The following is a 115,343-nucleotide window of genomic DNA, read 5'->3' on the forward strand; positions in this document are numbered from 1 at the left end:
AGGGTATTGAATTGGTATTCGTATCTGAGTTAACCACAGTAGTTAACCGCAATGAGTATCTTCTTCCAGTGACGTCAGCAAAATAAGCGCCTGCTCGCGAGTTTCGCCGCAGACATAGTCATCGGCAGAAAACTCACCACACACTTTCGGCCGTTCTGGCTTCCCAAATAAACGACACAAATTATCGTCATCGAGTTGAACACAACGCACACCCGCCGGTTTGCCGTTAGGCATACCGGGGATGGGAGAACTAATTGAGGGGGCTATGCAGCAAGCGCCGCAACCAATGCGGCACTTCATTTAGCTCATTGCGAGACGAAGTTTCTTCATCGCGTTTTGTTCAAGTTGGCGAACACGCTCTGCCGAGACTTCGTATTTTGCTGCCAGGTCATGCAGCGTCGTTTTGTCTTCCGATAACCAGCGAGACTGGACGATATCCTGACTACGCTCATCTAAGTGACTCATTGCACCCAGCAGTTTCTGCTGTGTATGGCTTTCGTAGTCTTCCGCTTCAATTTCTGCGGCTAAGTCGGAACGCTTGTCCTCCAGATACATCGCCGGAGAATAGGCACTGCCCTCTTTCGAGTCATCGTCGTCTGAACTCAGTTCAAACGCCTGATCGTGAGCGCTCATGCGAGTTTCCATTTCCAGCACTTCTTTAGTACTGACACCCAGCTCGTTAGCTACCGTTTCAACTTCTTTCTGACTAAACCAACCTAAACGCTTTTTCATTTTACGCAGGTTAAAGAACAACTTACGCTGTGCTTTAGTGGTTGCCACTTTAACAACGCGCCAGTTACGCAGCACGTATTCATGAATTTCTGCTTTTATCCAGTGAACAGCAAAAGACACCAGACGCACACCAACTGATGGGTCAAAGCGTTTCACGGCCTTCATTAGGCCAATATTGCCTTCCTGAATTAAATCGGCTTGCGGCAGACCATAACCCGAATAACTACGAGCTACGTGTACCACAAAACGGAGATGCGACATGATGAGTTCTTTCGCTGCATCAAGGTCACTGTTCTCGTATAATCTTGTTGCCAACGCCTTTTCTTTTTCGGCGGTGAGCATAGGAATACGGTTGACTGACTGAATATAGCCGTCGAGTCCAGCCCCTTGGGGAACCGATAATGCCATAGTGTTTAATTCAGTGCTCATTTAACAACCTCTACTTAAAATACCGACTTAATTACTGCTTTTTCAGTCAGCTTTTAAGACCCTTTTTGAGTCTAAAAGTTCCATTATGATCATTGCAGATCAGGTAATTCAGTATAACTAAGCCTATGGCTTTCGCAACCCCATTTTATTCAGGTTCTATGCTTTGTATATGACGTCTTACAGCCAAGTAAGAACCTGCTAAACCTAATCCTACAGCGACCAACCATATAATCAATAGCTCGCCTAACGTCAGACCATTTAATTGGAAAGGCGTTTCGTAAAGTTCAGTTAAATCTACTACGGCGCTCTCGACCCACCAGATCAGTAACGCGGTAGCTAACCAGGCAACCAGTCCGCCAATAATTCCGTACCAGACTCCGGTGTATAAAAAAGGACGCTGAATAAACGCGTTAGTCGCGCCGACCAGTTTCATCACCATAATTTCATCACGCTTGGACAGTATATTTAACCGAATCGTATTCCCTACAATAAGCACCACCGACAAACACAGCACCACAGCCAGCGCTCCAAGAATATCTTCAATTAAATTGAGAATTCCCTGTAGTCGGTTAAGCCATTCCAGGTCCATTTTCGCGTAAGCGACTTCGCGCTGTTTTTCCAGCCGGTTGAGCAATTCCTCGGCTCGCTGCGGTGAGCGATGCGACTCAGCCGGAATAACCACCAACACGTCCGGCAGCGGGTTTGATGACAGGTAATCCAGTGTTTCACCAAAGCCCGACTCTTTCTTAAACTCTTCCAACCCCTGCTCTTTTGGAATAAGGCGCACTGACTCAACACCTTCGGAGAGTTCCGTTTGCGTTTTTAATGTATCGACTTCAGATTGCTGCAGATCCTTCCTTAAAAACAAGGTAACTTCAGAGGCTTCCTGCCAATTATCAGCAATACTGGTAGTATTTTTGACTAACACGTAAAGTGACGACGGCAGCGTCAGACTCAGCCCCAGTACCGCCATTGTCATAAGAGAAGCAAAAGGATTACGCCACAACTCGCCTAAACTCGCAATGGCCTGCTGGGCATGATGCACAGGAACCATAACGAGTCTGCGCCACCAGGGCAATCGGCCGCGATTACTGGCACCTTTTTCAATGCTGCGGTTGCGGAACAATAAACTCATAGTTCACTGTCCTCCAGACCATCGTTAATCATACGTCCGTCTTTTAAAGTTAGCGTGCGGTAGCGTAAGCGTGCAATGAGGCCTAAATCGTGGGTGGCAATGAGGACAGCAACACCGACTTTATTAAATTCTTCAAACAACCGGATAATTTCCATCGACAACTTAGGATCGAGGTTACCGGTGGGCTCATCGGCCAGTAGCAAAGGTGGCTTAGTCACAATAGCGCGGGCAATACCCACTCGTTGCTGCTCACCACCGGATAACATTTTCGGATAGTGTTTTACTTTGTCGGCTATACCCACTTTCTCCAGCGCAGCCACGACACGCTTGCGCGCCTCCTGAACACTGTAGCCTTCGATAATCAGCGGCAACGCAACGTTATCAAATACCGTTTTATCCATGAGCAGGCGGTGATCCTGAAAAATCATGCCAATATCACGACGCACATAAGGCACTTGCGAGGGCTTAATCTTTCGCAAATCGTGCCCGTTAATCAGCACCCGGCCTGCGGTTGGTCTTTCCATTAAGCTGATGAGTTTAAGCAAGGTACTTTTACCCGCACCGGAATGACCCGTTAAAAAGGCCATTTCACCGGGCTCTACGTGGAAGTCGACATGGCTTAGCGCCTGATGGCCTCCACGATAGGTTTTACTGACTTGCTCAAAGCGGATCATGATTAACTCGCTGTTGTCTGTTCTGATTCGTCTACGTTACGGTCAAATAGCGCCGCGATAAAGTCTTTTGCCACAAAAGGCCGTAAATCTTCTAAGCTTTCGCCCACACCAATATAGCGAATAGGAATAGCGAATTGGTCTGCGACCGCGAAAATCACCCCGCCTTTTGCGGTGCCGTCGAGCTTAGTCATCACAATACCCGAAACGCCCACAGCCTCGGTAAAGAGTTTCGCCTGGCTAATAGCATTCTGACCGGTACCAGCGTCAAGCGTCAGCATAACTTCGTGCGGCGCTTCCGGGTCCAGCTTTTTCATTACCCGAACCAGTTTTTTCAGCTCTTCCATTAAGTTGGCTTTATTTTGCAGGCGTCCGGCGGTGTCCGCAATAAGCACATCAACGTCGCGTGCTTTAGCAGCCTGCAGCGCGTCATACAGAACAGAAGCGCTGTCGGCTCCGGTATGCTGAGCAATAACCGGAATGTCGTTACGCTCGCCCCACACCTGAAGCTGTTCTACCGCCGCCGCACGGAAAGTATCACCGGCGGCCAGCATTACCGACTTACCTTCAGCTTTAAATTGCTTAGCCAGCTTGCCAATAGTGGTGGTTTTGCCCACACCGTTTACGCCGGTCATTAGAATCACATAAGGCGAGTCAGATTCCGGTATCTCCAGACGCTTATCGACTGGTTTTAAAATCTCGGCTAACTGCTCTTGTAACAGCTCATACAAAGCTTCCGCGTCTTTTAACTGCTTGCGGTCAGCTTGTTTTGTCAGATTATCAATAATTTTGGTGGTGGTCGCGACACCCAAATCTGCCATTAATAGCTGAGTTTCGAGTTCTTCAAACAGGTCGTCATCAATTTTCTTACCACGGAATACGCCAATAAGACCTGAACCGATAGAACCGGAAGTTCTGCGTAAACCTTGGGTCAGACGTGCCCAGAAACCTTTCTTCTCACCCTTCTCTTTTGGTGCGACTTCGGTTGGTTCTGGTTTATGTTCTGGCTTATGTTCAGGTTTAGCTTCGGATTTAGTTTCTGATTCTGGCTCTGGTTCAGCTGTGGGTTCAGGCTCGTTAACCACTTCTGGTTGAGCTGCTTCTTTCGCTTCCGAAGCAGTTTTTGCAGCATGCGATTCAGCAGTAACTTGCGCACAGTCGTCAACTGCACTGGGCAATTCTTCGCGTGTCTCGGTTCTTTCTGGTTTCGGCTCGTCCTGAGGCTTAGATTCAGGCTCAGCTTCTGGTTCAGGCTCTTGCTGCTCCTTTTCTTCTACTACTGCATCTTCTTTTTTCTCTTCGGCCTCGGGTGCTTTCTTATTACGCTTTTTCTTAAACAGCGAAAACATCGACATATTGGTTTCCTTGGAACTGACACGCAGGAATCGTTAAACTATAGGCTTTAGTTTACCATGCTGTTAACAAACTGACGACGGTCTGAATAAAGGAAGCCACAGAGTGAGACAAAAACGCCAGACAAGCGCCAGCGGCGACTATCGGATTATTGGCGGAAAATGGCGCGGTCGTCGCCTTCCCGTTGCCGACAGCCCGGGTTTACGTCCCACCACGGACCGCGTACGCGAAACTCTGTTTAACTGGCTGCAGTGGGACATTACTGACGCCCGAGTGCTGGACTTATTTGCCGGCAGTGGCAGCTTAGGTTTCGAGGCTGCGTCGCGCGGAGCGGCTCAGGTGACCCTGATAGAAACCGTAAAACCCGTCAGCCAGCAGTTACAGAATAATGTCAGCTTGTTAAGCAGTGAAAACATTGATGTTATTACTCATAACGCACTCGACTGGCTGCAAACTGAATCCGCTGAAGCATACGACATGGTTTTTATTGACCCGCCGTTTCGCAAAGGGCTGGCTGATAAAACATTAAAACTACTGGATGAAAGCAACTGGCTGGCAGCCGGCAATCAGGTGTATCTGGAAACAGAAAAAGAGTGGCCATTGAAATTACCGGCAAACTGGCGTGTGTTCAAAGAGAAAACTCACGGACAAGTTTGCTTTCGCTTACTGACTAAGGACATAGAATGAAAGTTATTATTATTGCGGGCAAAGTGGTTTTTGCCGTTATCTGGCTGGGTCTTTTTGCTCTGCTTGCAGGGGCTAACGGCGAGCTCAGCACTCAGTCCATTGGTTTGCTGAGCTTATTATTAGCCATTATGGTTATTACTCACTTGCTGCTGCTTGGTATTTTTGTTGCCACCATGAAAGAGGTCTTTCCCTGGCGCAAAGGCGACAGCTGGCAAATTCTGGCCTTTGGCATTTTCGCCTGGCTGTCTATTCTTCAGCGTCCAAAGCCAGACCAAGGTTCGACACCCCCTCGTCGTTAAGCATCATTTTTAACTGGCTTACCAAAGCTCTGTTTACCGCAGGCTGTTGTTCAAGAAAGTTGATCATGGCCTGCTGAATCGCAACTTCGTATTCCATTAGCTCATGTGTCTGAACGTGTTCTTTTAACTGCTCGGTACCCACTTCTTCGGCGTCATTGAGTTCAATAAACTTCGCCACACTGGCTTGTGATATTTTTGCCACATCCAGAAAGTTAGAGGCGTTATCGTCCAGCAACCCCTGCAACAACGTACTCAACGCCGTGCAGGCATCCATTGCCGGGTAGACACCCAGCATATCGTGCCCGTATTCACTGGGCGTTTGCTCGTCGACTTTTTCCTGCCAGCGGGCAAAGTTAACCTTCGTTTTCTTCGGGTTCGCGACCCAGTCCCAGCAGGCATTTAGCGTGCCGTGCAAAGGTTTACTGTCGCCAAAGCCCGTTAGCTGATGAAAAAAGTCATAGTTTGGAACCATACGTTCACAGAGGTATAACGCCATAACAATTTGCTGTTCACGCGGCAGTTCGCGTATGCGCTGAAAGGTATCGAGTTGACTCACGTTCCGGCTCCAGACAGTGTATGCTTATCACTGTGTCGTTTTATTCGTTAAGGGCTCGTATTATGCCGAAGTTATCGCTCCCCTGCCATGCCGATGTCGTACAAGCGCAGCAAAGAATTAATAGCTATACCGTCAAGACCCCTGTACTGACAAACCCTGCGTTAAATCAGCAATTGGGCTGCGAATTATTTTTCAAATGCGAGAATTTGCAACGTACCGGGGCCTTTAAATTCCGTGGTGCCACTAACGCGCTACTTAAACTTAGCCCGGAACAGCGCCAGCAAGGGGTTATCACCGTGTCTTCCGGCAATCATGGTGCGGCATTAGCCCATGCAGGTAAAGCTTTGGGTGTAAAAGGAAAAGTGGGTGTCCCCACTAATGCTCCCGCAATAAAACGGCAAAATATTGAAGCCGGAGGTGCGGAAACTACCGACATAGAACCCGGTATGGCAGCGCGTGAAGCCATTGTGGCCAAGTGGCAAAAGGAAGGTAAAAGTCACTTTATACCGCCTTATGATCATGCCGACATTATTGCCGGTCAGGGCACAGCAACACTTGAGTTACTGGAGCAAACTGACGCACTGGATGCTGTAATCACGCCACTGGGTGGTGGGGGCTTGCTTTCAGGTGCCTGTCTTGCCTGCGACGGTACCGAAATACAAGTGTTCGGTGCGGAGCCGGAATTAGCAAATGATGCTTTCTTGTCATTAAAAGCCGGAGAGCGGCAACCGGCGTTACCCGCAAAAAGCCTGTGCGATGGTTTACTGACTCAAATCGGTGAATTGCCGTTTGCCATTATTCAGCAACGTATCAGCGGTATCTTAGTCTTGAAGGATGAAGACACCCTAAGCGCCATGAAGCTGATTTGGCATCATCTGAAAATTATTGTGGAACCGTCGTCTGCTATCGCTTTAGCTGCGGTTATACAAAATAAGTCGCTATTTGAAGGTAAACGAGCGGGGTTGGTGCTGAGCGGTGGTAATGTTGCAGCGCAGCCGGAAGATATAAAGCTGCGCCAGTAGTCGAGCCTATATCAAAACTTAGGTTGCGAAGATTTGACTGTCGTCGTTGAAGGTCTTGAATTCTAGCGCATTACCGCAGTAATCGTAGAAAAACATGGTGCCCTGCTCGCCTGGCTTACCTTTAAAGCGAATGTAGGGTTCTATGACAAACTCAATATCCGCAGCTTTCACACGTTCTGCCAACGCTTCCCAGTCGTCACGTAATAAGACAACGCCAAAATGTGGAACAGGAACCGAATGACCATCAACGCCGCTGTGATTTTTTAAACCGGCAACATTGGGCGCTACATGAGTCACAAACTGGTGACCAAAGAAGTTCCAGTCTATCCATTCGTCACTGCTGCGTCCCTGTGACAGCCCAAGCACATCGCCATAAAACGCACGGGCATTATCGAGTGAGCTGACAGGAATGGCTAAATGAAAGGGTCGTACATTAGTTGTGTCTGACATACTGCTAAATTGCCTTGCTCCTTAGCCACTTAATGGCTGAGCTTTGCCGTTATGTTTTGTGGTGTACTGGTTTGCGGCGAACGACGCCACATTCTGACACCAATAGCGAACACAAGAAGCGCCCAGTTTACCGGTGGAATGAAACCGGCGGTTAATACCGCTAACAAATTCCATAGTGGTTTTTTCTGATGCTGGCCCACTAAAGTATAAAACAATAGAGCGGCTACGAGTCCTTGGAGTACCATGAGGCTCAATAGCATAAGTCTTTCCTTTTCGTTATTTAAAAAACGTCTTTGCGTTTCTGTTTTTTGTTCTAAATCAGCTTTTACTCGCAAGTAATTACTGATAGATAAAGACTACTCAATTATGACTAAACTGTAAAACTTTGTATAAGCCTATGAAATTAAAAGTAAAAAACCGACCAAAAGGCCGGTTTTACATATTAAATATTGAATTTTTAATCGTTAATAGCGATTAAAATGCATTAAGCGCGTTGTCTAAGTCGGCTTTAAGATCATCCAGATCTTCAATACCAACAGACACCCGCACGAAGTTATCCAGAATGCCTAACTTCTCACGATTCTCTTTTGGAACCGATGCGTGAGTCATAATAGCCGGGTGCTCAATCAGCGATTCAACGCCGCCCAGGCTTTCCGCCAGAGCAAACACTTCTACCGACTCCAGGAATTTGCGCGCCGCTTCTAAATCACCTTTCAGTAAAATAGAAATCATGCCGCCAAAGCCCTGCATCTGCTTTTTAGCCAACTCGTGCTGAGGATGGCTTTCAAGTCCCGGGTAAATGACTTTTTCCACTTTCGGGTGTTGCTCAAGCCACTTAGCTAATTCCATTGCCGCTTCATTGTGATGACGCATACGCAATGCCAACGTCTTCACGCCGCGCAGTGCCAGGTATGAGTCAAACGGACCGGCAATAGCACCTGCTGAGTTCTGTAAGAACAGCATACGCTCAACCAGGTCGTCATTGTCGCCCACAACAGCAATACCGCCGACCATATCAGAGTGACCATTGAGGTATTTGGTTGCCGAATGCATAACCATGTCTGCGCCCATCTCCAGCGGACGCTGGTTAAACGGCGTAGCGAAGGTGTTGTCCACCACCACAATAATGTCCGGGTTCTTTTTCTTCGCCAGTTTAACGATGGCTTCAATGTCGACCAGTTTCAGCATCGGGTTGCTTGGCGTCTCGACCCAAATCATGCGGGTGTTGTCCTGAATGCTGGCTTCCACTGCGCTTAAGTCAGCTAAGTCGACATAAGAGAATTTCAGGCCAGCAGAGCGTCCGCGCACTTTATCGAATAAGCGGAAGCTACCGCCGTATAAATCGTCCATAGCAACGATGTGATCGCCGCTGTCCAGCAGTTCAAGAATGGTCGAGGTTGCTGCCATGCCAGACGCAAAAGCCAGCCCTTGCTTGCCACCTTCCAGCGATGCAACCGAACGTTCCCAGGCAAAACGCGTGGGGTTGTGTGAGCGTGAATACTCAAAACCTTTGTGTTGGCCCGGGCTTTCCTGAGCATAGGTAGAGCTGGTAAAAATAGGAGGCATTACCGCACCGGTAACAGGCTCCGGAGACTGCCCGCCGTGAATGGCGCGCGTCGCGAATTTCATTGTCTTTTCATTTGCCATGATTCGGTTCCTTAATTTACAACAAGTATTACAGCAGGTTTTGCTCACGCATCCAGTCGTCGTTGAACAGCTTGGACAAGTAACGGTTACCCGTATCACAAGCTAGCGTCACAACGCGTTTTGGCTCGGTTTGTTGTTGGCAATAACGCAGCGCCGCTGCAATTAAAGTTCCGCTTGATGAACCCACCATAACGCCTTCTTTTTCCAGTACTTTACGCGCGGTTTGCATGCCTTCTTTATCAGAAATAGCAAATGCAGTATTGGCTAATTTAATATCACAAATGGTCGGGATAAAATCTTCACCAATGCCTTCGGCCAACCAGCTGCCAGCTTCCACTTCTTCGTTACGGTTAACCAGTGGTTCTAAAATAGAACCTGCCGGATCAGCCAGTACCAGATCCACGTCACTGTTCTGCTCACGCAAATAACGGCCAATGCCAGTCAACGTGCCGCCCGAGCCGACACCACAAACAAAGGCGTCTAACTTGCCATCCATTTGCTGCCAAATTTCAGGACCGGTGGTTTTATAGTGAGCATCAACGTTTGCCGGATTCTCAAACTGGTTTACATAGTAGTAACCGTTTTCTTCCGCCATGCGCGCTGCCATGTCCTGATAATATTCTGGGTGGCCTTTTTGCACGTCGGAACGCGTTTGCACGACTTCAGCGCCCATTGCACGAAGGTTATTTACTTTTTCCTGGCTCATTTTGTCAGGCATAACAATTTTCAGCGGATAGCCTTTACTGGCAGCCACAAGCGCCAAACCTAAGCCGGTATTCCCCGCTGTCGCTTCAATAATGGTGTCGCCAGGCTTTAATTTGCCTTGTTTTTCCGCTTGCTCAATCATTTCCACAGCAATACGGTCTTTAATAGAGCCGCCCGGATTCTGCAGCTCTAATTTCAAATACAGCTCGCACGGGCCGGTGTCCATGTTGGTTACTTTAACCATTGGCGTATTGCCGACCATTTCCAGTACAGTATTAAAAACTTTCATATTGGGTCGCTTTGTTGTCGTGTGTTTGGTTCAATAATGGGGCATTATCCCTTGACTGAGCTCGCTAAACAACCATGAGCTTAGAACCGGATGATAGTTGTTATAACCAATACCCAGATGAGGCTGTTATGCTGGATTTACGCAGTGATACCGTTACCCTTCCAAGCGCCGCCATGCGTGCTGCTATTGCTGAAGCCAATGTTGGCGATGATGTTTATGGCGAAGATCCTTCCATTAATGCGCTGGAAAAGCGTGTCGCTGAATTGCTGGGTAAAGAAGATGCCCTGCTGTGCAGTTCAGGTACGCAAAGTAACTTACTGGGTATTATGAGCCATTGTCGAAACGGCGAAGAGTATATTGTCGGCCAGGAATATCACACTTATCGTTACGAGGCTGGTGGCGCCGCAGTTTTAGGCAGCGTTGTACCACAAACCATTGAAGTTGAGGCGGACGGAACCTTGTCACTCGACACCATTAAGCAGCGCATAAAGCCTGACGACCCGCACTTTCCTATTACTCGCCTGCTTGCGTTTGAAAATACTCACGCAGGTCAGTTAATTGACCAGGCCTATTTTGATGAAGCCCGAATTTTGGCTGATCAGAATGGTTTGTCGATGCACTTAGACGGCGCACGTTTACCCAATGCCGCTATTGCGAGCGGCCGCAGCATGGCAGAACTTACAGCACCTTTTGACAGTGTGTCTTTGTGCTGCTCAAAAGGTCTGGGCGCGCCTATTGGCTCATTGCTGGCAGGGTCAAAAGAGTTAATCGCCCGCGCGCGCCGTTGGCGTAAAATGGTCGGTGGCGGTATGCGCCAAGCCGGGTTTGTTGCTGTGGCTATTGATTACGCATTAACACATCAGTTTGAGCGCATTCAGGACGACCATGACAACGCGAAGTGGCTGTTTGAACAACTTTCGGAATTGCTGGCGGGCACCGAGGCCAAAGTCCGCTATTCCGGTACCAACATGACCTTTGTCGAGCTACCGGACAGTTTACCGGCGGACAGCTTGCGGGAACTGATGGCAGAACACGACATTAAGCTGCCCGGCGGCCAAAAGCTGCGACTGGTGTGCCATCTGGATGTCAGCCGCGAACAGCTGGAGCGTTTTGTCGAATTGTTCAAACAGTGGCTTAGTAGCGAGCACTGAGGTTGCTGGCTTCGTAGCCTGACGTTCACGTCAGGTGGGTGTCGGGCTAACCACCAAAAGTGATTTTACCTCTTAGTATAGACGGTTAGATCGCACCTGACGCAATAGCGTCAGGCTACCCTTTATTAGCTCTTTGATCTTCTGGGCCTTTGATTTCCATAACCTGAGCTCTTTGCTTCAGGACTTTCTTTTCCGATGCCACAAATCGCTTCAGGAGTTGCCTAATTAGCGGTTGGTACCCCACGTTATAATGCTCTGCGATGGTCTTCAAATCGTCGATGAGCTCTTCTTCCATACGAATAGATATAGGCCGCAGTCGCACAGACTGATTGATTGCATCTTCAATTGCCTGGTCAAATCCCACACGTTCTACATAAGCTTCTTCTTGACCTAATTCACCACTATCCCATTTTTCATCTTGCTCAACCGCTTCTCTGATATCTTCTTTTTTCATACGACTCTCCAATTCATGCCGGGATACTGCTAGCTTCCATACTTTTCATAGATTCTTTGCTCTAACGAATTAGCTTCATAAGCAGTCTTTATATAGATAGCTCCGTTAGAATGAATGAAGCAAACTTTTAGCTTTACCCCGTTATCTGTCTCGGATACAAACCATTGAGTAGGTGGAATGGTGCCATGCTTCTCTCTTTGATCTTTCAAGAAGCCACTTTGTCTATTTGCAAAAGCCTCTCTGATCATGCTTTCTGAGACGTTATGCTTGTTTCTTAATTTTTCCCTAACTTTATCGCTAATTTCCAGCACAACTCCTCCATTGAATTGTAGCGTAATACATCTGTATATACAAAACACTCATAATTAAATTGGAACCGAACCTGATGCGACAGCATCATAAGCTCTGCACCTGCTCGATAAGCCGATCCAGCGCACGATAATTCAATGCCTCTGCCAGATGCTGTTGTTCTATTTTTTTACTGTCGGCTAAATCAGCAATGGTTCGGGCCAAGCGTAATGTACGATGATAAGCCCGATGCGAAAGCTTCATTTTCTCGGAGGCTTTTGCTAAAAACGCTTCTGTTTTATCTGACAGCTCGCATATTTGCTTTAGCGCTTTGGGTTTTATCTCACTGTTCAGACAACCCTGCCGCTGTATTTGGTGCTGCCTGGTTTTCTCTACTAAGCTTTTTGCTTCTGCAGAAGTCATTTGGCTATTGCGTTTGGCTCCACCATTCAGACTCATTGATTCCGTTTCTCGTGGCACCATCACCTGGATGTCGATACGATCCAGCAAAGGACCTGAAAGCTTATTTAAATACTTGAGAATTTGGTCAGGTGTGGAACGGCAGTTGGCTAACGAGCCATCGAACTGACCGCAAGGAGATGGATTCAACGCGCAGACAAGCTGAAATTTAGCCGGAAACTTCACGTTGTACCCTGCCCGACTAATGGTAATTTCACCGCTTCCGAGTGGTTCGCGTAAGCAGTCCAATACATGTCGACTGAACTCGGGCATCTCATCTAAAAATAATAACCCATTGTTTGCCAAGGATATTTCTCCCGGACGAACAGAATTACCCGCGCCCCCTCCGACCAACGCCGCAGCAGTACAAGTATGATGAGGAGATCTCAGTTCTCGCCGGGTCAGAGCGTCCGCATGATGGTAATCAAAAGACACCGACTTAACCGCCGCAATTTCCATGGCTTCCTGCTCGGTCAGTGGAGGTAATATGCCATTAAGCCGTTGCGCCAGCATGGTTTTTCCCGTACCTGGTGGCCCGACGAACAACAAGTGGTGCTTACCGGCCGCCGACAACAACAAAGCTCGTTTTGCCTGCTCCTGCCCAACCACGTCGGCTAAGTCGCCATCATGGTTCGATGATTCCTTTGCCCAATTTATCGGCTTTGATTCCCTCAGTGGCTGGTGATCGTGCAAATGTTCATAAACACTGACCAAATCGGCCGACAACCAGCTCTTTTGTTCACGTACTAACCCGGCTTCCTGCTCGTTAGCAATAGGCACAAACGCCTGCCGCTTTTTATTACGACACGCCAATAAGGCTGGGATTAAACCATTCACAGCCCGCAACTCGCCGGTTAACGCCAGCTCACCATAGAATTCTGCTTGCTCTAAAATACTGTCCGGTATTTGTCCCGAAGCCGCCAATATCCCCACCGCTATGGCCAAATCATAACGCGCCCCGGTTTTGGGGATATCCGCTGGCGCCAAATTCACTGTAACACGCGTGGCTGGCGGGTATTCAAATCCCGCGTTCATCAAGGCGGTTTTGACCCGATCACGAGCCTCCTTAACCGTGGTTGCCGGCATGCCGACCATAGTAAAGCCTGGCATTCCCCTTGCCAGATCCACTTCAACCCGAATTTCCGGCGCATGAATACCTATCAATGCCCGGGTATAAACTCGCGCTAACGCCATCTGTCTCTCCGTGACTAAACAACGGCGTAACTATAAGCCTTGGGAAAATTCCTGTCTGTAAGCTAAACACTTCAAGCAACGACCGATATCATTCCTTCTCTCACTTGCTTTTATACCCACTTCTGTCATCATCTTGCCTTAATTAAGAGTAAACCGAATAACCAAGGGTCACCAAAAGCCATGTTCCACCAACTGAATCAACAGTGTCGAAAAGGTCGGTATATAGCACCATTGCTATTCCTGGTTTTTATGCTGTGTTGGGGACAAAACTTTGGTTGGCTGGAAGGCTGTCCTAAGCATCAGGCTGCACCCGCGGCTGAACAGCTTGTAGGAAGCCATGCGGACCTGGAAGCAAAACACGAAGGCGCCGAAGCCGACTGCGACAAGACAACGCACTTATTGCAACAATTCAAGTCAGACATAACCTACGCGGCACTGTCTTTCTTTGTTCTTCTGACTTTGGCGCTGAAAGCCACTGTGAACAAGCAATTAGCGCCTCCCCTCTTTTTCTTTTCCTGTAAAAGGCGACCCCACGCCGTATTTTGTTGCTTTCTGGAGTAAGGCTTCCAACAGGTTTTTACCTTTGGAATACTAACTTCAGGAGTAATGTATGAATAAAATTTTACCGTTATGGCTCGTATCGCTTATTGCTGCGCTGCTGATTTACAGCGCGCAAAGCCTAGCAGAAACGCCGTCTACCGGTTGGTTGAGTCATGAAGACCATCCGCCGGTGTCGGTGAAGCTGGAGCTGACCGGCCACTATGAGGCTGAGCGAAATCTACTACCCGCACTGCTGCATGTTGAGCTGGATGACGGCTGGAAAACCTACTGGCGCTCGCCGGGGGAAGGCGGCATACCGCCAACCTTTGACTGGTCTAAATCATCCAATATTAACGATATTGAGTGGCACTGGCCGGTGCCCTCGCGCTACAGCATTCAGGGTATTGATACCGTCGGGTATCAGGGGTCGTTGGCCTTTCCGTTAATGATACAGCTAAGCCCGAATGCCCGGCAGGCGCACATTAGCGGTACTTTGACTATGTCGTCCTGTACCACCGTTTGTGTGTTAACAGACTACCCAATTGACTTGCACGTTGATCTGGACACCCTCACCGTCGACAGTGATCGTGCCTTTGCCTTTAATCAGGCGATGGGCAAGGTGCCTCGGGAATACGACAGCAATAACGTCAAGCAGGCTATTTGGTCCGACGCCAACCAGCGCGTTCAACTGACCATAGAGCGTGACAGCGGCTGGCAAGAACCTCAACTGTTTATACACAGCAACGACGAAGCTCTGGCCGACGCAGAGTTTTCATCACCAGATATTCAGGTGGAAGACAATACGCTTACGGCGAATATTGACGTTAGCCACTGGCTGGAGCTGCCAGACCTAAGCGGCGCAGAGCTTATAGTAACAGTCAGTGATGAGAAGTTTGCCGCTGAATATAAGGTTCAACTAACCGCAGGCACCATTGCTAATAATGCCCCGCCGCTGTGGGCCATTTTATTGATGGCGTTAGCGGGTGGGCTTATTTTAAACATTATGCCCTGCGTGTTGCCGGTACTGGGCCTGAAAGTTCAAAGCCTCATGCTGTCTGGGGCGCAACAACCCCGGGTCGTGCGTCGGCAATTTCTTGCGTCGTCACTGGGTATTATCAGCTCGTTTCTGATCATTGCCCTGGGGCTTATGGCTCTGCGCTGGTCGGGCGGTTCTGTTGGCTGGGGTATTCAATTTCAGAACCCTTACTTCATTGCCGCATTAGTCGCTATTACCTGGGTATTCGCACTGAACTTAATGGGTGCCTTTGAGTTTAAATTGCCGTCTTCTTTGAGTACCAGTGCCGCAACCGCTGGCGATGACAGCTATAAAGGGCATTTCCTGCAAGGCATGCTGGCCACCGTATTGGCAACACCTTGTACAGCGCCTTTTTTAGGCACCGCAGTGGCCTTTGCATTAGCTGCTGAGTCATCGGTTATTCTGCTGATTTTTACCGCTCTTGGGGTTGGCATGGCGCTGCCCTGGTTACTTATAGCCGTGTTCCCTAAAACCGCCAAATTATTACCCAAACCTGGTCGCTGGATGCAGTGGGTAAAACCCGTTTTCGCCACTATGATGCTGGCAACCACGGTCTGGCTGACAACCTTGCTGAAAAACTTTATCAGCAACGAGTTATTCCTGGCGCTAACCGTCGGTTTATCGGTTCTGACATTGGTGATTATTGGTAAAATACATGGCCGCAAAGCGCTGTTTTTATCCATTGGCGGCTTTTTAGTATTAGCTGCCATTGTCGGTGCAACATTGATCCTTACCGCAGACCGTTGGGTCAACAAACTGCCGCAAGACCACCAATGGCAGCCACTAACCCAGCAGCGTATTGATGAAGCCGTTGCCAGTGGCCAAACCGTGTTTGTGGATGTGACCGCAGACTGGTGTGTGACCTGCCAGGCCAATAAAGTCGGCGTATTACTGCAAGACCCGGTATTTACAGCCTTAGGTGAGAAGCACGTCACCCGCCTGCGCGGCGACTGGACCAAAGCCAACGAGAGCATTACCCAATACTTAAAGGATAACAACACCTTTGGTGTGCCCTTTAACAAAGTCTACGGACCCGGCGCTCCGGGCGGTATAACGCTGCCCGTAGTACTCAGTAAAGACAAAGTTATGGACGCGCTGGAGGATGCTCGTGAGCAATAGCAAAGCTAAGCCGTCGTGGGCAAAGCGTCTACGAACCGCGGCGCTTTATATTGTGCTGTTCTCGGTAGTGGCGTTCGTGTTCGACGCCTTTCGTAATAGTGACGTGCCGGAGTCTGTTCCGGCGGAGCTGTCGTCACTAACGGACATAAACGGCGAGCAATATAACTTACGCGAGATGAGCAAGGACAGCCCGGTTGTGCTGTATTTCTGGGCAACCTGGTGCCCTGTTTGCCCGGCGGTCTCTCCTACGGTTGATTACGTTGGTAACCACTACCCAACCATTAGCGTGGCGTTGCGCTCCGGCGACAACCACAAGCTGACGCGCTACGCGCAGGCGAAAGGGTATGAGTTTCCTATTGTTAACGACAACCTCAACCGCGTCTCAAATGGCTGGCAGGTATCTGCCACGCCAACCATCATCATTATTGAAAACGGTGACATTGTTTCGGCGACAACCGGCGTCACAACACCTCCCGGTTTGTTTATTCGTCTTTGGTTTCACCAGTTTTTTTGAAGTAACTCATTTTTAAGTAGGAAAGTTGTATGAATTTTATCTATAAAACGTTTTTCATCGTTGCTTTTATCTTTAGCAGCAACGTATTTGCGCAAGATTTAAACCCACAACAAGAAGAAGGTTTGGAGAAAGTCGAACAGCTATTGCGTGAAAACCCGCAGCTAATCTCAAACATTCACAGAGGCTTGCAGCGCTTTTTAGAACAGCAAAGTGAGCAGGAAAATGCCTTTGCTAACCACCAGGAATGGCTGTATCAGTCGGCGGCACATCCAATTTTAGGTGACCAAGATGCGCCGCATAAAATCATTGTGTTTACCGACTACAACTGTTCGTTTTGCAAGAAGTTAGAGCCTGGCCTTCATAAACTGATTGAGGAATACCCGTCTATTCAGGTTGTGAACATTTTTGTGCCATTGCGCCAACAGCAGGTTGATGGGCTCAAAACCAACTCAGCTCTTTATGGGCTAAACCTTTGGCGCAATGACCCTAAGGCATTCTTTGAAGCTCACAACTTAATGATGAAAAAGTCGGGCATGCACACCGCTGATTCACTGCAAAGTGTTGCGCAAGTCACGAGTACCGAGGCCTTTTTGTCACCGTCCGGCGAGAGCGAAGCGGTTATTCGCAAAAACATGTCGGCGTTTCGCGAACTAGGCTTTCGCGGCACACCGACTATTATCATTGGCCAGCAGGTAACACCCGGTTACATCCCTTATGACAAGCTGGAAACTATAGCTACCGAGCAGTTTGGCCTGAATTAATCAGTGTTCATCACCAGCCTGATATGAAGCCTCAAGGATAAAGGGTTAACCATCTGAAGTTAACTCTGCTATAATCCATGCGCATAGTTGATGCGCATGGATTACGAATTTTTAATAACAGGTGATAAAATGGCTGCTTACACAACTGCTTCTCCTGCAAAGAAGCCGACAAATGTCAGTATTAACGCTGAACTTCTGGCAAAAGCAAAATCGCTTGATATCAATTTATCGGCGACACTTGAGTCTGCATTGAAGGAACAAATTCGTTTAAAAGAACAAGCGCATTGGCTGAAGGAAAACTCTGACGCAATGGAAGCGTATAATCAATTTGTAGAGCGCAACGGAACATTCAGCGACAGCGTGCGAAAATTCTAATGAGTCAATTCGCCGTCTACGCCAATAACAATACAGCGACACGCACAACCTACCCCTATCTTATTGATGTGCAGAGTGACCTGCTGTCAGCCTTAGCGACAACCTTAGTGATACCTTTGATACCCGCTCCGCTGGCTGAATCCTTCCAACTCACCAAGCTGAACCCGGATGTTACCGTTGAGGGAAAGACATTCGCATTGATGACACAAGATATGGCCAGTATTTCAAGAACTCAGCTTACTCACGTGGTCGACGACTTATCCCACGACAGAGATAGAATCACCGCAGCTATCGACCTGCTATTTTTTGGAATATAACGATAGTGACAAGTTTCCAGGTTTGACGAATAAATTGAGAGCTATAATTTGATAATACTTCCAAAGCACACTAGCATTTATGCCTGCACTTTTATAAGAGAACCATCATGGGAACAAAAATTCAGTTTCGTATTGATGAACAAACAAAGCGCTTAGCGCCGCAGAAGGCAGTAGAGCGTCGAAAACAGCTATCGCAGGAAAACTGGCTTACAGAACAAGTCAATCAGGCATTCCAGAAATTAGAGTCTGGCCAGTTCGCATTCACTGATAACGAGCAGGCAAAAAGCCGATTGGAGAAATTTAAAGCCCAATTTCGTAGGAGCTAGCCTTAAGGCGTTGCTAAATCAGGCTATAGAGATAATGAAGAAAGTGAACTAGTGGCGATTAAGTTTGCCGCCCCAAACACCTTGAAAACGTTTCAAATATAACCATTACCAGTAGTTTTCAGACGTAACATTACCAGGCTTACGCCGAGTGTTTTTAGCAAGCCCCAATTCAGCTAGCGCGGCGCGTGACTCTTTTATCATGTCGGGGTTACCACAAAGCATCACCTGCGCGCTGGTATTCAGCGGTGTGTCGAGTGCATCACTTAATTGACCAGAGCTGATCAGTTCAGGAATACGTGCAGAGAAAGCACCCGGAATGTTTTCACGAGTAATCACCGGCTGGTAGCCCAGTTGCCCGGGGTATTCTTGTTGCCACTGCTCTATTTGCCCCTGATAAACCAGGTCTTCTGCCACACGAACACCGTGCACCAGATTAATCCGTTTAAATCGTTCCCACGGCTTTTCGGTTCTTAGCATAGAAATGAACGGACCAATGCCGGTTCCGGTAGAAAGCATCCACAAGCTGTCACCGTCCGGCACTTCGTCCAGCGTGAAAAAACCACCAGCGGGCTGGGTAATATCCACGTTATCGCCGGGCTGCAGCTTGGCTAACTTAGTACTGAGCTCGCCGTCTTCCACTTCGGCTATGACAAAATCCAGTATGGCTTCGCCCGGTGCGCTGGCCAGCGAGTAGGCGCGCAACAGTTGCTCGCCCCCCACATTCAGACCTAGACGGACGAACTGCCCGGCCTTAAAATCAAACGGCTCAGCCACAACTCTTAAACTGAAAACGCCAGAACTCCAACGGTAATTCTCGACAACTTTCCCACTAATCCATTGGATCATACGTCTGACTTAGTCCTTGTTCTGGTTCTTGGTCGCTTCCAGCTCTTTTTCTAACAGTTCAACACGCTCACGTAAGCGCAGTAACATTTGCTGCTGTACGTCCAGCTCTTCGCGGGTGACTAAGTCCAGCTTAGATAGCTGTGACTGCAGGGTTTGTTTAACGCGCTGTTCCATATTGCCGGCCAGTTCTTTGACGCCGGCAGGCATGCTGTCGTTAATTTGGCGAGCAATATTCTCTATTGTTTTGTTGTCCATAAGTCTCTCTTTGTGTAAATCGTTGCTTATGCGTTTAGCTTAGCAGGAGATTCAGGTAAAATCCGAGCTTCTTATCAGCTTTTTCACGAATCAGGAACTCCGCGGCGCCCATGCTGAACGATCGCCAGAACCAGGCTGTACATTACATCCAGGGCCCTTTATTGGTGCTTGCCGGCGCCGGTAGTGGCAAAACCCGGGTAATAACGGAGAAAATTGCGTACCTGATCCGCCAGCAAATTTACACTGCCCGGCAAATTGGTGCAGTAACTTTTACCAATAAAGCCGCTAAAGAAATGAAAGAGCGTATAGCGCAAACTCTGCCGAAAGCGCAGCTGCGCGGTTTAACCGTGTGCACCTTTCATACTCTGGGGCTGAATATTATTCGTCGGGAACTCAGCACCCTGGGGTTTAAGCCCGGCTTTTCATTATTTGACGACCAGGACACCTACGCCCTGCTTAACGCCCTGACTGAAGATGTATTTGAGGGCGACAAAGCGCTGATTCAAGCCTGTCAGCACCAGATAGGCCACTGGAAAAACGCCATGCTGTCGCCGGAGTTGGCTCTACAAAAAGCCGGGAACGATCAGGAAAAGGCCTTTGCTCAGGTTTATCAGCAATACCAGAATAACCTGAGCGCCTGTAATGCCGTGGACTTTGATGACTTGATCCGCCTGCCGACCCAGTTACTGGCAACCAACGAGAACGCCCGCGCACGCTGGCAGAAAAAGTTTCAGTATTTATTGGTGGACGAATATCAGGACACCAACACCAGCCAGTACCAACTGGTCAAGTTACTGGTGGGCGAACGCGCTCGCTTTACCGTGGTGGGCGACGACGATCAGTCCATTTATTCATGGCGTGGTGCGCAGCCTAAAAACCTGGCCTTGTTGAAGCAGGACTTCCCACAGCTGGACGTGGTGAAGCTGGAGCAGAATTACAGGTCGCACGGGCGTATTCTGAAAGCCGCCAATATTCTCATTGAGAACAACCCGCACGTATTTGAGAAAAAGCTGTTCTCAGAAATGCAGTACGGCGAGCCGATAAGCGTTATTTTTGGTCGTAACGAAGAGCATGAAGCAGAGCGTGTGGTTGCCGAAATTGTAAAACAACGGTTCCTTCGCAAAACGCCGTATCACCACTTTGCGATTTTGTACCGGGGTAATCACCAGTCGCGTCTGTTTGAAAAAGCCCTGATGAACAACCGCATTCCGTACAAAATTACCGGTGGTCAGTCGTTCTTTGCCCGCGCGGAAGTCAAAGACATTATGGCGTACCTGCGGCTGCTGGTGAACCCTACCGACGACACCGCTTTTCTGCGCATTATTAATACCCCGCGGCGCGGCATTGGCCCGCAGACCGTTGAGCGTATTGGCCGTTTGTCGCAGGAGTTAGGCTGTAGTTTATTTGAAGCCTGTCAGTCGCCCCATTTAAAAACGCAGCTTAGCACCGGTGTGTTTCAGCATGTGGACGTGTTCCGCAACATGATAGATACCCTGGCCCGCCGAGCCGATCATCAGGAAGACGCCAGTGACGCAGTAAAACAACTGCTAAGCGAAATTGGCTACGAAGACTGGTTGTTTGAGCAAAGCCCCAGCGCGAAAGCCGCCGAAATGCGGATTAAAAACGTGTACGAACTGCACCGCTGGGTATCGGACATGCTAAAAGGCGACGCCGAACATGAACCCATGGAATTGAATCAGGTGGTCAGCCGCTTGTCACTGCGCGATATGATGTCCCGTAACGAAGACGACGAGCAGTTTGAACAGGTGCAGCTAATGACCTTGCACGCTTCTAAAGGTCTGGAGTTTCCACAAGTATTTTTAGTGGGCATGGAAGAGGGTCTATTGCCACACCAAAGCAGTATTGATGAAAATAACATTGAAGAGGAACGCCGTCTGGCTTACGTCGGCATTACCCGCGCCCAGCATAAGTTAGTCTTTACTATGGCTAAGGAGCGCCGCCAGTTTGGAGAAAAAACGGAGCCACAACCCAGCCGCTTTTTGCTGGAGTTACCGCAGGACGATTTAGAATGGGAACATCGCAAGCAAAAATCTGACGAGGAACGTGAAGAGCAACGAAGTCAGGGTCTGGAAATGTTGAAGAACGCTCTGAAAAAGTAGCGCACAACTAAGCTGATACGAAAGAGGTGTCGTCGTCTTTGGCTACAGTGCCTTCATAGTTTTCGTCAATGAAGCTGCCCTGCCCCATCATAACACCTTGCTTTTCCACATCATTTTTTTGCGTTTCAGTTTCCAGTCCATCGGCATAAACAGCAATATCGAGCTCATGACACAAGGTCACAATGTGCTTTAACATGGCCTGCGCCCTGTTATTGCTGCTCAAACGAGCAATATAATGGTGGTCCAGCTTAAGTATGGTAAACGGAAAGTTATACAAGAACTGAAGCGGCCCGGAGCCACTGCCAAAATTGTCTATAACCAGCTTAAAGCCAAATTCGGAAAGCCGTCTTAAACTGGCCAGTACCCGGCGGCCGTCTCTGACCAGGTCGGTTTCATCAAATTCCAGTGCGATGTTCTCTGGTTTAACACCGCTTTCAGTCACAATATTCACCAGCTCATTCAGGTGACTGGTTTTCAATAAATGCCGCACAGATAAATTCAGGTGCAGCATAGTTTCAGCACTGACACTATTTTCAACAAGCCACTGGCTGGCTGCCCGTAAAGCAAAGCGGTCAAGCTTCACAATAAGGCCAGTGCGCTCGGCCAGAGGTAACAACTCTTCACTTTTAAAGCTGTAGCGCGGGTCTTCCCACACCAATTTAGCTTCTACAGCTTTGACCTCGCCTGTTGTTAAATTCACTATTGGCTGAAAACTGACAGCGAAATCTTTCTCAACTTTCGCATGGCGCAGCGCCGTTTCTTTACGAACACTGTCCACTAAGTTTTCATGCATGCTGTCATCAAATAATACGTAGCGCCCGCGCCCCATACCTTTAGCCTGGTACATGGCGGCATCTGCGTCGCGTAACAGCCGTTCAGCCGAATCGGTCTCTTCCAGACACTCGGCAATACCGATACTGGCGCCGGAGTAATGCTCTTGTCCGTTCAGATGGAAAGGTTCACTCATTTGCTGGATCATGCGCTTGGCAACGTCTTTAGCGTCATCAATACTGGTAATGGTATCCAGCAGAATAACGAATTCATCACCGCCTAAACGCGCCACCATGTCGTTGTCACGTACGCAGTCACCAATACGCTTGCTGACTTCCAGCAAGAACTCATCGCCGGCAGAGTGCCCAAGCGTGTCGTTTATATTTTTAAAGCGGTCCAGGTCAACAAATAGCACCGCAAAATGGTGCTCAGGGTGCCGTCGTTTATGTGCCACGGCCTGCTGCAAACGTTCATTGAACAATATGCGGTTAGGTAAGCCGGTCAGGTTATCGTGGTGCGCTGCGTGGAATAAGCTGGATTCGGTTTTTTTCCGTCGTTCTATTTCGGACACCAGCTCTTCGGTACGCTCCGCCACTTTCTTTTCAAGGAACTGGTTTACTCGCTGAATTTCTTCCGCTGAGCGTTTTCTGTCAATGGCCACGGCAACGTGCTGCGAAACAAAGTTCAGTAGTTCTAAATCATCACTATGGTATAAGAAGTCACCGTCGTAGGTCTGGACCGCAATAACCCCAAACACCTGCCCGTTCATCATTAAGGGGCTACCGAGCCATTGCTTAGCCAGCTTCATACCACCATAGCCCAGCTCTATCTCGTTTTTCTTCAGAAGTTTTTGACGTACAGGGGCGTCGATAAAGGCCGGTTCACGCATTTTAATAACGTATTCGGTTAAACCTTTACCGGCTCGTCGGCGTTCGGCTTTAGCGCCTGTTTCATCCACATGGTAGGGAAAATGTATAAACTTTTTATCGTCTGATAAAAGCGCGACAAAGAAGTTGTCGGCATGAATCAATTTACCGATTTGCCTGTGCAACTGCCGATAAAAGGCGTTCATATCGTCAGAGGTATTGGTCAGCTCGGAAATAGCAAAGAGCACCGAGGTTTGCTGCTCAGCCCTTTCACGAATGGTAATCTCGCTCATTAAGCTTTCATTCGCATGGCGTAGTTCAGCTGTCTGGTGCTCTATTTCGCTTTGCATTAAGTCGCGCTGCTTTAAACGCTCGAGCGCATTCACCACGTGTTGCGATACAAAGGTAAGCAAATCTTCATCTGAGGCGTCATAACGAACGTCAGCGCTGTAGCTCTGCACCACCATAACACCTATGGTCACGTCACCACGTTTTAACGGAACACCTAACCAGTCCTGATGTTCTGCCCCTAAGCCTTCTATTTCGGCGTTATCAATTAAGCGTTGGTACACTTCCGGCGGGCAAAGCAAAGACTGGCCTTTTCGCAAAACATAACCCGTTAAGCCTTTCTTCAATTGCTCTATAGGAATGCGTTCAAATAAGGTGTCCTGATCAATTTCATCGACAAAATAAACAAAATCGACCAGCTCTTCCTGAGGTTCGTAAAGGCAAATATAAAAATTACGGGCGTACATCAGCTCGCCGATAATTTCGTGCAGAGACTGATAAAAGTTGTCCATTTCGCGCGCAGAAGCCGCCAGTTCCGATATTCGGAACAGCGCTTTTTGTACGACTTCAGCAGACCGATACTTTTGGGTCAACCCCTTTAGTCGGGCGATGACTTTGTGCAAGCGTTCATTTTCAGTTTTTATATTCTGAAGCTGTTCCTCGCTATGCGTACGGTCTGTCATTCAGGTTCACCCTTAGACACTGACACTCCTTGCCGAGAAATACATTTTGTTAACACTTGTTGCGTTTAGTAACAGTCGTACAGTATAGACCTGTGTCAAAAAATAGAAAAGATCTGGTTAAAAATTAATTAGCGAAGGAAGTTAAGAGAGCGAATTAACGTCGATTGACACAAAAAAGACCACCGGGTGGTGGCCTTTTGTTACTGAAGATGCAAATAAAACTAAATTTCTTCAGTCATGTAATTTATTGCAGCTTGAATTTCTTCTTCTGAGCAGTCGCTACAGGTTCCTTTAGGCGGCATGGCATTAAAACCTTCAACTGCGTGCTTCAATACCGTTTCCATGCCCTGGTCTAAACGTGGTTGCCAGTCGGCAGCGTTGTTTCTTTTTGGAGCTCCCATAACACCACTGGTATGGCAGGCTGTGCAGTACTTATCATAAACTTGCTGGCCTGAACGCGGTCCACTGCTTTCTTCAGCAGCACTGCTTTCACCAGCCACATAATGTTTTCCCAAAGGCTTAATACGCTCTGCAATCGCTTCACGTGACATATCATCCTGCACTGATGCCGCACTAATACTCAGCGCAAACAGCATTGAAATAGTGCCTAAAACGCTCTTAACGAAAAATGAATTCATAGCTTTCACTGGTTTCTCCTACAAATGGCTGGTGTTCTTGCACGCCCAGTTAGTGGATGCGATTATAACCACAAATGTGCAAAGGATAAACACTTGGCTGAAATTGCTCGCAAAATAGCTTTGCTGGATTTGGATGCGTTCTTTGCTTCGGCTGAAGAATTACGCGATCCAAGCCTGAAAACACGCCCTTTTGCTGTCGGTGGCGGTGGTGAACGAGGGGTCGTTGCAACGGCAAATTATCTGGCTCGTCAGTTTGGCGTTAAAAGCGCGATGCCGGGTAGTCATGCCCGCCGTTTGTGCCCGCAATTAACCTTTATAAGACCCGACGGCAACTACTACCGAGAACTGTCCGACAAAGTGCTGGATATTTTGCGTGAATTAACGCCTCGCATTGAACCTGCTTCTATTGACGAGTTTTATCTGGACTTAACTCATTTGGAAGGCTTTAAAGGCAGCGCAACTTTGGCCATGGACTTTGTTCGAGAACAAATTAAGACGCTGGGGATAACCGGCTCTGCCGGCATTTCAAACCAGAAAATGGTAGCCAAAATTGCCAGCGAAGAGCGCAAACCCGATGGTCAGTTTGTGGTTCGTCCGGCGGAAGTTATGGACTACATTGCGGCATTAAACCTCAAACAAATCCCCGGTGTTGGACCTAAAAGTCAGCAAGTGCTCACTAACTATGGACTCACCACAGGAAAAGACATCCAGAATATAGAGCTGCAGCAATTACAGGCCATTCTTGGTGATAAAGCCGGGTATGTACTATTTGAGCGCTGCCATGGGCGGGATCGCCGCGAAGTTGTTACAGAGCGCATTCGCAAAAGTGTCGGGGTTGAACAAACCCTGGCAACGGATATGCGACTGGAATCGACAGCTCAGGCTTATGTTCAGGACAATTTATTACCGAAACTGCGTCAACGAATGAAAATTACTCACTGGCGCGAGCAGCCCATTCGTAGCCAGACACTAAAGCTGAAATTCTCGGACTTCACACAAACAACGGTCTCACGTAGTGCTCAGTTTATTTCACCCAGCCTGTTTTATCAGTTATTAGATGAAGCCTGGCAGCGTGGAAAAGGGAAAGGGGTAAGGCTGTTGGGGATCAGTGCAACATTGCCTGACCCCAACGAGCAATTACAACTCGAACTCGAGCTGGATTAGTCTTATTTCACTGTAATAGTGATTTTTTCTGAAACCACGGCCGGGTTATGCGGTACGTGGTTCTTATCGCCTAAGATAATTTGTAGCGTATGTTCACCCGGCTCTAAAGTCACGGTAGTTTCCGTCTGGCCACCACCAAAATGAGTCACATCACCGCCCATAGGCTTGTCCATGGCTGGTAGTTCGTCTTTATCAACCAGCAAATGGTGATGTCCGGTATTCTTCACATCGACACCGGCCGGCGCTACGCCCATACCGCTTAAGCCAAACTTCACTTTAAAGGTTTTACCAACCACTTCCCCGTTTTGCGGAGAAATAATATAAGCCTGGGCTTGCTCTGATGATTCTGTACGTTCTACTGCCTGAGCTGTTGTTGCCAGAACAGGTCCACCAAGTAGTGCTATGGCGCCAATCATCCATGCTTTGTTCATAGGTTTGCTCCAATAGTTGATTTCGATCAATTCAGTTTAAACTGTGTTACCAATTGTTCCAAGCGTTCAAATGCCGTATTCAGCTCACGGCAAGCTCGCTTAGTATTATTTAGATTGTCTACGCTCTGATCGTTCATACTGCTTATATCCATAATGTCACGATCGAGCGTTTGGATCACTGAAGTCTGTTGTTCGGTTGCCGACGCCACTGAATGATTCACATCGTCGATGGTAACAATAATGGCGTTAATTTCAGACATGTGCTCAGCAGACTCTTCCGCGCTTAACACACAGGCACTGCTTATTTCCTGACTTTCCTGAATAACCTGAACAACACTGCGTGTTCCGGCTCTGACCCGCTCTATCATTGTCTCAATTTCGCCTGCCGACGACGAAGTCCGCTGAGCCAGGCTACGCACTTCATCCGCAACTACCGCAAAACCACGACCAGCTTCCCCTGCGCGTGCAGCTTCTATAGCCGCATTCAGAGCCAGCAAGTTGGTTTGCTCAGTTATGCCTTTAATAACTTCAATGATCTTGCCAATGTTCTGGGTGTCTTCATCCAGGGTATGAATTGCCTGGCTGGAGGCATCCATACGTTCCGACAAGTGCTGAATTTGCTGGCGGTTATGTTGCAAAGAATCTCTCGCTGATGACGCCTTTTCGGTACCTGAACTTGCCTGTTCAGAGGCTTTTGCAGCATTTTCGGCAATTTCATGAGCACTCGCGCCCAGTTCATTCACCGCGGTCGCAACAGAGCTGGCTTTTCCGGCCTGTTCGCTGCCAATGTCCATTGAATCATCACTTGCTTTAACCATGCTGCGAATGTTGCCTTCCACTTGTTGTGCGGCCGCATTCACTTCCAGCAAGGCTTGCTGGATTTTCTCAATAAACTCGTTCATACGGCGTGAAACAAGGCCAAACTCGTCGTCCGACTCAACCGGCAGCCGCTGCGTTAAATCACCTTCTCCGCGGGCCATATCGGTTACCGCCTCATTTAAGCGACGCAAAGGCTTGAGTAATAAGCGCAGTAACCAGGTCAAAGAAACGACAACCGCGACAATACCGATTACCAGATAGATTACGGCTGTCCAGGCAAAGGATGAAACGTTGCTATACGCCTTCTCACGGTCAATGACGACTCCCAAATACCATTCAACACCCTGAATACCCTGTATTTTATGAAATGACACAAGGCGGTCAGTTCCATCAATGCTGTATTCTGAGAAATCGGAGCTAAAAGCGACAGGCTGCCCAGCGTAGTCATTGACAGACTTCTCAATCCAGTCTTCATCTGGGTGTGCCAGAATATTACGGTCACCACTTACCAGGAAAGCATAACCCAGACCCATAAAATCGATGTCGTTAACAATCTCAGAAATCTCATCCAGCATCATATCGCCACCGGCAACTCCCACCAGCCGGCCATCGCGACGCATGGGTACCACCGCAGTAATGGTCAATTCATTGGTTGTGACATCTATATAAGGCGCGGTATAGGTTGGCTGCCCTTCATCAACCGCCAGCTGGTACCAGGGACGGCTGCGGGCATCGTAATCGTCCGGCAGGTCGATGCTGGGATCATCGAGCAGAAAAGTACCGTCGAGCAAACCGTAATACACATTTTTAAACTTACCAGCGGCTTTGGACTGCTGAACCCGCTCTAAAGCACGGTCTGTGGAATCATCAACACGGTAAGCATCGGCGGTTGCCTGAACAATGCTCATGCGGTCATTAAACCATTGGGAAATATTGTTCGATACTGAGTCAGACAACGCCTGCATTTGATGCTGCAAATTACTGCGGGTTTGGCTCGACATCTGCAAAAAGTTATTCAGCGTGAAGACGCCCAGCACGAGTACCAGTATCAACGACGCAACAATAATGACCTTTTGCGTGAACTTTAATTTCTTCAGCATCTTGAGAGTTTCTCTTGTTATTGTTCTTATAGGCTCATTCGTCTGTCAACAGATTATCCCACTTGAATATCGGTTTCCGGAAAGCGTATATGCCGTTTTCTTGGTGTCGCCAAAAAATAGGCCAACGTTAATGGCCCAACCCGCCCCGCGAACATTAAAAACACCAGAACTAACTGACTTGCCCCGGTCACTTCTGCAGTAATTCCCCGCGATAATCCGACCGTCGCCGAAGCCGACAAAACTTCAAAGGTTATATCTATAAACGGCAGCGGATTCAAAATCATTAGGATAAAGATTCCGAGGAACATTAAAGTAAGGGTAACCAAAGTGACTGCAAGAGCTTTCATAACCAGCTCCTGAGGTACCGTGCGGTTCAACAAAGTGACATACTCTCGACGGCGGAGAAAAGCATAAGTGGCCACCAGTAAGACAATAAAAGTCCCCAACTTGATGCCTCCGGCCGTACTCATTGAACCGCCACCAATTAGCATCAGTAACATAGTATAAACTGCGCTGGCTTCTGTCATAGCTCCGGTATCAACCGTATTAAAACCTGCGGAGCGAGGCGTAGTAGCCTGAAACCATGCAGCCATCGCCTGATCACCAAAGCTTAAATTGGCAAAAGTGGCTGGGTTGTTCATTTCCAGCAGCCAGATAATAGCAACCGACAATACATTAATGATTAATGTCGCCCATAAAATAGCGCGAGTATAAACCGAGAATTTATACCAACGCCGCTTTTCGTATATGTTGGTAATAACCGAAAAGCCCAAGCCACCGATGACAAATAAAATACTGATAATAAGATTAACCGGAATGCTGTCGGCGTAATCCACAATTCCGTTGGGTGACAGAACAAAGCCTGCGCTATTAAACGCTGAAATAGCGTAGAAAACGCTTTCGGCTAACGCATCGACAAAGCCTTTTTCCTGCCACCAGGTTATTGTCAGACCAACCACCGCTATAGCCTCAACAATCAGTGCCAACGATACCACCGCTTTTGCCGTACGCCCAATGCTGGCAAGACTGGTTTGCTGCATAGCCTCTTTTGCCAGTACCTGATGCTGAATCCCGACATGGCCGCCTATCGAAATAGCAGCCAATACCGCAAATGTCATGAAGCCTAACCCGCCCGCCTGAATCAACAGAGCCAAAACGCTCATTCCAAACGGTGTATAAGTAGCCCCCGTATCGACAACGACCAGCCCAGTCACGGTAACGGCAGAGGTCGCCGTAAATAAGCTTTCCAGCCAGGTTATTGGTTGCTCAGTTGAGAAGGGTAACTTTAGTAACAAAGTACCTAATAAAATCAGACAGGCAAAGCCACCGGAAAGAATAACCGGAGGGCTGGCTTTAAAAGCTCTACGCCTTTTACGCCCGGGACGACGATACAACCAGGCTATTGAAGGAGCCCACTGTTTCATGAAGGTTCTTTTAGTTTAGGAGCAACAGATTTTAATGCTTTCAAACTGCCGGCCATCACCAAGGTTTCGTTACCCTCAAGCGTCATTGATAAAGAGGGAGTCACAGTCACCTCATCGCGACGCTTTATTAACAATACATGAAAAAACTCACTGTCGTCCGGCATAATGTCGTCGAGAGTTTTTCCTTTTAAATACTCACCAATACTAATTTCCACACAGAACCAGTTATGACCCAACGACATATACTCGTTCACCATAGGATAATTCAGCGACTGCGCTACCCTTATTCCCATTTCTTCTTCCGGGTGAATAATACGCTTTACACCCAGTTTCGATAAAATTTGATGGTGGGATTTAGAGGTCGCTTTGGCCCAAATTTCTTTCACACCAATAGTTTTAAGGTGTAGAACACACAATAAACTGGCTTGCAGATCTTCCCCAATAGCAACCAGAACTACCTCGCAGTTGGTTAAGTCGAGTTCTTCCAATGCTTTTTCATCAGTCACATCGGCAATGGCAGAATGCGTTAACACATCTGCCATTGCTTCAACGGCTTTTTCGTCTGAATCAACGCCTATGACACGATGTCCGAGATCGAGCAGTTCTTTTGAAGTTCGGGCACCAAAACGCCCCAACCCTATGACACCAAATTCTGCCATGTCAGACTCCTATTGTGCTTTTGCCGGTGCCAGGAACAAGGCGTTCATCAGCAAGGTATTTAAGCCGTCCATATAGGCACGGTACGTGGGTTCCTGAGTAAAGCTGATAATCATGCCTTTACCGCTTGGCTGCCACATTAGCAGTGGCTTATAAGGTAATTGCTGAGCTATATCGTCCCATAAAAAGCCACTGGCTAACAGGCTATCCGCGCCAGCAAACCACGCAATGTTGCGACCGTGATCAATATCAATGGGGGTAAATACGTCATTGCCGTTATAAATACTCACAACCTGCGGTTTAACGCCGGCGCTTAACCAGTGTTTTGTATCCACTTTGGCATTTAATAACGCACCGGGCACCCAGTCGGGGTCAGCGCCGTGCGGTTTTATCTCCGTTAAGAGCTGCTCGCGGCTTTCAATCACTTTACCGTCAACTTTAATTTCTTCGTCAGGCTCAGTAACGCCCTCTTCCGGCACTTTGCGTTCCAGTTGGGTATTAAGCAGACCGGTTTCAACCGCCCAGGCAGAAGCGCTGCCTAAGGTCAGCAACACACCGCCATCCGACACCCACCGTTGAATCTTTTCAACGCTTTTGTCGTTAAATACGCCAGAATAAGCACCTTCCGGTAATATCAGAACATCCAGGCCATCAAGGTCATTTTGCAGTAACTGCATGGTACGGATAGCCGTTACCGGGTACCCCATCTGACGTTCAATCACAAAGCGGGTATGCCCTGCACTGTAAGGGCTAACCGGCTCATCCCAGGCAATAGCAATGTTCGGTGCTTCCAGTTTGCTTACGTTGTGCGAACCAAAATTAGGTCCTTCTGTCATCCAGCTTGTATCAACACCTTCAACGGTTGCGCCTGACGCCTCAGCGAGCTTGTGTAATTTAGTCTGCAAGCCATCGGGGTTGTCAGCGCGGGTTAAAATCAATGAGCCACTGGGGAATTCACCCGCACTTTCGTGGGTGAAGGCTAATTCGCTTTGGCGAACCTCCAGACCTTCGCGCAATGCAGCAGTGAGGAAACGTCCTGCATTCATATCCCCCCAACGAACCAAAAAGGCCACTTTGGCGTCAGGGTTAATCACTTTGCCAGGCTCAATGCGCCCCTCTTCTACAAAGGCTGTGGCGACATCAGGTAAGTCATCACAGGTGTGGCTGTCGACATTGAACATCAACGGCAGTGACCAACCGGTTACGTCGTAAATTTGGTCCGGCAGGTTATTGTTACGGCGCTGCTCCTGCTCTGCCAGGAAGTCACCCGCCATATCCACTTGCTTATCCATTAAGGTGCGTATCATGCGGTGTGCAGGTTGTGCCATATCAATGATATAAGCACCAGCTTCATAATCAGTACCGCACACATCAAACGCCTTTTCCGCCTGCTTCACTTCTGCACCCTGTTCAACCAGTAAAGAAGCCAGTTTACGTGCGGCAGCCGGGTCGTCCTTGGCGGGCAGAATAATAGAACGGACATCACCGTCTTCGCCGGCTTCAACCGCTGACTTGCGGTATTCCCAGAACTTCTGCAATAAGGCTTCGCGACGCTCAGAAACTGTCTGAATCGTCGAGATAGACGCTATAAAATGCTGCTGAACACCGTCGGCGTAGGTCAGTACGTCACCGTCTGTACGGTCAAACAAATGCCCGCGCGCTGAAGCCATCTCGTAGGTCATTGCAACTGAGCCCTGATACAGCGGCCAACTGGCACCGTAGCCCGGGTAAAACGCATCGAAAATTTCGCGGGTAAAATAATCAAAGCCCTTTTCGTCGAACCACTGGCCGTTATTTTTACCAATCCAGTTCAGCGTTTCGCGTTGTGACTCGGTAATCAGTGGATTATAAGGCCGAGCCTCTGGGGTGAAGTAATAAGTGGAATCGCCACCCATCTCATGCAGATCAACAAACACCAGCGGATAGTATTTTAATAAAGCATCTATTTGCCCGCTAATTTCAGGCTGAGTCAGTGCTATCCAGTCGCGGTTCATATCAAACAGGTAGTGGTTCGTGCGTCCGTTAGGCCAGGGTTCGTTGTGCTCCGCACTGCGGCGATCGCCTGAGTGCTCAAGCCCAACACTCATGTAATAACGATCCACAAAGCGGGCACGCCCGTCCGGGTTTTGCAGTGGATCAATGAATACCATGGTGTTATCTAACCAGCGTTGGGTCTGCTCACGCTGGTCATGCAGCAAATGATAGGCGGTTACCATAGCGGCTTCCGGTGACGAAATTTCATTGCCGTGAACGCCATAGGACAGCCAGATACTACCGGGCAATTCGTCAATTAACTGCTCAGCCTTATCGCTGTCGGTTTTGCGCGGGTCGGCTAAGGCCTGCATGCCCTTCATAAAACCGTCAAAGTCAGCCATATTGTCTTCACTGGAAATAACCGCGTAATAAAGCGTACGCCTTTCCCAGCTTTTGCCGTACTCAAGCAATTTTACTTGTTTGGGATAAGCCTGCTGCAGAGCTTCAAAATAACGGCTCATGTCGGCCGGGCTGGTAATTTTAGTGCCAAGCGGATAACCCAGGACCTGCTCAACAGTCACTTCTGAATTACTGTAGTTCGCTTCGGGAAGTAACGAACTCTCGCCCGAGAGTTGTTGTGCTTGAGTCGGCATGACCAACCATGAGGCGGCTATCAGCGCCGCAAATTTGAGACTGCGCATCTTCATTCCTGTTGTTTTATGCACTTTTAAACTGTGCTTGGGGTTTCTTTTTATGTCTCTCTAATGTAAAAGCTTGAACAAGGGAAGTGAAGCTCAATTTAGGCGCTATGAATAAAAAGACTCAATTAACCACTCTGCTGGCGGCTATAGCCACAACGCTAATTTTGGCAGGATGCCAAATAACACCTAATAACGTAAAACGCGTGGTCAATTCCGGCGTGCTTAGCGGTAGCGACCCAAGCGCCGTGGTGGAGTCTATGGCACGTGAACGTTTGCATAGCTACCGCAGCAACCCACAACTGCTTATTAGCGACATTGAGGACTTACGCGAGGCTTTGCGCGACCTGCGTGCCGTTGCTGAAGCCATTTGGGGCGACGAGGAAAACACGGTTCCCAGCTCAAAAAAGTACGTTAAATACAGTGATAACTTTCATGCCAAAGCCGTTGTCGATTTTGAGCAGGGCCTGCTGACCGTTGCGACATTGCATGACAGCAATGATCCAGCCAAAACCCGGGAACAACTCAAAGCCGCTATTGTGCGTACGCTGTTAACGCCAACCGACCTCACTGCCGTTGATATTTTTACCGATAAAGAGCCTGAACGGACAGGAAAACCGTTTTTGCGCGGACAAGTTGTTGACCAGGACAATGTGGTAGTCGAATACGAATGGCGGGCCAATCGCTTTGCCGAGTATTTGGTGAAAAACCAGTTGCGCACCCGGCGCGCCAAAAACAACAAGGTGTATGAGGTTCAAATTGCTTTGGTCGATGAACACCAGGAGCTGCGCAAACACCAGTATGCCGACTACGTGATAGCCGCAGCGCGACGCTATAACCTGGAGCCTGAGCTTATTTATGCCATTATTGAAACCGAAAGCAGTTTTAACCCTTATGCGGTGAGCCACGCTAACGCTTACGGCTTAATGCAGGTAGTGGCATCGACCGCCGGACGTGACGTGTTTGAGCGCGTTCGTAAAATTCCCGGGCAGCCCACGTCTCAACAATTGTTTGACCCGGCTCAGAACATCGATATTGGCAGTGCCTATTTGCACATTTTGAACACCCAGTACTTAAAAGGTGTGCAACATCCGCGCAGTCGCGAATACGCTATTGTTTCAGCATACAATGGTGGCGCCGGTAACGTGCTGAAAACCTTTTCTTCCAACCGCAGCAACGCGGTTCAAATTATAAACCGAAGTCAGCCCGGCATTGTTTACCGGGACTTAACTTCTAAGCATCCGTTGGCGGAGAGCCGTCGGTATTTAGAAAAGGTGATGTACTTTAAGCAGGGTTACTGACACGAACCGCAACAAAAATCTTTACCGTGCTCAGGTGCCGATGCTTTCTTTTCGACAAAAAGCAGATTGTTTTCCAGGTGAATATGCTCGTGCAAATCATCCTGCAGCTCTTTTAAGCCTTTATAAAGAGCTGTCCAGGTACCACAGGCGCCTTCCGGTAGCGTTAAGTTATTGGTCAGTTCGCCAATTCTATTAAGTTCACCTTCATGCTGAACGTGTTCGCTTTCCATTACTGAAATTGGCCCGCCGGGATAAACACCACGAGACAGCAAAGGAAAAAGAATTTGTTCTTCTTTTGTCATGTGGCTTTCCAGCTCCTGCATCAGGTTATCCAGGTGTTCAGTCAGACCAACCGGGGCTTCGGGGTGATCACCATGAACGGCTTCAACGCGCATGGCCAATTGCTTTAACTCAGGAAGCTGTTCGCGATGGCGCTGATGAAAACGCAGATAAATATGCTCTATCAAATGCTTGGGTGAAGCGTCCTGCCATTGTTGCTCGGCAGTCTGTAAACGGTCATCGAAAGTACTCATGGGTCACTCCTGTTTGCTAAATAAAGTTTCTTACTCCGGTCAGGACTGCAACAAACAGGCCAGCTCCTACCCCGTTAGGATTATTGACTCTCCGGGGTGTCACGGTACTATCAACCCAACCAATAAGGGTATTTTTAACCTGGGCAGTCAATTTAACCATGTTGCAAGAAAGTCTATTAGCAGACCTGCTTACCGAGCAGCCTGCAGCGGTTCGTTTACAAAATCTGGTCAACACCTTGCGCAGTCACTTCAACTGCGGCGCAGTGGTTTTATTAAAGCTGGATAATGAAGTGCTGCAACCGGTTGCTATTCAGGGGCTGGTACGCGAAGCCTTGGGTCGTCGGTTTGTTGTAGCACAGCACCCCCGGTTAGCGGCATTGCTGGCATCTCGTAACCCCGTACGTTTTGAGCACGATTCGTCATTACCAGACCCCTACGACGGACTGCTCGCTGAGCAGCCAGGTAATGCGCTGCCCGTTCACGACTGCATGGGTATTAGTTTGTACCTGGAGAATAAGTGTTGGGGTGTACTGACCTTAGACGCACTGCAACCCGGTACATTTACCGACAACTCAATGATTGAACTGCAAAAGTTTAGCTTGTTCGTTGAGACCGCCGTTCGCATTGGCCAGCTGGAGCAAAACGTCAGGGCTCTGCGACAAGGCCAGCAGCGCACCATGCCAAAATCCGGAACCACAGAAAGAAACGAATCGGAAATTATCGGGCACAGCAAAGCCATTGAAAGTGTGCTGAAAGAACTACGAGTGGTTGCCAGTGCCGATTTGCCCGTGTTGCTGCTGGGTGAGACTGGTGTCGGTAAAGAGCTGTTTGCCCGTGAACTGCACATACTTTCACAGCGCAGCGACAAACCCCTTATTTATGTAAATTGCGCGGCTCTGCCCGAATCACTTGCAGAAAGCGAGCTTTTTGGTCATGTAAAAGGGGCGTTTTCCGGCGCAACCAGCGACCGTTCAGGACGCTTTGAAGTCGCTCACGGCGGCACGCTGTTTCTGGATGAAGTTGGCGAGCTGCCACTATCCATACAGGCTAAATTATTGCGAGTACTGCAAAATGGTGAAATTCAGCGTTTGGGCTCTGACAAATACCGAAAAGTAGATGTTCGCCTTATAGCCGCCACTAACCGCAACCTGCGCCAGCAAGTCAGCAATGAAACTTTCCGTGCTGATTTATACCACCGCCTTTCGGTTTATCCTTTGCCCATTCCGCCATTACGTGAGCGCGGTGACGATGTGTCTATTCTGGCCGGGCATTTTCTCGAGCTAAACCGGGCTCGTCTGGGGTTGCGGGCTTTGCGCTTATCGCCGGAGGCTGAGCTTGCCATACAACAGTATCAGTGGCCGGGTAATGTGCGTGAACTGGAACATGTTATAAGCCGAGCGGCTATTAAGCTACTGAGCCATGGTGTGGAAAAAACCGACATTGCCACCATTGAACCCGACATGCTGGATCTGGATGTGCAACTACCTTTGTCAGCCACCACCGACTCTGGAAAAAACTCCGTAGGAGCCAGCTTACCTCCGGCTAACGTGTCGATGAAAGAAGCGGTAAATTATACTCAGCGCAAGATGATAGAGGCAGCTTTAAGCCGTCATAACAACAGCTGGAGTCAGGCCGCTAAAGACCTGCAGCTGGATGCCAGTAACCTGCACAAAATGGCCAGCCGGCTGGGAATGAAGTCGTGACGCGGGAGCTGTTAATTCGATTATTGTGGCGCGCTCTGGCGCTATTTTTTGTATTACTTGGACTTATTGGCATTGCCCTGCCGGTAATGCCCACAGTACCTTTTCTCATTGCGGCATTGTGGGCTGCTAGTAAAGGCTGGCCACGTCTTGAAGCCTGGTTGCTTAACCACCCCAAATACGGCCCGGACATAAAAGCCTGGCGCGACCACCGGGTCATTAAACGCCGTTCTAAGCTAATAGCCTTAGTTATGATGGCAACCGGGTACCTGGTGCTATGGTTATTTGTTCCGCAAGTGCCTGTTTGGCTAAAAGCAATTGTCGGCGTTGTGCTGGTTGTGGTCGGGTGCTGGCTGGCTACCCGCCCCGACCACTCTCCGGAAGAAACTTAACCCGGGTTACCGTCGGCGCGGGGTGTTGTCAGCACCTTAAAATAAACCACAACATAAATGCCATAAGCCAGAGTCCAGGCTAAAGCACTACACATTAACCAGTGGCTGGCTAAATCGGGAGCCAGCCAGATTAAGAAGACCCGGGTTAAAGCGGCTATTAACACCAGTAAAAATGCGCCGGTCATTATCAGTTTTGGTTGCAACGGGCGCCCACTATGACCCAACGAAACGCGCGCTATCATACTTAGGATCATATTTCCCATAGCTCCTGCGGTTAAGGCGTGCAGCGCCAGACTCTGCGTCAGGTCGAAACCCGCATAACGCAATGCAAATAACGCCAGACCAACGGGAATAAACCAATAAGCTAAATGCAGTGACCAAAGCAGCGGTACTCTCCAGGTTATCCAGATTTTCCAGCGCGCAACTCTTATCCCGGTTGCCACCGCTGAAACACCAAATAAAACGACCATTATCTGGTTAGGCAACAGCGTGTGCAGATTCAGAAAGTGCACAGCGAAGATAAGCCACAAGCTGCCTAAAGCTATGCGATCAAGCCAGACTATTGGCGTTACTTTAGGTGTTTGAGTCCCGTTGGCAGTAAACATTGGCAACACTCGTCCGCCAATAATGGCCATTAACAAAGTCACCAGAAATACTGCGTTGTAAGCGCCAAGCACCTGAATATGATAGTGACCAAAGTGTAAGCCGTAATGCATAAGCAAGTTGCACACCGTCAGCAACAGCAAAATGGGCACAAAGAATAAATTCCGGGTCTGATTGACTTTTAACACCATACGCCCGAACAGCAACGCCGCGACAGGTAACAGACTGACATCCACGCCTGCAACCAACCACCACGGCAGTTCACCGCCCAACAGCAACATTAACCTGGCGGCTGCCCATAAAACGGTCAGAATAAGCAGAGTCTTGCCATGTGGTGCCCTAAGTCCGGTCCAGTTCTGCACCGCAGTTAATAAAAAACCCAGGACTATGGCAATAACGAAGCCAAATATCATTTCATGGCTGTGCCAGAACATAATGTTGCCGTATACAGGCAAACTGAGCTTTCCACCAAGTGCTAACCCCCACAGCAGCATCGCTATGGCGCTAAACCCTGCACCCAAAAGGAACAGAGGCCGAAATGCCTGCCGCAAAATAGGAGTTAACTGCTCTTCTTTTTGTCTGTCTGTGATTTGCATCACTGTCACCGCTTATTAATAAAAGATACATTTTTAATATACCTTTTATTTTGACTAAGATCGACGCTCTACCACTAAAAGTCAGTTAATACCTATTTAGAGATTGTAGCCTGTCGCTAGCCCCGCCAGTTGCAACCAATAGCCATTGTTCTCTTTGCTCGTCAGGGTCACGGGGTGTTCCCCATTGATATTACTGCGGAAGCGTTGTAGCCAGTCGAAAGTCCCCTCGGGTTGCGGACTGATACGCACAATATCGACCAGACCATTCATACCCGGTAGCTGGTTTATCAGGTTATAGCGTGTACCCGATTGCGTCTGAATACCATTAAGTACAAACACCTGCTGACCTTCCTGGCTTTTCACTTCCCGGCCTTCCGGGTAATTTATGCAACACAGCTCGCACTGATCTTTCGGGCGGTTCTCCGAGCGGGCAGTAAAGCAGCGACCAGACCAGGCCAAGGGTATATGACCAAAGGAAAAAACTTCCACGTCAAAGCAGTCCCTCACGGTGTCGATAAGGTTGTGCTGTAACACGTCCTGCAGCCAGTCGCGGGAAAGTTCAAATGGAACCACCCAACGTGTCATACCCATATCAATTAAACGGCGCAGACTCTGGTGATTATAAATATTAATGGCCGGCCCTGCGGTAAAGTTCAACCCCTGCTCCTGCAGCACCCCAATAGCACTGACATCATTGGCTTCAACATCAAACTCGCCATTATCGCAATATTTACCCAGCTCCCGGAGCTCCGCAGGAGCTTCCAACAAGGTCATTGTCGACAGCGTTACTTTTTTCCCGGCTTCTCTTAGCATATGCGCTATCGCCAGATAGTCATCCAGCTTTAACTCACGACGCTTACTGCAGACGGTTTCACCAAGATACACGTGTTCAACATCCGACTCGGCAGCTTGCTGATAAAAATCAAAAACCTGTTGTTTCGGCCAAAAATACAGAATAGGTCCTAGAGAAAACTTCATATTGGTTACTTCCATTTCCGGTGGTACGCGCCCAGCGTCGTTTGACTGCCTTCAGAAAGTGAGGCCAGAACCGAATTCCAGTTATCTTCCACTTCAAAGGCGTCCGGGTCGGTCATAACGGCATCGATAGCCTGACGCCAGACTCTGGTAATTTGCGACACATAAGCCGGGCTGCGCTGCCGCCCTTCAATTTTTAACGAGGCAATGCCTTCTTTATACAGTTGCGGCAACAAACTTAAGGTATTCAGGCTGGTCGGTTCTTCCAGTACGTTGTAAATTTCGTCGTCAACCGAAAAACGCCCTTTGCATAGAGTGGGATAACCCGCTTTTTCGTTTTCATCAAAACGATCGATAAGCACGCCGTTAAGCCGTGACTCCAGTTTATTGTCCTGTTCGTCCCACTCCACAAAAGCCGCAGGTGAGCAGGCTCCAGCGGTATTAGGAGACTCGCCGGTTAAATAGGAGCTAAGATAACAACGCCCCTCCGCCATAATGCAGAGGCTACCAAAAGCAAAGACTTCCAGCTCGACGTCAGTAGTGCGCGCCAGGGCTCTGACTTGCTGCATAGACAACACTCGCGGCAAGACCACCCGCGACACGCCAAACTGCTGATAAAAACGGATGGCTCCGGCGTTCGTTGCAGAGGCCTGCACCGACAAGTGCCTTTCAACTTTGGGGTACCTTTCAGCCGCGTAAGCCAGAACCGCCAGGTCTGCAATAATCAATACATCAGCACCGGCCAGAACAGCATCATCAACTGCCCGACGCCATTTCTCCCAACAGTCGGCATGCGCAAAGGTATTAATGGCAACATGCAGCTTGCGACCATGTTTATGCACATAGTCCGCTGCTTCTGCTAGCTTCATCTGATTTAAATTCAGACCCGCGAAATGACGCGCATTGGTTTCATCCTTTAACCCCACATAGACCGCATCGGCACCATTTTCTATAGCAGCTTTTAATGCAGGGATACTTCCGGCCGGACACAGCAATTCCATTTAAAACCTCTATTTAATATTTTGTAGCACCCTAATTATTAATTCATTATAGTGCTCACAACTTTTATTTTTTGTTGCAAACGGAGTAAAATATGAATACTACCAATTGGGTATCTTCTATACCTAAAATAATTCGACCAATAAATAAATTAATTCCGTCTCAATTTATTAACTTTGGATCTGAAAAGTTATTAAACCTTTTATTTAAGGAAGAAATCTCATCAGGGGAGCTTAATTTTATTTCTGGAAACATAATAGAGATAAAGGTTAAAGACATTGATTTATCTCTATTTTTGACGTTAAAAGGAAACCAACTAAAATCCCTTAAGAGCCCAGTTGAACCCGACGTACAGCTCTCAGCAGACGGTGACGCACTGCTTTTACTGATTTACGGAAAGGTTGACCCCGACACTTTATTCTTTAATCGAAAACTAATGGTAAAAGGCAATACCGAATTAGGGTTACATTTAAAAAACTTCTTAGACACCATTGAGGTAAATCAAAAGCTACCAAGGGCCTTATATTTAATAGGAGACCGGTTTAGTGATTTTATTTATAAAGAAAAAGGTGAAACAATACAGACAAGTTAATTAAATAGTTTTTGACTGGGGTCAAGAGGTGGTTATGAGTACAGTTACCTGGGATAAAGAATTAATAGAAAAATACAACATTAATGGACCTCGTTATACGTCTTATCCCACAGCGTTAATGCTTTCCGAACAATTTTCAGAAAGCCGCATAGAAACCGCGCTGAAAAATGCAAATGACGGACTGTGTCTTTATTTGCACTTACCTTTCTGCCACAAGCTTTGTTATTACTGTGGTTGCAATAAAGTAATTACCCGCCACCAGCATAAAGCAGATAAATATCTGGATTACCTCGCCCGCGAAATGGCGATGTACCAGCCTATGGTAAGAGACAAGCAGATCCGTCAGATTCATTTAGGCGGTGGCACCCCGACCTTTTTGACCGAGCAGCAACTGACCCGCCTAATGGAACTGGTTCATCAGCATTTTACCTTCGCGGATAATCCTGAGGTCAGCATAGAGATTGACCCACGCAGCTGCAGCGACGAAAAACTTCGCCATTTACGTAAACTGGGTTTTAACCGTGTCAGCTACGGGGTGCAGGACTTTGACAAGAAAGTGCAAATTGCGATCAACCGCGTGCAGGATATCGAGCTTATTGCACATCAGCTAAAGCTCAGTAAAGAGCTAGGCTTTGAGTCAATTAACTTAGACCTTATTTACGGCCTGCCTTACCAGCGCCCGGAAACCTTTAAAAAGTCTATTGAGCAAGTCATTGAAATGGATCCTGATCGCATTTCAGTGTTTAGCTACGCCCATTTACCCCAGCGTTTCGCCGGGCAGAAGAAAATACCGGAAGAGTCCATTCCGCAGCCATCGGTTAAGTTGAGTTTGCTGGAACAAGCCATTACACAACTGAACGACGCCGGTTACCAATTTATCGGCATGGACCATTTTGCAAAAAAAGACGATGGCCTTGCCATAGCTCAGCGCGAAGGCCGCCTGCAGCGTAACTTCCAGGGCTACACCACCGACGGTCAGGACGCACTGCTCGGCTTAGGTGTTTCATCCATTAGCCAGGTGAACGGTGTGCTGTGGCAACACGAAAAAGAGCTTCCTGCCTACTACAAAATGATAGATAACGGACAAAAACCCATTATAAAAAGCATGGCGTTAAACGACGAGGATAAGCTGCGTGCCGCATTAATTTCTCAGGTTATTTGCCATTTCGAGCTTGATATAGAAGCTTTTAAAGCAGAGTGGGATCTCGACGATTTTTGGGCTCATTTCGCCGAAGCCATACCGCTACTAAAACCATTCATTGAAGACGGTCTAGTCGACGTCTCCGACAAAAAGCTCCGCGTCACTGACTTAGGTCGCCTCTGGGTTCGCAGCATCTGCGCCTGTTTCGACGAATACCTGGATCACGGCCAAAACCGCTACTCCAAAGTCGTTTAGCGGCTGGGGCGGTAACCCGGCCTTCATACGCTTGGGGAGAGCCTAAGAAAGACGCCCGCAAGTACTTCCCTGTAGGGCTTGGGTGGCGCCATCCTTGGCGCCACACACTTTCTTAGGCTCTCCCCGGCGCATATTGCGACCGGGTTACCTCTATCAGCTGACTTTGGAAAGCAAACCTTAATAGTCAGATCAACGGTAGCTTCCGAAAAGCGAGTGCGACGAAGCATCCAACTAGATAGAGGTAGAGCAACAGGGGAAGGTGTTGAGGGAAAGGGCTGTTGCGCTCAGAGAGTGTGTGGCGCCAAGGATGGCGCCACCCAAGCCTTACAGGGACGTACTTGCAGGCGTCTCTCTGAGCCGGGAACCTTAATCGCAAGAGAGTCCTTTCCCCTTCCCCGCTAGCTGAGGAAGGTGGCTTGGTTTAGCCATAGGTGTAGCAGGATGCTGGCTGCGTAGCCTATTGCTATTACCGGTGTCCATTTCAGGTGCGACATAAAGGTGTAGTAACCTCTGGCTTGTCCCATTAAGGCAACGCCTGATGCGGAACCGATAGAGAGCAGGCTGCCGCCGGTACAACAGGCCAGGGTTATTAGCAGCCAGTGTCCGGTGGACATTTCAGGGTCCATGGACAGTACTGCAAACATCACCGGGATGTTATCCACAAGAGCGGAGACCACGCCGAGAATACTGTTTGCTATGGTTGGGTCTAAACCACCGTAAAGAGACTCGGACAGTAAACCTAAGTAACCCATAAAGCCTAAACCGCCAACGCACAGCACAATGCCGTAGAAAAACAGCAAGGTGTCCCATTCGGCACGGGAAACCCGGCTGAATACGTCGAATGGCACGACACCACCAAGTTGTTGCAGGCGTTTTTGGTCGCCCTCGCGTGCTGCCATTGCTCGCTTGCGCGCCAGTGATCCCGGCAGGGTCATACGCAGGAAGTAACCAAAGAACTGTAAGTAGCCCAGCCCCATCATCATGCCGAGCACCGGCGGTAAATGCAGCCAAATGTGGCATGCAACGGCGGTTGCGACTGTTAATAAGAATAAGAACGTAATGCGCAGGGCTCCGCGCTTAAGCTCGACTTCGGTATGCAATGTTGTCGGACTTTTGTTCTCAATAAAGAAGCTCATGATAACTGCGGGTATTAAGTAGTTCACTAACGCGGGCACAAACAGCTGTAAGAACTCGGTAAACTCTACCTTGCCGGACTGCCACACCATAAGCGTGGTTATGTCCCCAAACGGGCTGAAGGCACCGGCGGCATTAACCGCTATAACAATACTGGAACAGCAAAGCGCGACGAACTTTTTATTGCCCTCGGCAACTTTCATGACCACAGCCGACATTAACAGAGCGGTAGTCAGGTTGTCCGCAATAGGCGAAATGAAAAACGCTAAAAAACCGGTTATCCAGAAGAGCTTTCTATAGGTAAAGCCCTTTTTCATCAACCAGGCGCTGAGCGCATCGAACAAGCGTCGCTCTTCAAGAGCATTGATGTAGGTCATTGCCACCAGCAAAAACAACATCAGCTCTGCGAACTTTAATAAGTTTTCCCGGAACGCCTCTTCCGCCAGAACGGCATTGTCGCCAGTATAAACAAACCCTATGAGGATCCAGATAACCCCTGCCGCAACCAGCACAGGCTTGGATTTTCTCATGTGCAGTTTCTCTTCACCCATCACCAAAATATACGCAAGAATAAAAATGACGATGGCGGCGTAACCAACGGTCGATGAGGTGAGATCGATACGGTCAGCAGAGGATTCTGCAGCCAGTACTGATACCGAAAACAGCAGCGAAATGACGGTAAACAGCAATCTTTTCATAGCGTTTTTTCAGTGCAGTTCAGAACCCAAAGATAAACTGCACCAACTCTCCTTGTTGGTTGGTGGTTAAGAATGAAAGTGGTTGATTATTCCGGCAGGAATTTTCGCGCGGAGATTACCACAAAACTCGAATTCTGAGAGCTACAGAAAGAGGGAAAACTCATCCCTCTCTGTAATCATTTTGTGCCACTTTAGCTTGCTCGGCGAAATACCCTATTGGATTGTGCCGCACCCACAGCAACCTCGGCTGGCTGCTTGCGATGATAATGACGCAAATGGTGCTCTTTTCGACGGCCTGCACTAAAAGCAGACACTCGTTTTAAGTAACCAATAACCCGGGTTCCGTAGTCAATGTCCTCAGAGCCACAGCTGGAACATTCGCTTAAGGTGCGTTTATCAATCTGCTCGCAGGCGTTACAAATGGTAATTTTGACGTTAATGCAGAAGTAATTACAGCCCGTTTTCGCGGCAATATTGAGTAACGACAAATAGCCTGAGGTGTTGAGCTTTTCATCAAGGTTCAAATGCAATGCCGAACCGCCATCCAGGTATTCAATCAATTCTTTTCCGTGAAGAACCAGTTTATCCAGCGCATTGGCATCTTCGTCTTCTACGGCATAAAAGTAGGAGTTGTAGCAGTCACGGCTCACTTTATAACCGTCAGATCGGTCCCACTTGGCGTTCTTCACACCCAGGTTTTCTGCGGGCACAAACTCGGTGTTAAACATATATCCGTATTCTTTTTTAGCGGCCTTGTTTGCGTCATAAATCACTTTTAGATGGCTTTGCACAAAGTCTTTATAGGCCTCGTTGTTTCCCGCAGTAATGCCCTGAGATTCAGCCGCTTCAACCATGCCGTTAATACCAATAGTCAAAAACTGCTTGTCCAGGGTAATAAAGCCCGCGTCGTACACGGTTAATAAGCCCGCTTTCTTGTATTCTTCCATCAACTTTCTGTAAGCCACCTGATATTTGTGAATTTTGCTGACTTCTTCCTCTAAATCTCTGCCATCCTGCACCAAACGGTTCATGTTCATGGTAATGACATTAATAGAGCCTGTAGCGACACCACCCGCACCCAGGGTATAAGAAAAGGTATTGTCGCTAATTTCGCTGCGTAGTCGGCAACAGGAGGCTAACGAGTCGGCATTGTCAGACAAATAAACAAAAAAGGAATTGCCATTTGCCATTTCCCCGGCGATTTTTTCGGCAAACAACTGATCTTTGCATTCTCCCTCGTTGGTCAGCATAGCAACCGTCACCACCGGGAAGGTCAATATCGTTTTTTCCCTTTCCTTATTAAACCAATCCAGGAAGAAGTCCTGTAGTGCACTCACCGAGTTCCACTCTGGTTTAGTGAAGTCCGCAGGGAAAACAAACTCACCAAACATACTGTCAAAGTAATGCTGGTCGTAAATAGAGATATTCCAGAACACACTCTGGTAGCCGCGTGCTGCCGCAGGCTGATTCAGCGCATACACCACGTGCTGCAGATGGTTTTCAATCTGGTGACGATGGGTATTTAAATAATCGTCGCCGTAGTCTTTACGGGCAAAGTAATCAAAGTAAGTTAAGAACTCGACCGTGGCAACGGCTCCGGCAAACTGCGAGCTCACCGCAAAAACAAAGTTAACAAAGGTGCCGCAAAACGATTCCAGGTGCTTGGGTGCCTGAGATTCACCGCCCAGCTTGGTTAAGCCATCACGTAAGAACGGGTACATAGTGACCGAAACACAGTAAGGTTTAAGGCTGGTTTCGTCATGCACGTAAATTTCATGGTCTTCAATTTGACGAACGTATTCTTTTGCCAGCTCGTTACCAAAAAGCTCACTGATTTTATTGCTGACTTGCTTACGGTTAACCTGCACAAAAAAGTCTTTCATTAACTCGGCTTCAAGCGTTGCTATATTCTTTTGTGTGACATTGGCGTTGGCATCCATTTTCGAGCCATCGGCCGCGTTTTGAGCATGCAGATACTCGTGAATGAAATCGACTTTGCCAGTGACTTGTTCCTCGTTTAAGCGCAACATAATTATTCTCCTGTTTGAAACTTGCAGTTCAATAACTGCCGGGTCCGTAAATCATAAAAGCGTTGGTTGGTGGTTGGGCTTTCCAGCCCGCCCCGGGCAGCAATCCACGGCCCGGTTTTTAAGTAAGTCAGTTGTTCGCGAAGGGATATAGAGACGCTTTCATAGCCTGTATACAGGCAGGTCTCCAGCCCTTCGTTTCGTACTTGCTTTAATAGTTTCAGTAGTGCTGTGGGCTGCCATTCACCGCCCAGAAATAAAACACAGGTTATTAACCCACGGTATTTTTGCAGCTGCTGTGCCAGATGTTCCTGCGTTAAAGGCGACCCGCTTCCCACCGGCCAGCTATCCACACTGTGGCAGCCTTTACAGCCAACCGGACAGCCGGTAATGGTGTAGGCTAAGGCAACTTCTCCCGGCACTTCTTGCCAGACAACTTGCTCCGCACTGTAATGTAGGCTTGTAGGGGAAACCGGCATAAAACACCATATATTGTTATTAATTTAAAAATAATCACTACATATTGTGCTTCAGCATAGTTAAGTCTGTTTCGGGCGCATTGATCCCGCTCAAGATTTAAGCGAGAAGAAAGAAATGACAGGAGCCTTAAAGAGATACCCATTAAAGGGTAGAAATAACCTTTAGGGTACTTTTAACCATAAAAGTAAAAACAACCTAATAAACTTAAGTCATAAATACCCTTTTAAAATTAAATTCCTTATTTATCAAAAAATTAAAATATGGCCTCAATATTGCACTTAGGTAAATGCATAGCGAATTAATAAAAATTCTCTGCTCATAAATCTATGGAGTAACAATATGAAGCTGTTCAGCATCAAGGAGGTCAATTATGGCCGGTTATCGTAAGCTTTGGTGGACGTTAATTGCGGTTCTCGCAATTACCTTTGGACTTTTAGGGTATTTTGGAACGGAAGTTTACCGGGAAGCTCCGCCTATTCCGGATAAGTTCATGAGTACCAATGGCAAAGTCATTGCAACCGAAGAGTCTGTTTTAGACGGGCAAACCGCCTGGCAGTCTGTTGGTGGCATGCAACTGGGGTCAATTTGGGGGCACGGTGCTTATCAGGCGCCCGACTGGACAGCTGACTGGCTACACCGCGAACTTCTGGCCTGGCTGGACATTCGCGCCAACGAAGTCTTTGGTAAACCCTACGAACAGCTAGCGGGCTCGCAGCAAAACCAACTAGAGTACGAGCTAAAAGAAGAGTATCGGACCAATACTTACGATAAAGCTTCAGATACCGTTATTCTAAGCGAACGACGCATTCAGGCCATTGAGCAAACCGGCGAGTATTACTCAAAACTGTTCAGCGATGATCCGGAGCTACGCCCTACCCGCGTTAACTACGCCATGAAAGAAAATACGCTTCCTTCAGAAGCACGTCGTGCGGTAATGAACGACTTTTTCTTCTGGACAGCATGGGCCGCGTCGACAGAACGTTTTGACTCAGATATTACTTATACCAACAACTGGCCACATGAAACCTTGATAGATAACGTGCCTAGCGCGGAAAATATTATCTGGTCAATTGTCAGTGTTATTCTCTTAATTGCCGGTGTTGGCTTCTTAATCTGGGCATGGGCGTTTTTACGTCAACACGACGAAGAAGACCCTGTTGCTCCAGAGCATGACCCCATAGCCAAAATTAAGCTCACGCCGTCACAAAAAGCCTTAGGTAAATACCTGTTTATTGTGGTTGCGTTGTTCTCGCTACAAGTTTTACTGGGTGGCTTAACCGCACACTACACAGTCGAAGGACAGGAATTCTACGGCATTAATATTTCAGAGTGGTTCCCCTACTCTTTAACCCGTACCTGGCACATTCAGGCCGCTATGTTCTGGATTGCCACCGGGTTCCTGGCTGCTGGTTTATTCCTTGCCCCAATTATTAATGGCGGTAAAGATCCTAAATATCAGAAACTGGGTGTCGATATCCTGTTCTGGGCACTGGTTCTGGTTGTCGCAGGTACCTTTATCGGTAACTGGTTAGCCATTGCGCAAATTATGCCGGAGCACCTTAACTTCTGGTTAGGTCACCAGGGCTACGAATACGTCGACTTAGGTCGTCTATGGCAAATTGGTAAGTTCCTGGGTATCGTTTTCTGGCTGGTACTGATGATGCGTTGTGTTGTCGGTGCATTTAAAGTCAAAGGCGATAAGAACCTACTGGCGTTATTTACCGCTTCGGTTGTTGCCATTGGCCTGTTCTACGGTGCCGGCTTCTTCTACGGCGAGCGTACTCACATTTCTATTATGGAATACTGGCGCTGGTGGATTGTTCACCTGTGGGTAGAAGGTTTCTTCGAAGTTTTCGCAACTGCGTCACTGGCCTTTATTTTCCACAGCATGGGCTTAGTTTCCCGCCGCATGGCAACCGTGGCTGCGTTAGCTTCCGCGTCACTGTTTATGCTCGGTGGTGTACCAGGTACTTTCCACCACTTGTACTTTGCCGGAACAACCACGCCAGTTATGGCCGTGGGCGCTACTTTCTCAGCGTTAGAAGTGGTACCGCTGATTGTGCTGGGCTACGAAGCCTGGGAAAACTACAGCCTGCAAAAACGCGCAACCTGGATGCAACGCATTAAGTGGCCACTATTGTGCTTCGTTGCAGTTGCTTTCTGGAACATGCTGGGCGCAGGTGTGCTGGGCTTTATGATCAACCCACCTATTTCGCTGTACTATGTACAAGGCTTAAACACTACACCAACTCACGCACACGCAGCTTTATTTGGTGTTTACGGATTCCTGGCGCTTGGTTTCGTCCTGTTGATTCTGCGCTACATTCGCCCGAACCTGCAGTTCGATGAAAAACTGATGAAAATGGCGTTCTGGACCATGAACATTGGTCTGGCAATGATGCTCTTCACCAGCTTGCTGCCTGTCGGCTTTATCCAGTTCTACGCCGCTGCCACCGAAGGTTTGTGGTACGCACGTAGCGAAGCCTTTATGCAGCAGCCTCTATTACAGAACCTACGCTGGTTCCGTACCCTTGGCGACATGGTCTTCATCGTCGGTGCGTTAGGTATTAGCTGGCAAGTTGTAAAAGGCTTAAAGCATAAGTCTGATTAACCCTTAATAAACCAGGCTTCTGCAATCGTTGCAGAAGCCTGGCTTTCTTTTGTGAGGCGTTTACTGGAGGACGTATGAGCCGCAAACCCGATACCAAAACCGCGATGTATCAATTACTCGATGTCATTCGTAAGCATATTCCTTTTGGCTTAAAAGAAGCGGATATGTGCCAGGGTATTTGTCGTGGCTGCTCTAAAAAAATGATGGAAATGCTGGATGCTGAAGTCAGCCAATGGCAGGCCGACCTGGACAACGAACTGGCAGAACCAACCTTAGCGGACTTAGTTTTTATGGAGAAGTTAGCGCGCCGAACCGAGAAAGTTCTTCACCGCAATAAACTGATGAATTAATCCGCACTTATTTGTTCCCCTCTTTCGAAATGCTATATCATGTACCGGAACTTTCACTCAGGACGTCGCCCGGAATGATACGCAACGCTTCTATAATTAATGTCTTCAGAGTATCGCTTGCGCTTATCGTAATTGTTGCCAGCGCCTCTTCTCTCTCTGCATTCTGGCTTTTGGAAAAATCAGAGCAGGACGCGGAGTTGATTAACGTTGCGGGCTCACACCGAATGAAAGCCTATAAGTTTGCGCTGCAGCTATCTAGCGGCAAGAAAGTTCAGGCCAGCGAAACGGCGCAGGAAATAGATACACTCTGGGAACAACCTCTACTTCATCGTCACTTCGTAAAAGCCGGCGGTAGTATTCAACAGCTAGCTAAAGACGCTAGAACCGAATGGCAGCGGGTGCACTCGGAAATAGCAGAGCAGGATTTTGCTCGCTTTTCCCAGCAACAAAGTAACGCCATAGACAACTATGTGAATCAGCTCGACACTCTGGTTGGCCAGCTGCAAGAGCATTCAGAAAGACGAATGGAGACGGTTCGTAGCTCGCTGGCTTTAGCCTCATTTTTTATCGTTGCCATATTTTTCTTTTTACTTACCGTGCTAAAACGAAAAATCAACCAACCGCTTCGACACCTGCTGGCGGTTTCCAAACGTTTGGGTCAGGGCGACTTTACCGCTAAGTCAAAAATCGATAACGAAGATGAAATAGGCCAGCTCTCCCGCACAATGAACAAGATGTCGGAAACCGTCAGCTACTTTTACGGTGGTCTTGAACGCCGGGTAGAGCAGCAAACTCAGGAACTGTCGCGCAAAAACAAGGTGTTATCCTTTCTGTACGATACCGCCCGCTCCATTATCGTGCACAGTTATGACTACAATAATTACCAGCAAGTTATTGAAAAGCTCTACGAAATTGGTGAAGTAAATGACATTGAGTTATGCCTGCTAACGGAAGAAGGCAACCGCCCGTTTTTGCAACTGCAACCGCGTCCCAATTCACACGAACCCTGTGAAGCCGGTAACTGTGCAACCTGCCTGAAAGCTGGTCCCGGTGCTTCGGTAATTGATGACAAACTGGTCTATCGCTTTGTTCTGAAACGGGAAGATCAAAACTACGGTGTATTAATTGTTCGCTGCGAGCAGGGACAACCTTTGGCTACCTGGCAACAGCAACTGATGAATTCAACAGCGGACCAGCTTGCCTTATCACAAAGCCTGAAATCTGAGGAAGAGCAAGTGCGCCGACTCGCATTAATGCACGAGCGTACCGTTATAGCCCGCGAGTTGCACGACTCGCTGGCACAGGCTTTGTCGTACCTGAAAATTCAGGTCACGCGTTTGCACAAAGGCATTGAAAAGGACGATCGCGCCACGATAGATGATGTCAGTAACGAACTAAGAGAAGGGTTAAATTCAGCCTACCGTCAGTTGCGCGAGCTGCTCACAACTTTCCGCTTAAAAGTCGATGGCTCAGGCCTTTACAGCGCGTTACAGACTACGGTTAAGCAGTTAACCGAGCAAAGCAATATGGCGATACATCTGGATTACCGTCTTAACAATATTCCACTGGTGCCCCACGAAGAAATCCATTTATTGCAAATTATTCGTGAAGCCAGTCAGAATGCGGTAAACCACAGTCAGGGAAGCGAAGTACACATTAGCCTATCGCAGCCCAGTGGACAGGACGTGGAACTTAAAATTACTGACGATGGCATCGGTTTACCTGAGAATGCGGAGAAGGTTAATCATTACGGGTTAGCCATTATGCAGGAACGCAGTCGTAATCTTGGTGGTGAAATAAAAATCTCAAGACTGGAAAGCGGCGGCACGGAAGTTTGCTTCACCTTTACACCGGACTATTTGCTGCAATAGTGAAAGACACCGTCCACACTCTTAAGGGTTATAGAACTGGCCGCGTCGGCGCAAATAGACAAAACCGTTTAACAAGAGCCCGATAACATAGAAAACAATGAAGTCGATATAAACGGTATCCATGTTTTGCGACTGCAAAGCCCAGGCAAAGCGCAAGGGCAAATAAACCGCACCCAGCATAGCGATAGTGCCCGCCCAAATTAACACTCTGTGAGTATAAGTTCTGGGAAAGACTTTGGTCATACTGACAACGACTGAACCGTTCCCCAAGGCGCTGGTAAAAATCAGTCCCAGCATGCTGATGAAGAAAGGCTCAAAGTAGAGTTCAGTGGCACCATGTTGAGCAAAATACATGTAGCGGCCAGCCAAAGCCCCGAATATCATCATCAGTAACAGACTCACTTGCGTTATCAGAGCGCCACCAAAAATAGTTGCCAGCCAACGTCCGAAAGGCCTGGCTAACAGAGCAATAAAAGGCCCCATCCAAACCAGAATTAAGGTGCTGTAACCAAACACAAATTCCAGCATCAGTGGCAATGCCATAGTAAAGCCAATAAAGCTACCAAACGTCATGTTGTACAGAATACTGCAATACCAGACGTGACCATTGTGAGCCAGCAGCTTTCTTAAAGTGACTTTGGGTAATGACTGTTTGTGGTTTGACAGTAAAGCAGCCGCGGCGCTCAAAATGGCTGTCAGGCCAAAAAGAATCGCCCAGACAAAACTGAAATTGTTTAGCAAAATGGTCTGGCCGGCCTCGATGCGAGCGAAAAAATGACCACTGCTGCGCTCGAGTATGAGAGCGGAATCTACCGCAGCTAACTGCCAGGTAGCCAGCAGAGGAACAACCAGCTGAGCTAAAAACAGAGAGAATATCATCATGCCGATAACCAGGCTCATGGACAACGGCAAGGGGATCATAACCTTTGACTGGCGGGTTAAGTCGAATGCAGGCGCAAACATCATGCAGCCCATGCCTGACCCCGCAGCTAAAGCAAACAATATAGGATAGCTCAGCTGCACAGCTGAAAATTGCACAAAACTGATAATACTCATTAGCAGCATAAGAGTGGCAATAACTGTAGGCATCCATCGTCCGAGGATATTGACTAGTAAAGTTCCTAACAACTTGGACACAGCACCGCTTGCCCCAGCAATAGCGACTAATGACAGCAACTGAACCGGGCTTAAGTTAAGGTTTGATTTTGCCAGTAATACAACGATAACGCTCCAACTTGCCCAAAATGTGACGCCAAGCAATAACACACTCAGCGTTAACCCACGGGAAAGCGCGCGAGAACCGAGGTAATCACGAACATCGCTCATTGTATTCGCTTGCGAAACTTTACCCATAACATTGCAATTCGTTGTCATATTCACAGAGTAAGGACTTTGCAACTATGAGGGTTTGGATACAACTCACATCAAGAGTTAGTTTTAGGTTTATTATGGAGTAAGCAGCTACCTCTTTCGGAGTAGAATTTTATTCAGAAGTGTAAGTAATGCTTGTCTGCGGTGAATTTGTGCACAAGCTATGTCAAACTAACCAGGTTAAATTTATAAGGGAGAACACTATGACAACCGAAGCGGCCAGCATTATGCTCGTGGATGATCATCCACTACTGCGTAAAGGATTAAAGCAGTTGATTGCGATGGAAGATGACATGACCGTTGTCGCAGAGGCCAGTAATGGCCCGGACGCCTTGCTGCTAGCAGTAGAGCACGACCCTGACTTAATCGTTCTGGATTTGAACATGCAGGGTATGGATGGCATAGAAACTCTGAAGAGACTCCGCGACTCAGGAGTCACCTCGCGGATCATCATGTTAACAGTGAGTGATGCTGATGATGATGTGGTTGCGGCAATTACCAATGGTGCTGACGGTTACCTGCTAAAAGACATGGAACCCGAACTGCTGTTGGAACAGATTCATCGCGCTGTTACCGGCAAAATGGTTTTAAGCGAAGCCATTACCGAAATACTGGCGACCGCACTGCGCCAACCAACGCAGTCAACCACTTCTCAATTGAGTAACTTAACCAATCGCGAGCACGAGATTTTAAGCTTAATTGCCAAAGGCATGAGTAATAAGGTCATTGCCCGCGAACTGGATATTTCAGATGGCACAGTTAAAGTACACGTAAAGCACCTATTGAAGAAACTGGGGCTACGCTCCCGGGTTGAGGCCGCCGTATGGATGGTCAACCTACAGGGTAATAAAGCGCCTCAATAAGGACCGATAATAATCGCCCGTAATCGCGAGGGTAATCTGCCAACACCTACCCTCGCTACCTCTCCTTGATTTGCGTCAAGCTGCCAATTCCCCGATTCTGCTATTCTTCACCGTTAATTTGGTGATACAGGTGTTTTATGTCAGCCGCAGATTTCCGTCCTGAGTTACTTTGTCCCGCCGGTAGCCCTGAAGCTATGCGTATGGCTTTTGCTTACGGTGCAGATGCCGTTTATGCTGGCGAACCTCGCTATAGCCTGCGGGTACGCAATAACAGCTTTACCCTGGAAAACTTAGGCGAATGCATTAACGAAGCTCATAAGCAGGGAAAGCGTTTTTATGTTGTAGTCAATATTGCGCCGCACAACGCCAAGCTGGCCCGTTTTGTTGAACACATTTGCACCATTGTCGACATGAAGCCCGATGCCTTAATTGTGTCTGACCCCGGCGTGGTTATGTTGCTGCAACAGTACTTTCCCGACCAACCTCTGCACTTATCGGTCCAGGCCAACACGGTCAACTGGGCTGCACTTCAGTTCTGGCAACAACAAGGCATTGAGCGCGTTATTTTGTCGCGCGAACTGGGACTCAAAGAAATTGCTGAAATGCGCAAGCAAGTTCCTGACATGGAAGTTGAAGTATTTGTACACGGCGCACTCTGCATGGCCTACTCCGGGCGCTGCCTGCTGTCTGGTTACATGAACAAGCGCGACCCAAACCAAGGCGCCTGCACCAATGCCTGTCGCTGGGGGTATGAGGTGCATGAAGCAAAGGAAAACGCTGTGGGTCAATATGAACCGGTACTGCTTGGTGATCCGAAGCGTCCACAGGATTTAATGTTGCTGGATGAGGACATACACGGCTCCTACATCATGAACTCGAAGGATTTACGCGCGGTTGAATATGTAAAGGACTTAGTTGAGATGGGTGTGCATTCCTTAAAAATTGAAGGCCGCACTAAGTCAGACTATTACATTGCCAGAACAGCTCAGGTTTATCGGCGCGCAATTGACGACGCCGTAGCCGGTAAGCCTTTTAATAACGAGCTGCTTAGCGAACTGGAAGGTATGGCAAATCGAGGGTTTACTGCGGGCTTCTTACAACGCCATACGCCACAAGACTTGCAGAATTATGAACGCTCGCACAGCGAAGGCGAGCATATTCTAGTCGGACAACTGGCAGCAGCAACCGCCGACAACACCTTATATGAGGTTGAGGTGAAAAATGGCTTTTCTATTGGTGATGAACTGCTGCTGATGACACCCAAAGGTAATTATCCGTTTCAATTGGCACGCATGGAGTCGCTTAAAGACGAGGCCATGATCCGCGCGCCCGGTTCCGGTTATCAAGTGAAACTGCAGACACCGGTTAGCATCGAGAAGAACGATATTCCCTTTTGTTTTCTGATAAAAGAAGCAACCGTGAGGAAAGTAGCATGATTGTCATTAACGATGGCTGTATTAACTGCGATGTTTGCGAACCCGAATGCCCAACCGAAGCGATTTCAATGGGCGACAGCATTTACGAGATAAATCAGGATAAGTGCGTAGAGTGTGAAGGCTATTACGATACACCGAACTGCTACGCGGTATGTCCGGTAGAGGCTGTCGATATTCTACAAGATAAGGGGTAACTCTCATCTCTCTTTAGAGGTAGATAAATTTGCTGGAGGGTTTTGTATAGTGAACCAGATCAATAATTCAGCAGATGAGATGACTATGCGTACCCCAATTCAATGTAGCCAATGCAGCATGCAATCAATTTGCGTTCCCGCCGGTTTAGTGCCAACCGATGTCGAAATTCTTGATAAATGCAGCCGCGAACCGCACCTTTTTAACAAGCGTAATGTTGTTTTTAGTGAAGGGCAAAAACTCAATTCAGTTTTCGCAATAAAAAGCGGCTCGGTGAAGTGCTACACCATTGACAGCAATGGTAAGCAGCAAATTACCAGCTTTCATATGGTTGGCGACATTGTCGGTCTTGAGAGCTTAGCCAGCGGTTCAGCAGCTACATATTGTGAGACCATGGAAACCTCTATGCTGTGTGAAATTAGACTGAGCAAATTATTTGCGCAGGAACTTCCTAAAGTTGAAAGTAACCTTCTGCAGCTTATGAGTCGACGCTTAGCAAATTGCAGCAAACATTACTTAAACGTTGTTAATACCAGTGCTGAACAGAAAGTTGTGGCCTTTTTACTTTCAATAAGCACGCACATGCATCAACATGGATTGTCCCGCAGTGAGTACCGATTGCCAATGACACGCACGGATATTGCTAATTATCTGGGCCTGGCTGTTGAAACTGTCAGCCGTATTTTCACTGCCCTGAAAGAACAGCAGCTGATTAACACCGAGCAATCCATTCTCACTATTAATGACTTTACGGCTCTGGAAAGCCGAGTCGCTTAGTACTTTTTTCAGGAGGTTACATGTCATCCGCTGGTTTCAATTGGTCCGATCCGCTCAACTGGCAAAATGCTTTGTCAGATGAAGAAAAAATGATTCAGGAAAGCGCTCATCAGTACGCTCAGGAAAAGTTGATGCCTCGCGTACTGGAGGCCAACCGCAACGAGAACTTTGATCGCCAGATTATGAACGAACTGGGTGAGATGGGGCTACTCGGCGCGACCTTACCGGAAGAATATGGCGGCAGCGGTGTGAACCATGTTAGCTATGGCCTTATTGCGCGAGAAATTGAACGTGTCGACAGCGGCTACCGCAGTGCGATGAGTGTGCAATCCTCTTTGGTTATGCATCCTATTTACACCTTTGGTACCGAGGCTCAGCGCAAGAAATACTTACCTAAATTAGCCAGCGGTGAATGGGTTGGGTGTTTCGGCTTAACAGAACCCGATTCCGGCTCTGACCCGGCCAGTATGCGTACCACAGCTAAACGCACTGACAACGGTTATGTGCTGTCTGGCTCTAAAATGTGGATAACAAACTCGCCTATCGCCGATGTGTTTGTCGTCTGGGCAAAACTCGACGGCGAAATTCGCGGTTTTGTACTGGAAAAAGGCATGAAAGGCCTGAGCGCCCCCAAAATTGACGGTAAGTTCTCGCTACGTGCGTCTATTACCGGCGAAATTGTTATGGATGGCGTTGAGGTATCTGAAGACCACATTTTCCCGGAAGTTAAAGGCTTAAAAGGCCCGTTTAGTTGCCTGAATAAAGCGCGCTATGGCATTGCCTGGGGCTCGCTCGGCGCAGCAGAGTTCTGTTGGCATGCCGCACGCCAATATACGCTGGAGCGCAGCCAATTTGGTCGCCCGCTGGCGGCTAACCAGTTAATACAGAAAAAACTGGCGGACATGCAGACCGAAATTAGCTTGGGATTATTAGGCTGCCTGCAAGCTGGACGCGAGCTTGATAAGGGTACACTCAACCCAATAGCCATCTCATTAATTAAGCGTAACAGCTGTGGCAAGGCGCTGGATATTGCCCGCCAGGCGCGCGATATGCACGGCGGTAACGGCATTGCCGATGAGTACCACGTTATTCGCCATGTGATGAATTTAGAAGCGGTTAATACCTACGAAGGTACACACGATATTCACGCGTTAATTCTGGGTCGTTCACAGACCGACATTCCTTCGTTTTAGTAGCGAGGCTTACCATGCGTTGCGATATTGAGGGCTGGCAACAGGACTTTATTGAGCGACTGGCGCGGGCAGACTTGCCTGCGCCGCAATCGCGGCACTCAAATTTAAACGACTCAGATCTATTCGCACTTTTTCACAGCCAGGTTCTGAGCCGCTTCATTGATATCGAATCGCGTCGCCTGCAACGCCAGGGCAAAAGCTTTTATACCATTGGTAGCGCGGGACATGAGGGCAACGCTGCAGTTGCAGCGGCTTTACGGGTAACCGATCCGGCTTTTCTGCACTATCGCAGCGGCGCATTCTTTCTACAGCGTGCCAAGCAGTTAGAAGGCTCGAACTCGCTATATGACCTCATGCTGTCGTTTTGTGCCTCCAGTGAAGACCCTATTTCAGGCGGTCGCCACAAGGTTTTAGGCAGCCTGGCACTGAATATACCACCGCAAACTTCAACCATTGCTTCGCACTTACCCAAAGCTATGGGTACCGCCTACGCCATTGGACTCAGTAAACGCTTAAAGCAAGCTGGCCAGTGGCCGGATGATGCCATTGTGCTTTGTAACTTTGGCGACGCCTCAGCAAACCACTCCACCGCCGTAGGGGCTCTAAATGCCACCGGCTGGAGCGCTTATCAGGGCATGCCGATGCCTATTCTCTATGTGTGTGAAGACAACGGCATTGGTATTTCTACCTCGACTCCCAGAGGATGGACAGCTCATCAGCTTCAGAATTACCCAGCAATACGCTACTACTATGCAGACGGCGCTAATGTCAGTGAAACTTACGCAGTAGCCCGTCAGGCAGCTGAGTATATCAGGCGTACGCGAAAGCCCGCTATTTTACATTTGAAGACTCAGCGCTTCTTTGGTCATGCCGGTGCCGATGCAGAAGTTGCCTATCGCAGCAATGAATCGATAGAACAAAGTTTTGAAACTGACGTGCTTTTGCAAAGTGCAGCGCAAGTTATTGAGCGAGGACTTTGTACCGGCATTCAACTCTCGGAAAAAGCACAATGCTGGTTACAGCGCATTCGTCGGGTGGGCACTGAGGCCTCTGCCCGACCCAGGCTCGAATGCGCAGAGTCGGTCATGGCTTCCATTGTGCCAAAAACTCTGGCCGACGATACTCAGCCGCTAACCAGCACCCAGCAACAGGCGGTATTTGCGTTTGATAAGCGCAACTTTAAGAAGCCTCAACCCTTAGGCAAAATGATTAACTGGGCATTGCACGAAATATTGGCGCGATACCAGAACACCGTGGTATTTGGTGAAGATGTTGGCAAAAAAGGTGGGGTATACCACGTGACTCACCACTTGTTCGATCACTTTGGCGCAAATCGTGTGGTGAATACCTTACTGGACGAGCAAAGCATTCTTGGCTTAGCCATGGGCATGGCGCAGCAAGGCTTTCTGCCCATACCAGAAATACAGTTCCTGGCTTATGTACATAATGCCGAAGACCAAATTCGGGGCGAAGCCGCAACTCTGCCCTTTTTCTCTAATGGTCAGTACCACAACGGTATGGTCATTCGTATTGCCGGTCTGGCCTACCAGAAAGGCTTTGGCGGACATTTTCACAATGACAATTCCTTCGCCGTATTTCGTGATATTCCGGGCGTTATTGTGATGTGTCCATCAAACGGACACGACGCCGTGCTCATGATGAGACAAGCGGTTCAGCTTGCTCACTGCCAAAAACGCTTAGTGATTTTTCTGGAGCCTATTGCGCTTTATATGACTCGGGACCTGCTCGAAGAAGGCGACAAAGACTGGCTGCATGAGTTTCCGCCAGCTTCCGCAGCGCTGCCAGCTCTCGGAGAACCTTCCAGTTACGGTGAAGGTAATGAGCTGGTTATTATCACCTATGGCAACGGCTATTACTTAAGTCGCCAGGCGTGTAGCGAACTCAAGCTTGAACAGCGCATTCGCATTCTGGATTTACGCTACTTAGTACCACTGGACATTGAAAAGGTTGTGGCGGCGGTTGGCTCTGCTAACCAAATTTTGATTGTCGACGAATGCCGTAACCGCGGCTCGTTAAGTGAAGAACTGGTTACCGCTCTGTACGAACACCGAGGCGACTGGCAGCGTGTTGACCGCATTACCGCCAAAGACAGTTTTATTCCTCTGGGCTCTGCCGCTTATAAAGTTCTCCCTGGAAAAGAAGACATTATCCACTATTTACAGGAGCATTTAGGCCAATGAAACAAACTGCCGTTATCGTCTGCCCCGGTCGTGGTGGTTACAACAAACCTGAATTAGGCTCTATTACTGAACGCCATTTGCCAAAGCAAAGCGATCTCATTAACCAGTTAGACAAAGTCCGCGAAAACGAAGGTTTTATTAGCGTCTCTGAGCTAGACCAAAAAGCAAAATTCGACCATCGCCTGCATTTAAAACCCGAGAATTCGGCGGCCCTAATTTTTGCGGCCGGTTACGCCGACTTTAAAGCCGTTGACCCGGAGCAGTATGACATAGTGGCAGTGACCGGAAACTCCATGGGCTGGTACACCGCCCTCGCCTGTGCCGGTGTATGGCGGCCGGAAAACGCGATGTCTATTGTTACCGATATGGCAAAGCGAACTGCCGCTGCCGACGGTGCGCAGCTTATTTACCCCATTATGAACGAGCAGTGGCAACCGGACAAAACCCGTGAAAAAGCCGTTAGTCAGATGTTAGAACAACACGCCGGAGAGCTGTTTTTATCCATTCGTTACGGCGGGTACGTTCTGCTGGCGGGTACACAGGATGCTGTTACCGCTGCCAGCAAAGCATTGGAGCCGGTTGATAACCGCTTTCCTATGATTTTACCCGGCCATGCGGCATTTCATTCGCCGTTAATGAAAGAGGCGTCAGATCAGGCTCTTTCCGTGTGGGACAGCAGCCATTTCAGACAACCCGAACTGCCACTGATAGACGGCCGTGGTGTTATTTGGGAGCCGCCCGGCTGCCATTTAGACGCCTTGCAACGATATACTTTTGGGCACCAGGTGACCGAATATTATGACTACACCAAAGCCATTACAGTTGCCTTAAGGGAGTTTGCGCCGGATAAGCTATTGTTGCTGGGACCAGGCAACAGCCTGGGTGGCGCCACCGGACAAAGTCTGGTCGCAACCCACTGGCGAAACCTTTCCAGTAAAGATGACTTTACCCAACGGCAGGAAAGCGAAGAAGCCCCGGTGATTAGCCTGGGGCTGTAAATGGACTAGTGAATACCCTTGCTGTTCAGGTGTCCTTTGTACGCCATATCGCTTTTCATAATATGATTCATGAGCCAGGCTTTTACGAACTCCAGTAGCTCATCAATAACGTCTTCGTGGCTATCAACCCGGTGCTTGAAGCGCATCACATCCTGCACTAAGTCGCGGTGCTTAAGCTTGTGGTTTTCTAAGTCCGGATAGCCGTTGCGCTCCATTAACAACTCTTCGTAGTTAAAGTGCGTTGCGGTGTAATTAATTAACGAATCTACCAGACGCTGTAACGCATGCTGATCACCGTCACGAAGCTTCAGGCGATACAGCTCATTAGCAATGTAAATTAGGCGCTGGTGCTGACGGTTAATTTCTTCAATGCCCACATCCAGCTTCGGCGACCATTCAATGAGTACGTCTTGTTCTGAAAGACGTCGCTCTATCACGTCTTTTTCAATGTAATAGCGGTCACCCAGGGATTTAATCTCGCCGCCTAAAGTCGTTAGCTGGGCAGAGCTTTCTAACGCCTCTTGCGAGCGTTCATCGACAATTCGTGCACTTTCAGAAAGTGAATTAATGTTTTCCTGAATGTTTATAGTTACAGCAGACTGCTCTTCCGTTGTGGAGGCTATTTGAATATTCAAGTCGTTAATGACACCAACATTTTCGACAATGTCGGATAATGAACTTGCAGCCCGGTTCGCTTGCTCGACATTTTCGCCCGCCAGGGTTTTATTGCGCTCCATGGTTTGCACTGCATTGTTCGTGTTGGTCTCCAGCCGACCAATGACACTTTGTATTTCGCCAGTTGAAGCCTGTACCCGTTGTGCTAACTGTCTGACTTCATCAGCTACAACCGCAAAGCCCCGACCGGACTCACCGGCTCTGGCGGCTTCAATAGCTGCATTAAGCGCCAGCAAATTGGTCTGGTCGGCAATATCATTAATGGTCAGTAATATTTTCGAGATAGACTGACTATCTTCAGATAATGTTTTTATAACACGCTGAGATTCGGACACTTCTTGCTCGAGTCTCTGGATGGCAGTCACCATGGTATGAACAACCTGCTGCCCATTTTTGGCGGATATCAGGGTGTTATCAGCTTCTGTTGCGGCTTTCTGAGTTGACTCTGACACTTCACTTATCGCCGAGGTCATTTGCTCGACTGCCGCAGCTGCGCTTTGCATTTGCGAAGCCTGAGCTCTTGCCCGTTCGGCCAGCTCTTTAATTGCCTGATAATTACCGTTACCCAGCCTGTCCATGCCGTCGCTCGACTTGCGTATAGCATCCACTGAGTAACTGGTCTCAATAGCGACCGAGTTCAGGTAATGAGTTATTTTCGACAGCTCATCATGCCCCTCTGTCGAGCTCAAACTATTTAGGTCGCCATTTGCCAGCTGTTTGGCCATTTTAATATTGGCAGACACCGCCCGGTAAATTCCTAAATATAAGCTGGTAAATAACAGTAACTGCAATAACAACACCCCGACAATCAAAGCCGCGTTGGTCCAAATCACCGTATCTAATTTTGTCAGGCGCTGTTCAAGTCTCCAGTGATAAGCCGGAATAACGCTGTCGTAAAAAGCAAATAACGCCCCTGTCGCGGCAGTTCCTTCACGGAAGAAGTCACTGGCCGACATATTGCGTTCCATTAGTTTGCTAGAAGCAGTTTCGCTAAATAATCTTAACTGCTGTTCGGCTGCCTTAGCCTGCATCAACAAGCCCTGGTCGTTAACTTCTTCGGATAAACTCTCGACAACGTCCACAAAGTCGGAAACCTGGTTTTCCAGCACGTAGCTTAAAATGGTGACATCCTGCTGTAGTTCGGGGCTTTCCTTTCCGCTTAACCATTGAGCTCCCAACCCCCTTAAGCGACCTCCCTGCTCAACTAACTGCGGCAGTTCTTCAACAGAAAGACGTGCTAAGAACAAGCTAGGCAAATCATTTTCCAACAGTTGTTGGGAGTTTTTGCCAAGCAGCTTTAACGCACTTTGGACCTTTTCCAAAAGCTCAGTATGCTGATGAAAAGTGTCCGTTGAACCGCTTAAGCCCTGCCATTTACGGCGCAGCTCCAGCAATAATGATTCTGGCAGCAAATGACTTTGGCCTGGTTTACTTTGGAGGTCATCCAGAGCACTAAAATGACGATTAATGGCTTGCACTGAACGGTTTATTTCACTGGAAAACTCTCGTTTTTGAGCTTCACTCCCAGTCATTCCCCGGTGCATGGCGATATGCTCTAAAAGCCCTCTTAATTCTGGCCAGTATTGAGCGGCTTCATGCTTTTGTTCAACCTGATGGCTTTTTTCCAGTGAGTCATTAACCATCAACGAACTCAGTACAATAACCGGAATAAAGAGTAAAAAACCAATCAAGCTAAATTTTCGTCTAAAACTCAGTAAATTAAATAACTTTTGGACAGGGCGAGTTAACCAATCGAGCCACTTCATAACCACTCCACTACAGGCAGAATCTACAACCACAAACGGCTTATTCTGCTCATTCATCGGCATTAGTCACACATAATACAGTGTTGTTGGTTGCCAAGTGGCTTTTGCTTGATCGTGATCAATAAACCAGTAAACTTTCTAAAGTCATCTTGGTCATTTCGTTAAAAGCGGTCTGTCTTTCATTAGCCGACAAGCCATTGCCCGTTCTTATTTCATCAGAAACTGTCATAACGGCTAAAGCCTGTTTCTTATGAATCGCGGCTACCGCATAAAGAGCCGCTGCCTCCATATCTAGCGCCAGAACATTCATGGCTTCCAGCCGAGACTCCAGTTTTTTGTCCGGATGGTAGAAACTGTCAGTAGAAAATACATTGCCAACAGCTACACGCTGGTTCTTCTTCTGACAATAACCGACGAACTCACTTAACAATTTGTAATCTGCAATTGCTGCAAAGTCATAACCGCCAAACAGCTTTTGGTTCATTGAAGAGTCAGTACAGGCTCCCTGGGCAACGACCAGATCACGCAAATTAAGGTTTGCTGATACGGCACCGCAAGTGCCTACCCGCACTAAGCGCTCAACACCGAAATGCTGAAACAACTCTTGCGCGTAGAGTGCACAAGACGGCATCCCCATCCCGGATCCCATCACCGACACGGGTGTACCGCGAAATTGCCCGGTAAATGCCAGCATATTTCGGGTATCACTTATGAGTTCTGCACTGTCCAGATGTGTTTCAGCAATATGTCTTGCCCTTAACGGGTCACCAGGAAACAAGCAAAGTTCAGCAAAATCACCGGCTTTTGCCGAAATGTGTGGTGTGGTCATAGAAGTCGCCTTGTTATTTTTTCATCAAGATAGATGACAACTCAGAAATAATCGACTATATTTCGAATTATTCTAAATTAGATTATCAAGAAATAATATGATCGATGTTATTATGAAATTAGCAACAGGCTATCGCAGAAGCGTCGTTTGGACGTTGACGCTGATCACTATTGCTGCCGCTGCGTTCATCCCGTCTATTACCATTGATACCGATCCGGAGAACATGCTGCCGGATGACAACCCGCAGCGAGTTTTCCATAATGAGGTAAAAGAAACCTTCGCTATGCATGACATGATTGTCGTTGGCGTAGTGAATAAGAACACCGTCTACAACCAAAAGACTTTAACCGACCTGCATACCATGTCGAATTACGCGGAGTCACTGGACGGAGTTATCAGTGACGACCTGATGTCACTGGCGAATGTCGATAATATTACTCAGGAAGAGCCCGGCACCATTCGTTTTGAATGGATGATGAAACAACCGCCAGAAAGTAACGCGGAAGCGCAATACATCCAGAAACAAGTAAAAGACCTGCCATTGCTTTATAACACCATTGTGTCCGGCGACGACAAGTCTGCCGCTATTTATGTACCCATTGAGAGCAAAGACCAGAGCTATGCTCTGGCGGAGCAACTGCGTGAAAAAATTACCACTTTGGAAACCAGTGATGACTGGCACATTACCGGTTTACCCGTTGCTGAAGACCAGTTTGGCTATGAAATGTTTGTACAAATGGGCATTTCAGCGCCGCTAGCAGCAGCGGTAATTTTCGCTCTGCTTTGGTTTTTCTTCCGCAATGTGCGTTTCATAAGTGCAGCAATGATAGTCGCCATGTCGACAGTGCTTATTACCATGGGAACACTCATTGCTCTGGGGTTTACCGTACACATTATGTCGTCGATGATCGCTATTTTCCTGATGCCTATTGCGGTAGTCGACTCAGTGCACATTATGTCCGAGTTTTCGGACCGATACCGTGAAAAAGGTAATGCAAAAGACACCATAAAAGACGTGCTGAGGCACCTGTTTACACCCATGCTATTTACCTCAATAACCTCGTCTATTGGCTTTTACTCGCTGATGCTAACGCCAATTCCACCGGTGCAGGTGTTCGGCGCTTTCGTTGGCTCCGGAATTCTTTTGGCCTTCTTAATTACGGTGCTTTTCGTGCCTGCCTATATTTGCGCACTGAAACCATCAACGCTGGAAAGCTTTACTCAAGTGACTCATGACGAGCATAAACAAGGTTGGCTGCAAAAAATGGGGGCTACCGCGGCTAGCCACGCCAAATTGTGGATAGCCTTTTTCCTGGCCGTTCTGGCTTTTGCCTGGTTCGGTATTCAGCAAATAAACATTAACGACAACCCGGTGCGTTGGTTTAAACCTGACCACGAGGTTCGTATTGCTGACGAAGTATTAAACGACCACTTTGCCGGGACGTACAACGCGTATGTAGTATTTGAAAATACCTTAGATACGACCGAAAAGGCTCGCTCAGCGGTTCGTGACGCCCTGAATAACGACGCGCTGTCTGAAGAATCGCGGGATGCTATAAGCGCTCTGCTTGAGCAAGAAAAAGTGAACTTTAACCAGTGGATTATCGCTATTGATGATCTGCTCTTCAGCGTTGGTTCCGACCAATTAGAGCCGTTAGAGCGCTTAATGACAGAGCTCGAACAGCTGAATAGCGCCAGCAAAGCATTCCAAAGCCCGGAATTACTAGCTTACATGAGCGAGATGCAAGCGTACTTGCAAACGACAGGCTTGGTGGGCAAATCCAACAGCCTGTCCGACGTGGTCAAGACGGTTAACCGTGAATTACGCTCCGGTGAAGAGAAAGATTACCAACTGCCGGACAATGCCAACGGCGTTGCGCAAACCCTGTTGCAGTATCAGTCATCGCACCGTCCGCAGGACCTCTGGCACTTTGTTACGCCGGACTACAAACGCAGTTTAATGTGGTTGCAGTTAACCAGCGGTGACAACCAACACGTAACCCAGGTCGTCAAAGCTGTTGATAGCTATATTCAGGATAATCCTCTGCCTGCAAACACTGAAATGGACTGGGCCGGCAAAGCTTACCTGAACGTCGTGTGGCAGGAAGCCATGGTCGAAGGCATGCTCGACAGCTTAATCAGTGCTTTTGTGGTGGTGTTTATTATGATGGTGCTGCTGTTCCGCTCAGTGGTCTTCGGTGTACTGGCCATGTTACCGCTGAGTCTGACCATTGCCTTTATTTACGGACTTATCGGCTGGGTCGGTAAAGACTACGACATGCCCATTGCCGTGCTGTCATCGCTGACGCTTGGGCTGTCGGTGGACTTTGCTATTCACTTCATTGAACGCACCCGCGCTACATTCAAGCAAACCGGTAACTGGAAAGACACTCTGGTAGTTATGTTTGATGAGCCCGCGCGGGCCATTTCCCGCAATGCCATTGTCATTGCCATTGGCTTTACGCCACTGCTGTTCGCACCGTTAGTGCCCTACATTACCGTAGGCGTATTCTTAGCCAGCATTATGGCCATATCCGCCATAGTGACGCTTATTATGCTCCCGGCGGTAATGACCGTATTTAGCCGCCTTATATTCCGTGGAGACCAATCATGAAACACCTATTTTTAACCGCTTTATCCGCCGCCGTTTTATTCGTTAGCGGCCAGGCTATTAGTGCCGAAAAAAGCGCGCGTGAAATTGTCGAGCAAGCCGAGTTAAACGCCTATTACTCTGGTGATGACGGCCGCAGCGCAGCGCGAATGATCATCACTGATAATCAGGGCCGCGAACAAATGCGTCAATTCACCATTTTGCGCAAAGACCAGGAAGACGGTGGAGTTCAGGACATGATGATATTCTTCTCACGCCCTGCCGATGTGCGTGACACTGTGTTTCGCGTGGTAAAACGAGTCAACGACGACGATGACCGCTGGCTTTATTTACCCGATCTGGATTTGGTTAAACGCATATCAGCAGGCGACAAGCGTACGTCTTTTGTCGGTTCACACTTTTTCTATGAAGACGTTTCCGGTCGCGATACCGCTTTAGACAGCTATGAAGTTCTGTCGGAGGACGATGCAAAGTACGTGCTAAAAGGCACACCTAAAGACTCTGACAAGGTTGAGTTTAGCTACTACGAAGTGGTCATTGATAAAGAGCACATGCTGCCAGTAGAAAGCACCTTCTATAACGACAGCGGCGAAGCTTATCGCAAAATGGAAGTACTAGAAATTGAAACGGTTCAAGGCTACCCAACTGTGACTCATTCACGAATATCGGATCTTGAAAATGGCGGTAAAACCGACATGCAATTCCGCTTTATGCAATACGACATTGGCTTACCGGACAGTATTTTCAGTGAGCGCAGCTTACGTAACCCTCCGGCAGAATGGTTACAACTGAGAGACTAATTATGCCATACCGGAAAATTTTAGCGTTTACTGTTCTTTTCACTTTGGCTCAGGCCGCATCGGCACAGGACTCCTGGGGGGATGACGAATGGGAAAGTGACTGGGGAACGGAACAAGACCAGGGTATTGATGTCTATGGTTATGTTGAGGCGGCAATAGGCGGACGATTTGAATCCTCCCCCTATCACAAGCGTCTGTCTATTGCTGAGCCTCGACTACAGTTGGGTTTTGACGAACGCTGGCAAGATATTGCCTGGACAGCAAAAGCCGACGGCTGGTACGACGGCTTTGATGAAACCTGGCACGGTCAAATTCGCGAACTTAATGCTCAGTTTACGGTTTTCGATAACACCGATATAAAAGTTGGCCGTCAGGTACTCACCTGGGGCACCGGCGACTACTTATTCCTTAACGATCTGTTCCCTAAAGACTGGCAGTCCTTCTTTGTCGGACGTGACCAGGAATACTTGAAGGCGCCATCTGACGCACTGCGTATCACCAGCTACTTCGACTGGTTCAATGTCGACTTTGTCTGGTCTCCTGAGTTTGACCACGACAATTACATTCGCGGTGAACGCATTTCTTATTTTAATCCGCTAACCCAGCAGCTGACAGGCGACGATCCGTCCATTCAGTTTGTTGAGCCCACGCGCGATGAGTACGCTTTGCGCTTGTTCCGTAATCACGAAGGTGTGGAATACGCCGTCTATGGTTACGACGGCTTTACCAAAAGTCCGGAGGCAGTGACTGACAACTTCCAACCCACCTTCGGCCGCTTAACTGTGGTTGGCGCCTCCGTTCGAATGCCCCTAGGACCCGGATTAATGAATACCGAAGTCGTCAATTACAACCGTCATGATGCAGAAGATCATTGGCGCGCACTGGTTGGTTACGAGCAAGAATTATGGACGCGCTTTACCGGCGGCTTTCAGGCTTACCTGGAGAAAGGCAACGCACAAACGCGCACCGTATTCACCACTCGCTTAACCTGGCGAGACGAGCGTGATGACCTGAGTCTGTCGTTGTTTGCTTTTGTATCACCGAATCAAAGCGACGGCTATTTACGGCCTACATTCGACTACCGTATTGACGATAACTGGTCGTTCAGCGGTGGTTTCAACCTATTTTTCCGCGAACGCCCAGACACCTTTTTTGGCCAGTTCACTGAAAACAACAACGCGTATCTGCGTATGCGGTATGCATTTTAATAAAAAAACTGAAGGAGTTTTACGATGAGTGTCGAAAGAGCTATAACCGCATTTGCCGGCTTTATGGTATTGTTATCGGTAGCTTTGACTTACTGGGTTCACCCTAACTGGGTATGGCTAACCGTATTTATTGGCGCGAACTTATTTCAACAATCTTTCACGGGTTTTTGTCCTGCAGGCATTTTTATGAGAAAAGTCTTAGGATTAAAAACAGAGCGTGAGTTAGAAAAATCAGGAAAATAACGACACCATGAGTGCAACTGAATCACAAGAGATGCATCAGGAAGAGGCGCAGAATGCAGCAAGCTTTCTGCGCTCTTTAGGTAACCCCCACCGTTTACAAATTTTATGCCGACTGGCTTTAGGTGAACAAAGTGTGGGTCAGCTTCATCAGTTTTTTGACTTAAGCCCGTCAGCTTTTTCACAACATCTTGCGGTATTGCGTCAGCAGCAATTGGTCAGCATTCGTAAAGAGTCGCAAACCGTGTACTACTCCATAAAAGACCCGGATACCGAAGCTTTTATGACGTTATTGAAAGATAAATTCTGCCCTTCGCTTTAAGTGGTACTACTAAAGGGATGCTACCTTTTGTCGCATCCTAACCACCTAAAAAATAGAGAATAATAGCGACATTACCTTATTAAAGGACAATGTCGTATGAAAGCTATTTATCCTCTGGCAACTTGCTTACTCTTGCCAATTATCAGTTACGCTAACGAAACCACCGATATTCAGGAAAGAATTGTCATTATTGGCGAATCGATGCAGTCGCCCAGTGAATGGGTGGTCGATTCGAAACAACCCAGACAACCGCTGCCTGCTCACGATGCCGGTGATTTTTTAAAAAGCGTTGCGGGATTTAGTGCAACCCGCAAAGGTGGAGCCTCTGCTGACCCATTATTCCGGGGAATGGGAGCTGGCAGACTGACCATAGTTAATGACGGACAAATGCTGCAGGGTGGGTGTAGCAGCCGCATGGATCCGCCAACGGCGTACATAACCCCACAAAGTTATGACAGCGTGACGATTGTTAAGGGCCCACAAACCGTATTGTTCGCCGGTTCAGCGGCATCTATTCATTTTGAGCGCGAAGCAACGTTTTTTGAGATACCGGAGTTTACCGGTTACTTAAATTCCACCACGGCGCAGTACGGCCGCCTGAATGCTACGGCGGATTTAACCTGGGGGGCACAGCCCGGCTACGTGCGGGTAAACGCTTCTACCGCAACCGCCGATGACTACGAAGATGGCTCGGGTAATAGCATTAACAGCCAGTATGAGCGCTGGAGTGGCGATATTGACCTTGCCTGGACACCGTCACGGCAGCATCGTCTGATGCTCAAACTTGGCGTCAGCGATGGCGAGGCAGCCTACGCCGATCGCAGTATGGATGGGGTGCTCTTTGACCGTGAAAGCGTCGCACTGAATTACCAATGGCAACCTGACAACCGTTCGCTCGAAGAACTTTCTGTTAATGCCTATTTCAATACCATTGACCACGTTATGGACAACTATTCGTTGCGCGAGTTTACCCCGTCGATGATGATGCCCAACCCAACGGCAAGTAATCCGGATAGATATTCCCGTGGTTTTAAACTTGCCTCCGAATGGCAGTTAAACCCTTCCGGGCAACTCAAAACTGGGCTTGAACATAATGAGTCAGATCACCGTAACCGTTCCAGCAAAGATCAGTTGAACCAACCATTTGAAAGCCTTAACCGAGTTGATGACGCTTTTATTGAGCAAGATGGCATTTATGCAGAATACCGCCACTCTATAGATCAAGAATGGCAGTTAGTCAGCGGTTATCGGCTTGATCACTGGAAAATGACAGACAAGCGCACCGACATTCAACCTATGTCAGCTCCGGCTCAATCCAACCCCACGGCGAATGAAACACGCAGTGAGAACCTTCATAGCGGGTTTCTTCGTATAGAAAAACAGCTTAAAAATGGTTATTGGTATGCGGGTTGGGGTCAGGCGGAGCGGTTCCCGGACTACTGGGAGGCCATTGGTAACAGCCGCCAGTCACCAACGTCAGAATCGGCTTTTTACACCGGCGCAGAGACCAACCAACAATGGGATATTGGTCTCGATATAAACACCGATAAATGGCGACTGGACGCGTCCATTTTCTACAGTCGGGTCGATGACTTTATTCTTTTGCAAAAAGGCATGATGATGCAGCCGGATACCGTCCGTAATATTAATGCCCGAACCTGGGGCGGGGAAACAACCTTAAGTTACCAACTGACCCAAGCCTGGTCGGTGTCATCAGCACTGGCCATAACCCGCGGAAGTAATAAAACCGATGATAACTATCTGCCGCAGCAACCTGCTGATGAACTGCGTATTGCCACTGATTACCGCCACAACGCACTGACTTACTCTTTGCTCTGGCGCCTGGTGGATAAACAAGAGCGCACAGCAGTGAATCAGGGCAATGTCATTGGCTATGATATCGGTAATAGCCCGGGTTATGGTGTTTTATCGGCAAATATCGACTGGAAAATTGATCCAAAGTGGCAGCTAAGTTTAGGAGTCGATAATATACTGGATAAAACCTATGCAGAGCACTTGAGTCGCTCCGCCGCCAGCATTTCAGGATACCAGCAAATTGACAAAGTTAATGAGCCGGGTCGTACTGTCTGGCTGCAGACCAACTACCACTTTTAAGCCCGATGCTGACATTACTGACCTATAAATTTATTACTCATAGAGCCTGGCCATTGTGCTTAGCCTTATGTCTGGACATAGTACTGGGCAACCTCTGGGTTGCCTTTAATGGTGGTATCAGTAATCCGTTCACTTCGTTATTACTGATATTTATCGTCATCGCGTTTTTATTGTTACCACCAACTTTTGCTTTGATTGTGGTGTTGATAAGCATTCTGGGGCAGGTTGCGCAAATAGGCTTACCTTCACTTTTGCCCGGACAGCAAAGTCACACCGCCCATGCCTTAAGCGACGAGATGCTGAAACACGCCATGGGTATGGTCAGCGGTTTTGTGATTGCAGCGGCTATTATTGCTTTATCAATGTACTACCTAAAGCGGCAATGGTTTCAGTCAGAAAAAGCATTACAGAATGCACGTGAACGCCAGCTGCGCGACGAACAGCTTTTGACCATAGGTGCAGCCGCAGCTCAGTTAACTCATGACGTTGCCACTCCTGTGCAGTCGTTACGGTTACTCAACGAAGAACTTCAGGAATGCGATATTGAGCTGTCACTAAAACGAGAATTCAGTGAACACCTGGACAAAGTTGAAGCCAGCCTTGAACAATGGCGGGACGCTGCTGAGGACGTGCGCACCAGGCGCCAGCACAACTACACTGTCGGGGAAATTATTACTCAGTTACGCCAGCTTCTGCGAATTGCCCGACCCGATGCTCAGGTCAACTGGCAATGTCCCGAGCGCTTGAAAGACGCCATTATTAGCGCCGACCGCACTCTATTTCCGGCTATCGCCAACCTGGTCATTAATGCTATTAGCGCTGGCGAGCGTAGTCATCAGTTGACCGTGTCCGTGCAACTCAACCTGACGTTCGTTGACGCGAATCCTCGGCTCACCATCCACATTCTCGATAATGGTGATGGGTTAAGCCAGTCGCAACAACGAAAAATAGGCAAATCAATGACCTTAAGTGAAAATGGTATGGGTATTGGCGCGGTTATCAGCCACGCCACACTTGAACGGCTTGGTGGTCAGGTCAGCTGGAAATCCACTCCCGAGGGCACGCTCACGTTGGTTCTTTTACCGGTAACAGCCTATGAATAAATTCCGGCTGCTTATTATTGATGACGATGAGGGTTTCTGCGGCATTTTGCAGAGGCGTCTCGAACATCATGGTGTTTTGGTGCAAATGGCACACTCGGGTGATCAGGCACTAGCGCTAGAAGGTCATTTTGACGGTATTCTGCTGGATATGATGCTGGGCGACGACAATGGATTGGCACTTATTCAACCACTCAAAGAACGCTACTCTCCCTGTCACTTAGTGGTACTAACCGGCTACGCGAGTATTGCAACAACCGTAGAGGCGATGAAGCGCGGCGCAACGGACTACCTAACGAAACCCGTGGGTACCAGTGAATTACTACGTCGCTTTACTAATGAGAAACTGGAGTTAGAAGACGCTTCGATAAACCGTTTAACGCCAACTCAAATTGAGTGGGAGCATATTCAAAGAGTGCTTACCGATAATCAGGGGAATGTTTCTAAGACAGCACGAGAACTGGGAATGCATCGGCGTACGTTACAGCGCAAATTGTCGAAACGCTCGCCACATTAAAAATGCGCCGCCCGGGGGCGAGCGGCGCAAAGGCTTTAGAAGTTATAGCGAACACCGGCCATAGCAACGTAAGGGTCGATATCAACATCAACACTTTCAATGGTATTACCGTTCACACGAACATCACCCGTAGTATCGATATCCATGCGGCTAACCATGAAATGAAGACCCCAGTTTTCACTCAGATCGACATTTACACCCGCTTGCAGAGCATAGCCCCAGCTGTTTTTCAGGGCTAAAGAGACATCGTCATTATCAGTAACAACACCTAGGTCGCCTAACGTTGAGCGCAACTGTGGGTCGACTTGCTCATCAAAGAAAGCTGTGTAGTTAACACCAATACCGACGAAAGGTTTAAACATTTCACTGTCGATATCGAAATGATATTGCGCCAGCAAGGTTGGTGGCAAGTGCTTGGTTTTACCTATTTTCAGCCCCGCCAGCGAGCCTGTTGCGGTAATATCATGGCTGAACGGTGTTGCTGCAACCAGTTCAAGCGTCCAGTTTTCAGTTAACTTATAATCAAAAGTTAAACCTAACTGAGTATTCGTGTTTACACCAGCGCCAGTACTGTTCTCTGGTAAACCAGCTACTGACTCAACAACGTTCAAGTGACTACTGCTGTCATCAGGCATGACAGAGATGGCACCAACGTTGATAGAAAAATCATTTGCTAATGCAGAAGTGCTTAGCAAGCCTAACAATACACCGCACGATAATGCTTTAAGCTTCATGGGGAACTCCTTGTTAATGAAGACCCCTGAAGTTTATAAGGTTTACTGAATAACCGAGTTGATCTGCATCAACCTAGTGTTCGGCATTATGGTAAATGTTTTGAACGTCATCCAGGTCATTCAGCATATCCATCAAACGTTCAAACATTGGTAAATCATCTTCAGCTATACTGGTCGTTACTTGAGGTAAAAACTGAATTTCGTCGGCTTCAAAATCAATATCAGGAAACGCATGAGTTAAGGCCTGACGGGCTGCCGCGTACTCGGTATTTGGCGCAAATACGGTAACCAGACCATCTTCGAATTCGACGTCGGTAACATCAACATCAGCTTCCATCATGGCTTCCAGCACTTCGTCTTCATTGTCGTGCTTGAAGGCAAAAATCGCACAGTGATCAAATGAATGCGCAACACTGCCCTGAGCGCCAATTTTTGATTTACTTTTGGTAAAGCAGTTACGGACATCGCCGAAGGTGCGGTTCGGGTTATCGGTTAAGCATTCTACAATAACCATACAGTTGCTGGGGCCATAGCCTTCGTAACGCGCCGGAGAAAAATCCTCTCCTGCTCCGCCCTGCGCTTTGTCTATCGCTTTTTCGATAACGTGAGCAGGAACCTGATCTTTTTTCGCCCGATCTATTAGGCCTCGGAGCGCGAGATTGCCATCAGGATCTCCACCACCTTGCTTGGCGCAAACGTAAATTTCACGACCATAACGACTATAGACTTTGCTCTTTGCATTCGCCGTTTTAGCAATTGAATCTTTTCGGTTTTGATAGGCGCGACCCATTCTGAATTTCTCACTGGTTAATTAAAGACCCAAAGATTTTACACAGGCAGCTGTTACGGGTCGAGTACTAGCAGAAATAAGTGCCAGCTTAATTGCAGATTATTGATATAGCCAAGCTGTCTACCATAGAAGATTTTGATTCTTCAGTTAGTACTGCATGGCAACGTAAACTCAGCGGCAGAAACAAACTGTTGAGTCAATTATGCAAAGCCCGATACCTGTATTATCCATGCGAAAACTTTATCTCAGTGCCTCTGACCGCCAGCAATTCATTGCTGACCTTGGCAGAGCGGCGCGTGATGTTGGCTTCTTCTACCTGGAAGACCACGGTATTTCACTGGCAGAACAGGTGAAGGTACTGGACACCGCTAAAACCTTTTTTGCACTCAGTGATGCAGAAAAGAAACAGGTTCAAATGATTCATTCACCGCATTTTCGTGGCTATTCAGCAAACTATTCGGAGTTAACGGCAGGTCGGCCGGACCGTCGTGAGCAATTTGATATCATGGACGAACTGCCTGCTCAGGCTGCGTCCGCTATAGACCATGAATGGCAAAAACTCATAGGACCGAACCAGTGGCCACGACAATTGCCTGCCATGAAAACACAATTGTTGTCCTGGCAGGACAAGCTAACCGAAGTGTCTCTGCAGCTATTAGAGGCGTTATGCGAAAGTCTGGAGCAACCGGCTGACGCATTGTCTGAAACCATCAGCAACGGTCCTTATCGCCATACTAAGCTTATTAAATACCCCGGCAGCCCAGAAGCCTCTGGTCAGGGTGTTGGTGCACATAAGGACCCGGGCTACCTCACCTTAGTTCTGCAGGACGAAAACAGCGGGCTGGAAGTGGAATACGAGCAACAATGGTACAAAGTGGCTCCGCGCCCCGGTGCCTTTGTGGTGAATATTGGCGAATTACTGGAGCTGGCTTCTAATGGCTATTTAAAAGCGACTAACCATCGTGTTAGCAGCCCTAAAGCGGGGATCACCCGTTATTCATCGGCATTTTTCATGGCTGCTCAGCTGAATGCTTCGGTGCCGGTGTTAAAACTCCCTTCCCATTTAGCAAAACACGCGAAGGGGCCAACCAGTGATCCGAACAACCCTATGCTGCATAACGTTGGCGAAAACGTTATGAAAGGCAGAAAACGTTCCCACCCGGACGTATCAGCGCGTTTTTACACGCCAAAAGAAAAATGCAACTCCTGTTAATTAAGCTTTGATATAAAAATATAACAAAACGATATAAGTAAAGTTGTGTAAATCATTCGTTATTTTTAAAAATGACGTCAACTTGCGTAAGCGCTGACTTTCAAGACGTTAACATCGGGTAACAAAAACCCTAAAAATATAATATTAGTTATATTCCCACATTATTCGCATGGTTTACTTTTCAGCCATCCTCTAAAAAATCTACTTATGTAACATAACGTTACGTATCTAGTGATGCTGTTTATCACTAATTTTAAATTCACAGAAAAACAACAAAGAGAATCTTATGATGACAAAAAATAAACAGCATAAGACGTTAATTGCTATCGCACTGTCAGGCTTGTTAGCCGGCACCAGCGTAGCAGCTGAAACCTTATCTCAGAACGGATCTGATAACGGCAATAATGGCGCAACACCATCGCTGAAAGAGCGGTCAAACGGACCTGCAACCAGCTTTATCGTTAAGCTTAAGGATGGCTCTCAAGTTGTGCAGCAAATGCAACAACAATCGGCAGAGCACCCATCGTCAAATGCTGCGGCTGTCGCCCAACAAATGCGAGGCTTTACCTCAGTGCTTTCTAAGCGCACCGGAAAAAGCATAGCTTTTGAGCGCTCAATGGCTCTACAACAACATTTCGTAGTAAAAGCACAAGGCCGCTTAAGCCCGGAAGAAACAAAAGAATACCTTCAGTCACTTAAAGCAGATAGCGACGTTGAATTTGTAGAGGAAAACAAAATCCTCCGCCACTTTGCCACACCAAACGACCCTAACTATGACGATCAGTGGCATTATTATGAAAGCGTTGGTGGACTGAATGTCCCAACAGCGTGGGACTCAGTCGACGGCAGCGGCGTTGTTGTGGCCGTACTCGATACCGGTTATCGCCCACACTCTGACCTGGTAGGCAATATTTTACCCGGCTACGACATGATTTCAGACAGTTTTATCGCTAATGACGGCGATGCCCGCGACAGCGACGCACAAGATCCGGGCGACTGGGTCAGTGCCGGAGCCTGTGGTAATGGCTACCCGGCTCAGGACCAAAACTCGAGCTGGCATGGTACTCACGTTGCCGGAACCATTGCCGCTGAAACAAATAACTCCAGCGGTGTCGCTGGCGTCGCCTATGGCGCACAAATTGTACCCGTACGTGTTCTGGGTCGCTGCGGCGGAACCACAGCCGATATTGCGGACGGTATTGTCTGGGCATCAGGCGGTTCAGTTCCGGGAACAAGCCCTAATGCTAACCCTGCCGATGTCTTAAACATGAGCCTGGGTGGCAGCGGTACTTGCTCGACTACAACACAGAACGCGATCAACACCGCTCGCAATAATGGAGCGACAGTAGTCGTGGCTTCCGGTAACAGCAACGACAATTCAACCAACTACAACCCGGGCAACTGTAACGGTGTTGTTAACGTAGCCTCTACTGATCGTAACGGTGATCGTGCTTACTACTCAAACTACGGTTCGAATGTCGATGTTGCGGCACCAGGTGGTGCAATGCAAAGCGCTAACGACCCTAATGGTGTGCTATCTACTTACAACACAGGCACTTCAACACCAGGCTCTGATAGCTACGGCTACAGCCAGGGTACTTCAATGGCAGCACCTCACGTAGCAGGCGCGGCCGCTTTAATTAAAGCAGCTGATCCTGCAGCAACACCAGATGACATTGAACAGATTCTGCGTAACTCAGCCCGCTCTTTCCCGGGTAGTTGCAACGGTTGTGGTACTGGTATCGTCGATGCCGCGGCTGCCGTAACACTGGCTTCCGGTGGCGGAAACGGCGGTGACAATGGCGGCGACGACGGCTCATCTGGCGGCGGTGGCACTGTTGATAACTTATCAGCGTCAACTAATGAGTGGAATCGCTTCTATCTCGATGTTCCAGCTGGCATGTCAACATTAACAGTCACTATTACTGGTGGCAGTGGCGATGCGGATCTTTATCTGCGTCAGGGCAGTGAACCGACTCAGTCAAGCTGGGACTGCCGTCCTTATAATGCAGGAAATGAAGAAGTCTGCACTATCGACAACCCTCAGGAAGGCCGCTGGCACATTGGTGTCTTTGCCTACAGCGCATATTCAGGCGTCGATCTTGAAGCACGCTATGAACCTTAATTAACCGCTAGGTATAATTGAGCATAGAAAAGGGCACCAATTGGTGCCCTTTATACGTTAAAACGTCGGCTTAACTCAGCATTAGAAACTCGCTGTAGCTGATTGACATGCCTCAGTTCCGGTTTCACACAGCTCGTAAACTACATCGCTTCCGTCAGACTCAAAGCGATCACGGTATCGACCTGAATTATCCAGGGTTTCGATAAACTCCCCATCACGATAAAGATCGACATCTCCAGAAGCTCCGCTCCAACGCAGGTCGACCAGCGTCGTACCATTACGCAAGTGAGTCGCACGATAAATACTCAGTTCAATATCAGTAATACTGACATTAACTGACTGGGTGACACTATCAGAAAGCTCAGTTTCATCCGTAACCGTTAGTGTTACATCATAAACGCCCGCTTCAGAGTAAGCATAGATCGGGCTAGCTTCTGTTGAAGTGTTACCGTCACCGAATTCCCAGAAGTAACTGGCAATGTCGCCATCACTGTCTGACGAAGTATTGGTAAAGGTCACAGTTAAGTCATCTACACTGGTTTCGAAGCTGGCAACCGGAGCATCCGGCAAACCATCATCTTCTTCCACCGCAGTTAACGTCAATGACCAGTGGTTCAGAGTCCCGGTATCCGCACCGGCATTATCTGAAACACTCAGCGTCCAGTCACCAGTCATATCTTCACCATTAAAGGTATCAACAGACCAACTGCGCACTAAATCTTCAGCGCTACCACCGGAACGGTCATGCAATACATGCTCTGTACCTTCTGGCGAGGTTAAGCTGACAATCAGGTCGCCCTGCCAGGTATGAGTAATATCAACACTCACATCCGCACCAAAAACAACACCCGTTTCGGGTACATTAATGACTCGCGAAATACCCTCACTGTCATCATCCGGAATGTCGGTATTCGCCGTATCTTCATAATAGAAATCTGACAAACCTTGTGGCAGAACATACACAGCCGAACTCACCTCACGGGTAATTTCGCCCGTTTCAGCATCGGAGCCACTGACGGTGATGCTGTACTCCCCCCATTGTGTCTCATCGGTTGTATTCACCTGTACATCGGCACTGTCTCCCTCGCCAGCCTGACTTGAGGACAGCGAGACATCCAGTTCAGGTTCCGCGGAAACACTTAAATTAACGGTGCCTGACCAATCTGCAATACTGTCAACATCAAGAGTAAAGGCAGCGTTCTCACCAGCTACAATTTGCTGTCGACCCGGAGACAAAGTTAACAGGTAAGTCGGATCTGGATCGGCAGCTTCTAAAGCACTTAATGCGTTCAGACGCTTTCCTGAAGCAGTTTTACCCGATAATGCCGGAATACTCTCGCCTGAATCCATAAGAATTTGCTTTACTTCAGCAATGCTAAGACTCGGGTCGATAGACCAAACTAATCCGGCAACACCAGCAACATGCGGACTGGACATTGAGGTTCCAGTTGCAGTCGCATAACCACCATCTAAGTAGGTTGAAAGAATTTCCGTACCCGGAGCCCCTAAATCAACAGATTCCAGGCCATAGGTTGAGTCCTCTTCCATACTGTCGGTGCGCGTCGTATTGGCAACATTCACAATACCGTCGAGATCGTAACCACCAGGGTAGCTTGCCGTAACGTCTGCATCGACACCCGCGTTGCCGGCAGCCGAGACAAACATAATGCCCTGATCAATACTGTCGCTGATGGCCGTTCGCAATGATTCTGAATAAGAACCACCACCCCAGGAGTTATTAGTCGCAACCAAATTAACACCATGGTTAACTTTTAAATTGGTCATGTAGTTAATACATTCAATAGCGCCATCGGTATAACCGTCACCAAACTCGTCGAGAAATTGACAGCCGATTATTTGCACGTCCCAGTTAATTCCGGTAACCCCCGCGCCATTATTTGATGTTGCACCAATGGTGCCTGAAACGTGTGTACCATGACCATTCTCATCCATCGGATCCCCGGTGGACGTTATAGCCGAGTAACCATAGCAATCATCGACAACACCGTTGCCATCGTCATCTTCACCGTTGTCACAGATTTCACCCGGGTTAACCCACATGTTTCCGGCTAAATCAGGGTGGGTGTAGTCAACACCACTGTCGATTACGCCAATAACAATATTACTGTCGCCGGTCGTAATATCCCAGGCTGGCCGGGCATCAATGTCCGCGCCCGGCGTACCTCCGCTCTGCCCCGTATTTTCCAGTGCCCACATATCACCGAAGCCAGGATCATCCGGGGTAGCAAGAATATTGAACTTGGGATCTTTTGAATCGTTAATACTAATAACGTAATTAGGCTCAGCAACCTCAACCAGCGGATGCTGAGACAGACGCTTGATTAACGCATCACGCTGTTTTGCATTGCGTACGTTAACTTTAGCAATTCGGCCATCAGCAATATGACGCATTGCTATATCACGACCACTGTCATCGAGTGCGCGTAAACTGCCGCCCGCATTTTTGATTAAGTCTTGCCGTTGTTCTTTCGTCACTGACTGCTTAAACATCACCAGCAATGAATCATCATCAGCTTTCTTATCGGTTGCCGCTACAGCTGAACCTGCGGCCAACGCTATAGAAATACCAACGACTAACTTTTTAATATTAGCCATTTTGCATCCTCTGTCTTGTTGTTTTATGAGTTATCGTCGTGCCTAAAACTTAAGCACTAGAAAATAACTAGCATATTTTTGACGTAAAGATATCTCGAAAGATATAGCTTTACGAAATCTGATCATAAATACGAATAAAGGACTAGGACGTTTGGTGCAGGGAAGCGATTAAAAAAAATCAAGGCAATGAAAAATAACGATATTTCAATTCAAAAACATCATCAATAAGTCATATAAAATACCCCTTTCATACGATTGTTCAGCTCTCTGAACCACCTATTCTTGTTAGCGGAATTATTAACAAAAGGTGTTCCGCTTTGACTTACAAAAAACAACTTTTAGCAGCACTGGTTTTGCTTTTTGTCTCACTCCCCGGAGTGGCAAAAGACATTCCTGTTGCGCTAGCAGGGTTACTGGAGCGGCAGGCCCTTGCAAACCATGCAGAAATTGCTCAACTCGGATCTTATAACCTCACTTCTGTTATCCAGTCAGGCGAGCAAAATTACGCGTATTTGGTTCAGTCGGGTTTTGAGAACACTCTTAGCCTGGAACAGCAAGGGTTCAATAATTCTGTCACTGCAGAACAATCAGGACGCGGTAATTCAGCAATCATCCTGCAGTTGGGTAATAGCAATCTTATTCAGCTACAACAGCTGGGTAACGACAATGCTATCACTATCCAACAATCCGGCTCTGCCGCTGAAATGTCCATCACGCAGTTTTGATTATAACAATTACGGAGAACAATCATGTCGAAAATACTAATAAAGAAAAGTGCCATCGCTCTTGCTTTAGGCATTGCCTTTGCAGGTAGTGCCGTTGCGGAAAACCACATCGCTGTTATTAATCAAGAATCGGCTGGCGCCGTTGAAATTGGTAACGAAGTGTATGTTGAACAAGCCGGAGCTGCACACTGGGCGTATGCTGACCAGTACGGTGACGATAACGTTACATCACTGTTGCAGTTTGACGACTGGCACGAAGCTTATGCTTACGTTACCGGCGACTTCAACTTGGTCGAAGGTGAGCAGTCTGGACTCTGGAACGTTTTCAATGCCGACGCCGTCGGTGATGACAACTGGTTATCAGCTTACCAGGAAGGCAGCTTGAACTCGGCCAGTATTTTCCTGCAGGGTGACGGTAACACTGCAGTTGCTGAGCAGTCCGGTGATGCAAACGAGGCCGCCATTGACCTCAGTGGCGACTACAATACAGCAGAAATTTACCAGTCAGGCGATTCCAACTGGAGCAACTTCCAGATTTCAGGCAGTGACAACCTATTCTTAAGTGAACAGTCTGGCTCACTTAATGAATCAGGCTATTTCAATGCGTCGGGCGACCGCAATACCTTCGAAGCATCACAAGAAGGTGACGGTAACGTTGCAGGTGTTGTTGGCGCGGACGGCGACGACAACGAAGTTTATGCTCAGCAATATGGTTCATCGAACATTTTTATAGCTCGTGATTTAGAGGGTAACGAAAACTTTGTCGATGTATTTCAGGACGGTTCAGCAAACGAATTCCTGATCCAGCCTATTCAGGGCGAAGCTAACTTTATTGTTGTTCAGCAGCAAGGTAACTCAAACGTTGTTGAAGCCGCGAATGGCATGATTGGTAATGACAACCTAATTGATGCATACCAACGCGGAGACAATAACTACGCAGTGTTCGCAACCGAGGGCGACATGCATAATGTTGAACTTGAGCAGGCTGGCGATAACAACACTGCCGTAGGTGAATCTTACGGTGAGCAAAATGACATTATGGTCAGCAGCCGTGGTGATGACAACTTTAACGGAGTGGCTGTACAGGGCGTTTCTAACGATATCCAAAGCCGTCAGCGCGGTGATGCAAACACAGCCGAAGTTGTGTTTGTTGGTGACGACAACGATGTCATGTCTAACCAGGTTGGTGATGGCAACGTCACTCTTGCTTACTCTTACGATGCAGGCACAACCTCAGGCAACACGTTAGATTCCGAACAGCAAGGTGATATCAACTTAATAGACACCATTATCGGTGGCAATGAGAACCTTATTAGCTTCTACCAGGAAGGTAACAGCAACGTTATCGCCGGAGATGGCGGCTCGTTCATTGTTGGCGGTAGTAATGGCAGCGTTGATATTCAGCAAGTAGGTGACTACAACGTTGTTACCGGCGGTCAAGCCAGTGACGGCAACACTATGAGCGTATATCAGCAAGGCGACTATAACGTCGCTACTGTTGTTCAATACTAAGAAGTAAAGTTAGCGGCTGCGTCATTTAGGTGCAGCCGCTTTCTTAGCCCTTATGCTAAAGAAACTCATTCTACTCGTTCTGTTGTTTACTCCGGTTAGTCAGGCTGACGAAATAGAGCTTGGCGGCATGGTGCTGGACCGAACCATTTCACGTTTCGGTAAAGACTTCTTCTTTTACTACACCAGCTATTGGCGTGACATCCCTTCAACTAATGGTATTACCGTTGTTATTCACGAGCAGGTCTATCCTCAGGCTGGCACCTATTTGTGGGTGGAGATGGAGCAAACCAAGATATTCCAGACCTACTTTGGAAGACGGCAAAACGATGTCAAAAAAATGGCCGAGAAAGCCATTTTGATCAGTATTAACGAAGTCGCGCGAGTAAAAGCGGACTCTGTATTTGATACGCCACAAGATAATAATTTTTAAAGGCGCAGATTATGAAATTACGTTGGCTCTTCATTGGTTTTTTGTTTACGGCAGTGAATGCCGCAGCAACAGAAATTGTCTATCAACCTATTAACCCGAGCTTTGGTGGAAACCCATTGAACGGGAACTTTTTATTACAAAAAGCACAAACTCAGAATGCTCATTCAGCACCTGATTCCGACCGCTCTTTTGTTGACCGTTTCCGCGAAGCGTTAGAGCGTAATATCATCAATTCACTTACCCGCCGCATTGCAGATGGCGAAATTGTTGAAGGCCTGTACGACACAGGTGAGTACACGGTTGAAGTTGTTGGTCAGCCAGACGGTAGCGTTATTGTCTATATCACTCATAACGGCAGTGGTGAACAGACTGTTATCACCATGCCTTCAATATAAGTGAGGAGAATAATCATGCGTAAAGTTTTCCTCATTCTAGCTTCACTTGTTATGAGCGGTTGCGCGTTAATGCCCAAGCCGACGGACATCAATATACAGCCCGCTGAAATTGACGCACCCAGCTCTACAATGACGGCTTTGAAACAAAGACAATTACCCCAAACCCGTATTCCGGTATCGGTTTATGCCTTTAGAGATCAAACCGGGCAGTATAAACCACAAGCTAATGTTTCCAGCTTTTCTACCGCAGTAACTCAGGGTGCAACCTCTATGCTCACTCAAATGTTACTGGAATCAGGTTGGTTCTTACCTATGGAGCGTGAAAACCTGCAAAATCTGTTAACTGAGCGAAAAATTTATAACTCAGGCGACAATAAAGAACTTCCTCCATTGAGTGAGGCCAGACTGTTGCTGGAGGGCGGAATTATAAGCTACGACACCAATGTTAGTACCGGAGGTATCGGCGCAGAATATTTTGGTATTGGTGCATCTGAACTCTACCGGGAAGATCAGGTATCCGTCTATCTACGAGCGGTAGACGTTTATAGTGGGCAGGTGCTGGTGTCGGTATCAGCAAATAAGAAAGTGTTCTCTCAAGAACTACGGGCAGGCCTGTTTCGCTACGTATCTCTCAACCGGCTGGCTGAATTCGAGGGCGGTTATTCAACCAACGAACCGGTTCAATTGTCGGTAAAGCAAGCGATGGAAAGAGCGCTGGTGGAGTTAATAGAAAAAGGCCTGGAAATGGGTTATTGGCGTGCAGAGAGTTAACCAGCGTTAAACTGATGTCGCGTAACTGGACCACTTTAGTAACTCTACCCGGTTACGCGCGCCAGTCTTTCGAAAAATAGAGGATAAGTGTGTTTTCACAGTATGAGCACTGATATTTAAGTGCTCAGCAATTTCCTTATTGCGGGCACCAGTAGCAACCAACTCTATAATTTTTAACTCTTGTGGAGTCAGGGAGTTAATTTGAGATACCGTTGTAAAAGAGTCATCCGCTTGCCGCCGCAGCATCATTTCTTCAATTTTATCTGAAAGCAATGAGCGCGGATAATAGAGCTCCCCCTGGCTAATAACTTTTATCGCGGTCAGTACTCGGTCTAAATGGTCGTTTTCGTAAATAATACCGCGAGCACCAAGGTTCAGGGCTTGAATAGGACGAACATCATCTTTTCTCGCATTAACTAGAAATAAAGGGTAGGTTTTAGTTAATGCAGCAATTTCACTGGTAATGTGGGAACGAGATAACTGCTCCGATCCAAGAGAATAAGCCACCATGGTCTCGGGCTCTGGTGAATGATCAACCAGTTCAGAAAATGCACGATGGACGACTGATATTTCTAAGGATTCTGCAAGCAACCCTAAGTTCTGCGTACGTTTTTGGTGTTCGATTAAAGCTAACCGCGTATAACGTCCCATAACAGCCCTCCCTAAACCTCAAAGCTTATTTTATTACTGTACTTTTCTTCTTATATTCTTCTTATATTACATTTTTACAACGATTGATGTAGCTCTTTACAATATATGATTAAATTTTGTACTAAAAGACATAGCACCTTAGAACATGTAACAAAATGTAACAACCATTCTAATTTACCTTATGGCATTTAAAATAAAGAGCAACAGGCTTACCTTACCCGGCGAAATAAGCGACAAAAAGGCTGTGATCCCGTATAATGTTGGTCAGCAGATAAAGTTGAGTGTTTTAGTCAGGTATTTTATACTGTCGGCCAGTAACGGGCGAAACTCCCATCCGCAGCTTTTAGAGTGGGTAAATCATGAGTGAACAGATTGATCAGGCGCTTGCGCGTAAATACGACGCAGGCTTCATTTCAGAAATAGAGTCAGAAACTTTCCCAATTGGTTTGGACGAAGACGTCATTGCCCGTCTGTCCGCCATTAAGGGTGAGCCTGAATGGATGCTGGAGTGGCGTCTGAAGGCTTATCGCACCTGGTTAAAAATGGAAGAGCCTGACTGGGCACACGTCGATTATCCTAAGGTAGATTACCAGTCAATTTCATACTACTCCGCACCTAAGAGTATGAAAGACAAGCCTAAGTCGTTAGACGAGGTTGATCCGGAACTGCTACGCACATACGAAAAGCTGGGTATTCCTCTGCATGAGCAGGAAATGCTCGCGGGTGTAGCTGTTGATGCAGTCTTCGACTCAGTATCCGTGGTCACAACATTCCGCGAGAAGCTGGAAGAAGCAGGAGTTATCTTCTGCCCTATCTCCGAAGCCCTTCATAAGTACCCGGATCTGGTTAAAAAATACTTAGGTACCGTAGTTCCCCGTGGCGATAACTTCTTTGCCGCACTGAACAGCGCCGTATTCACCGATGGCTCGTTTGTTTATATTCCAAAAGGCGTTCGCTGCCCTATGGAACTATCAACTTACTTCCGCATAAACGAACAGAATACCGGTCAGTTTGAGCGTACCTTAATTGTCGCCGAAGAAGGCAGTCACGTTAGTTATCTGGAAGGTTGTACCGCACCACAGCGTGACGAAAACCAATTACACGCGGCCGTAGTTGAGCTGGTTGCACTGGATGACGCGGAGATCAAATACTCTACGGTGCAAAACTGGTATCCGGGTGACGAAAACGGCAAAGGCGGTATCTATAACTTTGTCACTAAACGCGGCCTGTGCGAGAAAAACGCGAAGATCTCCTGGACTCAGGTAGAGACAGGCTCTGCCGTTACCTGGAAGTATCCAAGCTGTATTCTTAAAGGCGATAACAGCGTTGGGGAATTCTACTCAGTTGCGTTAACCCGCGGCAGACAACAAGCCGATACCGGCACCAAAATGATCCACTTAGGTAAGAACACCAAGTCGACCATCATTTCCAAAGGTATTTCCGCCGGCCGCAGTAATAACGCTTACCGAGGTCTGGTGCGTATGGGCCCTGGTGCCGAAGGCGCACGTAACTTTACTGAATGTGACTCGCTACTTATTGGCGACCAGTGCGGCGCACACACATTCCCATATATAGAAAGCAGCAATCCAACGGCGATTGTTGAGCACGAAGCCACCACCTCTAAGGTGAGTGACGATCAATTATTCTTATGTAGGCAACGAGGCCTGGACCCTGAAAAAGCAGTCTCAATGATTGTAAATGGCTTCTGTAAAGAGGTATTCCGCGAACTGCCAATGGAGTTTGCGGTGGAAGCCGGTAAGTTGCTTGAAATCAGTCTTGAAGGTTCAGTGGGGTAAAACATGCTATCGATTAAAGATTTGCACGCACGTGTAGAAGAAACAACGATTTTGAAAGGCCTGAATCTGGAAATAAAACCCGGCGAAGTACACGCCATTATGGGTCCTAACGGCGCCGGTAAAAGTACTTTAGGTTACGTTTTATCTGGTCGCGATGGCTACGAAGTTGAAAGCGGCAGCGTGGAAATGGACGGTAAAGACTTACTGGACATGGAAGTAGAAGAGCGCGCCCAAGCCGGTATATTTCTGGCTTTCCAGTACCCTGTTGAAATTCCCGGCGTAAGCAACATGGAATTTATGAAGGAATCTGTAAATGCTATGCGTGAAGCTCGTGGCGAAAACGCCTTAAGCTCTGCAGAGTTTTTGAAAAAAGCAAAAGAAGCCTGTAAGCAAGTTGAATTACCGCTGGATTTCTTAAAACGTGGCGTCAATGAAGGTTTTTCCGGCGGCGAGAAAAAGCGTAACGAAATTATGCAGCTGATCATGCTGGAGCCTAAACTGGCCATCCTTGATGAGTCCGACTCAGGTCTGGACGTAGACGCGTTGCAAGTTGTCGCCAATGGCGTTAACAGTCAGCGTGACGGTAAGCGCAGCTTTATTGTTGTTACTCACTACCAACGCCTGCTGGATTACATTCAGCCAGATTACGTTCACATTTTGTCTAAAGGCAAAATTGTGAAAAGTGGCGGGCCTGAACTGGCTAAAGAAGTCGAAGCATCAGGTTATGCCTGGTTAGCTGAAGCAGAAGGAGCAGATGCATGAGTCAATGGTTAAACCACGTTTTAGAGCGTGCCTCGACCGTTGACGATTGGCTATCTCCGGTCCGGGCACAAGCCTTGGACACGTTAAAGCAACAGCAATGGCCGACACGCCGCACCGAAGCATGGCGTTATACCTCGTTGCATCCGGTTGCTGATTTAGAGCTGAAATCCAGCACCGGTAACGCGACCGCCGAAGCACCAGTCATTGAAGGCTTAAACAGTCTGGATTTGGTGTTTGTGGACGGTCAGCTTAGTACCGACATCAGCAAGCTTAAGTTACCTGAAGGCATCACTATTAGTGAGCTGTCAGCGCCCAGCGAACCCGCTGAAGCTATTTTTGCGCAAGTAAAACCCAGCCGTCATTTGTTTGGCCTGGTAAACGACGTATTGGCGCAGCAAGGTGTCGTTATCGACATTGCGGCTGGCGCTAAAGTTGAACAACCCATTCGCATTGTTAACTTTGCGTCTGCCGGTATCGAGTCTCATCAGCGCACGCTGGTACGTGTTGGTGAAAATGCGCAGGCAACCATTATTGAGCACGGCAGCGGCTCAGGTAACAGCCTGAATACGGTCTTTGCTGAATATGACATAGCCGAAAAAGCGCGTTTAGAGCATTACCGTTTTGCCCTGCACGAAGGCGAAGCGATTCACATTGGCGGCAGCCACTTTAAACTGCACGATCACGCTAAACTGAATAGCACCTTAATTGGCTACGGCAGTCAGTTAACGCGTCTGGACGTTGATATTGAACATGCGGGCGAGCACGCCTTTGCCAAGTTTAATAACGTGTATTTACTGGCACCCCGTCAGCACTTCGATCTGCACAGCACCATTGAGCATGCCTCACCCAACGGCACGACCGAAGAGAACGCCCGCGGCATTATCGGTGACCGGGCGAAGGCGGTATTTAATGGTCGTATTCATATTCATCGTCATGCACAGAAAACTCTGGCCGAACTGAATAATCGTAACCTGCTGCTGACTCGTGGTGCGCAAATTAATACTAAGCCCGAGCTGGAGATTTACGCAGACGATGTACAGTGTGCGCACGGTGCAACGGTTGCTGAAATTGATGAAGAAGCGTTGTATTACATGCTGACGCGTGGCATCGACAGACAACAAGCGCTGGTTATGCTCAACTTTGGCTTCGTACAGGAAATGGTGTTCCAGATGCCAAATAAAGCCCTGGCCGACTGGTTGCAGCCTATTTTGAAAACCCGCTTTGAAAGTATGATGGAGAAGCAATGAGCCTGAACGTTGCACAAATTCGTGAGCAGTTTCCGATACTGCAACGGCAGGTAAACGGTAAACCACTGGTTTATCTGGATAACGCTGCCACCACGCAAAAGCCACAAGCGGTCATCGACGCGCTGACGGATTACTATACTCAGTGCAACGCCAATGTTCATCGCGGGGCTCATTATCTTTCTGATGAAGCCACCCGTCGCTACGAAGCGGCACGTAAAACCGTAGCTGACTACATACATGCAAATCGTCAGGAAGAGGTCATCTGGACCAGCGGCACCACCGAAGGTATTAACCTGGTCGCTAATGGTGTTGCTCAGCGCTTAAAAGCTGGCGAGGAAGTACTGGTGACCGAAATGGAACACCATGCGAACCTGGTCACCTGGCAACAGGCGTGTAAGCGTTCTGGCGCCACGTTAAAAGTCGTACCCATTAATGAAGACGGCTCACTCAATACCGAGCAGTTTCACGCTCTGCTGAGTGAGAACACTGCTTTCGTTTCAATGCCCCACATTTCAAATGCGCTGGGTACCATTAACCCAATTAAAGAACTCACCGCTGCCGCCAAGGCCAAAGACGCTCTGGTGATGATTGATGGCGCACAAGGCGTGGCGCACGGCGCTATCGATGTGCAGGACATAGGCTGTGATTTTTACGCGTTTTCCGGTCATAAGCTGTTCGGACCAACCGGCATTGGCGTGCTCTGGGGTTGTTACGAGGTTTTAAAAGACTGGCCTATATGGTTAGTCGGTGGCGAAATGATAGCGACAGTCAGTTACCAGGACGCCACCTGGGGTGAATTACCAAACCGACTGGAAGCCGGTACGCCAAATATCGCTGGTGCCATTGGTCTGGCGGCAGCTATAAACTGGTTACAGCAATTTAATAAAGCCGACATTCTAGCTCACGAAACCGCCTTACTGGCACGCGCAACCGAGCTGGCAGAGCAAACCGATGGCTTAACCATTGTTGGCCACGCCGACAACAAAATTGGCGTGCTAAGCTTTATTTTAGATGGCGCACACCCGGCTGATATTGGCTTCTTGCTGGACAAGCAAGGCATAGCCATTCGTACTGGTGACCACTGCGCTCAACCGCTAATGAAACGCCTGAATGTACCAGGTACTGCGCGCGCGTCATTTACCATTTATAATACATTAGACGAGGTTGATAAGCTGTTTGAAGGCATCAACAAAGCTCGTTTAATGCTAGCCTAATGGCAGGAGGAGACTCATGTCTGTAGAAACATTTGTACCATCGTCTTCGTTAATTTCGATGACAGAAAACGCTGTACGTTACTTTGAGTCACGCTTAAAAGATGAACCGGGCAAGCTGATTCGCCTGTCGACTAAGCAAAGTGGCTGTACGGGTTATGCCTATGTGCTTGATTCTGTCGATGCGATGGAAGACGGCGATGAAGTGGTCGATATTAACGACAACATCAAAGTCGCTATTGCCTCTAATGCGTTGGAACTGGTGCGTAATACCGAAATTGATTACGTAAAAGAAGGCATTAACGGCGTGGTTAAATTCAACAACCCGAATGTTGTTAATGAGTGTGGTTGCGGCGAAAGCTTCAACGTGCAGTAACGGAAGTTTAAATTATGCAGCAGAAAATGGTGTCCACCACCCGTGAAGTTAAAGCGCGTCGCGTGCCAACGGGTGAGCCTAAAGTTATTCCTAAAGGTGAGTTTGTTACTATTACTCAGGATTTAGGCGGTAACTATACGGTTACCTTTCAGGGTAACATGCTGCGCATAGACGGCACGGATGCGGATGCGATTGGCCGTAAGCCAGAAAAGCTCGACTTTGAACCACCAGCAAACGGAAAAGTTTCAGAAGATCAGGTCTGGGAAGCGTTAGAGACCATTTATGACCCGGAAATTCCGATTAACTTAGTTTCGCTGGGGCTTATCTACAAAGTCGCGGTTGATAAAGATTCCGGCACCGTTACTATTGATATGACCTTAACCGCACCAGGCTGTGGTATGGGCCCGGTATTAGTGGGTGATGTTGAGTATCGGGTTTCTCTGGTACCGCACGTTAAAAATGTGAACGTTGAACTTGTTTTTGACCCACCCTGGTCACGCGACATGATGAGCGAAGAAGCTCAGCTTGAAGCCGGTGTTTTCTTTTAACATGAGTCGTTCTTTTAACTTATAAGCTAAGGTTATTGGTCAGCATGAATTTACCCAGTACAGATGAAATCATTGATGACTTAGAGTTTTTAGATGACTGGGAACAACGTTACCAGTACATCATTGATTTAGGTAAAGCATTGCCCGGTCTACCGGAAAGCCAGCATAAAGATGAGTATTTGGTGCGAGGCTGCCAAAGTAATGTCTGGCTTATTAGTGAAGAAAAAAACGGCAAACTGTTACTTCACGTTGATAGCGACGCAGTCATTGTTCAGGGGTTGCTGACCTTAGTTATGGCGGCTTACCACGACAAAACTCCGGAACAAATTCTTGCTTTTGATATCGACAACTACTTTGCTCAGCTTGACTTAGAAAACCACATTACACCGACTCGCGGAAACGGCTTACGTGCTATTGTTGGAAGAATTCAGCAACTGGCAAAACACAGCCAGGCTTAAATGGTATTAAACAGCAGCTCAACCGCATAAAACCGATTTTTATTATCGTAAATTGGTTGAGCTGCCAACAGCGGAAAGGTTTCAGGCATCTTTTTTAGTGTCTTTGGCCGCTTCCATTGCGCTTAATATATCCGAGGATAAAGAATCCAGCTGACCTGTTGGTTGCGGCAACATAATCACTTTACTGGCAGCGGTATCGAAAGAACCCAATACGTCGACATAGTTAGTGAATTTCAGCAAATCAATGACATCTTTAGAAGATATATCGTTTGCCTGATCGGTAACCATGGCAATAGAATCCCGCAAACCTTCAGCTATCGCTAAACGCTGACCGGCAATACCCTGACCCTGCAAAATTTTCGATTCTTTGTCGGCTTCAGCCTGCTTCACCAGCATAATTTTTTCAGCTTCCGCCTTATGTTCTGCTGCACGACGCTCTCTTTCTGCGGCGTTAATTTGGTTCATTGAATCTTTAACCGACTGGTCCGGGTCAATGTCTGTCACCAGCGACGCAATAATCTCAAAACCATATTCTTCCATGGTATCGCGCAACTGCTCTTTTACATCTTTAGAAATAGAGTCTTTATTGTCGAATACTGCGTCCAGATTCTGCTTAGGAATTTGCGCGCGCACCGTATCAAACACGTAAGACTGCATTTGCCACTCGGGGTTTTCCAGCTGATAAAACGCATTATAAACTGAGGTTTCATTGCTCACGCGATACTGCACTGACACCCGGACAATGACAAAAACATTATCGTTTGTTTTGGTCTCAACATCGACATCCAGCTGCCGCGTTCTCATCGACTGTTTATGAGCGACCTGCTCAATAAGCGGGATAATAAAGTTAAGCCCCGGCGTCAGCATGCGGCGATAACGCCCGAACAACTCAACCAAATACACGCTTTGCTGCGGCACAATGCGCACCGACGCTATCAGTAAAAGTAAAACAACTACAGCGGCAACTACCCACATAATATTAAAATCATTGTTCATTATTGAATCCTTATAATACGAGAGTGGGAGTGAAAAGAGATTAACGGGAAATGAGAAAAATATCGAAAGGATGATATGCAAAGGCTTCGCCGTCTGTAGCGAAGCCTTTACTGTTCAGTCGTTACTTAGGAAGCTCTTCAAACCCCATGTGATACAAAGTAAAACCGAAAATATCGGAGTACTGCTCAATGGTTTTTGAAACCGGTGTGCCAGCACCGTGACCGGCATTGGTTTCAATACGGATAAGCTGAGGATTCTCACCGCCCGCTTTATCCTGAAGCGCCGCCGCAAACTTAAATGAGTGCGCAGGAACGACACGGTCATCATGGTCACCGGTGGTAATCAACGTCGCCGGATAAGCCACGCCTTCTTCCACGTTGTGAACAGGCGAATAGCCTAACAAGTACTCGAACATTTCTTTACTGTCATTGGCTGTACCATAATCGTATGCCCAACCTGCGCCAGCGGTGAAGGTGTGATAACGAAGCATATCCAGAACACCGACAGCAGGTAAAGCGACTGCAAATAGCTCTGGCCGCTGTGTCATTACCGCACCGACTAGCAAGCCACCATTAGAGCCACCGCGAATGGCTAAACGCTGCGGTGAGGTATAGTCTTTCTCAATTAAATACTCGGCCGCCGCGATAAAATCGTCAAACACATTCTGCTTCTGCATTTTGGTACCAGCTTTATGCCAGTCTTTGCCGTACTCACCGCCACCGCGCAAGTTAGCAACGGCGTAAACGCCGCCCATTTCTAACCAGGCTGCGTTAGCAATGCTAAACGACGGTGTCAGACTGATATTAAATCCACCATAACCGTACAAAATTGTCGGGTTTGAGCCATCCAGCTTGGTGCCCTTTTTGTAGGTAATGATCATAGGCACTTCAGTACCGTCTTTAGAGGTATAAAACACCTGCTTTGATTCGTAGTTGGCAGAATCAAAATCAGCGCCAGACTCGGCGTAAACTTCAGAACCGCCCTGATCCGGGTCGAACTTATAAATCGTTGACGGTGTGCTGTAATTAGTAAAGGTATAGTACAATTCGTCCGCTTCTTTTTTACCTGAGAAGCCACCTATGCTGCCTACGCCCGGCAACTGCACTTCACGAACCATATCGCCGTTATAAGCGTATTGTTTCACCTTAGCTACGGCATCGACCATGTACTCGGCAAAGATATAACCCGCACCGGTTGATACGCTCAACACGTTTTCCGTTTCTGGGATAAAGTCTTCCCAGTTTTCCGGCGCTGGATTACTCGCGTCAACAGTCACAACACGCTGGTTTGGCGCATCAAGGTTAGTCACAAGGTAAAGCTTTGAACCATCGTTATCTAATACACGAGTATCCGAATCGGTATGATCAAGAATTGTCACCAGCTCGCTGTCTTCATCGGTCAGGTCTTTTAAAAACAGTTTGTTGCCCGAGGTAGAGTTTGCGGCTGAAATGAGCAAATACCGGTCATCATCAGTTACTGAACCACCAACATAGCGGTGCTTCTCAACATCCGTTCCACCAAACACCAGTTGGTCATCAGACTGGTCTGTACCCAGCTCATGGTAATACAGCTTATGCTGATCGGTTTTTGCAGAAAGCTCGCTGCCTTCTGGCTTGTCATAACTTGAGTAATAGAAACCTTCATTGCCTACCCAGGAAACGCCGCTGAATTTAACATCCACTAAAGGATCTTCCAGCTGCTCTTTGGTTTCCGCATCAATAACCCGAATTTTACGCCAGTCACTGCCGCCCTCAGAAATTGAGTAAGCCGCTAGCGAACCGTCGTCAGAAAAGGTTAGCTGTGCCAGCGAGGTTGTTCCGTCTTCACTAAAGGTGTTCGGGTCCAGGAATACCTCCGGTTCTTCGTCACCTTTTTGGCGGTACACCACATACTGGTTTTGCAGACCGTCATTTTTGTAGAAATAGGTGTAATCACCCTCTTTAAACGGCGCGCTAATTTTCTCGTAGTTCCACAGCTCGGTCAGACGCGTTTCAATTTTCTCGCGATAGGGAATAGACTCAAGATGTGCAAAAGTGACTTCATTCTGCGCTTTAACCCAGTTTTCAGTCTCTTCGCTACGGTCATCTTCTAACCAGCGATATGGGTCCGCTACTTCGGTACCAAAGTAGGTATCAACCACATCGCCTTTACGCGTTTCCGGATAAGACATAGATTGCGTATTCGCCTCTTGTTCTGTTTCAGCATTTTGTGAACAGGCTGTCAGCAAACTGACTGCAACTGCTCCCAGTAGATATTTCATTGTTATTATCCTTATTTGAATTTAACCACTTCACCCTTCAAGGCAACACCTGCCATTAAAAAGCCAGCACCACACTGAAACTCCTCGGCACTGCTGAACTCATTATGATCATAATTCGATTTAATATTGATTACTGCATCGTAACCGTTATCACGCGCGTTGTCTTGCAGCACTTTAAGTGCCGAAAGCAGTACCCATTCACAAGCTTCACGGTCGGACTTATTCACCGCATTAGTTTTACGGCTGGTGGTAATAACTCCCTTGGACTGCGCGACTTCAGGGTGCGATTGGCCGGCAAAATAAACCGGAACATCAAGCAACGCCTCTTTCGCCTTACTACTTTCCATAACAGGCTTAAGCTCCAGCGTTACCAGGTCATTACGCGCTTCGGCCTGCAGCGACAACAACGAACTCAACAAAACCACAGTAGCAACAAACAGTTTTTTCATTTTCTATTTCCTTATATTAATTAGAGTTATTCCAGCGTTTAAAAATTAATGAGGTATTAATACCACCAAAAGCAAAATTATTTGTCATGACATAGTCCGTATCAAGCTCACGTGCCTGCTCGGTTATATAATCCAGATCGCCACATTCAGGGTCAATCTCGGTTAGGTTAAGCGTTGGCGCAAACCAGTTCTCCTCCATCATATTGATACTGGCCCAGGCTTCAATTGTACCGCAGCCACCCAGTGTATGCCCCAGGTAGCTTTTTAACGAACTGATGGGTACCGATCGTTTAAATACGCTTGCTGTAGCTACAGACTCCGCAACATCGCCCCTGTCTGTGGCTGTGCCATGCGCGTTCACGTAGCCTATTTGCTCCGCTTCAAGTTGCGCCTGCTGCAACGCAAGCTTCATAGCAACGGCCATGGTATCAGCCGTAGGTTGAGTCACATGTGCACCATCAGAGTTCGTACCAAAACCTACCAGTTCAGCATAAATGTGTGCGCCACGTTCCATAGCATGATCCAGCTCTTCCAGAATAAAAGTGCCAGCCCCTTCACCAATAACCAGTCCGTCGCGATTTTTATCAAAGGGTCTTGGCGTCAGCTGTGGCTCGTCATTACGAGTACTGGTGGCAAATAAAGTATCAAATACTACCGCTTCGGACGGACACAACGCCTCTGCACCACCAGCAATCATCACTTTCTGATGACCATAACGAATAGCTTCGTACGCATACCCCAAACCTTGAGATGCGGATGTGCAGGCCGAGCTCGTGGTATGAACCCGTCCTTTCACATTATAAAAGACGCCCAGATTTACAGCGGTTGTATGACCCATACTCTTTATGTAAGTTGTGGCGTTCAGGCCGGTCATATCACCGCTTTCCAGCATATTGCCGAAAATTTTCATTTGCTCGGTATCACCTGCTGAGGAACCGTAAGCCACGCCACAACTTCCATCACTAATACAAGAATGTTCCAACAAGTCGGCATCAATTAGTGCCAATTCCGTTGCCCGTGTTGCCATTAAGCTTACCGTGCTCATTGAGCGCACCGCTTTGCGGGAGTAGTGCGAAGGTTTTTTAAACGCCGGTCGAATGGGCGCCGCCAGGCGTGTGTTCAGACCGTCAAAACGCTCCCACTCTGGCATATTAACCACGGCGTTCTTGCCATTTTCAAGTTGACTACGGAAGCTCTGCCAGTTGTCACCAAAAGCCGTCAGACAGCCCATACCGGTTACGACCACACGTTTCATTAAACTAACCCACCATTTACCGAAAAGACTTGTCGCGTAATGTATGCTGCTGACGGCTGAAATAAGTAACCAACCAAACCAGCCACTTCTTCCGGCTTACCGGCGCGGCGCATGGGTATCATCGACAAAATTTCTTTCTCATGCTCTAGCTCGCCGGTCATGTCCGTTTCAATGAGTCCGGGCGCTACACAATTGACAGTAATTTTGCGCTTAGCCAACTCCAGCGACAGTGCTTTAGTAGCAGCAATAACGCCGCCTTTAGACGCACTGTAATTCACCTGACCGCGATTGCCGGCGATACCAGAAACTGAGGCTATAGTCACCACACGACCACCGCGGCGTTGCTGGATCATCGGCATAATTAACGGGTGCAGCACGTTATAAAAGCCCCCCAGATTCGTCTGCAAAACACTGTCCCAGTCATCTTCGGTTAACGACGGAAAGGCACCGTCACGGGTAATTCCTGCATTACAAACCGCACCATAATAAGCGCCATTATCAGCAATATCCTGCTCAATTGCGTTGCGTGCAGCCTCGCGGTCACTGACATCAAAAACCAGTAAAGACGCTTGTTGACCCAGTGACTTAATTTCATCCACAACTCGCTCTGCTGAAGCTTTGTCTGAGCGACAATGAATCGCCAGATCAAAACCATCTTTTGCCAGTTGCAGGGCAATTGCACGTCCTATTCCCTTACCGGAACCCGTGACAAGAACTCGTTCAGCCATACCTTCAACCATAATTTTCCTCTATAAATGCTGTTTCATCGGGCGGTTGATAAACATTTAGCCGAGCCTGCGCAACGACCTTATCGTTGTGGCGAATATCGCATTCAAAAACACTCAGCCCCGAAGACTCAAAATGCAGTTCTTCAACAAAAATATCGTATCTTTCTCCCAGCTTAAAACTGTCAATATCACATTGATATTTTCGACTTCCCAGCAAGAACCCCAGCTTTATCTCCCCACCGTCGGCTTTGCTTTGATAACCGGCAACAGCAGCAATAGTCTGCGCCATCAGTTCAATTCCAACATGCGCCGGCAGACCCTTATACTGCTCACTATAAAACAGGTTGTCACTACTCACCGTAAGACAACATTGTCCCTTCCCCTGTTCAGCCGAGCACAGCTTATCAATCAACCGCATCGGCGGTTCGTGTTTGATAAGCTCAGCCAAATCATGCCCCATGTTATTTTCCTCTACTAAAAACGAGAGAGACATTGTTCCCGCCAAACGCGAAAGAATTACTCAGACAATGCTCTATTGGATACTGCAGCGACCCACCTTGATACAAATGGATATCTGCCAAATCAGAATCTTTAACACCATCCCAGACATGCTTTGGTAAGCCGTCTTGTTTCGCCAACGCCAGCCAGCAGAACACCGCTTCAATTGCTCCTGCCGCTCCCAAGGTGTGGCCGGTCAGCGCTTTTGTTGAACTCGCGGGCACTTTCCCAGCGCCCAATGCATTGACCGCATAAGCTTCCATCAAATCGTTTAGCGGAGTAGCAGTACCATGCAAGTTAATATAGCCGAGTTGCTGTGCAGTAATGCCAGCATCAGTCAGTGCCTCCTGCATTGCCGCCAAAGCCCCTCGTCCCTGTGGGTGAGGAGCCGACATATGATGAGCGTCTGAAGTTGCACAGGCACCAGTTAAAGTCACCTGCGACGGCTGTAAGTTGTCCTCTTCGCGGGTAGCAATAAAAAGCCCAGCAGCTTCCCCAATGGTGATGCCGTCGCGATTCGCACTGAACGGATTGCAGCACCCTGAAGAAGTCGATTCCAGCGCTTTAAAACCGTTTAATGTTAGCCGACAAAGAGAATCAACACCGCCGACAACCACCGCGTCGACGACGCCTAAACGCAATAAAGAGCGAGCACTCATAAAAACTCGGGCACTGGACGAACAAGCCGTTGAAATACTGTAAACCGGACCGGTAATACCTGTTAGCGCAGCTATACACTCTGCCGGAGCAAGCATTTCCTGCATGGCATAGTAAAATGTATCGGGTAAACCGCCTTCGGATTCGTCATGTGCTAACGCCGATTCACCAGAGGCAATACCGGACGTGCTAGTACCCAACACTACCGCCACTCGATCAGAGCCCAACCTATCTATCAGCGCCAGCAAGGGTTCTTCAATTTGTTGTAAGGCAGCCGCAACCAGCTGGTTATTACGGGTGCGCATGGCTGCCGGCAGACTACCCATGTCGGGCAACTTATTCTCTGCAACTGAGCCGGCAAACAAAGAAGTGCCGTCGTTGGTATTGAATGCTGCCGGCTTCAACCCAGTTTTATCGCCTGCCAGTGCGGCCTGCCATAGGCGTTCGCAATTATGGCCCAGCGCACAAATTGCGCCCGGTTCACTTAAGGTGATTTTCATCGGTTTCTAATAGCTCGTACTCGAGAGTGGTTATTATCAATTGATAACCTAAAAATGTGTTTTGAATCGTTCTCTGCAAATTCTCATTTTCATTCACTGATGACCATTGCAGCTGCTCGTTATGCCACAACTCGCGTCCGGTTTGAGTAGCTTGCAAACTCACACCACTCAAATTGGCATTAACACTATCTAGTGGCCACAACGCCATTTGTAAATCTGACCAGACCTGCATGGCCAGCCGCGAGTCATCAAAAGCTTCGCTGCCTTCAAAGGTGACTCCGTTTGCACGACTGAGTTCGCTCCGAAACAGTTCATTGCCAAAGGGAGATAATGCAACCAGCAGTAATCGTTCACTATCAAAAACCGCCGACACCATGAAAATGCGCTGCTGCTCGCCTTTTTTCCACTCCACTTTTTGCCATAGCTGCACGGGCTCTCGCGGCCAACTATGCTGCAACTGGTAACGGCCATCCGCAATCGCAACTTGAGCTGGCTGCCCGCCTAATGACTGGCAACCGGTAACCATTAACATCAGAATTAAGCCACTAATTGTGCTTAACGACTTTATCCACATAATTCCGCCAATACGTTCAAGCGCCGTTCGCTATCGCGAACATAAGGGTTGCCTGTATCCCACGCATAGCCCGCTAAAATGGAACAAATCATTTCTTTAACCTGTTGCTGCTGGTGTGGATAAAAAATCACATCCTGAAAGCGGGTATCATACCAACCCTTAACAAAAGCGCGAAAGGTGGTAATGCCCACACGTAATGGTTCACTATAAAGCTTCTGCCAGTTCTGAGGCTCATCATTCAGCTCTTTCAATACCAACGGCACCGCCAGCGATGAGGACTGCATTGCAATGGTCACACCTGATGAGAAAACCGGATCTAAGAATTCACCGGCATTCCCTAATAAAGCAAAGCGATCACCAAACAAGCAATTTACATTAGCTGAGTAGCCGGTAATACGTTGCTCAGCACGGCTTACCTGGTATTCACCTAACACTTCAAGCAGGTACGGCTCATCTGCCACCAGCTTCCACAACGCTTCTTTTTCACTGTCGCTTTCTGCAAAATACTCACTCGCACCAACGACACCAATACTGGCAGTACCATCCGCAAAAGGAATTAACCAGTACCAAATTTCAGGATTTTGTGGATGCACGGTGATAAGAATTTTGCTGCGGTCAAAGTTCCCGCCCGCCAGCTCAGATTTTACATGGCAAAAAACAGCCTGACGCACAGGAAAGTCCGACGGCGATTCTAACGACAGCAAGCGTGGCAGCACTCGACCGAAACCGCTGGCGTCGAGCACAAAACGTGCCTTTGCTTCACTTGTTCCGGCAGCGCCGGTTAAGTTCAATTTGACCGCATTAGGGTCACTAAAATCAATAGCTTCTAACGCAACACCATGTCGGATTTCAGCGCCTTTCTCTGCCGCACCCTGCGCCAATAGCTGATCAAAATGTTCGCGTTTAACCTGATAAGTTGTACCAGGACCTTCGCTCGATTTTTTGCGAAAATCAAAGTTAACCTTCTTACCCTGATGATAAAAAGCAGCACCCTCTTTGTACTGAAACCCAAGACGCTCTGCATTATCCAGTACCGCATCTAATAACCCAGCTTCTTCAATAAAGGTCATGCATTGAGGCAGTAAGCTTTCGCCAATAGAAAACCTCGGAAACTCTTGTTTCTCAACTACCAGCACGCTTTTCCCGGCATTCGCCAACATAGCAGCAGCTGTCGAACCTGCCGGTCCGGCACCAATAATCACCACATCATAAATTGACTCTTCCATGATTCTTTTCCTTAGTTATCAGGTGACTCTATTATCAACGGACTGAACAGGGCACTCATAAAAACCCCAATTAAAACAACAATTCCAAAAGCTGCAATGGCTGGCGTCGAGCTGAAACTTAAGGCGCCAAAAGCCACCATGGTCGTGAAAGCTGACAAATAAATGGCTTGCAGCGCATGTTCGCGCTTCAACCGGCCGGCGCAAAAAACGCCGTAATCAATGCTGAGCACCAGTACGAACATCGCGCCAATACAATGAAACAAGTTAAGTGGTTGTATCAATTGTGCCAACAGCAACGCTGTCGACACGGACAATGTCATAACACAGGTAACTTGCCATGCGGCTTGAAGCCTCAGCTTGTTAGCTTGCTGAGAGCGTAAAAACATCGCCAGTATAGGCAACGAAACAAGCAGCAAAGCGATAAGCCACAACTGCATAGAGTGCCGGTACTCGGCAAGCGCGTTTGATGCATGCTCAATCGGGTTAAAATGCTCCAGTTTTCCATAGCTTTCGCTGATATCATCTGGGTTAAAGGGCTGCTTGAGCCGGACAACACTCATCCAGCCTTCTTCCATCGGATATAAAAATTGATTCTGTAAGGGATGCTCTTGAGACTCACTGCCGAATACAGGCTGTCCAATGCCTAACCATTGCAGATAATTATTTCCTTCCGGACTTTGGAACAACTTTCGCTGCTGTTGCAGTAGTTGCTGCTGTTCTGACACCGGCAGCACATAATCGTACAAGCTGATGCTATCTTCAATCTCGTGCAGTTCACCCGTACGCTCCAGTGCTTGCTGCTGGGTTTCTCCCGACACTAACAGGACATCTGGCTGAAAATAAAAGTCCGTGGTTTTTCGCAGGTGGTTTTCCTGTTGCAGTAAGGACTCGGGTGAGCTGGCCAGCAGACGAACATTGTCATTGGCCGTAAAAGACCAAAGCAACAGCCCCAGTGTTGTTAACGCCATAACACTCAACCACGCATTAGTGCTTGGCTGGCGCATCTGTCGGTAAAGCTCCGTCATGCTATGGCAAAACCGCTGCCAGCCGGGGCGCGATGCTCCTGGCTGCGGCAACCAGGGTAAAGTAACAACCACCAGAACGATCGCAGTGAATAAAGCCACTGCCATAAAAATACCTAATTGCTGTAATAGCGGCAGCGGTAGCAACAGAAGCAAAATATAACCCCAAATGGTGGTTAACCCGCTCAGCCACAAAGCCGGCTTCAGTGCCGACCAGGCCTTAGCGCCATGGCTTCGGGCGATAAAACCATGAATAACATAGTCAATGCACAGCCCAATAAAGCTGGTGGCAAAAACCAACATCAGCACATGCGGCCGGGAGCTTAATAACAAAGTGGCCAATAGCCCGGCCGCTGCCGACACACCCAGCAGTAGCAGCGTATAAAACAATTGCTGACCAGAGCGGAAAACCCAGAGTAATAAGGCTAATACCAGCAGAAGAGAGAGCCCGCCAAACCAGGTCATTTCCTGCTTTGCCTGCTTCGCCGCCGCATCGGAATGGAACAGCAACCCGCTTCGATACACGTTAATACCGGGTAGCTGTTCAGTTACTTTGGCAATAAAGGCATTTATAACCTGAACTGACTGCCCTGACTGAGTCACGCTTAACGCATCACCAGCAATACGCAGCGGCACTAATACCTGATGAATAGACTCCGAAGTGCGGGTATACAGTCCATTATGACTTTTATATCCTGGCATTAAGTCCGGTAAATGCTGTACAAAACGCTGTGTCAGTAATAGTGGATCCTGCTCTAAAGGCATTAATACCGGCGCAGGGCTTTGTAAGGTTTTTTGAGCATTGTCTATTATCGTTGCGTAGTTGCCGTTTCCAAGCGCTTGCATGTCTTGCTGTGTTGCTAAACGACCCGCCTGATTTTGGTAAAATGACAGCACCGCTTTCGGGTTTGTCATTTCCGCCAGTTTAATGGTCGGCTCAGCTTCAGTCAGTAAGTTCAATTGTTCTTGCACAATAAGCAGTATTTCGCTGCCGGAATACTGCTTTGACTCAAAGCCCAGCAGCAGTTGCTGCGCATTTGGTTGCTGACTTTCTAAGTAACTACGCTGTAACTCAGACACTTCATTTGGCAGAGCATCGGCCAGGCTGCTGCTCCACTGAGTATTAGACAGTTGCGCAGACAACGCCGCTACAACGCCGACAATGACAACAAATAACAGCAATAATCGAGTCGTCAAAGCTGCGCGTACACCCTTCATGCCATATTACCTTTTGCTCAGCTCTATACGGGTGGTATTACCGTTTTGTTCAAACAACTCTACAAGCTCAACGCTATCAATACCGCAACTGTGTATTTTTTCAATCACACTGGCTAAAGCGTCAGCTTCCGGAACCATCACCACACAATTCTGCTCTAGCGAAAGCCTGAACTGCTGCTTCAATACAGTTTCATCCTGCTGCAGAATCGCCAATAACAACTGCGCAATGGTATCACTGCCGCTTACCGAGTTCTCATTACCTTGCTCAAAAATACCCTGGCGATTAATAGTCAATTGTTGCTGCTGTGGTTGCTCTGTTGTCCAGACTATTTCGTCTTTACTAATATCCAGCTGGCCTGAACTTACCAAAGGTCTTGGCAGCCCCGATAACTGTTTTTTCTGACTGAATTCCAGCGACAACGGCAAAGGTTCTGATTGCTTTTCAAGTGCCGATAGCGCTTTCAGCGTCATATCTTCCCCAGCCACTACCATTGCTGAAGTAATCAATAGAGTTGTCGCTAAAAGTAAGCGGATCATGAGTGCTCAACTCCCAACTTTTCAAACACAATGTCAGGAGATTCAAACAACATTTCCCGAGTTTCCTTACAAACGGCTACCTGCACACTGGTGGCTTTGGTCAACAGTTCATTACTTTCAACACAGCGAATTTCATAATTCATTTTCAGTCGATGCTCCCACTCCACCAAAGTGGCCGTCACCCGAATGTGCTGTCCGTATGTAGCCGAAGCAACGTACTTTAAGCGCAAGTCGACAATAGGCCACATATGACCGTTAGCTTCCATATCGGGGTAGTCATAATCGAAGGTACGCAGTAACTCACTACGCGCCATTTCAATATATTTTATGTAATGCCCGTGCCAGACAACGTGCATCGCATCGACATCGAAAAAAGGAACATCAATAATTAAACTGGCTTGTTTCATGCTGGCTCCTGATACAAATTCCATACCTTTAACCGCAACTGGGCAAGCCAGTAACGTAATTCCGGCTCTAACGGGCGGTCTTCTGTCAGCAGTTCAAACTGCTCAGCCAGGCTTTCAGTCATTTTTAAGACATCGGCCGATGAGTTTACCGGCTTGTCTGTAATGCGCTTACGCAGTTCAACACCTTGATAAGCCGCCAGCAAAGTTGCAACAACCACCTGTTCGGTCAGCTCCAGAATACGAATACAGTCACGGGCTGCGATAGTACCCATGCTCACTTTATCCTGGTTATGACACTCGGTTGAACGCGAAAAGACACTGGCTGGCATAGTCAGTTTTAATGCTTCCGCAGTCCAGGCTGAGCAACCAATCTGCACCGCTTTAAAGCCGTGGTTAATAGACTTACGCTCACCTTCTGCCGCAGACAAGTTCGAGGGCAAACCGTGGTTCATCTTTGTGTCCATCAACAACGCCATTTGCCGGTCGTGTAAATCCGCCAGGTTCGCCACAGCAGTTTTCATCGAGTCCATCACCATAGCAATGTGGCCGCCGTAGAAGTGCCCGCCGTGCAGAACATGCTCACCTAAGCCATCAATAATGGGGTTGTCATTGGCGCTGTTTAATTCATTTTCTATGGTTTCTTTAAACCACGGTAAACTGTCTTTAAGTACGCCGATAACATGAGGCGCGCAGCGGATGGAGTACCGGTCCTGCAGACGCGATGAATTCCTCGGATGCTCCACATGGTTCAGATCTTGTTGGATCCAGCTGGCGACCTGTTGCTGCCCTTTATGGGGTTTCACGGCAAACAGCAGGTCATCAAAATGGTTACTGTTACCGTCTAAGGCAATACTCGCTAACGAGGTAATGCGGCTAGACAATCGGGTTAGGTACTCCGCCCGGTCCCAGGCAAGACAAGCCAAAGCCGTCATCACGGCGGTACCGTTCATAATGGCCAGGCCTTCTTTTGGCCGCAGTTTGTGAACCGACAGACCAAGCAGCTCAAAGGCTTCTGCGCTGTTCATCACTTTATTCCGGAAGCGCACGTCACGCTCACCAATAAGCGCGCCGGCAATGTACGACAAAGGCGTAAGATCACCACTGGCACCAACACTGCCCTCTTTTGGAATAAGCGGCAGCATGTTTTCGTTCAACATCACCACCAGGCGCTCCAACAGCTCCCAGCTGACGCCTGAATAGCCTTGTGCCAACGAGCTTAAGCGGGTTGCCAGAATAGCGCGGGTTTCCTGTTCATCAAAGGTATCGCCCAGGCCACAACCATGAAAACGCGTAAGGTGAATGGGCAACTCGTTAACCAGGTTCTCCGGTACCGATACTGTGCAGCTGTCTCCGTACCCCGTTGTTACGCCATAAATCACGCCGTCCTGCTCTAACAGCTCATCCAGAAAACGAACCCCGGCATCGACTTTTTCGACAAACTCCGGCGCGTCGCTTAACGCGACCTGCGCTTTGCCATTGGCTATTTCTACCACGTCTTTAATGGTCAACGGGCGGCCACCAAAGGCTATAATCGATGTCGTCATACTACTGACTGTCCTTCTTCCAGAAATCAAAAAAATTAAACCACTGATAAGGGTAGCGCATCGCCAGCTTCTCCAGCGTTTCACTATAAGCTTTCAGCACTGGCTGCAAAGCTTCCCGCCTGCTTTTCCGGGGGAGTTTGAGTTGGTCACACGCGTGGTTCAGATATAAATCGTAATGCCCGTCGTTGGGGTTCTTTAAGCAGAACAAAAAATACACCGGGCATTCTAACACACTGGCTAATATCCACGGTCCTAAGGCAAATGAGACTGGCTTACCTAAAAAGTCCTGCTCTATGGTTTGTCCGGGCTGAGTCACCGAAGTGCGATCACCGACAATAACCACAAACTCGCCTTGTTCAATGCGCTCTTTCAGCAGTATAGTCAGCCCCATATCAATGTCGGTCACCTGAATCAGGTCGATATCGACTTTCGGGTTTACGTCTTTCAATGCACGGTTAAACGACTGCGCATGCTGAGTGAACACCAGTACATTCATGCGCCGGGTATACTTTTTTGAAGCCAGCGCCCGCGCAACCTCCAGGTTACCCAGGTGGCTACCAATAAGAATGCCGCCCTGAGGCTGTTTCTCTAAATCATCAAAGTGGGTATCACCACAATTACGTACCTGATTCTTAGACACCTTACCGACCCAGGCATCAATTTTTGCCAGAGCGTGCAAACCAAATTGCCAGAAATGGTACCAACTTTGGCGCCAACCCGGCTCAGCAGTAAAAGGAGACCGTTCAGCAGCATATGAATGCACGCGACGAAGGAAGTCCAGAGAGGCCCTACGAGGATCCCCCCCGGTCAAAAAGAAGTAAGTGATCACTGGCGCTAGAATCAGCCGCATTAGCCAATGGCCGCCATACTGATAGGCTCGAAGAACAATAACGATGCCCCAGTAGCTGCCGCGCTCTTTCTTTTTCGCCCAGTGCTTCTCCACCATAATTAGCTTTTAAACCTGCGCAGTAATATAAGTGGTATGCGCGGCAACATGCCGAAAAACAGGCGCGTATGCAGCCAGGAAATTTTCAGGTTGTCCTGCAGTGCGCGAAAATGTGACTGTCCGCCTTGTGGATAAATCACTTTGGTTGGAATAAACAAAACCGGTGTACCTGCCCAGTATAGACGCACCATAATTTCAATATCGAAATCCATGCGTGTGCCGATATGACGACGCTTTATCAAACCGACTGTCTGGTACAAGGGATATACCCGAAAACCACACATAGTATCCTTTATCTGCATCGATAAGGTTTCGATATGCACCCAAAAGTGGGTTATCTTGCGCCCAATGCGTCGGCTGGTCGGCATGCTCTCATCGTATTGAGGGTATCCACTTATCAACGCACCAGGGTTTTGCTTTGATAAGGCTAAAAATTCAGGAATATCGTTACTATCATGCTGGCCGTCTGAATCTATTTGCAATGCGTGAGTAAAGCCCTCTTCAGCGGCTAAATGAAACCCTGCCATAACCGCTCCGCCTTTGCCGCTATTTTCGGGAAGCGTGTGCAGTAATACAAGCGACTTATGCTCTTCCGCCAAAGTCGCCAAAACTTCCTTGGTGTGATCATTTGAGCCATCATCAACAATAATAATTGGCAACTCGTAAGGCAGCAGTCGCTCAACCGTCGCAGTGATGGTCTTATCGTGATTATAAATAGGAATAAGAAAGCAATACTGAGACATATTAATTAAACACCAGGCGTCCGGAAGACAGCGCTTTATCACCGTCAGAGTATTTAAACGTGATGCAGTCATCGCGCTTTCTTTCAATCAGCAAATCGACTGTCGCACCAGGCAAAATCATGTCGTTAAACTTTAGCACTTCAATACGCTGAATGGATGTTGGTGTCGACCAATGTTGCCCCGATAGCTGAATGACCCAGTCCATTTGAGCAACCCCGGGAAGAATCGGGGTTGAAGGAAAATGCCCTTGCAAATAAATACAGTCCGCTGCCAGCTTAAACCGACCGCAAAGTAGAGGCTTTTCTTTGTCACTGAGCCCTTCGGAGAAACTTATAAAATCAGGTAATTGAGTCTGCATGTTATTGCTATTCCTCTTCGAACAAAGCCTGTAGATCGGTTTGTGTCACTTTACCGGCACCGTTATATGGCAACTGCTGCACATAACGGAAACGTTTAGGTACAACCACTTTTTCAAATCTCTGCAGTAAGTGATGTCGCAACTCTTGTCGCGCTTTAAATCGCCCCTGAGTGCTAAGCTGATTAACGCCTTCAGGCGTTAATATTAAAACTAAGCCCAGTTCAACACGCGGGCTATGTAACACACAAGCTTTAGCTGACTCGACCCAGTCATGGCGCTGAATGAACTGTTCTACTTCGTTAAGAGCCACTCGCTTTTCGGCAATTTTTACAATTCGGTCCTGCCGCCCCAACAACTGAAAATCTCCCTGCCCCTGAAGCCGGGCTTTATCTTCTGTTGTGTAAGGCTTTTGCGGATTATTCAGATACGGTGACTGAATAACCAGTAAACCGTTGTGATTGCAGCTCGCATCCACTCCCGCCAGAGTCTGAAAGTTTTCATTAGAGCCCGGGTTGCGCTGACGCCAGCCTATACCTCCGGTCTCCGTACTACCATACACTTCAATTGGCGCGTTTAACTCATGTTCAGCAAAATCTTCAGGAACAGAATTGGGTAGCGGACCGCCTGATGAGAAGACCGTGGCCAAAGAATGGCTGTACTTAGCAAGCTGAGGTAAATTATCCAGCCGCTGCAAATGCGCAGGGCTGCTTATTAAAGCGTAACGCTGGCAATTAGCTTTCGCCAATATTTGCTGCAACTGCTCAGGGTAGTCGACCAAAGGCAAAGTCACCGGACGGCCCGCAGCAAGCGGCCAAAGTACCGTGAATAACAGTCCGTAAATGTGCTGATGTGTGACCGTTGTCAGTATATTGGCCGGCCCTAATTGCTCCGCAAAGGTTTGTTCCAGCGTAATCACTTCTAACCATAACTGCCTGAGCGTTTTTCTGACGGCTTTAGGTTTGCCACTGCTGCCCGAGGTGAAAAATGTCAGTTGAGAATTTAAGCTGCCTTTCAGTGTTAAAGCAGGTATGTCCGAACTCACGTGTTGAGGTAATTCAGACGGGACTCTGAACGAATAGTGCGACGACAGCTCTGACAACGTTGCCGGCTTATCATTTGCTGGCAGAACAATTCTCTTTTTACTATTGAGTAAAGCGAACAGCCAGACACTAAAATGATACCAGTCGCGATGATAAAGCAACGCATCACCGTCTTGTTCACTTAGCCAGTGGGTTGCCGCCGCAATATCCTTTAGCCACACCGATGCACTGATAGACTGCCCTTTCACTACGGCCAGCTCAGCATCTGCTTGCTGCCATTGCAGCTGCCATTGCTCAGTGTTTATGTTTAACAACACGTCGCACACTCCACTCAATCACAAAGAGTAACCCAATCAGAACATAGGAGATAAAACCGTTGTATAGCGTCCAGAGTTTGAGATCACCCTGTACTGCAGTTACCAGCGAAATAGCGCCATTCACGAGGAAAAATACCGCCCAGACCAGCGTCACTTTTTCAGTGTAAGCAACCGCTTTATCTGACAATGAACCTTCCATAAGCATGGCAAGGCGAGTTATCACAGCCGGTTTGCGCCATAATGATGCAAGGAAAACCAGCAACAAGGCGCTGTTCATCCAAACGGGATAAAACAGCACGCCAGTCAACTGGTCTGCGAAAATAGCTGTCACTGAAACAACCAGAAGTACTGCCAGCGTAAGCCAGCTTCTGGGGTGACGAATGCCCTGAGAGATAATACTTAAACTCAGTAATGCCAGCAGAACCAGCAATAACCAGTTAGTTAGCCCGTTCTGCGCCAGCCACCAGCCAAGTAGCGGGTAGGCAATCAGTAAACCACTGATTAATAAGCGCAGACCGTTTTTCATTAGTCGCTGTGAACGAGTTTATAAACTTCTTCGACAACATCTTCGACTGTGCGCACAGCTTTAAACGCGTCCGGACTGATTTTCTTGCCGGTAATTTCGCGTAATTTCACGACTAAATCCACCGCATCAATCGAATCAAGGTCAAGATCCTGATACAAGTTAGCGTCCAGAGAAATGTCGCCAGAATCGATTTCAAAATCTTCTTCCAGAATTTGAGTCAACCGCGCATATACTTCGTCTCTTGTCTTCATCGTTCCCTCGTTTACTCACCACGGTTATTAGCGACAAATTCCGCTAACGTATCGACACTATAAAAATGCTTTTTTGTTTCTGCTGAATTAGCGTCCAGCTTCACGTCATATTTTTTCTTTATCGCCAGACCTAACTCCAGCGCATCAATAGAATCAAGATTCAAGCCATCGTCATCGTCTCCGAACAACGCCGCCGAATCATTAATATCTGCTATCTCTACGTCTTCAAGATCCAGCGACTCGATAATCAAGGCTTTGATCTCTTGCTTCAGGTTTTCCGTCATCTTCTAACACCTTTTCATAGTAATTCTGTAAATCGCGAGTCAGTTGACGCGCAGCAATACTGAGTTTTTCAGCATCGCAATAAGAAGCTGAGTCGATTTCACCAAGATAACGCACCGATAAAGTCGGTTTCCGTTCAGGCGCGCAATACCAAGCTTCATTTTTAATCAATGTCACCGGCAAACAATCCACTCGCAATGCCGTAATTTTTGCCCTGGTCCGCAATGCCAGATGCGCCGCTCCACGCTGGAACTTTATTCCTTTTCCCGGAGTGGTTCGTGTCCCCTCGGGAAAGATTATGAGGTTATTACCGCGCGCTAATGAACGTTCACAATCCGTAACCAAACCTTCAGGGTCATCATTGCTGATATAACCTGTTGAGCGGATCACACCGCGCATAAAGGGATTTTTCCATAGATGGGACTTAACAACGCAATCCGGATTCGGTACAAAGGAAATTAATGCTACCACGTCAATCAAACACGGATGGTTTGCAATAATAACGTGACCCCGGGTTCCTTTAAGTTGTTCAGTGGCGTTAAAGTCGAAGTTGAACACGCCAGTCCACTTCATTATTCCGATAAACCAGCGGAACGTCATTTGCACCAAACATCTGGCTCGTGCTTCGCGCTGTCTCTCATTACCATTGGATAATAGCGCCAGTGCCGGCAGTGCCGTAATAGACAGCAATAAGCCGCCCAACCCAAAAACGGCAAAGCATAGCCCGGTCGCAAAACGCCGCCAGGTACGATTGATTATCTGCCAGAGACTAAGCAACATGCCAGCTCCACCGTACTCCGTTATAGTCTTTAACCACCTTGCCGCTACAGGAGTCGAGCATCTGTTGAACGCCGTTGGCAACTAACCATACGTCCTCCCGTAACTGACTTTCTTTTTCAACAAGGCGATCCAAAATCAGTTTCTGTCCGTTTTCTCTATCGAGTAAAACCGCATGCGCAAAACTTCTCACTGGCGAATGAACCTGACCAGAATATACAGCCGGTGGTACTTCATCGGCATAAACCAACAGTACTTGCTTAGTTTCGCTTTGTACCTGGCTTAAAGCCTCCAGCCACCCCAGAGGGTAAGTTTGCTCACCAGCAGACAAAGTGGTCATAGCCTGTCGATTATCTGCTGCCATACTGTATTGCCCGAGCACAGCATTATTCACCGATAACGCAAACTGCGTTGGCGACAAAACCTCGCCACGAACCAACTCCCGTAGTAACTTTTCAGTACGGTGCAAGTCGCCATGCCGTGTTGCCAAAACCACTGGCGTCTCTTCTAACTGCGGATGCCGGTCGCTTAGTTCCAGTATGGCTGTCATTATGACTTTTGCATACGAACTCAGTCGCCGCCGGGTCGAAGCAGGTATTTGCTTCAGCCGCTCACGACATTCGGTTTCGACTAATGTACTATCAGCTACAAAAGCTCGCATAGGATTCTAAGCAGATACTCAAAAAAGAAGCGGAATAGTACAGAATCTCAGCGGACATTTCAAAAATATAACATCGCATATGGTTATCGGATATAGACTCTACAACGAAGCAGCATCAAAGAAACAGGTCTCGGCAGCCGCTAAAGATCTGCTGCTGCGGCTTGTCAAAAAATATTGGCCTGCTACTGAACCTCAGCGAATTTCTATTGAAAACAGCGATTCCGGTGCGCCGCTGTTAAATGTCAATGGATACCCTGTTTATTGTTCTCTTTCTCATAAATCAGGGTGTATCGCAGCGGCTTACTCGACGACAAGTACTATAGGCATTGACCTGGAGAATGTGCAAACACGAAAAGACTACCACCGTATTCGCGACTATTATAAGGACGGTTTTCTGGCTGGCAGTACCTTAACTAAAAGTGATTTTTTTCATCACTGGACTCTGGCTGAAGCTTTCGCGAAAGCCTCGGGTGTACCTTTACTTAGCGTACTAGAGAGGCCTCTTCACAGACAAAAGCACTCAGCAAAATACTTTCAGATAGAGCCTTTTTTACTCTGTGCTTATCAGAGCGATTCATCTGAGAGAGAAGACGCTGTATTGCTGTATCAATTAGATAACGATAACCAATGGCAGTAATCCCGGGCTATTGTCTGCAGATCATGTTCGACCTTCCAATTTAATTCCTGAAGTGCTTTATCAGCCTGAGCGTAACAGCTTGCCACATCGCCCTGGCGACGTTCTGAAAAATTAACCGGAATAATTTGCCCACTTGCTTGTTCGAACGCATGGATCACGCCCAGTACCGACTCGCCCTTGCCGGTTCCCAAGTTAAAGATATGGTGTCCGGTGCGGGCAAACCCCGCTTCCAATGCCGCAACATGACCTTTTGCTACGTCACAAACATGAATGTAGTCACGTATTGCTGTGCCATCGCAGGTCGAATAGTCACCACCATAAACCTGAACAGAGTCAACTTTTCGGGTTATTACATTGCCTATGGCCGGGATCAAATTAGCTGCAGGTTTAATGGGTTGCTCACCAATAACTCCCGACGGATGAGCTCCTGCCGGATTAAAATAGCGCAAACTTATAGCCGAGAAAGCGAGGTTTTTCTCACAAAACTCAGCCAAATCACACTCGGATCGATATTTGGTCTCGCCGTAGGGATTGGTTGTCGCTCCGGCCGGAGCCGATTCAGCAACAGGGACGCACGAAGGGTTGCCGTAAACAACGGCTGAAGAGGAAAAAATTAAATGGTTAACTGAACAGCCTTCCATTACCGCTAGCAGTCTCCGTGTTCCTTCCACATTGGTCTGAAAATATTTCTCTTTTAAGTGATAACTTTCCTGAGGGTTTTTAAGTGCCGCAAAATGCATAACGGCATCGAAAGCGTATTGTTTAAATAGGTTGGTCAGCGCATCCCGATTGCAGATATCAACTTGGTGAAACTCTGGTCGCTCACCCGTAATACACTGAATCTTATCAATTACCGAGGCGTTACTGTTACTCAGGTCATCAATAACAATCACCTGGTAGCCGCTAAGTATCAACTCAACAACCGTGTGCGAACCAATGAATCCGCAGCCTCCGGTAACCAATATCTGTTTCTTCATAGGTGGTGTGCCCAAAAACCGTAGCGCCGTTATAAATCAAAGGGGCGAAATAGTATCGGCTGACTTTCTCTAAGGCAACTTAAACTCATGCGCCAGCCTCAACGGCTTTTAGTTATTCTCACCGCACCGGCCAGTCTGCGGCATCAACGCTGTCTATGGGTTGCCCGGACAGATCGCCGGCCCAACGCTCAATAAATTCATTGCCCGGGTCGTAGCGCTCCCTCTGCTTTTCCAAATTAAATTGGCGATGCCCTCTGGGGTCGGCTCCCACACCCGCCAGATACTGCCAGTTGCCCCAGTTGGAGGAAACATCGTAATCAATCAGCTGTTGTTCAAAATAGGCTGCGCCATAACGCCAGTCCAGGCTCAGTTCGTGCACAAAGCAACTGGTAACTAACTGACGGCCACGGTTAGACATATAACCGGTTGCATTCAACTGCTTCATGCAGGCGTTAACTATAGGATACGGCGTATTGCCAGAGCACCATTTCTGAAACCTTTCAGAATAAAAGCTGGTTTTGGGTGACTTACCGGAGAGGCCGGAAAAAGCGAACAGGCGTTTCCCGTGCTTCAGTGCGTACCAGAAGAAGTACTCGCGCCACAATAATTCAAAACTTATCCAGTAGCTGGATTCACTCTCGCCAAACTGCGCTTCGTACTCTCTTAACGCCGCCATAACTTGCCGGACAGAAAGACAACCCTGCGCAAGCCAGGGCGAAAACTTAGTCGAACTCGAAAAGTCGTCTAAGGCATTTCGTGTTTGTTTATAAGTACCGGCAGACTCACCAGAAAAGTAGCTTGTTAAATGCGTTAAGGCGGCTCTTTCTCCACCTTCAAAGTCATCTGACGCCAATTCATTCAGAGTTTCAGCCTTGAACCCCGGATAACTGATGTTCTCCGGTAATGAAGGCAATGCGTTTATCGGCTGAACCGAAAAGTCACGGCTCAACGGCTCGACTTTTTTCCTGAATTGAGAAAAGGTTTCCGGCAAGTCCGCTAGCTCAAACGGCAGCTCCTGCTCTGAAAACAAGGTGTTGTTTGGTGTTTCATGAAAAGGCAGAAACGGAAACCGTTGCTGTAACAACCCCAGTTGAAGCCGTTCATAGTAACCCTGATGCTGGCTCAGGAATATCGCATCTACCTGACGTTCGGAAATAAGTTCGGTTAAAATTCGATCAAATGTCCCGGTCAAAACAATGAGTTTTTGTCCACGTTTTTCCAGCTTGGTTCGCAGTTGCTTTAAGCTCTGCTGCAAAAAGGTAAAACGATGCTTACCCATGGCCGGAACGCCATAATGGCCATACTTACTCTGCGTCGGATTAAAACAAAAGCAGCAGATGAGTGTTTCGCTACGCTGCGCGGCCTCATAAAGCGCCAGGTTGTCTTCAACCCTGAGATCATTCCGAAATACAAATAGGCCTAACCGATAATCTGCCATAATGAATACGAGTTGTTGTTTAGTATTCATTACGTAAGTCATTTAGAATTGGACTAAACGTAAATTGAACAATGACCGTAAAATAATAATAACTGACTTCTGGTGGACTCATTTTTTATGAACAAAGGTAAAAACTGGCTAATTTATACTCTGGGCTTTTTAGGGCTTATTCCCTTTCTGGCATCGTCGCTTGCGGCTTTAATGCATACCGGAACCTGGTGGGGAATTTCACCTTTAGAGTTTTTAATTACTTACGGCGCTATTATTCTCAGTTTCCTGGGCGGTACTCTATGGGGCCGGGCACTGCACCGCGCGGAAAGCGAAAAAACCACAGGTTTACTGTTATTAAGCAATGTTTTCGCTTTAGCGGCCTGGTTCACAATTTTAATTAACGCACCAGCCTGGTCATTAGGTATGCAGATGGTGGGCTTTGCCTTGGTTCTGTACTTTGAACAAAAGCTGGCACGCAGTTCGGCTATGACAGCCTATATGGGCTACTACCGTATACGCGTATTATTAACGACCATTGTCATCGTCTGCCAATTACTGGTCTTTGGTAACCACATTTTGTAGCGCTAGCTGCAGCGCTATTTTTTCTCGTGATACCGAGCCAGAGTTTCCGCGTAAATATGGCGTACGTCATCACTGAATTTTTCCACCGAATAATCACGGGCAAAAGCCAGAGCATTTTCTGCCAGGCTCTGGCGTAACGCCTCGTCATCCAGTAACTGTTTCACCCGCTCACACCATAAAGCCTGCTTAGCCGGTGTCTTAAAACCGTTATGCCCGTCTTCAACAACATCGTCGATACCACTGGAGCGCACCGCAACCACGGGTAAGCCCGCAGCCATAGCTTCCAGAATGACCATGCCCTGAGTTTCTGACTGCGAGGCAAATAGGAAAGCGTCTCCTAGCTGATACCAGGCGGCCATTTGCTCAGGCGGAACTGAGCCTACCAGAGTAATGTACTGCTGGAGTTTCATGTTATCGATGCGTTCCTGTAACCGGTGGCGTTGATGACCGTCGCCCACAATCAGCAAGCGGAACGGCTTATCGGTTTGATCTTTCAGTTGCGCCACCGCCTCTATCATAAAGTCGATATTTTTCTCATTCGACAACCGGGACACACTAACAAATACCGTTTCATCCCCTAGCTTTTGTTGCTGGCGCAGCTCCTCTATTTGCTTGTCGTCAACTTGCTGGAAACGCTCAAACTCAATACCTGTTGGCTGTACAAAGGTAGGCTTCTTAACCCCTATCATGCGCAGGTATTCTTCGGTCGACTGTGTCGGCACAATTACGCCGTCGCATTTGTTGGCAAAGCGACGCACCAAAAAGTGCGCAATAATATTGCGGAACAACGAACCGGGTAAAAACACAAAGTGCGCATAATGTTCTAGCCGCGTGTGATAAGTATAAACCACCGGCACTTTCAGGCGGCGCG

Annotated in this window: 114 protein-coding genes (2 of these 114 cut by a window edge); 53 read left to right on the plus strand and 61 right to left on the minus strand. The window is 48.0% G+C overall.

The genetic code is table 11. From position 1 onward, the window contains the following. A protein-coding gene (locus tag RJ32_RS02990) for a divergent polysaccharide deacetylase family protein (protein ID WP_034818944.1) crosses the window boundary here: on the plus strand, positions 1–86 show its end. 670 nt of this gene lie to the left of the window's left edge; only the last 86 of its 756 coding nucleotides appear in the window; its start codon lies off the left edge, out of view; its stop codon occupies positions 84–86. Here the strand turns inward: RJ32_RS02990 and RJ32_RS14465 are convergent. From RJ32_RS14465 to ftsY, 5 genes are all read right to left on the minus strand, one after another. Then, on the minus strand, positions 43–300 hold the full coding sequence (locus RJ32_RS14465; protein WP_082815434.1) for a YkgJ family cysteine cluster protein: 258 nt from the start codon (positions 298–300) through the stop codon (positions 43–45). The genes RJ32_RS02990 and RJ32_RS14465 overlap by 44 nt on opposite strands. Beyond that, positions 301–1,161: an RNA polymerase sigma factor RpoH gene (rpoH, locus tag RJ32_RS02995; RefSeq protein WP_034818946.1), complete on the minus strand. Its 861-nt coding sequence runs from the start codon at positions 1,159–1,161 to the stop codon at positions 301–303. A 145-nt stretch (positions 1,162–1,306) separates the two neighbouring features. Then, complete coding sequence (ftsX, locus tag RJ32_RS03000; protein ID WP_011233491.1) at positions 1,307–2,296, minus strand: permease-like cell division protein FtsX; 990 nt, start codon at positions 2,294–2,296, stop codon at positions 1,307–1,309. Further along, positions 2,293–2,970 (minus strand): cell division ATP-binding protein FtsE, encoded by a 678-nt coding sequence (ftsE, locus tag RJ32_RS03005; RefSeq protein ID WP_011233490.1) that lies wholly within the window; start codon positions 2,968–2,970, stop codon positions 2,293–2,295. Before ftsE ends, ftsX begins: the two co-directional genes overlap by 4 nt. Positions 2,971–2,972: 2 nt before the next feature. Beyond that, positions 2,973–4,322 (minus strand): signal recognition particle-docking protein FtsY, encoded by a 1,350-nt coding sequence (ftsY, locus tag RJ32_RS03010; RefSeq protein WP_034818949.1) that lies wholly within the window; start codon positions 4,320–4,322, stop codon positions 2,973–2,975. Between the two features lie 103 nt (positions 4,323–4,425). Between ftsY and rsmD the strand changes: the two genes are divergently transcribed. Both rsmD and RJ32_RS03020 read left to right on the plus strand, forming a co-directional pair. Continuing rightward, positions 4,426–5,007, plus strand: a complete 582-nt coding sequence (gene rsmD / locus RJ32_RS03015; RefSeq protein WP_034818951.1) for a 16S rRNA (guanine(966)-N(2))-methyltransferase RsmD — start codon at positions 4,426–4,428, stop codon at positions 5,005–5,007. After that, a complete protein-coding gene (locus RJ32_RS03020) occupies positions 5,004–5,306 on the plus strand; it encodes a membrane protein (RefSeq protein ID WP_034818953.1) in 303 nt (100 codons plus the stop codon). Before rsmD ends, RJ32_RS03020 begins: the two co-directional genes overlap by 4 nt. Here RJ32_RS03020 and RJ32_RS03025 read toward each other — a convergent pair. Further along, positions 5,254–5,862, minus strand: coding sequence for a YjaG family protein (locus tag RJ32_RS03025; protein ID WP_034818955.1), 609 nt, complete (start codon positions 5,860–5,862; stop codon positions 5,254–5,256). The two genes, RJ32_RS03020 and RJ32_RS03025, sit on opposite strands and share 53 nt — an antisense overlap. A gap of 62 nt (positions 5,863–5,924) precedes the next feature. Between RJ32_RS03025 and RJ32_RS03030 the strand changes: the two genes are divergently transcribed. Then, positions 5,925–6,884 (plus strand): threonine/serine dehydratase, encoded by a 960-nt coding sequence (locus RJ32_RS03030; RefSeq protein WP_034819134.1) that lies wholly within the window; start codon positions 5,925–5,927, stop codon positions 6,882–6,884. Between the two features lie 18 nt (positions 6,885–6,902). Here the strand turns inward: RJ32_RS03030 and RJ32_RS03035 are convergent, their stop codons facing one another. The 4 genes from RJ32_RS03035 to RJ32_RS03050 all read right to left on the minus strand — a co-directional run bounded on the left by RJ32_RS03035 (position 6,903) and on the right by RJ32_RS03050 (position 9,975). Then, positions 6,903–7,334, minus strand: a complete 432-nt coding sequence (locus tag RJ32_RS03035; protein WP_011233484.1) for a VOC family protein — start codon at positions 7,332–7,334, stop codon at positions 6,903–6,905. Positions 7,335–7,363: 29 nt separating this feature from the next. Further along, on the minus strand, positions 7,364–7,594 hold the full coding sequence (locus tag RJ32_RS03040) for a hypothetical protein (protein ID WP_050731324.1): 231 nt from the start codon (positions 7,592–7,594) through the stop codon (positions 7,364–7,366). A gap of 214 nt (positions 7,595–7,808) precedes the next feature. After that, complete coding sequence (locus tag RJ32_RS03045) at positions 7,809–8,981, minus strand: cystathionine gamma-synthase (protein WP_011233482.1); 1,173 nt, start codon at positions 8,979–8,981, stop codon at positions 7,809–7,811. 28 nt (positions 8,982–9,009) lie between these two features. Beyond that, positions 9,010–9,975, minus strand: coding sequence for a PLP-dependent cysteine synthase family protein (locus tag RJ32_RS03050; protein ID WP_034818957.1), 966 nt, complete (start codon positions 9,973–9,975; stop codon positions 9,010–9,012). A 128-nt stretch (positions 9,976–10,103) separates the two neighbouring features. Here RJ32_RS03050 and ltaE point away from each other — a divergent pair, with 128 nt between their 5' ends. Then, positions 10,104–11,126 (plus strand): low-specificity L-threonine aldolase, encoded by a 1,023-nt coding sequence (gene ltaE, locus RJ32_RS03055; protein WP_034819137.1) that lies wholly within the window; start codon positions 10,104–10,106, stop codon positions 11,124–11,126. A 115-nt stretch (positions 11,127–11,241) separates the two neighbouring features. Here ltaE and RJ32_RS03060 read toward each other — a convergent pair whose 3' ends face one another. The 3 genes from RJ32_RS03060 to RJ32_RS03070 all read right to left on the minus strand — a co-directional run bounded on the left by RJ32_RS03060 (position 11,242) and on the right by RJ32_RS03070 (position 13,521). Beyond that, complete coding sequence (locus RJ32_RS03060) at positions 11,242–11,580, minus strand: hypothetical protein (RefSeq protein WP_034818959.1); 339 nt, start codon at positions 11,578–11,580, stop codon at positions 11,242–11,244. Positions 11,581–11,609: 29 nt separating this feature from the next. Next, on the minus strand, positions 11,610–11,891 hold the full coding sequence (locus RJ32_RS03065; RefSeq protein WP_034818961.1) for a hypothetical protein: 282 nt from the start codon (positions 11,889–11,891) through the stop codon (positions 11,610–11,612). Between the two features lie 85 nt (positions 11,892–11,976). Next, the gene (locus tag RJ32_RS03070; RefSeq protein ID WP_034818963.1) at positions 11,977–13,521 is read right to left on the minus strand and encodes a YifB family Mg chelatase-like AAA ATPase; all 1,545 of its coding nucleotides are present in this window, start codon (positions 13,519–13,521) and stop codon (positions 11,977–11,979) included. Positions 13,522–13,701: 180 nt separating this feature from the next. On the opposite strand from RJ32_RS03070, the gene RJ32_RS03075 reads away from it, so the two are divergent. The 7 genes from RJ32_RS03075 (at position 13,702) to RJ32_RS03105 (ending at position 18,509) form a co-directional block, all read left to right on the plus strand. Continuing rightward, complete coding sequence (locus RJ32_RS03075) at positions 13,702–14,082, plus strand: hypothetical protein (RefSeq protein WP_011233477.1); 381 nt, start codon at positions 13,702–13,704, stop codon at positions 14,080–14,082. 49 nt (positions 14,083–14,131) lie between these two features. Beyond that, positions 14,132–16,216, plus strand: a complete 2,085-nt coding sequence (locus RJ32_RS03080) for a protein-disulfide reductase DsbD (RefSeq protein WP_034818965.1) — start codon at positions 14,132–14,134, stop codon at positions 16,214–16,216. Further along, the gene (locus RJ32_RS03085) at positions 16,200–16,730 is read left to right on the plus strand and encodes a protein disulfide oxidoreductase (protein ID WP_235598901.1); all 531 of its coding nucleotides are present in this window, start codon (positions 16,200–16,202) and stop codon (positions 16,728–16,730) included. Before RJ32_RS03080 ends, RJ32_RS03085 begins: the two co-directional genes overlap by 17 nt. 29 nt (positions 16,731–16,759) lie before the next feature. Further along, positions 16,760–17,491 carry a DsbA family protein gene (locus RJ32_RS03090; RefSeq protein ID WP_034818969.1) on the plus strand — a complete coding sequence of 244 codons (732 nt, stop codon included), beginning with the start codon at positions 16,760–16,762 and terminating at the stop codon, positions 17,489–17,491. Positions 17,492–17,587: 96 nt separating this feature from the next. Next, positions 17,588–17,866 carry a type II toxin-antitoxin system CcdA family antitoxin gene (locus tag RJ32_RS03095; RefSeq protein ID WP_227016370.1) on the plus strand — a complete coding sequence of 93 codons (279 nt, stop codon included), beginning with the start codon at positions 17,588–17,590 and terminating at the stop codon, positions 17,864–17,866. Further along, positions 17,866–18,183 carry a CcdB family protein gene (locus RJ32_RS03100; RefSeq protein ID WP_034818972.1) on the plus strand — a complete coding sequence of 106 codons (318 nt, stop codon included), beginning with the start codon at positions 17,866–17,868 and terminating at the stop codon, positions 18,181–18,183. The genes RJ32_RS03095 and RJ32_RS03100 overlap by 1 nt, the downstream gene beginning before the upstream one ends. A 107-nt stretch (positions 18,184–18,290) precedes the next feature. Continuing rightward, entirely contained in the window at positions 18,291–18,509 is a 219-nt protein-coding gene (locus RJ32_RS03105) for a hypothetical protein (protein WP_034818974.1), read from the plus strand. A gap of 105 nt (positions 18,510–18,614) precedes the next feature. On the opposite strand, the gene RJ32_RS03110 is transcribed toward RJ32_RS03105, so the two are convergent. Continuing rightward, entirely contained in the window at positions 18,615–19,355 is a 741-nt protein-coding gene (locus RJ32_RS03110; RefSeq protein ID WP_051018720.1) for a ferredoxin--NADP reductase, read from the minus strand. A 9-nt stretch (positions 19,356–19,364) separates the two neighbouring features. Continuing rightward, on the minus strand, positions 19,365–19,610 hold the full coding sequence (locus tag RJ32_RS03115) for an accessory factor UbiK family protein (protein WP_011233471.1): 246 nt from the start codon (positions 19,608–19,610) through the stop codon (positions 19,365–19,367). 110 nt (positions 19,611–19,720) lie between these two features. Here RJ32_RS03115 and rep point away from each other — a divergent pair, with 110 nt between their 5' ends. Further along, positions 19,721–21,730 (plus strand): DNA helicase Rep, encoded by a 2,010-nt coding sequence (rep, locus tag RJ32_RS03120; RefSeq protein ID WP_034818978.1) that lies wholly within the window; start codon positions 19,721–19,723, stop codon positions 21,728–21,730. Positions 21,731–21,737: 7 nt separating this feature from the next. On the opposite strand, the gene RJ32_RS03125 is transcribed toward rep, so the two are convergent. After that, a complete protein-coding gene (locus RJ32_RS03125; RefSeq protein WP_034818980.1) occupies positions 21,738–24,338 on the minus strand; it encodes a diguanylate cyclase domain-containing protein in 2,601 nt (866 codons plus the stop codon). A 221-nt stretch (positions 24,339–24,559) separates the two neighbouring features. Beyond that, a complete protein-coding gene (locus RJ32_RS03130) occupies positions 24,560–24,985 on the minus strand; it encodes a cytochrome c5 family protein (protein WP_011233468.1) in 426 nt (141 codons plus the stop codon). An 84-nt stretch (positions 24,986–25,069) separates the two neighbouring features. On the opposite strand from RJ32_RS03130, the gene dinB reads away from it, so the two are divergent. Then, positions 25,070–26,140 carry a DNA polymerase IV gene (dinB, locus tag RJ32_RS03135; protein WP_011233467.1) on the plus strand — a complete coding sequence of 357 codons (1,071 nt, stop codon included), beginning with the start codon at positions 25,070–25,072 and terminating at the stop codon, positions 26,138–26,140. 2 nt (positions 26,141–26,142) lie between these two features. Here dinB and RJ32_RS03140 read toward each other — a convergent pair whose 3' ends face one another. Genes RJ32_RS03140 through RJ32_RS03160 form a run of 5 tightly spaced genes read right to left on the minus strand, consistent with a single transcriptional unit; the run spans position 26,143 to position 33,246 of the window. Continuing rightward, the gene (locus RJ32_RS03140) at positions 26,143–26,571 is read right to left on the minus strand and encodes a DUF4399 domain-containing protein (protein WP_011233466.1); all 429 of its coding nucleotides are present in this window, start codon (positions 26,569–26,571) and stop codon (positions 26,143–26,145) included. A 26-nt stretch (positions 26,572–26,597) separates the two neighbouring features. Then, positions 26,598–28,490, minus strand: a complete 1,893-nt coding sequence (locus RJ32_RS03145) for a methyl-accepting chemotaxis protein (RefSeq protein ID WP_034818982.1) — start codon at positions 28,488–28,490, stop codon at positions 26,598–26,600. A gap of 53 nt (positions 28,491–28,543) precedes the next feature. Next, positions 28,544–29,914, minus strand: a complete 1,371-nt coding sequence (locus tag RJ32_RS03150) for a TrkH family potassium uptake protein (protein ID WP_034818984.1) — start codon at positions 29,912–29,914, stop codon at positions 28,544–28,546. Beyond that, positions 29,911–30,573, minus strand: coding sequence for a TrkA family potassium uptake protein (locus tag RJ32_RS03155; RefSeq protein WP_011233463.1), 663 nt, complete (start codon positions 30,571–30,573; stop codon positions 29,911–29,913). Before RJ32_RS03155 ends, RJ32_RS03150 begins: the two co-directional genes overlap by 4 nt. A gap of 9 nt (positions 30,574–30,582) precedes the next feature. Continuing rightward, entirely contained in the window at positions 30,583–33,246 is a 2,664-nt protein-coding gene (locus RJ32_RS03160) for a M14 family zinc carboxypeptidase (protein ID WP_034818986.1), read from the minus strand. A 107-nt stretch (positions 33,247–33,353) separates the two neighbouring features. Between RJ32_RS03160 and RJ32_RS03165 the strand changes: the two genes are divergently transcribed. Continuing rightward, positions 33,354–34,544, plus strand: coding sequence for a murein transglycosylase domain-containing protein (locus RJ32_RS03165; protein WP_011233461.1), 1,191 nt, complete (start codon positions 33,354–33,356; stop codon positions 34,542–34,544). Here RJ32_RS03165 and RJ32_RS03170 read toward each other — a convergent pair. Beyond that, the gene (locus tag RJ32_RS03170) at positions 34,538–35,077 is read right to left on the minus strand and encodes a hemerythrin domain-containing protein (protein WP_011233460.1); all 540 of its coding nucleotides are present in this window, start codon (positions 35,075–35,077) and stop codon (positions 34,538–34,540) included. The two genes, RJ32_RS03165 and RJ32_RS03170, sit on opposite strands and share 7 nt — an antisense overlap. Positions 35,078–35,235: 158 nt before the next feature. Here RJ32_RS03170 and norR point away from each other — a divergent pair, with 158 nt between their 5' ends. Together norR and RJ32_RS03180 are read left to right on the plus strand one after the other, a co-directional pair. After that, positions 35,236–36,780, plus strand: a complete 1,545-nt coding sequence (gene norR / locus RJ32_RS03175; protein WP_034818989.1) for a nitric oxide reductase transcriptional regulator NorR — start codon at positions 35,236–35,238, stop codon at positions 36,778–36,780. After that, positions 36,777–37,169: a YbaN family protein gene (locus RJ32_RS03180; protein WP_034818992.1), complete on the plus strand. Its 393-nt coding sequence runs from the start codon at positions 36,777–36,779 to the stop codon at positions 37,167–37,169. The genes norR and RJ32_RS03180 overlap by 4 nt, the downstream gene beginning before the upstream one ends. On the opposite strand, the gene RJ32_RS03185 is transcribed toward RJ32_RS03180, so the two are convergent. From RJ32_RS03185 to RJ32_RS03195, 3 genes are all read right to left on the minus strand, one after another. Next, positions 37,166–38,368, minus strand: coding sequence for an NnrS family protein (locus tag RJ32_RS03185; RefSeq protein WP_034818995.1), 1,203 nt, complete (start codon positions 38,366–38,368; stop codon positions 37,166–37,168). The genes RJ32_RS03180 and RJ32_RS03185 overlap by 4 nt on opposite strands. A gap of 96 nt (positions 38,369–38,464) precedes the next feature. After that, positions 38,465–39,346, minus strand: a complete 882-nt coding sequence (locus RJ32_RS03190) for a U32 family peptidase (protein ID WP_034819143.1) — start codon at positions 39,344–39,346, stop codon at positions 38,465–38,467. 5 nt (positions 39,347–39,351) lie between these two features. After that, positions 39,352–40,344 carry a peptidase U32 family protein gene (locus RJ32_RS03195; protein WP_011233455.1) on the minus strand — a complete coding sequence of 331 codons (993 nt, stop codon included), beginning with the start codon at positions 40,342–40,344 and terminating at the stop codon, positions 39,352–39,354. A gap of 92 nt (positions 40,345–40,436) precedes the next feature. On the opposite strand from RJ32_RS03195, the gene RJ32_RS03200 reads away from it, so the two are divergent. After that, positions 40,437–40,934, plus strand: coding sequence for an SCP2 domain-containing protein (locus RJ32_RS03200; protein WP_034818998.1), 498 nt, complete (start codon positions 40,437–40,439; stop codon positions 40,932–40,934). 34 nt (positions 40,935–40,968) lie between these two features. Continuing rightward, the gene (hemN, locus tag RJ32_RS03205) at positions 40,969–42,330 is read left to right on the plus strand and encodes an oxygen-independent coproporphyrinogen III oxidase (protein WP_034818999.1); all 1,362 of its coding nucleotides are present in this window, start codon (positions 40,969–40,971) and stop codon (positions 42,328–42,330) included. Positions 42,331–42,728: 398 nt separating this feature from the next. Here the strand turns inward: hemN and nhaD are convergent, their stop codons facing one another. The 3 genes from nhaD to nrdG all read right to left on the minus strand — a co-directional run bounded on the left by nhaD (position 42,729) and on the right by nrdG (position 46,668). Continuing rightward, positions 42,729–44,162 carry a sodium:proton antiporter NhaD gene (nhaD, locus tag RJ32_RS03210; RefSeq protein WP_011233452.1) on the minus strand — a complete coding sequence of 478 codons (1,434 nt, stop codon included), beginning with the start codon at positions 44,160–44,162 and terminating at the stop codon, positions 42,729–42,731. Positions 44,163–44,353: 191 nt separating this feature from the next. After that, complete coding sequence (gene nrdD, locus RJ32_RS03215) at positions 44,354–46,192, minus strand: anaerobic ribonucleoside-triphosphate reductase (RefSeq protein ID WP_011233451.1); 1,839 nt, start codon at positions 46,190–46,192, stop codon at positions 44,354–44,356. 2 nt (positions 46,193–46,194) lie between these two features. Continuing rightward, positions 46,195–46,668 carry an anaerobic ribonucleoside-triphosphate reductase activating protein gene (nrdG, locus tag RJ32_RS03220; RefSeq protein ID WP_011233450.1) on the minus strand — a complete coding sequence of 158 codons (474 nt, stop codon included), beginning with the start codon at positions 46,666–46,668 and terminating at the stop codon, positions 46,195–46,197. Between the two features lie 371 nt (positions 46,669–47,039). Here nrdG and RJ32_RS03225 point away from each other — a divergent pair, with 371 nt between their 5' ends. The 3 genes from RJ32_RS03225 (at position 47,040) to RJ32_RS03235 (ending at position 51,501) form a co-directional block, all read left to right on the plus strand. Further along, complete coding sequence (locus tag RJ32_RS03225; protein ID WP_034819001.1) at positions 47,040–49,280, plus strand: nitric-oxide reductase large subunit; 2,241 nt, start codon at positions 47,040–47,042, stop codon at positions 49,278–49,280. A gap of 74 nt (positions 49,281–49,354) precedes the next feature. Beyond that, positions 49,355–49,630, plus strand: a complete 276-nt coding sequence (locus tag RJ32_RS03230) for a hypothetical protein (RefSeq protein ID WP_011233448.1) — start codon at positions 49,355–49,357, stop codon at positions 49,628–49,630. 74 nt (positions 49,631–49,704) lie between these two features. Next, positions 49,705–51,501, plus strand: a complete 1,797-nt coding sequence (locus tag RJ32_RS03235; RefSeq protein WP_034819003.1) for an ATP-binding protein — start codon at positions 49,705–49,707, stop codon at positions 51,499–51,501. Positions 51,502–51,522: 21 nt separating this feature from the next. Here RJ32_RS03235 and RJ32_RS03240 read toward each other — a convergent pair whose 3' ends face one another. Next, positions 51,523–52,827, minus strand: coding sequence for a nitrate/nitrite transporter (locus RJ32_RS03240; RefSeq protein WP_235598902.1), 1,305 nt, complete (start codon positions 52,825–52,827; stop codon positions 51,523–51,525). A gap of 248 nt (positions 52,828–53,075) precedes the next feature. Between RJ32_RS03240 and narL the strand changes: the two genes are divergently transcribed. The 7 genes from narL to RJ32_RS03275 all read left to right on the plus strand — a co-directional run bounded on the left by narL (position 53,076) and on the right by RJ32_RS03275 (position 60,532). Beyond that, entirely contained in the window at positions 53,076–53,735 is a 660-nt protein-coding gene (narL, locus tag RJ32_RS03245; protein ID WP_011233445.1) for a two-component system response regulator NarL, read from the plus strand. A 137-nt stretch (positions 53,736–53,872) separates the two neighbouring features. After that, positions 53,873–55,171, plus strand: a complete 1,299-nt coding sequence (gene yegQ, locus RJ32_RS03250) for a tRNA 5-hydroxyuridine modification protein YegQ (protein WP_034819007.1) — start codon at positions 53,873–53,875, stop codon at positions 55,169–55,171. Beyond that, positions 55,168–55,365, plus strand: coding sequence for a YfhL family 4Fe-4S dicluster ferredoxin (locus RJ32_RS03255; RefSeq protein ID WP_011233443.1), 198 nt, complete (start codon positions 55,168–55,170; stop codon positions 55,363–55,365). Before yegQ ends, RJ32_RS03255 begins: the two co-directional genes overlap by 4 nt. Before the next feature lie 85 nt (positions 55,366–55,450). Further along, positions 55,451–56,140: a helix-turn-helix domain-containing protein gene (locus RJ32_RS03260; RefSeq protein WP_235598903.1), complete on the plus strand. Its 690-nt coding sequence runs from the start codon at positions 55,451–55,453 to the stop codon at positions 56,138–56,140. Positions 56,141–56,160: 20 nt separating this feature from the next. After that, positions 56,161–57,333, plus strand: a complete 1,173-nt coding sequence (locus tag RJ32_RS03265; RefSeq protein ID WP_034819010.1) for an acyl-CoA dehydrogenase — start codon at positions 56,161–56,163, stop codon at positions 57,331–57,333. Positions 57,334–57,347: 14 nt separating this feature from the next. Beyond that, the gene (locus RJ32_RS03270; RefSeq protein WP_034819012.1) at positions 57,348–59,534 is read left to right on the plus strand and encodes a thiamine pyrophosphate-dependent enzyme; all 2,187 of its coding nucleotides are present in this window, start codon (positions 57,348–57,350) and stop codon (positions 59,532–59,534) included. Further along, entirely contained in the window at positions 59,531–60,532 is a 1,002-nt protein-coding gene (locus tag RJ32_RS03275) for a malonyl CoA-ACP transacylase (RefSeq protein ID WP_034819014.1), read from the plus strand. Before RJ32_RS03270 ends, RJ32_RS03275 begins: the two co-directional genes overlap by 4 nt. A 5-nt stretch (positions 60,533–60,537) precedes the next feature. On the opposite strand, the gene RJ32_RS03280 is transcribed toward RJ32_RS03275, so the two are convergent. Continuing rightward, the gene (locus RJ32_RS03280; protein WP_235598904.1) at positions 60,538–62,973 is read right to left on the minus strand and encodes a bacteriohemerythrin; all 2,436 of its coding nucleotides are present in this window, start codon (positions 62,971–62,973) and stop codon (positions 60,538–60,540) included. A gap of 118 nt (positions 62,974–63,091) precedes the next feature. Further along, positions 63,092–63,802, minus strand: a complete 711-nt coding sequence (gene deoD / locus RJ32_RS03285; RefSeq protein ID WP_011233437.1) for a purine-nucleoside phosphorylase — start codon at positions 63,800–63,802, stop codon at positions 63,092–63,094. 97 nt (positions 63,803–63,899) lie between these two features. Here deoD and RJ32_RS03290 point away from each other — a divergent pair, with 97 nt between their 5' ends. The 8 genes from RJ32_RS03290 to RJ32_RS03325 all read left to right on the plus strand — a co-directional run bounded on the left by RJ32_RS03290 (position 63,900) and on the right by RJ32_RS03325 (position 72,715). Continuing rightward, positions 63,900–66,416: an RND family transporter gene (locus RJ32_RS03290; RefSeq protein ID WP_034819018.1), complete on the plus strand. Its 2,517-nt coding sequence runs from the start codon at positions 63,900–63,902 to the stop codon at positions 66,414–66,416. Beyond that, positions 66,413–67,213, plus strand: coding sequence for an outer membrane lipoprotein-sorting protein (locus RJ32_RS03295; protein WP_011233435.1), 801 nt, complete (start codon positions 66,413–66,415; stop codon positions 67,211–67,213). The genes RJ32_RS03290 and RJ32_RS03295 overlap by 4 nt, the downstream gene beginning before the upstream one ends. Positions 67,214–67,215: 2 nt before the next feature. Then, complete coding sequence (locus RJ32_RS03300; RefSeq protein ID WP_034819020.1) at positions 67,216–68,421, plus strand: hypothetical protein; 1,206 nt, start codon at positions 67,216–67,218, stop codon at positions 68,419–68,421. Between the two features lie 24 nt (positions 68,422–68,445). After that, entirely contained in the window at positions 68,446–68,664 is a 219-nt protein-coding gene (locus RJ32_RS03305) for a DUF2892 domain-containing protein (protein ID WP_011233433.1), read from the plus strand. A 7-nt stretch (positions 68,665–68,671) separates the two neighbouring features. Beyond that, positions 68,672–68,983: a helix-turn-helix transcriptional regulator gene (locus RJ32_RS03310; RefSeq protein WP_011233432.1), complete on the plus strand. Its 312-nt coding sequence runs from the start codon at positions 68,672–68,674 to the stop codon at positions 68,981–68,983. 96 nt (positions 68,984–69,079) lie between these two features. Further along, positions 69,080–71,098, plus strand: coding sequence for a TonB-dependent copper receptor (locus RJ32_RS03315; RefSeq protein ID WP_034819023.1), 2,019 nt, complete (start codon positions 69,080–69,082; stop codon positions 71,096–71,098). A gap of 5 nt (positions 71,099–71,103) precedes the next feature. Next, the gene (locus RJ32_RS03320; protein ID WP_235598905.1) at positions 71,104–72,201 is read left to right on the plus strand and encodes a HAMP domain-containing sensor histidine kinase; all 1,098 of its coding nucleotides are present in this window, start codon (positions 71,104–71,106) and stop codon (positions 72,199–72,201) included. Continuing rightward, positions 72,194–72,715, plus strand: coding sequence for a response regulator transcription factor (locus RJ32_RS03325; RefSeq protein ID WP_034819025.1), 522 nt, complete (start codon positions 72,194–72,196; stop codon positions 72,713–72,715). The genes RJ32_RS03320 and RJ32_RS03325 overlap by 8 nt, the downstream gene beginning before the upstream one ends. A 35-nt stretch (positions 72,716–72,750) precedes the next feature. Here RJ32_RS03325 and RJ32_RS03330 read toward each other — a convergent pair whose 3' ends face one another. Both RJ32_RS03330 and RJ32_RS03335 read right to left on the minus strand, forming a co-directional pair. Further along, positions 72,751–73,449, minus strand: a complete 699-nt coding sequence (locus RJ32_RS03330; protein ID WP_034819027.1) for an OmpW family protein — start codon at positions 73,447–73,449, stop codon at positions 72,751–72,753. A gap of 73 nt (positions 73,450–73,522) precedes the next feature. Then, positions 73,523–74,239, minus strand: coding sequence for a YebC/PmpR family DNA-binding transcriptional regulator (locus RJ32_RS03335; protein WP_034819029.1), 717 nt, complete (start codon positions 74,237–74,239; stop codon positions 73,523–73,525). Positions 74,240–74,441: 202 nt separating this feature from the next. Here RJ32_RS03335 and RJ32_RS03340 point away from each other — a divergent pair, with 202 nt between their 5' ends. Beyond that, on the plus strand, positions 74,442–75,452 hold the full coding sequence (locus RJ32_RS03340; protein ID WP_034819031.1) for an isopenicillin N synthase family oxygenase: 1,011 nt from the start codon (positions 74,442–74,444) through the stop codon (positions 75,450–75,452). Positions 75,453–75,741: 289 nt separating this feature from the next. Continuing rightward, the gene (locus tag RJ32_RS03345) at positions 75,742–77,577 is read left to right on the plus strand and encodes a S8 family peptidase (protein WP_370543290.1); all 1,836 of its coding nucleotides are present in this window, start codon (positions 75,742–75,744) and stop codon (positions 77,575–77,577) included. A gap of 81 nt (positions 77,578–77,658) precedes the next feature. Here RJ32_RS03345 and RJ32_RS03350 read toward each other — a convergent pair whose 3' ends face one another. Further along, on the minus strand, positions 77,659–80,193 hold the full coding sequence (locus RJ32_RS03350; protein ID WP_034819035.1) for a S8 family serine peptidase: 2,535 nt from the start codon (positions 80,191–80,193) through the stop codon (positions 77,659–77,661). A gap of 317 nt (positions 80,194–80,510) precedes the next feature. On the opposite strand from RJ32_RS03350, the gene RJ32_RS03355 reads away from it, so the two are divergent. Genes RJ32_RS03355 through RJ32_RS03375 form a run of 5 tightly spaced genes read left to right on the plus strand, consistent with a single transcriptional unit; the run spans position 80,511 to position 84,026 of the window. After that, on the plus strand, positions 80,511–80,918 hold the full coding sequence (locus tag RJ32_RS03355; protein ID WP_011233423.1) for a minor curlin subunit CsgB, nucleation component of curlin monomers: 408 nt from the start codon (positions 80,511–80,513) through the stop codon (positions 80,916–80,918). Between the two features lie 24 nt (positions 80,919–80,942). Continuing rightward, positions 80,943–82,430, plus strand: a complete 1,488-nt coding sequence (locus tag RJ32_RS03360) for a hypothetical protein (RefSeq protein ID WP_034819037.1) — start codon at positions 80,943–80,945, stop codon at positions 82,428–82,430. Between the two features lie 52 nt (positions 82,431–82,482). After that, positions 82,483–82,860, plus strand: a complete 378-nt coding sequence (locus tag RJ32_RS03365) for a curli production assembly/transport protein CsgE (protein ID WP_011233421.1) — start codon at positions 82,483–82,485, stop codon at positions 82,858–82,860. 11 nt (positions 82,861–82,871) lie between these two features. After that, positions 82,872–83,255 (plus strand): curli assembly protein CsgF, encoded by a 384-nt coding sequence (locus tag RJ32_RS03370; RefSeq protein WP_011233420.1) that lies wholly within the window; start codon positions 82,872–82,874, stop codon positions 83,253–83,255. A gap of 12 nt (positions 83,256–83,267) precedes the next feature. Beyond that, positions 83,268–84,026 carry a CsgG/HfaB family protein gene (locus tag RJ32_RS03375; protein ID WP_196803386.1) on the plus strand — a complete coding sequence of 253 codons (759 nt, stop codon included), beginning with the start codon at positions 83,268–83,270 and terminating at the stop codon, positions 84,024–84,026. Between the two features lie 6 nt (positions 84,027–84,032). On the opposite strand, the gene RJ32_RS03380 is transcribed toward RJ32_RS03375, so the two are convergent. After that, a complete protein-coding gene (locus RJ32_RS03380; RefSeq protein ID WP_034819040.1) occupies positions 84,033–84,677 on the minus strand; it encodes a response regulator transcription factor in 645 nt (214 codons plus the stop codon). 359 nt (positions 84,678–85,036) lie between these two features. Here RJ32_RS03380 and sufB point away from each other — a divergent pair, with 359 nt between their 5' ends. From sufB to RJ32_RS03415, 7 genes are read left to right on the plus strand one after another with little or no spacing between them, the layout of a single operon-like run. Further along, positions 85,037–86,473, plus strand: a complete 1,437-nt coding sequence (gene sufB, locus RJ32_RS03385) for a Fe-S cluster assembly protein SufB (RefSeq protein WP_011233417.1) — start codon at positions 85,037–85,039, stop codon at positions 86,471–86,473. Between the two features lie 3 nt (positions 86,474–86,476). Then, on the plus strand, positions 86,477–87,235 hold the full coding sequence (gene sufC / locus RJ32_RS03390; RefSeq protein ID WP_034819043.1) for a Fe-S cluster assembly ATPase SufC: 759 nt from the start codon (positions 86,477–86,479) through the stop codon (positions 87,233–87,235). Then, entirely contained in the window at positions 87,232–88,482 is a 1,251-nt protein-coding gene (sufD, locus tag RJ32_RS03395) for a Fe-S cluster assembly protein SufD (protein WP_034819045.1), read from the plus strand. The genes sufC and sufD overlap by 4 nt, the downstream gene beginning before the upstream one ends. Further along, complete coding sequence (locus RJ32_RS03400; protein WP_034819047.1) at positions 88,479–89,696, plus strand: aminotransferase class V-fold PLP-dependent enzyme; 1,218 nt, start codon at positions 88,479–88,481, stop codon at positions 89,694–89,696. The genes sufD and RJ32_RS03400 overlap by 4 nt, the downstream gene beginning before the upstream one ends. Before the next feature lie 16 nt (positions 89,697–89,712). Further along, positions 89,713–90,069: an iron-sulfur cluster assembly accessory protein gene (locus tag RJ32_RS03405; RefSeq protein WP_011233413.1), complete on the plus strand. Its 357-nt coding sequence runs from the start codon at positions 89,713–89,715 to the stop codon at positions 90,067–90,069. Positions 90,070–90,083: 14 nt separating this feature from the next. Beyond that, entirely contained in the window at positions 90,084–90,617 is a 534-nt protein-coding gene (gene sufT / locus RJ32_RS03410) for a putative Fe-S cluster assembly protein SufT (RefSeq protein ID WP_011233412.1), read from the plus strand. Between the two features lie 44 nt (positions 90,618–90,661). After that, positions 90,662–91,075: a SufE family protein gene (locus tag RJ32_RS03415; RefSeq protein WP_034819050.1), complete on the plus strand. Its 414-nt coding sequence runs from the start codon at positions 90,662–90,664 to the stop codon at positions 91,073–91,075. Between the two features lie 81 nt (positions 91,076–91,156). On the opposite strand, the gene RJ32_RS03420 is transcribed toward RJ32_RS03415, so the two are convergent. The 22 genes from RJ32_RS03420 to RJ32_RS03525 all read right to left on the minus strand — a co-directional run bounded on the left by RJ32_RS03420 (position 91,157) and on the right by RJ32_RS03525 (position 110,847). Beyond that, entirely contained in the window at positions 91,157–92,071 is a 915-nt protein-coding gene (locus RJ32_RS03420) for an SPFH domain-containing protein (protein ID WP_034819052.1), read from the minus strand. A gap of 121 nt (positions 92,072–92,192) precedes the next feature. Beyond that, on the minus strand, positions 92,193–94,331 hold the full coding sequence (locus tag RJ32_RS03425; protein WP_034819054.1) for a prolyl oligopeptidase family protein: 2,139 nt from the start codon (positions 94,329–94,331) through the stop codon (positions 92,193–92,195). Positions 94,332–94,342: 11 nt separating this feature from the next. Then, positions 94,343–94,780 carry a hypothetical protein gene (locus RJ32_RS03430; RefSeq protein ID WP_034819056.1) on the minus strand — a complete coding sequence of 146 codons (438 nt, stop codon included), beginning with the start codon at positions 94,778–94,780 and terminating at the stop codon, positions 94,343–94,345. Positions 94,781–94,796: 16 nt separating this feature from the next. Further along, the gene (locus RJ32_RS03435; RefSeq protein WP_034819058.1) at positions 94,797–96,035 is read right to left on the minus strand and encodes a beta-ketoacyl-ACP synthase; all 1,239 of its coding nucleotides are present in this window, start codon (positions 96,033–96,035) and stop codon (positions 94,797–94,799) included. Next, positions 96,035–96,763 carry a 3-oxoacyl-ACP reductase FabG gene (gene fabG, locus RJ32_RS03440; protein ID WP_034819147.1) on the minus strand — a complete coding sequence of 243 codons (729 nt, stop codon included), beginning with the start codon at positions 96,761–96,763 and terminating at the stop codon, positions 96,035–96,037. Before fabG ends, RJ32_RS03435 begins: the two co-directional genes overlap by 1 nt. Positions 96,764–96,767: 4 nt before the next feature. Beyond that, a complete protein-coding gene (locus RJ32_RS03445) occupies positions 96,768–97,268 on the minus strand; it encodes a hotdog family protein (protein ID WP_235598907.1) in 501 nt (166 codons plus the stop codon). Next, positions 97,225–98,418 (minus strand): beta-ketoacyl-ACP synthase, encoded by a 1,194-nt coding sequence (locus RJ32_RS03450; protein ID WP_034819062.1) that lies wholly within the window; start codon positions 98,416–98,418, stop codon positions 97,225–97,227. The genes RJ32_RS03445 and RJ32_RS03450 overlap by 44 nt, the downstream gene beginning before the upstream one ends. Further along, the gene (locus RJ32_RS03455) at positions 98,399–98,992 is read right to left on the minus strand and encodes a DUF3261 domain-containing protein (RefSeq protein ID WP_235598908.1); all 594 of its coding nucleotides are present in this window, start codon (positions 98,990–98,992) and stop codon (positions 98,399–98,401) included. The genes RJ32_RS03450 and RJ32_RS03455 overlap by 20 nt, the downstream gene beginning before the upstream one ends. Then, a complete protein-coding gene (locus RJ32_RS03460) occupies positions 98,983–100,218 on the minus strand; it encodes an NAD(P)/FAD-dependent oxidoreductase (RefSeq protein WP_034819064.1) in 1,236 nt (411 codons plus the stop codon). Before RJ32_RS03460 ends, RJ32_RS03455 begins: the two co-directional genes overlap by 10 nt. Before the next feature lie 11 nt (positions 100,219–100,229). Then, entirely contained in the window at positions 100,230–102,458 is a 2,229-nt protein-coding gene (locus tag RJ32_RS03465) for an MMPL family transporter (RefSeq protein ID WP_034819066.1), read from the minus strand. A gap of 6 nt (positions 102,459–102,464) precedes the next feature. After that, complete coding sequence (locus RJ32_RS03470; RefSeq protein ID WP_034819068.1) at positions 102,465–102,995, minus strand: outer membrane lipoprotein carrier protein LolA; 531 nt, start codon at positions 102,993–102,995, stop codon at positions 102,465–102,467. Beyond that, positions 102,992–103,402 carry a thioesterase family protein gene (locus RJ32_RS03475; protein WP_034819070.1) on the minus strand — a complete coding sequence of 137 codons (411 nt, stop codon included), beginning with the start codon at positions 103,400–103,402 and terminating at the stop codon, positions 102,992–102,994. The genes RJ32_RS03470 and RJ32_RS03475 overlap by 4 nt, the downstream gene beginning before the upstream one ends. Further along, positions 103,399–104,946 (minus strand): histidine ammonia-lyase, encoded by a 1,548-nt coding sequence (gene hutH / locus RJ32_RS03480; protein WP_034819077.1) that lies wholly within the window; start codon positions 104,944–104,946, stop codon positions 103,399–103,401. Before hutH ends, RJ32_RS03475 begins: the two co-directional genes overlap by 4 nt. 1 nt (position 104,947) lies before the next feature. Further along, positions 104,948–105,892, minus strand: coding sequence for an acetyltransferase (locus RJ32_RS03485; RefSeq protein ID WP_011233396.1), 945 nt, complete (start codon positions 105,890–105,892; stop codon positions 104,948–104,950). 2 nt (positions 105,893–105,894) lie between these two features. Then, positions 105,895–106,635 (minus strand): glycosyltransferase family 2 protein, encoded by a 741-nt coding sequence (locus tag RJ32_RS03490; protein ID WP_034819079.1) that lies wholly within the window; start codon positions 106,633–106,635, stop codon positions 105,895–105,897. Between the two features lies 1 nt (position 106,636). Next, a complete protein-coding gene (locus RJ32_RS03495) occupies positions 106,637–106,993 on the minus strand; it encodes a 3-hydroxymyristoyl-ACP dehydratase (RefSeq protein ID WP_034819081.1) in 357 nt (118 codons plus the stop codon). A 7-nt stretch (positions 106,994–107,000) separates the two neighbouring features. Continuing rightward, positions 107,001–108,350, minus strand: coding sequence for an AMP-binding protein (locus RJ32_RS03500; RefSeq protein ID WP_034819083.1), 1,350 nt, complete (start codon positions 108,348–108,350; stop codon positions 107,001–107,003). Then, on the minus strand, positions 108,328–108,876 hold the full coding sequence (locus tag RJ32_RS03505) for a hypothetical protein (RefSeq protein ID WP_034819085.1): 549 nt from the start codon (positions 108,874–108,876) through the stop codon (positions 108,328–108,330). Before RJ32_RS03505 ends, RJ32_RS03500 begins: the two co-directional genes overlap by 23 nt. Continuing rightward, complete coding sequence (locus RJ32_RS03510; RefSeq protein ID WP_011233391.1) at positions 108,876–109,127, minus strand: acyl carrier protein; 252 nt, start codon at positions 109,125–109,127, stop codon at positions 108,876–108,878. The genes RJ32_RS03505 and RJ32_RS03510 overlap by 1 nt, the downstream gene beginning before the upstream one ends. Positions 109,128–109,138: 11 nt before the next feature. Beyond that, complete coding sequence (locus RJ32_RS03515; RefSeq protein WP_011233390.1) at positions 109,139–109,411, minus strand: phosphopantetheine-binding protein; 273 nt, start codon at positions 109,409–109,411, stop codon at positions 109,139–109,141. After that, on the minus strand, positions 109,353–110,189 hold the full coding sequence (locus tag RJ32_RS03520) for a 1-acyl-sn-glycerol-3-phosphate acyltransferase (RefSeq protein WP_034819087.1): 837 nt from the start codon (positions 110,187–110,189) through the stop codon (positions 109,353–109,355). Before RJ32_RS03520 ends, RJ32_RS03515 begins: the two co-directional genes overlap by 59 nt. Further along, on the minus strand, positions 110,179–110,847 hold the full coding sequence (locus RJ32_RS03525; RefSeq protein ID WP_034819089.1) for a beta-ketoacyl synthase chain length factor: 669 nt from the start codon (positions 110,845–110,847) through the stop codon (positions 110,179–110,181). The genes RJ32_RS03520 and RJ32_RS03525 overlap by 11 nt, the downstream gene beginning before the upstream one ends. A gap of 340 nt (positions 110,848–111,187) precedes the next feature. Between RJ32_RS03525 and RJ32_RS15185 the strand changes: the two genes are divergently transcribed. Beyond that, entirely contained in the window at positions 111,188–111,484 is a 297-nt protein-coding gene (locus RJ32_RS15185) for a hypothetical protein (RefSeq protein WP_235598909.1), read from the plus strand. On the opposite strand, the gene galE is transcribed toward RJ32_RS15185, so the two are convergent. Next, positions 111,454–112,461 (minus strand): UDP-glucose 4-epimerase GalE, encoded by a 1,008-nt coding sequence (gene galE, locus RJ32_RS03535; protein ID WP_034819092.1) that lies wholly within the window; start codon positions 112,459–112,461, stop codon positions 111,454–111,456. The genes RJ32_RS15185 and galE overlap by 31 nt on opposite strands. Positions 112,462–112,579: 118 nt before the next feature. Further along, positions 112,580–113,929 carry a DASH family cryptochrome gene (locus RJ32_RS03540; protein ID WP_034819093.1) on the minus strand — a complete coding sequence of 450 codons (1,350 nt, stop codon included), beginning with the start codon at positions 113,927–113,929 and terminating at the stop codon, positions 112,580–112,582. 87 nt (positions 113,930–114,016) lie between these two features. Between RJ32_RS03540 and RJ32_RS03545 the strand changes: the two genes are divergently transcribed. After that, positions 114,017–114,472: a DUF3429 domain-containing protein gene (locus RJ32_RS03545; protein WP_034819094.1), complete on the plus strand. Its 456-nt coding sequence runs from the start codon at positions 114,017–114,019 to the stop codon at positions 114,470–114,472. Positions 114,473–114,486: 14 nt separating this feature from the next. On the opposite strand, the gene RJ32_RS03550 is transcribed toward RJ32_RS03545, so the two are convergent. Next, positions 114,487–115,343: the end of a glycosyltransferase gene (locus RJ32_RS03550; protein WP_011233383.1), read on the minus strand. The gene runs 1,363 nt beyond the window's last position; 857 of the gene's 2,220 nt are visible here — the last part of the coding sequence; its start codon lies off the right edge, out of view — the gene reads right to left on this strand; it ends in the stop codon at positions 114,487–114,489.

Source organism: Idiomarina sp. 28-8 (assembly GCF_000320945.2).
GTDB classification, from domain to species: domain Bacteria; phylum Pseudomonadota; class Gammaproteobacteria; order Enterobacterales; family Alteromonadaceae; genus Idiomarina; species Idiomarina loihiensis.

Excerpts from the sequence above, each read along its gene's own strand:
- RJ32_RS14465 (WP_082815434.1), bottom strand. The coding sequence starts at position 300 with ATGAAGTGCCGCATTGGTTGCGGCGCTTGCTGCATAGCCCCCTCAATT.
- rpoH (WP_034818946.1), bottom strand. The coding sequence starts at position 1,161 with ATGAGCACTGAATTAAACACTATGGCATTATCGGTTCCCCAAGGGGCT.
- ftsX (WP_011233491.1), bottom strand. The coding sequence starts at position 2,296 with ATGAGTTTATTGTTCCGCAACCGCAGCATTGAAAAAGGTGCCAGTAAT.
- ftsE (WP_011233490.1), bottom strand. The coding sequence starts at position 2,970 with ATGATCCGCTTTGAGCAAGTCAGTAAAACCTATCGTGGAGGCCATCAG.
- ftsY (WP_034818949.1), bottom strand. The coding sequence starts at position 4,322 with ATGTCGATGTTTTCGCTGTTTAAGAAAAAGCGTAATAAGAAAGCACCC.
- RJ32_RS03020 (WP_034818953.1), top strand. The coding sequence starts at position 5,004 with ATGAAAGTTATTATTATTGCGGGCAAAGTGGTTTTTGCCGTTATCTGG.
- RJ32_RS03030 (WP_034819134.1), top strand. The coding sequence starts at position 5,925 with ATGCCGAAGTTATCGCTCCCCTGCCATGCCGATGTCGTACAAGCGCAG.
- RJ32_RS03035 (WP_011233484.1), bottom strand. The coding sequence starts at position 7,334 with ATGTCAGACACAACTAATGTACGACCCTTTCATTTAGCCATTCCTGTC.
- RJ32_RS03040 (WP_050731324.1), bottom strand. The coding sequence starts at position 7,594 with ATGCTATTGAGCCTCATGGTACTCCAAGGACTCGTAGCCGCTCTATTG.
- RJ32_RS03045 (WP_011233482.1), bottom strand. The coding sequence starts at position 8,981 with ATGGCAAATGAAAAGACAATGAAATTCGCGACGCGCGCCATTCACGGC.
- RJ32_RS03050 (WP_034818957.1), bottom strand. The coding sequence starts at position 9,975 with ATGAAAGTTTTTAATACTGTACTGGAAATGGTCGGCAATACGCCAATG.
- ltaE (WP_034819137.1), top strand. The coding sequence starts at position 10,104 with ATGCTGGATTTACGCAGTGATACCGTTACCCTTCCAAGCGCCGCCATG.
- RJ32_RS03060 (WP_034818959.1), bottom strand. The coding sequence starts at position 11,580 with ATGAAAAAAGAAGATATCAGAGAAGCGGTTGAGCAAGATGAAAAATGG.
- RJ32_RS03070 (WP_034818963.1), bottom strand. The coding sequence starts at position 13,521 with ATGGCGTTAGCGCGAGTTTATACCCGGGCATTGATAGGTATTCATGCG.
- RJ32_RS03075 (WP_011233477.1), top strand. The coding sequence starts at position 13,702 with ATGTTCCACCAACTGAATCAACAGTGTCGAAAAGGTCGGTATATAGCA.
- RJ32_RS03080 (WP_034818965.1), top strand. The coding sequence starts at position 14,132 with ATGAATAAAATTTTACCGTTATGGCTCGTATCGCTTATTGCTGCGCTG.
- RJ32_RS03085 (WP_235598901.1), top strand. The coding sequence starts at position 16,200 with ATGCTCGTGAGCAATAGCAAAGCTAAGCCGTCGTGGGCAAAGCGTCTA.
- RJ32_RS03090 (WP_034818969.1), top strand. The coding sequence starts at position 16,760 with ATGAATTTTATCTATAAAACGTTTTTCATCGTTGCTTTTATCTTTAGC.
- RJ32_RS03095 (WP_227016370.1), top strand. The coding sequence starts at position 17,588 with ATGGATTACGAATTTTTAATAACAGGTGATAAAATGGCTGCTTACACA.
- RJ32_RS03100 (WP_034818972.1), top strand. The coding sequence starts at position 17,866 with ATGAGTCAATTCGCCGTCTACGCCAATAACAATACAGCGACACGCACA.
- RJ32_RS03105 (WP_034818974.1), top strand. The coding sequence starts at position 18,291 with ATGGGAACAAAAATTCAGTTTCGTATTGATGAACAAACAAAGCGCTTA.
- RJ32_RS03110 (WP_051018720.1), bottom strand. The coding sequence starts at position 19,355 with ATGATCCAATGGATTAGTGGGAAAGTTGTCGAGAATTACCGTTGGAGT.
- RJ32_RS03115 (WP_011233471.1), bottom strand. The coding sequence starts at position 19,610 with ATGGACAACAAAACAATAGAGAATATTGCTCGCCAAATTAACGACAGC.
- rep (WP_034818978.1), top strand. The coding sequence starts at position 19,721 with ATGCTGAACGATCGCCAGAACCAGGCTGTACATTACATCCAGGGCCCT.
- RJ32_RS03125 (WP_034818980.1), bottom strand. The coding sequence starts at position 24,338 with ATGACAGACCGTACGCATAGCGAGGAACAGCTTCAGAATATAAAAACT.
- RJ32_RS03140 (WP_011233466.1), bottom strand. The coding sequence starts at position 26,571 with ATGAACAAAGCATGGATGATTGGCGCCATAGCACTACTTGGTGGACCT.
- RJ32_RS03145 (WP_034818982.1), bottom strand. The coding sequence starts at position 28,490 with ATGCTGAAGAAATTAAAGTTCACGCAAAAGGTCATTATTGTTGCGTCG.
- RJ32_RS03150 (WP_034818984.1), bottom strand. The coding sequence starts at position 29,914 with ATGAAACAGTGGGCTCCTTCAATAGCCTGGTTGTATCGTCGTCCCGGG.
- RJ32_RS03155 (WP_011233463.1), bottom strand. The coding sequence starts at position 30,573 with ATGGCAGAATTTGGTGTCATAGGGTTGGGGCGTTTTGGTGCCCGAACT.
- RJ32_RS03160 (WP_034818986.1), bottom strand. The coding sequence starts at position 33,246 with ATGCGCAGTCTCAAATTTGCGGCGCTGATAGCCGCCTCATGGTTGGTC.
- RJ32_RS03165 (WP_011233461.1), top strand. The coding sequence starts at position 33,354 with ATGAATAAAAAGACTCAATTAACCACTCTGCTGGCGGCTATAGCCACA.
- RJ32_RS03170 (WP_011233460.1), bottom strand. The coding sequence starts at position 35,077 with ATGAGTACTTTCGATGACCGTTTACAGACTGCCGAGCAACAATGGCAG.
- norR (WP_034818989.1), top strand. The coding sequence starts at position 35,236 with ATGTTGCAAGAAAGTCTATTAGCAGACCTGCTTACCGAGCAGCCTGCA.
- RJ32_RS03185 (WP_034818995.1), bottom strand. The coding sequence starts at position 38,368 with ATGCAAATCACAGACAGACAAAAAGAAGAGCAGTTAACTCCTATTTTG.
- RJ32_RS03190 (WP_034819143.1), bottom strand. The coding sequence starts at position 39,346 with ATGAAGTTTTCTCTAGGACCTATTCTGTATTTTTGGCCGAAACAACAG.
- RJ32_RS03195 (WP_011233455.1), bottom strand. The coding sequence starts at position 40,344 with ATGGAATTGCTGTGTCCGGCCGGAAGTATCCCTGCATTAAAAGCTGCT.
- RJ32_RS03200 (WP_034818998.1), top strand. The coding sequence starts at position 40,437 with ATGAATACTACCAATTGGGTATCTTCTATACCTAAAATAATTCGACCA.
- hemN (WP_034818999.1), top strand. The coding sequence starts at position 40,969 with ATGAGTACAGTTACCTGGGATAAAGAATTAATAGAAAAATACAACATT.
- nhaD (WP_011233452.1), bottom strand. The coding sequence starts at position 44,162 with ATGAAAAGATTGCTGTTTACCGTCATTTCGCTGCTGTTTTCGGTATCA.
- nrdD (WP_011233451.1), bottom strand. The coding sequence starts at position 46,192 with ATGTTGCGCTTAAACGAGGAACAAGTCACTGGCAAAGTCGATTTCATT.
- nrdG (WP_011233450.1), bottom strand. The coding sequence starts at position 46,668 with ATGCCGGTTTCCCCTACAAGCCTACATTACAGTGCGGAGCAAGTTGTC.
- RJ32_RS03225 (WP_034819001.1), top strand. The coding sequence starts at position 47,040 with ATGGCCGGTTATCGTAAGCTTTGGTGGACGTTAATTGCGGTTCTCGCA.
- RJ32_RS03230 (WP_011233448.1), top strand. The coding sequence starts at position 49,355 with ATGAGCCGCAAACCCGATACCAAAACCGCGATGTATCAATTACTCGAT.
- RJ32_RS03235 (WP_034819003.1), top strand. The coding sequence starts at position 49,705 with ATGATACGCAACGCTTCTATAATTAATGTCTTCAGAGTATCGCTTGCG.
- RJ32_RS03240 (WP_235598902.1), bottom strand. The coding sequence starts at position 52,827 with ATGAGCGATGTTCGTGATTACCTCGGTTCTCGCGCGCTTTCCCGTGGG.
- narL (WP_011233445.1), top strand. The coding sequence starts at position 53,076 with ATGACAACCGAAGCGGCCAGCATTATGCTCGTGGATGATCATCCACTA.
- yegQ (WP_034819007.1), top strand. The coding sequence starts at position 53,873 with ATGTCAGCCGCAGATTTCCGTCCTGAGTTACTTTGTCCCGCCGGTAGC.
- RJ32_RS03255 (WP_011233443.1), top strand. The coding sequence starts at position 55,168 with ATGATTGTCATTAACGATGGCTGTATTAACTGCGATGTTTGCGAACCC.
- RJ32_RS03260 (WP_235598903.1), top strand. The coding sequence starts at position 55,451 with ATGCGTACCCCAATTCAATGTAGCCAATGCAGCATGCAATCAATTTGC.
- RJ32_RS03265 (WP_034819010.1), top strand. The coding sequence starts at position 56,161 with ATGTCATCCGCTGGTTTCAATTGGTCCGATCCGCTCAACTGGCAAAAT.
- RJ32_RS03270 (WP_034819012.1), top strand. The coding sequence starts at position 57,348 with ATGCGTTGCGATATTGAGGGCTGGCAACAGGACTTTATTGAGCGACTG.
- RJ32_RS03275 (WP_034819014.1), top strand. The coding sequence starts at position 59,531 with ATGAAACAAACTGCCGTTATCGTCTGCCCCGGTCGTGGTGGTTACAAC.
- RJ32_RS03280 (WP_235598904.1), bottom strand. The coding sequence starts at position 62,973 with ATGAAGTGGCTCGATTGGTTAACTCGCCCTGTCCAAAAGTTATTTAAT.
- deoD (WP_011233437.1), bottom strand. The coding sequence starts at position 63,802 with ATGACCACACCACACATTTCGGCAAAAGCCGGTGATTTTGCTGAACTT.
- RJ32_RS03290 (WP_034819018.1), top strand. The coding sequence starts at position 63,900 with ATGATCGATGTTATTATGAAATTAGCAACAGGCTATCGCAGAAGCGTC.
- RJ32_RS03295 (WP_011233435.1), top strand. The coding sequence starts at position 66,413 with ATGAAACACCTATTTTTAACCGCTTTATCCGCCGCCGTTTTATTCGTT.
- RJ32_RS03300 (WP_034819020.1), top strand. The coding sequence starts at position 67,216 with ATGCCATACCGGAAAATTTTAGCGTTTACTGTTCTTTTCACTTTGGCT.
- RJ32_RS03305 (WP_011233433.1), top strand. The coding sequence starts at position 68,446 with ATGAGTGTCGAAAGAGCTATAACCGCATTTGCCGGCTTTATGGTATTG.
- RJ32_RS03310 (WP_011233432.1), top strand. The coding sequence starts at position 68,672 with ATGAGTGCAACTGAATCACAAGAGATGCATCAGGAAGAGGCGCAGAAT.
- RJ32_RS03315 (WP_034819023.1), top strand. The coding sequence starts at position 69,080 with ATGAAAGCTATTTATCCTCTGGCAACTTGCTTACTCTTGCCAATTATC.
- RJ32_RS03320 (WP_235598905.1), top strand. The coding sequence starts at position 71,104 with ATGCTGACATTACTGACCTATAAATTTATTACTCATAGAGCCTGGCCA.
- RJ32_RS03325 (WP_034819025.1), top strand. The coding sequence starts at position 72,194 with ATGAATAAATTCCGGCTGCTTATTATTGATGACGATGAGGGTTTCTGC.
- RJ32_RS03330 (WP_034819027.1), bottom strand. The coding sequence starts at position 73,449 with ATGAAGCTTAAAGCATTATCGTGCGGTGTATTGTTAGGCTTGCTAAGC.
- RJ32_RS03335 (WP_034819029.1), bottom strand. The coding sequence starts at position 74,239 with ATGGGTCGCGCCTATCAAAACCGAAAAGATTCAATTGCTAAAACGGCG.
- RJ32_RS03340 (WP_034819031.1), top strand. The coding sequence starts at position 74,442 with ATGCAAAGCCCGATACCTGTATTATCCATGCGAAAACTTTATCTCAGT.
- RJ32_RS03345 (WP_370543290.1), top strand. The coding sequence starts at position 75,742 with ATGACAAAAAATAAACAGCATAAGACGTTAATTGCTATCGCACTGTCA.
- RJ32_RS03350 (WP_034819035.1), bottom strand. The coding sequence starts at position 80,193 with ATGGCTAATATTAAAAAGTTAGTCGTTGGTATTTCTATAGCGTTGGCC.
- RJ32_RS03360 (WP_034819037.1), top strand. The coding sequence starts at position 80,943 with ATGTCGAAAATACTAATAAAGAAAAGTGCCATCGCTCTTGCTTTAGGC.
- RJ32_RS03365 (WP_011233421.1), top strand. The coding sequence starts at position 82,483 with ATGCTAAAGAAACTCATTCTACTCGTTCTGTTGTTTACTCCGGTTAGT.
- RJ32_RS03370 (WP_011233420.1), top strand. The coding sequence starts at position 82,872 with ATGAAATTACGTTGGCTCTTCATTGGTTTTTTGTTTACGGCAGTGAAT.
- RJ32_RS03380 (WP_034819040.1), bottom strand. The coding sequence starts at position 84,677 with ATGGGACGTTATACGCGGTTAGCTTTAATCGAACACCAAAAACGTACG.
- sufB (WP_011233417.1), top strand. The coding sequence starts at position 85,037 with ATGAGTGAACAGATTGATCAGGCGCTTGCGCGTAAATACGACGCAGGC.
- sufC (WP_034819043.1), top strand. The coding sequence starts at position 86,477 with ATGCTATCGATTAAAGATTTGCACGCACGTGTAGAAGAAACAACGATT.
- sufD (WP_034819045.1), top strand. The coding sequence starts at position 87,232 with ATGAGTCAATGGTTAAACCACGTTTTAGAGCGTGCCTCGACCGTTGAC.
- RJ32_RS03400 (WP_034819047.1), top strand. The coding sequence starts at position 88,479 with ATGAGCCTGAACGTTGCACAAATTCGTGAGCAGTTTCCGATACTGCAA.
- RJ32_RS03405 (WP_011233413.1), top strand. The coding sequence starts at position 89,713 with ATGTCTGTAGAAACATTTGTACCATCGTCTTCGTTAATTTCGATGACA.
- sufT (WP_011233412.1), top strand. The coding sequence starts at position 90,084 with ATGCAGCAGAAAATGGTGTCCACCACCCGTGAAGTTAAAGCGCGTCGC.
- RJ32_RS03415 (WP_034819050.1), top strand. The coding sequence starts at position 90,662 with ATGAATTTACCCAGTACAGATGAAATCATTGATGACTTAGAGTTTTTA.
- RJ32_RS03420 (WP_034819052.1), bottom strand. The coding sequence starts at position 92,071 with ATGAACAATGATTTTAATATTATGTGGGTAGTTGCCGCTGTAGTTGTT.
- RJ32_RS03425 (WP_034819054.1), bottom strand. The coding sequence starts at position 94,331 with ATGAAATATCTACTGGGAGCAGTTGCAGTCAGTTTGCTGACAGCCTGT.
- RJ32_RS03430 (WP_034819056.1), bottom strand. The coding sequence starts at position 94,780 with ATGAAAAAACTGTTTGTTGCTACTGTGGTTTTGTTGAGTTCGTTGTTG.
- RJ32_RS03435 (WP_034819058.1), bottom strand. The coding sequence starts at position 96,035 with ATGAAACGTGTGGTCGTAACCGGTATGGGCTGTCTGACGGCTTTTGGT.
- fabG (WP_034819147.1), bottom strand. The coding sequence starts at position 96,763 with ATGGCTGAACGAGTTCTTGTCACGGGTTCCGGTAAGGGAATAGGACGT.
- RJ32_RS03450 (WP_034819062.1), bottom strand. The coding sequence starts at position 98,418 with ATGAAAATCACCTTAAGTGAACCGGGCGCAATTTGTGCGCTGGGCCAT.
- RJ32_RS03455 (WP_235598908.1), bottom strand. The coding sequence starts at position 98,992 with ATGTGGATAAAGTCGTTAAGCACAATTAGTGGCTTAATTCTGATGTTA.
- RJ32_RS03460 (WP_034819064.1), bottom strand. The coding sequence starts at position 100,218 with ATGGAAGAGTCAATTTATGATGTGGTGATTATTGGTGCCGGACCGGCA.
- RJ32_RS03465 (WP_034819066.1), bottom strand. The coding sequence starts at position 102,458 with ATGAAGGGTGTACGCGCAGCTTTGACGACTCGATTATTGCTGTTATTT.
- RJ32_RS03470 (WP_034819068.1), bottom strand. The coding sequence starts at position 102,995 with ATGATCCGCTTACTTTTAGCGACAACTCTATTGATTACTTCAGCAATG.
- RJ32_RS03475 (WP_034819070.1), bottom strand. The coding sequence starts at position 103,402 with ATGAAACAAGCCAGTTTAATTATTGATGTTCCTTTTTTCGATGTCGAT.
- hutH (WP_034819077.1), bottom strand. The coding sequence starts at position 104,946 with ATGACGACATCGATTATAGCCTTTGGTGGCCGCCCGTTGACCATTAAA.
- RJ32_RS03485 (WP_011233396.1), bottom strand. The coding sequence starts at position 105,892 with ATGGTGGAGAAGCACTGGGCGAAAAAGAAAGAGCGCGGCAGCTACTGG.
- RJ32_RS03490 (WP_034819079.1), bottom strand. The coding sequence starts at position 106,635 with ATGTCTCAGTATTGCTTTCTTATTCCTATTTATAATCACGATAAGACC.
- RJ32_RS03495 (WP_034819081.1), bottom strand. The coding sequence starts at position 106,993 with ATGCAGACTCAATTACCTGATTTTATAAGTTTCTCCGAAGGGCTCAGT.
- RJ32_RS03505 (WP_034819085.1), bottom strand. The coding sequence starts at position 108,876 with ATGAAAAACGGTCTGCGCTTATTAATCAGTGGTTTACTGATTGCCTAC.
- RJ32_RS03510 (WP_011233391.1), bottom strand. The coding sequence starts at position 109,127 with ATGAAGACAAGAGACGAAGTATATGCGCGGTTGACTCAAATTCTGGAA.
- RJ32_RS03515 (WP_011233390.1), bottom strand. The coding sequence starts at position 109,411 with ATGACGGAAAACCTGAAGCAAGAGATCAAAGCCTTGATTATCGAGTCG.
- RJ32_RS03520 (WP_034819087.1), bottom strand. The coding sequence starts at position 110,189 with ATGTTGCTTAGTCTCTGGCAGATAATCAATCGTACCTGGCGGCGTTTT.
- RJ32_RS03525 (WP_034819089.1), bottom strand. The coding sequence starts at position 110,847 with ATGCGAGCTTTTGTAGCTGATAGTACATTAGTCGAAACCGAATGTCGT.
- galE (WP_034819092.1), bottom strand. The coding sequence starts at position 112,461 with ATGAAGAAACAGATATTGGTTACCGGAGGCTGCGGATTCATTGGTTCG.
- RJ32_RS03540 (WP_034819093.1), bottom strand. The coding sequence starts at position 113,929 with ATGAATACTAAACAACAACTCGTATTCATTATGGCAGATTATCGGTTA.
- RJ32_RS03545 (WP_034819094.1), top strand. The coding sequence starts at position 114,017 with ATGAACAAAGGTAAAAACTGGCTAATTTATACTCTGGGCTTTTTAGGG.